The 115343-nt window shown below is 50.8% G+C and carries 65 protein-coding genes and 1 pseudogene (2 of these 66 cut by a window edge); 10 read left to right on the top strand and 56 right to left on the bottom strand.

Annotated elements, in window-relative coordinates; translation table 11 throughout:
• From HH215_RS01555 to HH215_RS01530, 6 genes and pseudogenes are all read right to left on the bottom strand, one after another.
• A protein-coding gene (locus HH215_RS01555; RefSeq protein WP_169278301.1) for a family 78 glycoside hydrolase catalytic domain crosses the window boundary here: on the bottom strand, positions 1 to 1668 show its 5' portion. The gene continues 1056 nt to the left of window position 1, outside the view; the window shows 1668 of its 2724 coding nt (coding positions 1–1668); it begins with the start codon at positions 1666 to 1668; its stop codon lies off the left edge, out of view.
• On the bottom strand, positions 1665 to 2588 hold the full coding sequence (locus tag HH215_RS01550) for a nucleoside hydrolase (protein ID WP_254450334.1): 924 nt from the start codon (positions 2586 to 2588) through the stop codon (positions 1665 to 1667). The genes HH215_RS01555 and HH215_RS01550 overlap by 4 nt, the downstream gene beginning before the upstream one ends.
• Before the next feature lie 24 nt (positions 2589 to 2612).
• Positions 2613 to 4108: pseudogene (locus tag HH215_RS01545) on the bottom strand (FGGY family carbohydrate kinase).
• A 2-nt stretch (positions 4109 to 4110) separates the two neighbouring features.
• Entirely contained in the window at positions 4111 to 5055 is a 945-nt protein-coding gene (locus tag HH215_RS01540) for a transketolase family protein (protein WP_169278300.1), read from the bottom strand.
• Positions 5039 to 5908 carry a transketolase gene (locus tag HH215_RS01535; protein ID WP_169278299.1) on the bottom strand — a complete coding sequence of 290 codons (870 nt, stop codon included), beginning with the start codon at positions 5906 to 5908 and terminating at the stop codon, positions 5039 to 5041. Before HH215_RS01535 ends, HH215_RS01540 begins: the two co-directional genes overlap by 17 nt.
• The gene (locus HH215_RS01530) at positions 5905 to 7335 is read right to left on the bottom strand and encodes an L-fucose/L-arabinose isomerase family protein (RefSeq protein WP_169278298.1); all 1431 of its coding nucleotides are present in this window, start codon (positions 7333 to 7335) and stop codon (positions 5905 to 5907) included. The genes HH215_RS01535 and HH215_RS01530 overlap by 4 nt, the downstream gene beginning before the upstream one ends.
• Positions 7336 to 7656: 321 nt before the next feature.
• Here HH215_RS01530 and HH215_RS01525 point away from each other — a divergent pair, with 321 nt between their 5' ends.
• A complete protein-coding gene (locus HH215_RS01525; RefSeq protein ID WP_174887595.1) occupies positions 7657 to 8706 on the top strand; it encodes a LacI family DNA-binding transcriptional regulator in 1050 nt (349 codons plus the stop codon).
• Between the two features lie 504 nt (positions 8707 to 9210).
• Here the strand turns inward: HH215_RS01525 and HH215_RS01520 are convergent.
• From HH215_RS01520 to HH215_RS01405, 24 genes are all read right to left on the bottom strand, one after another.
• On the bottom strand, positions 9211 to 10644 hold the full coding sequence (locus tag HH215_RS01520) for a four-carbon acid sugar kinase family protein (protein ID WP_169278296.1): 1434 nt from the start codon (positions 10642 to 10644) through the stop codon (positions 9211 to 9213).
• Between the two features lie 6 nt (positions 10645 to 10650).
• Complete coding sequence (locus tag HH215_RS01515; protein WP_169278295.1) at positions 10651 to 11910, bottom strand: ribulose-bisphosphate carboxylase large subunit family protein; 1260 nt, start codon at positions 11908 to 11910, stop codon at positions 10651 to 10653.
• 17 nt (positions 11911 to 11927) lie between these two features.
• The gene (locus HH215_RS01510; protein WP_169278294.1) at positions 11928 to 12617 is read right to left on the bottom strand and encodes an aspartate/glutamate racemase family protein; all 690 of its coding nucleotides are present in this window, start codon (positions 12615 to 12617) and stop codon (positions 11928 to 11930) included.
• A gap of 24 nt (positions 12618 to 12641) precedes the next feature.
• Positions 12642 to 14369: a glycoside hydrolase family 88 protein gene (locus HH215_RS01505; protein ID WP_169278293.1), complete on the bottom strand. Its 1728-nt coding sequence runs from the start codon at positions 14367 to 14369 to the stop codon at positions 12642 to 12644.
• Positions 14370 to 14381: 12 nt separating this feature from the next.
• On the bottom strand, positions 14382 to 15986 hold the full coding sequence (locus tag HH215_RS01500) for a response regulator (protein WP_169278292.1): 1605 nt from the start codon (positions 15984 to 15986) through the stop codon (positions 14382 to 14384).
• 36 nt (positions 15987 to 16022) lie between these two features.
• Entirely contained in the window at positions 16023 to 16841 is an 819-nt protein-coding gene (locus HH215_RS01495) for a carbohydrate ABC transporter permease (protein ID WP_169278291.1), read from the bottom strand.
• Entirely contained in the window at positions 16841 to 17710 is an 870-nt protein-coding gene (locus HH215_RS01490; RefSeq protein WP_169278290.1) for a carbohydrate ABC transporter permease, read from the bottom strand. Before HH215_RS01490 ends, HH215_RS01495 begins: the two co-directional genes overlap by 1 nt.
• A 205-nt stretch (positions 17711 to 17915) precedes the next feature.
• Positions 17916 to 19286: an ABC transporter substrate-binding protein gene (locus HH215_RS01485; protein ID WP_169278289.1), complete on the bottom strand. Its 1371-nt coding sequence runs from the start codon at positions 19284 to 19286 to the stop codon at positions 17916 to 17918.
• A 116-nt stretch (positions 19287 to 19402) separates the two neighbouring features.
• Entirely contained in the window at positions 19403 to 21175 is a 1773-nt protein-coding gene (locus HH215_RS01480) for a sensor histidine kinase (protein ID WP_169278288.1), read from the bottom strand.
• A 158-nt stretch (positions 21176 to 21333) separates the two neighbouring features.
• Entirely contained in the window at positions 21334 to 22989 is a 1656-nt protein-coding gene (locus HH215_RS01475) for a response regulator (RefSeq protein ID WP_169278287.1), read from the bottom strand.
• Between the two features lie 16 nt (positions 22990 to 23005).
• Positions 23006 to 24724: a sensor histidine kinase gene (locus HH215_RS01470; protein ID WP_169278286.1), complete on the bottom strand. Its 1719-nt coding sequence runs from the start codon at positions 24722 to 24724 to the stop codon at positions 23006 to 23008.
• Positions 24725 to 24767: 43 nt separating this feature from the next.
• Positions 24768 to 25733, bottom strand: a complete 966-nt coding sequence (locus HH215_RS01465) for a phosphoglycerate dehydrogenase (protein ID WP_169278285.1) — start codon at positions 25731 to 25733, stop codon at positions 24768 to 24770.
• A 32-nt stretch (positions 25734 to 25765) separates the two neighbouring features.
• Complete coding sequence (locus HH215_RS01460) at positions 25766 to 26578, bottom strand: carbohydrate ABC transporter permease (protein ID WP_254450527.1); 813 nt, start codon at positions 26576 to 26578, stop codon at positions 25766 to 25768.
• A gap of 6 nt (positions 26579 to 26584) precedes the next feature.
• A complete protein-coding gene (locus HH215_RS01455) occupies positions 26585 to 27460 on the bottom strand; it encodes a carbohydrate ABC transporter permease (protein WP_169278284.1) in 876 nt (291 codons plus the stop codon).
• A gap of 136 nt (positions 27461 to 27596) precedes the next feature.
• Positions 27597 to 28934, bottom strand: a complete 1338-nt coding sequence (locus HH215_RS01450; protein WP_169278283.1) for an ABC transporter substrate-binding protein — start codon at positions 28932 to 28934, stop codon at positions 27597 to 27599.
• A 105-nt stretch (positions 28935 to 29039) separates the two neighbouring features.
• Positions 29040 to 29954: a dihydrodipicolinate synthase family protein gene (locus HH215_RS01445; protein WP_169278282.1), complete on the bottom strand. Its 915-nt coding sequence runs from the start codon at positions 29952 to 29954 to the stop codon at positions 29040 to 29042.
• 54 nt (positions 29955 to 30008) lie between these two features.
• Positions 30009 to 31037, bottom strand: coding sequence for a zinc-dependent alcohol dehydrogenase (locus HH215_RS01440; RefSeq protein ID WP_254450526.1), 1029 nt, complete (start codon positions 31035 to 31037; stop codon positions 30009 to 30011).
• A gap of 520 nt (positions 31038 to 31557) precedes the next feature.
• Positions 31558 to 32259 carry an SDR family oxidoreductase gene (locus HH215_RS01435; protein WP_169278280.1) on the bottom strand — a complete coding sequence of 234 codons (702 nt, stop codon included), beginning with the start codon at positions 32257 to 32259 and terminating at the stop codon, positions 31558 to 31560.
• Positions 32260 to 32304: 45 nt separating this feature from the next.
• Positions 32305 to 35391, bottom strand: coding sequence for a glycoside hydrolase family 2 TIM barrel-domain containing protein (locus HH215_RS01430; RefSeq protein ID WP_169278279.1), 3087 nt, complete (start codon positions 35389 to 35391; stop codon positions 32305 to 32307).
• Between the two features lie 105 nt (positions 35392 to 35496).
• Positions 35497 to 37893, bottom strand: coding sequence for a glycoside hydrolase family 95 protein (locus HH215_RS01425; RefSeq protein ID WP_169278278.1), 2397 nt, complete (start codon positions 37891 to 37893; stop codon positions 35497 to 35499).
• An 8-nt stretch (positions 37894 to 37901) separates the two neighbouring features.
• Entirely contained in the window at positions 37902 to 39947 is a 2046-nt protein-coding gene (locus tag HH215_RS01420) for a beta-galactosidase (RefSeq protein WP_169278277.1), read from the bottom strand.
• A 144-nt stretch (positions 39948 to 40091) separates the two neighbouring features.
• On the bottom strand, positions 40092 to 40886 hold the full coding sequence (locus HH215_RS01415; protein ID WP_169278276.1) for a response regulator transcription factor: 795 nt from the start codon (positions 40884 to 40886) through the stop codon (positions 40092 to 40094).
• A complete protein-coding gene (locus HH215_RS01410) occupies positions 40861 to 42684 on the bottom strand; it encodes a sensor histidine kinase (protein WP_169278275.1) in 1824 nt (607 codons plus the stop codon). The genes HH215_RS01415 and HH215_RS01410 overlap by 26 nt, the downstream gene beginning before the upstream one ends.
• 155 nt (positions 42685 to 42839) lie before the next feature.
• Entirely contained in the window at positions 42840 to 46718 is a 3879-nt protein-coding gene (locus HH215_RS01405) for a hypothetical protein (RefSeq protein WP_254450333.1), read from the bottom strand.
• A gap of 166 nt (positions 46719 to 46884) precedes the next feature.
• Between HH215_RS01405 and HH215_RS01400 the strand changes: the two genes are divergently transcribed.
• Positions 46885 to 49584, top strand: coding sequence for an alpha-L-rhamnosidase (locus tag HH215_RS01400; protein ID WP_169278274.1), 2700 nt, complete (start codon positions 46885 to 46887; stop codon positions 49582 to 49584).
• Between the two features lie 134 nt (positions 49585 to 49718).
• On the opposite strand, the gene HH215_RS01395 is transcribed toward HH215_RS01400, so the two are convergent.
• The 4 genes from HH215_RS01395 to HH215_RS01380 form a co-directional block, all read right to left on the bottom strand.
• Positions 49719 to 50720 carry a glycoside hydrolase family protein gene (locus tag HH215_RS01395; protein WP_169278273.1) on the bottom strand — a complete coding sequence of 334 codons (1002 nt, stop codon included), beginning with the start codon at positions 50718 to 50720 and terminating at the stop codon, positions 49719 to 49721.
• A gap of 106 nt (positions 50721 to 50826) precedes the next feature.
• Positions 50827 to 52401, bottom strand: coding sequence for a type 2 periplasmic-binding domain-containing protein (locus HH215_RS01390; RefSeq protein ID WP_169278272.1), 1575 nt, complete (start codon positions 52399 to 52401; stop codon positions 50827 to 50829).
• Positions 52402 to 52511: 110 nt separating this feature from the next.
• Positions 52512 to 53393, bottom strand: coding sequence for a carbohydrate ABC transporter permease (locus HH215_RS01385; RefSeq protein ID WP_169278271.1), 882 nt, complete (start codon positions 53391 to 53393; stop codon positions 52512 to 52514).
• Positions 53394 to 53415: 22 nt separating this feature from the next.
• Positions 53416 to 54342, bottom strand: a complete 927-nt coding sequence (locus HH215_RS01380; RefSeq protein WP_169278270.1) for an ABC transporter permease — start codon at positions 54340 to 54342, stop codon at positions 53416 to 53418.
• Between the two features lie 278 nt (positions 54343 to 54620).
• Here HH215_RS01380 and HH215_RS01375 point away from each other — a divergent pair, with 278 nt between their 5' ends.
• The gene (locus tag HH215_RS01375) at positions 54621 to 55637 is read left to right on the top strand and encodes a transposase (RefSeq protein WP_169278269.1); all 1017 of its coding nucleotides are present in this window, start codon (positions 54621 to 54623) and stop codon (positions 55635 to 55637) included.
• Positions 55638 to 56322: 685 nt separating this feature from the next.
• Here HH215_RS01375 and HH215_RS01370 read toward each other — a convergent pair.
• The 11 genes from HH215_RS01370 to HH215_RS01320 form a co-directional block, all read right to left on the bottom strand.
• Positions 56323 to 57756 carry a four-carbon acid sugar kinase family protein gene (locus HH215_RS01370; protein ID WP_169278268.1) on the bottom strand — a complete coding sequence of 478 codons (1434 nt, stop codon included), beginning with the start codon at positions 57754 to 57756 and terminating at the stop codon, positions 56323 to 56325.
• Positions 57757 to 57762: 6 nt separating this feature from the next.
• Positions 57763 to 59022, bottom strand: coding sequence for a ribulose-bisphosphate carboxylase large subunit family protein (locus HH215_RS01365; RefSeq protein WP_169278267.1), 1260 nt, complete (start codon positions 59020 to 59022; stop codon positions 57763 to 57765).
• A gap of 15 nt (positions 59023 to 59037) precedes the next feature.
• Entirely contained in the window at positions 59038 to 59724 is a 687-nt protein-coding gene (locus HH215_RS01360) for an aspartate/glutamate racemase family protein (RefSeq protein ID WP_169278266.1), read from the bottom strand.
• Positions 59725 to 59759: 35 nt separating this feature from the next.
• Entirely contained in the window at positions 59760 to 61484 is a 1725-nt protein-coding gene (locus HH215_RS01355; protein WP_169278265.1) for a glycoside hydrolase family protein, read from the bottom strand.
• A gap of 277 nt (positions 61485 to 61761) precedes the next feature.
• Positions 61762 to 64371 (bottom strand): winged helix-turn-helix domain-containing protein, encoded by a 2610-nt coding sequence (locus HH215_RS01350; RefSeq protein ID WP_310735537.1) that lies wholly within the window; start codon positions 64369 to 64371, stop codon positions 61762 to 61764.
• Between the two features lie 131 nt (positions 64372 to 64502).
• Positions 64503 to 66644, bottom strand: a complete 2142-nt coding sequence (locus HH215_RS01345) for an ATP-binding protein (protein ID WP_169278263.1) — start codon at positions 66642 to 66644, stop codon at positions 64503 to 64505.
• A 41-nt stretch (positions 66645 to 66685) separates the two neighbouring features.
• Positions 66686 to 67930, bottom strand: coding sequence for a hypothetical protein (locus tag HH215_RS01340; RefSeq protein WP_169278262.1), 1245 nt, complete (start codon positions 67928 to 67930; stop codon positions 66686 to 66688).
• A 253-nt stretch (positions 67931 to 68183) separates the two neighbouring features.
• Positions 68184 to 68345 carry a hypothetical protein gene (locus HH215_RS01335; RefSeq protein ID WP_169278261.1) on the bottom strand — a complete coding sequence of 54 codons (162 nt, stop codon included), beginning with the start codon at positions 68343 to 68345 and terminating at the stop codon, positions 68184 to 68186.
• Between the two features lie 77 nt (positions 68346 to 68422).
• Positions 68423 to 69535, bottom strand: coding sequence for a GerAB/ArcD/ProY family transporter (locus tag HH215_RS01330; protein WP_169278260.1), 1113 nt, complete (start codon positions 69533 to 69535; stop codon positions 68423 to 68425).
• Between the two features lie 40 nt (positions 69536 to 69575).
• Entirely contained in the window at positions 69576 to 70760 is a 1185-nt protein-coding gene (locus tag HH215_RS01325; protein ID WP_169278259.1) for a Ger(x)C family spore germination protein, read from the bottom strand.
• Complete coding sequence (locus tag HH215_RS01320; RefSeq protein ID WP_254450332.1) at positions 70732 to 72249, bottom strand: spore germination protein; 1518 nt, start codon at positions 72247 to 72249, stop codon at positions 70732 to 70734. The genes HH215_RS01325 and HH215_RS01320 overlap by 29 nt, the downstream gene beginning before the upstream one ends.
• A 290-nt stretch (positions 72250 to 72539) precedes the next feature.
• Here HH215_RS01320 and HH215_RS01315 point away from each other — a divergent pair, with 290 nt between their 5' ends.
• The 4 genes from HH215_RS01315 (at position 72540) to HH215_RS01300 (ending at position 75244) form a co-directional block, all read left to right on the top strand.
• The gene (locus tag HH215_RS01315) at positions 72540 to 72890 is read left to right on the top strand and encodes a hypothetical protein (RefSeq protein WP_169278258.1); all 351 of its coding nucleotides are present in this window, start codon (positions 72540 to 72542) and stop codon (positions 72888 to 72890) included.
• Positions 72891 to 72928: 38 nt separating this feature from the next.
• The gene (locus tag HH215_RS01310; RefSeq protein WP_169278257.1) at positions 72929 to 73288 is read left to right on the top strand and encodes a helix-turn-helix domain-containing protein; all 360 of its coding nucleotides are present in this window, start codon (positions 72929 to 72931) and stop codon (positions 73286 to 73288) included.
• A gap of 17 nt (positions 73289 to 73305) precedes the next feature.
• A complete protein-coding gene (locus HH215_RS01305) occupies positions 73306 to 74190 on the top strand; it encodes an IS3 family transposase (RefSeq protein ID WP_169278256.1) in 885 nt (294 codons plus the stop codon).
• A 628-nt stretch (positions 74191 to 74818) separates the two neighbouring features.
• Positions 74819 to 75244, top strand: coding sequence for a hypothetical protein (locus HH215_RS01300; protein ID WP_169278255.1), 426 nt, complete (start codon positions 74819 to 74821; stop codon positions 75242 to 75244).
• Between the two features lie 78 nt (positions 75245 to 75322).
• On the opposite strand, the gene HH215_RS01295 is transcribed toward HH215_RS01300, so the two are convergent.
• A complete protein-coding gene (locus HH215_RS01295) occupies positions 75323 to 75901 on the bottom strand; it encodes a TetR/AcrR family transcriptional regulator (protein WP_169278254.1) in 579 nt (192 codons plus the stop codon).
• Between the two features lie 201 nt (positions 75902 to 76102).
• Between HH215_RS01295 and HH215_RS01290 the strand changes: the two genes are divergently transcribed.
• From HH215_RS01290 to HH215_RS01280, 3 genes are all read left to right on the top strand, one after another.
• Entirely contained in the window at positions 76103 to 77302 is a 1200-nt protein-coding gene (locus tag HH215_RS01290; protein ID WP_169278253.1) for an MFS transporter, read from the top strand.
• A 123-nt stretch (positions 77303 to 77425) separates the two neighbouring features.
• The gene (locus HH215_RS01285) at positions 77426 to 78553 is read left to right on the top strand and encodes a low temperature requirement protein A (protein ID WP_169278252.1); all 1128 of its coding nucleotides are present in this window, start codon (positions 77426 to 77428) and stop codon (positions 78551 to 78553) included.
• Positions 78554 to 80013: 1460 nt separating this feature from the next.
• Positions 80014 to 80250, top strand: a complete 237-nt coding sequence (locus HH215_RS01280) for a hypothetical protein (protein WP_254450331.1) — start codon at positions 80014 to 80016, stop codon at positions 80248 to 80250.
• A gap of 353 nt (positions 80251 to 80603) precedes the next feature.
• Here HH215_RS01280 and HH215_RS01275 read toward each other — a convergent pair whose 3' ends face one another.
• From HH215_RS01275 to HH215_RS01230, 10 genes are all read right to left on the bottom strand, one after another.
• Positions 80604 to 82691 (bottom strand): S-layer homology domain-containing protein, encoded by a 2088-nt coding sequence (locus HH215_RS01275; protein WP_169278250.1) that lies wholly within the window; start codon positions 82689 to 82691, stop codon positions 80604 to 80606.
• Between the two features lie 5 nt (positions 82692 to 82696).
• Positions 82697 to 86299 carry a GLUG motif-containing protein gene (locus tag HH215_RS01270; RefSeq protein WP_169278249.1) on the bottom strand — a complete coding sequence of 1201 codons (3603 nt, stop codon included), beginning with the start codon at positions 86297 to 86299 and terminating at the stop codon, positions 82697 to 82699.
• A gap of 207 nt (positions 86300 to 86506) precedes the next feature.
• Entirely contained in the window at positions 86507 to 87262 is a 756-nt protein-coding gene (locus HH215_RS01265; RefSeq protein ID WP_169278248.1) for a 4'-phosphopantetheinyl transferase family protein, read from the bottom strand.
• The gene (locus HH215_RS01260; protein WP_169278247.1) at positions 87259 to 88287 is read right to left on the bottom strand and encodes a hypothetical protein; all 1029 of its coding nucleotides are present in this window, start codon (positions 88285 to 88287) and stop codon (positions 87259 to 87261) included. Before HH215_RS01260 ends, HH215_RS01265 begins: the two co-directional genes overlap by 4 nt.
• 14 nt (positions 88288 to 88301) lie before the next feature.
• Positions 88302 to 89015: a thioesterase II family protein gene (locus HH215_RS01255; protein WP_169278246.1), complete on the bottom strand. Its 714-nt coding sequence runs from the start codon at positions 89013 to 89015 to the stop codon at positions 88302 to 88304.
• Positions 89012 to 101086 carry a non-ribosomal peptide synthetase gene (locus HH215_RS01250; RefSeq protein WP_169278245.1) on the bottom strand — a complete coding sequence of 4025 codons (12075 nt, stop codon included), beginning with the start codon at positions 101084 to 101086 and terminating at the stop codon, positions 89012 to 89014. Before HH215_RS01250 ends, HH215_RS01255 begins: the two co-directional genes overlap by 4 nt.
• 15 nt (positions 101087 to 101101) lie before the next feature.
• Entirely contained in the window at positions 101102 to 111352 is a 10251-nt protein-coding gene (locus tag HH215_RS01245) for a non-ribosomal peptide synthetase (RefSeq protein ID WP_169278244.1), read from the bottom strand.
• 59 nt (positions 111353 to 111411) lie between these two features.
• Positions 111412 to 113070 carry a type II CAAX endopeptidase family protein gene (locus HH215_RS01240; protein WP_169278243.1) on the bottom strand — a complete coding sequence of 553 codons (1659 nt, stop codon included), beginning with the start codon at positions 113068 to 113070 and terminating at the stop codon, positions 111412 to 111414.
• Positions 113071 to 113075: 5 nt separating this feature from the next.
• Positions 113076 to 114290: an ACP S-malonyltransferase gene (locus HH215_RS01235; RefSeq protein ID WP_169278242.1), complete on the bottom strand. Its 1215-nt coding sequence runs from the start codon at positions 114288 to 114290 to the stop codon at positions 113076 to 113078.
• Positions 114283 to 115343, bottom strand: partial view of a non-ribosomal peptide synthetase gene (locus HH215_RS01230; RefSeq protein ID WP_169278241.1) — the 3' end only. 7918 nt of this gene lie beyond the right edge of the window; only the last 1061 of its 8979 coding nucleotides appear in the window; its start codon lies off the right edge, out of view; the stop codon is at positions 114283 to 114285. Before HH215_RS01230 ends, HH215_RS01235 begins: the two co-directional genes overlap by 8 nt.

The raw sequence follows: 115343 nt of genomic DNA, 5'->3' as shown, positions 1-115343 counted from the left end.
GCCCGAATTGTCCGGCGCATACCAATTCAGTCTCGTATTCCACATTTTATGCCGAATCCAACCTGCATCCGGAGCGACATCAGTGAATGCGCCTGATGGTTGCTGGCAATCTAGCATATCTTGATAGAACTTGGTGAAAAATCGAGAAACGTCCATATTGTAGGATGCCGTGCGGGCAAATATTTGAGCGTCTCCCGTCCAACCCAATCGTTCGTCGCGCTGTGGACAGTCCGTTGGAACCGATAAGAAATTGCCTCTTTGACCCCACGTAATATTCGAATAAAGCTGGTTTACCTTCTCGTCGGAAGTGCGCAGGCTCCCGGTTTTAGGCGTATCCGAATGGACGACCTTACCTGCAATCGTGTCGAGATCCGCTTCACCCGGATATCCGATCAGCTCGACGTAACGAAAGCCGTGAAAGGTGAAGTTCGGCTCGTATCGCTCTTCTCCTTCGCCTTTGAGGATATAATGATTCTGCTGAACGGCCACGCGTAAATTATCCAAATACATCGAACCGTCCGGATTAAGCATCTCCGCATGACTTAATGTAATTCGCGTTCCACGATCGCCGGTAACCTTAACTTCCGTCCAGCCCACCATATTTTGTCCCATATCATAGATATAAGTTCCGGTGTCCGTCTTGCGAATACTGATCGGCTTCAGGACTTCCGTCGTCCGAATAGGAGGTTCCAGAGTTGCGCTCAGAACGCCATTGTAGCCAGGACGCACATCCGGCTTCTCCCAAGCAGAGTCGTCATAGTTAGCCTTGTCCCAGCCGCTCAGTTCCTTCGTCGCGTCATAGGTTTCACCTTTAATCATGTCGGAATAGAGGATCGGACCGGTCGTTACCGCCCAGCTGCCATCGGTGACTACGCTGTCGCGGCTTCCGTCTTCGTACTCGATATTCGTCTGTAGGAGGAAGAAAGGTCTTTCCCCATATACTTTATCGCCTAGAAATCCAACCGTCCCCGAATACCAGCCATCTCCCAAAATGACGCTGAACGTATTGATTCCCGCTTGGAGCTGCCCCGTAATATCGTAGGCTTGCACTTGCGTACGAACATTGTAATCGGTCCATCCCGGCGCGAACCAATCTCCGCCCACACGGGTACCGTTTATGCTAAGCTTATATACACCAAGTGCGGTCGCATAAGCTGTAGCACGCTTAATCGGACCGCGAATTGCGAACGTCTTGCGTAAATAGGGGGAAGGCAATAGCAGCTTCTCCATCTCGGGTTTATGCTCTTCCGATCCTGAAGCATCCTCGGAAATCACATTCGTTACAGGCTTACGTCCGATCCATTTGCCCTTCCAAGCAGCACGAGAGAGCAATCCGATACTCCAGAATGCAGACTCGCTCCAATCGGATTGCCGATCGTTCCCATCCCAAATACGAACCTTCCAATAATATACGCCTTCCTGCTCAAGCGGATTGCCATCATAGACAATCTGGATGGATGCGCCGTTAGCCACTTTACCGCTATCCCACATATCGGCATCGTCACGATCAAGCTGCTGTAGGGATGAAGCAACGAGAATTTGATAAGCGGTTTGTGTTACAGCTTGCTCCTCGGTTTCTATTCTCCAAAAAAGACGGGGTGCGAGTGTATTTAGCCCGAGCGGATTAATCGCATATTCTGTTTTGCAGCCTACAATCTTAAGTGTCATGATGACGTTCTCCCCTTCTCTTCATTGTAAGCATGGAATAATACTAGCTTAGCGTACATGTCCTCCAGTGTGAATCTGGAATCTACATAACGATATACCCGGATGATTCGTCCATCCTCCCGGTCCTCGTAGCTCATATCCTCGCGAATATATGGGGCCTTGCGCAAGTCGTATTCGAATGTGTGATCATCAATCAGAAGCGATACTGCGGGAGAATCCCCGAGCATCCACATCTCGCCTTTCGGCCACCTTGCGCCATGTCTTGGTAATAGGTTGAATTCAACAAGCTGCTCATAGAGATACTTCCCGATTTCACCGTAGGGACGGACTCTAACCGCTAGTTCAGCCAAGCTAACCCGGATCATGGAATAGACGTTCTTAGGAACCTGCCACAACGGTATCGGAGATTGGAATACGGTATTCGCCGCTTTAATATCGTTAAGCAGGTTAAATTCCTCTGCTCCAATCGGGTACGTTCCACCGCCTATCCACACCGCTGTCAAACGGTCGGCAATTCGAGGCTCCATTAAGTAAGCGGAAGCCATGTCTGTTAGAGGACCGAGGAAAATGACGTACAAGGGTAACGGATCATCCTTCAAAGCCTCACGAATAATAAGCTCGGCGCCTTCGGAGACGACGGGAATCGATGCATCCTCGAGCGCATGCGGAGCACCCTTATAGAGAGGAACCGTATGTTCCATCTCCATCAGCTTTAGCAGCTTGCTTGCTTCAGCATACGATTCCTCCATTGTCGTTGTCGTACGCGTACCGAAGTGCGCCGCGATAATTCCTGCAATATGGAACCTAGGCGTCAACAGCGCATGGACGATCGCATATTGATCATCCGCTTCGTTCGCCGGATCTGTGTTAATGATGACGCGTATTCTTTTGTTATCGGCAATCTGGAAGGGCATGATCATGAGATACATCACTCCTTGGATTCGTTAATTTAATGCCGCTTCTGCGGTAAGAACCGCCTTTAGCGCGGCTTGCCAGCCTTTGTCTAAGGAAGCGCGTTCTTCTTCATCCATATGAGGGATATAAGTCTGTCGCTTGCGATAGAAGCTAGCCAGCTCTTGTTCGTTGCTCCATACGCCGAGCGCTAGCCCGCCGATGTAAGCCGAGCCGAGCGCGGACAGCTCCGCGGCCTCGGAGGAGACGACCGGGACATTCAGCAGATCCGCCTGGAGCTGCATCAATGTCCCATTCGTGGTTGCGCCGCCGTCGACGCGAAGCTCGGCGAGGCGCATGCCTGTATGCCGCTCCAGTAGACGGACGGCGTCCGTCACCTGGTAAGCGATGCTCTCGACTGTGGCGCGGAGCAGATGGCGGCGGTCGGAGGAACGGTTCATTCCGACGAAGGCTGCGCGAGCGCGCGAGTTCCAATGCGGTGCGCCGAGGCCGACGAAGGCCGGCACCAGATAGACGCCTCCGGCATCCGGGATAGCGGTGATCATCTCTTCGAGTTCTTCAAATGTGCTATATAACCCCATCTGATCACGAGCCCAGTTCAAGCTATCGCCTGTCGAGTGAATGATGGCTTCTAGCGCATATTCTACACGTCGACCGACACCCCATGCGATTGCAGATACTAGGCCGCCCGATGCCTGGATCGGCTTCTCTCCGACATTCATCAGAATCGATGTGCCGGTTCCGTAAGTTCCTTTGGCCATACCAGGATGTATACATTGCTGTCCGTACAAGGCACCTTGCGAATCTCCGATCACACCCGCAATCCGTGCACCCTCTGGAAAAAGCTCGGGCTCATCCATTGTTCCAAACAAGTGATCGCTTGGATAAACCTTCGGCAGAATACTCGAGGGTACACCAAAGAGCTCCGCCAACTCCTCATCCCACCGTAACGTATGAATATTAAATAACTGCGTTCTGCTTGCATTCGTGTAATCGGTTGCATGAATCCGTCCACCCGTTAACTTCCACAAGAGCCAGCTATCCACCGTACCTGCCATTAGCTCATCGAGAGGGTGATCCGCTGCATGGTGATCGAGTAGCCAACGCCATTTCGCGGCAGAGAAGTAGGGATCTAGCAGCAAGCCTGTTTTCGCTTGTACGAGAGCCTCATGGCCCTCGGTCTTCAACCGGTCGCAGAAATCTGCGGTCCGACGACATTGCCACACGATGGCATTCGCTATCGGCAAGCCTGTTTTACTGTTCCAGATTAAAGCCGTCTCTCGCTGATTCGTGATCGTAATTCCCGCAATTGCCATGGGAGACAAATCTGCTTGGGTGAGCACCCCCGAATAACAGACTTCACATTATGATAGAGTTCCATTGGGTCGTGCTCCACCCAACCCTCCCGAGGATAGTATTGCTGATGGGGCATCGCGAGCTTGCTCACGATGCGACCCTCTTGATTCGTTAATATCGCTTTGGTTCCCGTCGTGCTCTGATCAATCGTCAGCACAGTTGAGCCGTCCATCTCTACTGCCCCTTCTTCGCAAGCCGCTCTTGAGCGATCTTTAATACGTTCTCTGCCGAAAGGCCGTAGTGGCGGAAAATTTCAGAAGTTTTACCTGCAATAGCCGGTTCGTCTGGGATGCCAAGAATATGAACAGGTACCGGACATGAGCTTGAAGTGACTTCGGCAACTGCCGCGCCGAGCCCACCGTAGATGCTATGCTCCTCAAGCGTAATAATAAAGCCAGTCTCCCTTGCCGCGCTCAGTATGGCCTCCGCATCAAGCGGCTTAATCGTATGCATATTAAGCACGCGAGCGTGAATGCCCTCCTTCGCCATGAGCTCCGCTGCATCTAACGCAATGCGAACAGTTTCGCCTACTGCTATTAAGGTCAAATGCTCGCCATCGTTCAATTGAACCGCCTTGCCGATCTCGAACTCATAATCCTCCGATTCGTAGACATCTTCAACCGGATTGCGTCCAATTCGAACATATACGCCGCCTTCATGTTTAACGAGAGCCTCCGTCAGCTTCTTCGTCTCATATCGATCAGCGGGTATGACAACCGTTAATCCCGGGATCGCCCGAGTAACCGCATAATCCTGCAAGGAATGATGCGACATGCCCAGCGCGCCGTAGCTCACGCCGCCGCTGATACCGACCAGCTTAACGTTAGTCCCCGAATAGGCCACATCCACTTTGATTTGCTCGATGCTGCGCATGCTAAGGAAGCATGCAGGCGAGGTAACGAAAGGTATTTTACCACTGTGCGCCAGTCCGGCTGCGATACCTACAATATTCTGTTCAGCGATACCTGTCTCTACGAATTGCTCTGGATATTGCTTGGCAAAAGGCGCCATAGCCGCAGATCCGCGAGAATCGCTTGTCAATACCATAATATCTCTATCCGTTTGGGCCAGCTCCAATAGTTTCTCGCACATGGCCTGACGATTAGGAATGGATTGCATGAGTAGTTACACTCCCTTCATCCTGGTTCGTAATTGCTGCAGTCAACTCATCGATAGCCCGCTGTAGCTCAGCATCATTAGGAACGTGATGATGCCATTCCGGAACATTTTCAGCGAAGGACACGCCCTTACCCTTAATCGTATTCGCAATAACAAGCGTAGGTTTACCGGTCACCTGCGGCGCGGATTCGAACGCGTGAACCAGTTGGTCATAGTCATGTCCATCTATAGATACGACGTTCCAGCCGAAGGCTTCCCACTTCTGATCTAGAGGGTCAATACCCATGACATCCTCCGTGGAACCGCTAATTTGTAATCTATTGCGGTCGATAATGCCTACGAGATTGTCTAGCTTATAATGAGCGCCAGCCATCGCGGCTTCCCATACGGAGCCTTCCGCTTGCTCTCCGTCTCCCATCAGACAGAATACCCGGCTAGGTCTGCTATCCTTGCGCGCGGCAAGCGCCATTCCTACGGATACCGACAAGCCGTGACCGAGCGCTCCCGTATTCATCTCGATGCCCGGCACCTTGTTATTCGGATGACCGATTAAACGCGTTCCGAACTGACAGAAGGTGGAGAGCTCCTCCTTGGGGAAATAGCCAAGATCGGCGAGTATACACCAGAGCGACTCCACGGAGTGACCCTTACTGGCAATGAAGCGGTCGCGATCCGGCCATTTCGGATTAAGCGGATCATGGCGCATGACGTGAAAATACAAAGCGGTCAATACATCGGTATTGCTCAGCGATCCGCCGGTATGGCCCATCTTAGCCCCATGTATGAGCTTAAGCAGGTCCATGCGGATTTGTAGAGATTTAATACGCAGGTTTTCTGTCGTAGTCATCCTCATACACTTCCTCTCAGCCACGCTTGAATTTGCGCTTCCGTCGGATCTACGGGATCTGGCGTTAAACCAGGGATATAGGAGCACGCTTCATATAACGAAGGAATAACATTCGCATGAATCCCGACGGAATGATGAACATAAGGACCTTTAACCAGCTTCTCTTCCCACAACGGCCAGTCGTTAACCTCTACCCACACATAGGAGCCACGAGTATAAGGACCTTGAATACCGCGGGCTTTGCCAAGGAACAGCTGATATTCTCCATGATCGCCATCGAATCGGGCTAACGTCATATCCCCTCCTCGAATCTCGCCTTCATGCGTTCCGGGTGCATGGTCATCGAAGAGAAAATGCTTGCGCATCTTCGGCTTATCTTCAACAGATAAGGATACAGGGAAGTTCCCGCAATGAAATAACAGCTCTCCATTTGCATTCTCGGGATGACGAATCGTTAAATCCGCGAAAAAGATCGGTGCTTCGTTCATAGCTGCAGCCTGCACCATTATGGATGTGATTGCACCATGGATATCCGTCTCGCATGTGACTGGAATCTGCTCGTCCGTGAGCAACGCATTCGCTAGGCATGGCATGATTCCAATGGCATCTTGCAGTGAGGACCAGCACTGAATCGCGATCGCTGTGCTGCCTGTATCTGTCGCATACTTCTTCATCGCAACTTTTAGCGCAGCTACACGGCGTACATCATCGTCTGTCACTTCAGAAATATCAAGCTTCTCGCGAATGTAAGTAATCGCCTCTTGCATTTCCGTGCTGTTCATTTTCTCTTGGTGCTTTGCGGCTTTCGTAATATCAACAAGAGTGATCGGGTATAACTCAATTCCGAACCGCTCTAGCAGCTCTCCTTCATTGCACATCATCGTCCAGAAAGAATGAGGGCGCGGTCCGATCTGCAGAATACGCAGTTTGCGGAATTGCCGAACGACGTTGGCCGCCGAGATGAAGTTTTTGAACCCTCTCTCAAAGACAGGGTCATTCACTCTGCTATTCGTAATATAGGTAAAAGGAACATTGAATCGACGCAGCACCTTACCTGTGGCAAAAAGTCCGCATTGGGTATCCCTTAGCCGCATCCCGTCCTCTAGCGGCGCTTCATCTCGGGGTCCCCATAGCAATACGGGCTTACCTAGACTTTTAGCCACGCGGGCAACGGTATCCTCTGTTCCGAAATTACAATGGGGGAAAAACACCGCGTCCACGTCCTGCTGCTTAAAGCGCTCCGCAATCTGCTCCGCATTGATGTGATCATCGTAGAGCAAGCCTTCCGAATTCAAGCCCTCAAGGTCGACGATGTCGATGTCCATGCCGAAGGAATCCATCTTCTCGCGGATTTGTACCTTGTACTTAAAAGCATCTTGTTCACTAAATGTGAACCGACGCGTAGGCGCGTAACCAAGCTTTAATTTTTTCATTGCCTTATCCCCCTAAACTAAACTAAATAAATTAACTAAACTAATTGGATTTTTATCGGTAATACAAACTAAACTAATAACTTAACTTCATCCTAGCACCCGAAATCAACCTCGTCAATACAAAAAAGACACCGATTCCAATAGAAGTTTAGTGGATATTTAATAAAATCAACTAAACAACAAACATTGATGATTGCTATTGTTTAGGAACAATTGTAAACTAAACTTATTATTTGTTGAGCTATGACAGCTGTCACGTTGTGCTATTGACGGCGTCTTTCTGATTGTTCGGAAAATTTGGCGAGGATGGAGAATGTTTGCGTGAAAATGGAGGATATCGCTAAGCAAGCCAATGTATCTAAATCGGCTGTATCCCTTGCCCTTAATGGCAAGCCGGGTATAAGCGAGGATACACGTGAACGGGTTATCAGAATTGCGCAAGAGTCGGGGTATATTACAAAAAGAAGAGCTGCCCCGGCTCAAGAGCGCCCCCTCTCGTCTCTGCTATTCCTTGTCTGCGCGAATTCGGGGATCGTATTAGAACAGTATTATCAGCAACCTTTCTTCCGTGAATTGATTCATTATATTGAAGAGCGCTGCCGTTCCAAAGGATACTCCCTGCAGTTCGCTACTCTGAATACGGAATCGTTGGAACAGAACGTCAAAAGCCTAAGCGAAGATAATCGGAATAGCGGCGTGATCCTCCTGGGAACGAATTTAAGCAGACAGCAAATCGTAAGCATCGCCGAGCATTTACCGCATCTCGTTGTGCTCGATACCAATTTCGAAACCTTGCCTATTCCTTTTGTTGAAATAAATAATGTGATGGGCGCTTATCAAGCAGGCTCCTATTTGTATGAGATCGGCCACCGGGAAATCGGTTATATCGCCTCTAATGTTCGGATCCATAATTTCAATTCGCGTAAACGAGGCTTCATGTCTGCGCTTCAAGACAGAGAGCTTACCATTCCCGATAACCGCATATTCTCGGTCGCGCCAACGATTCTCTACTCACAGGATTCGATGAGAGAGCAGTTCCAGCTTTATTTACAAAAAAACGGACATCTTCCGACCGCATTGTTCTGCGAATGCGATTACATCGCCATCAGCGCGATGAAGACACTGAACGAGTTAGGGTTTCGAGTGCCGGAGGACGTGTCTGTCATCGGCTTTGATAATATTACCGAGTCTATGGTGGTCACTCCTGAGCTAACGACGATTCACGTCGAGAAGGAGAAAATGGCGCAGGTAGCAGTCGACTTGCTTATCGAGCTTATTAATGAAGGCTTGAACATGACCACGAAAACAACGATCGATACGAAATTCATCGAAAGATTGTCGTGTCGCGCCCCTGCCATCGCTTCCAAATAAAAATTTCAAATTTTATCCTCTAATATCGCAACAGTCCCCATCCAATAAAGGTGGGGACTGTTGTTCGATTCTGTGCAGTTGATCCTAAATAGATAGAAGCTTGTTTATCGCCCACCACCATTTCAACCCCTTTCGACACTATCCCCTTGGCTCAGGACACCATGTTTTGGAGGCAGAATTGGAGCAATAGCGTTATGACATCACTCTATCAACCGAATAATGGACTTGAGCACATGTATAGCGTTACGCCATAACGTTATTAGCATCGGATTCACATTTTGGAGGCAGATTTAGAAGATTAGCGTTATGACATCACTCTATCGACCGAATAATGGAGTTGAGCACAAGAATAAAGTTATGCCATAACGTTATTGGCCTCGGATTCATGTTTTGGAGGCAGAATTGGAGGTGGATCCGGAAGAAAAGTAAAGAGGCTGCCCGTAGAGTAACTTTTGGCACAGCCTCATGTCCTAATTATGGTGCTATTATACAGAGTGCTTTATGTTATCCTCCGCTTCGCACTTGATTAAAGAAGTTAACGTTGCCGACTTGGCCGCCCTTCAATACCAGTTCCAGACCGTCAAGCCGCGGGTTGGTCGAAGAGGCACGGCACAGAGGTCCGCCCGGAGTCAGAGCGGCAACGCACTCTAGCGCATAAATGTCCAATTCTCGGGTGACATAGCCGGATGTATCCCCACCGGCAATGACGATTCGCGTCAGACCTGTTTCGATGATGAGCGACTTAGCTAAAGAGCCGAGTATCGATCCGAGCAGTCGGCTGCTGTCATCGGCACGATAGCCCCGGGCAATGAGCGCCTTACGGAATTTCTCGATACTCCTATCGCCTGGTCCCGTTGCCGAATACAACAAGACGCTTCTCCCCTGCTCCAGCAAAGCTCTCGCTTCTTCCATCAACCGTTCGTGAGCATGTTTAGCAGAGACTGGGTCGATCAATTCATCCACCGGAACGCGCAGACCTACAAAACCATCCGATAGAGCAGCGTTAATCTGCCCTTCGGTAATCGGTGAGCAGCTCCCGGACACGACGAGCATCCGGTCAACAGCGGGGACGCTTGTCGAAACTTCCGGATGTCGTTCAACCAGCCCTACCGACTTCCAGCAAGCGCTAAGCGCATATTCGACTCCGGACGAGCCGATGACGAACAGACCATCGCTACGGTCAGCCTCCTCCAATATTAACTTGCCCGCCGTCTCCAGTCGTTCATCATCCAGTACATCGAATAGCAAGATTTCGGGTCGTTGCGCGGATACGCATTGGTTCAGCCGTTCCCGCACTTCGGAAATTTCGCCTTGCAGCGCTAGAATATCGATCAATGAGATCCGATAATCGCATTGTTCTGCAAGATGCTTGCGCAAATCCGCTTCCTTCATTGGAGTGATCGGGTGTCTCGACATCGTCGGATGACGATCCAATCGATGAACCTCTTCTCCTGCTGCTGCGAAATGATTGCCAAACAACGTATATCGACCCAAGTACGGGACGCCGACAAGCAGCGGAATGAATCGGCCGCCGAACGTTTCACGGCCGATTCGCGCAGCCGTTCCGATATTGCCGATTTCCGGCGAGGAATCGAAGGTGGAACAAATTTTATAATGTACGATTGCCGCATCGGCTCTCTTCAACATCTCGAAAATCGGACGCAGCTCCTGCTCAGCCGCATCGGGTGACAAGGATCGTCCGACGCCAGCCACGCCGAACGCTTCGAGCGATTCAAAGCGTCCTCGAAGCTGTTCGTCGCTTGGCGGCTCTAGGAACAGCGCGCTTCTCACGCCAGCGCGGAATAGCGATTCCAGCACATCCGTCGAGCCGGTGAAATCGTCGCCGTAATAACAAAGCAGCTTGCTATGTCGACGGTCGTGGGCTACGGAACTACCGCACCCTTCGTCCAACTGAGCCCGCTCTAACGAATCCGTCATCGCCGATCAGCCCTTTCCGTATTTCTCGATCGCTCGTTTCAGTGCAGGATATGACTCAGCGTACTCCTCAAGCGGAATGCCCTTGACCGCCGCTTCCCATCCCAGCTTCATGCTTTCAAATCCGGCAGCCGCGCCATCCGGATGAGCCAGAATGCCTCCGCCTGCCAAATGCATAACGTCAACCGTGCTTGTAGCGGCATATGTGGCCGGCGCTGTACCTGCCCATTGCGCCGACGATACGACCGGCATTGTCGCATATCCGCCATGCATCGGTGTTACGCACGCTTGAATGGATCGAACGACGGAGTCGTTGCTCTCATAGAACTTGCTATTCAGCCCATTCACGTGCAGATGGTCCGCACCCGCCAGTCGGCAAAGCTTCTGGTAAGCGGAAAATTCGAAACCAAGCAGCGGAGAGCGGGTCAGCATCCCCCACTGATTGCGATGACCGTGTATCGGCACTTCACTGTACCCATTCAAATGGGCTAGTCCGGCTAATCCGATACTCATGATGCTGACCATGACGCAATTACCGCCGGCCTTCACGACCAAGTCATGATTGCGTTTCATTTCTTCTATGTCACCGGTAATATTAAAGGCGTACATTATTTTTTTGCCAGTAGCGTCTGCTGCCCTCTCGATGGCTTCCATCACGGATTTCACCTTCAGATCGAGAGGCGCATAAGGAGGATTCGCGTTCAGTTCGTCATCCTTGATGAAATCGAGTCCCGCTTCGGATACGTCCATAATAATCCGTTGTAAATCTTCCATCGCTAAGCCGATGCTCGGCTTCACGATCGTCCCTAGAATGGGACGATCAGAGACCCCGGTTAAGCGGCGTGTTCCTTCAATACCGAATTTCGGACCGGGATATCGAGCCGCGAAGGCATCCGGCAGCTCCAGATCGACTAACCGCAATCCCGACAACTCTTGCAATTCATATAAATTACCCGCTATGGCGGACATCAGATTTGGGATGGACGGACCGAAATTATGCAGCGGAAAGGACACCGTTACAAGCCCACGGCGATATAAACCGTCATGCCCTGGCGGGGTCTTAGAGCCGGGTAGCGAAGGCTCATCTACCGTCTCTAGCTCAACAATGTTCTCCACGCGCGCGCCATGCTTACCCTTCAGCTCGTCCGTCTCTCCGGGAACAGCCGTGAACGTTCCAGTAGACTGTTCTCCGGCGATCACCTCCGCTGCTCTGCGCAGAGAATAAGGTGTCTCGACGAGATAGACGACTTTAACTCTATCCTGAACCAATGGGATAACCTCCATTTCTATGCGTTACTGCTTCCTGCCTGCTCCGCATCGAGCCGCTCCAGCACAGCCTTCACTTGCTCAACGCCAAGCCGAGGACTGGATAATACCGGTTTACCCGTCGCTTCGCGAAGCGCATTTTCCATGCGTGCCATCGATCCTTGCGCTAGCACGAGTACGTCTGCTTGCTCGCAAACCCGTTTGGCCGTTTCCAGCAATATTCGGTCATGCTCCTCTGGCTTTCCACCGACCAAGGCATCGAATGCACCCTCCGCCAGCCCTTTAACTAATGAAACTTGTTTGCCGAGCAAGCCCGCTTCCTTTTGAATCAAGCGCAATGTCGGATCAAGAGTGGAAGGCAGCGTAGCCAGAACAGCGATCCGACCATACTCTGCAGCAGCTTTCGCCGCCATCGATTGATCGATTTTGACGATGGGTACCCCGATCATCGGACCGGCGCTATCCGCGACTTCACCTACGGATGAGCAAGTGTTCAGAATCACGTCCGCGCCAAGCTCTTCTCCGTTATGATAATATTGCACAAGTCTCCTAGCGACGCCTGGCGGAATATGTCCCGCTTTCACAACATCTCCGATTAGGCTGTCGTCGATGATATTAACCAGACGAACGTCCGGCATCACTTCCTTGAATACCGCTTTAAGCGGATCGGCCAACCCTTGGCCGGTATAGACAGCCACTACCGTTCTCATTGCTCAACGCCTCCTCGATTTGTTCTACCAGACAAGCTCGTTGTCGATTTTGCGGAATCCGCCTTCGCGCATCGGCGCTTTGTCATAAACCTTGCGTCCGCTATAGAAAGGATGCTTCGTTCCCGAAGGGGAAATGTTCACGACATCGTCTCCACGCCATTCGGTTTCGAACGCTTGACCCATTGCCGTCTCAATCGTCTTGCGATGAGACAGCGGAAATTCAATCGTAATCGTCTCTCCTGCTGTAGCCGAACCAAGCAGCAAGAAACATTCATTGACCCATGAGCTCGGCTCGCTTCCTTTGCCTGATCTGATCTCTCCACCGTTCAACACGCGGGTATAAGCAACCTTCGCGAAGCCCGCCCATTCCGGAATGCGTACGAGCAGCCGTTTGATGTCTGCGTGAATATGCAGCACTAGCTTACCTTCGTGCGGAAGATAGCTGTCCACATCCAACCATTTGGACCCCCGGTTGAGCAGAAAATTGACGCTGACCGTGCCGTTCTTCTCGGTAACCGTATTGCTCCAACCCATATACAAGCCGCGAGTTCCCGAGCCTAAGCAACAGATTTGCAAGTCATTCGTATGACCGCGACCATGGTTTACATCACAGCAGAAATCGTTCGGTGCCGAATAGCCGGCGAAAGCTCCGCGTGTCCGCTGCGCGATGTTGTGATAAGTAATTTTACCGGGGACGTCTTTGGACCGATCGTCCGATTCCTTCACCCAATCCATGTCCAATAGCTGAGATTCCGTTAAATGATTGCGAATATATCTTTCCACGATGCCCCAATATTTCGTATATCCGCTCTTCGCGAGCGTAATCCCAGTGGCGATCAGATCGACCAATGAGCAGGTTTCGTGCTCGTAAGCCTGCTCCTTCATATCTCCAGGAGTCCAGCCGAATGCCGTGCATTGCGTGACCGCCCAAGCATAACTCTTCTCGACATAGCTAATTAAAGCGGCGTCCCCGGTAAATACACCGAATCTAGCAAGCGCGTCTAGCGTTCCGAGGCGGGTATGAAAGTGTCCGCTACGATAAGCTAACGAATCATTAAAGCTACCGTCCGCATTAAATACGCCGCTCCGTTGTACGATCAGGGCGGTAAAAAATTGACATAACTCGAATGCATCTTGATTGCCCGTCAGCTCATGGTACTTCAGTAACGGCATAACTAATCTACCGCAGAAAGCAGCCGGGTCCGGAGCAAGCCGAAGCAAGATTTGATTGGATGATGGCCAACCGCCTTCTTTGTACTCAGAGGATGGATAATACCAAATATCCTTCTCTTTGATCGCGACCCGCTTAAGCGCTGCGACATGCTTATCGGCCGCTTCCTTCACCTTCGGATCTTTGGTGTCCATATACCATGTCGTCAAAGACAGGATGACCGCACGCTGGTCAATGAAGTTCGCATTCGGCTCCCAGTCGTAGTTCGGATTTTTCTGGCGGTAGCTTAAGCCGTCTTCCTTGAAGAATGACAGTAAGTTAGAGCGGTATTTTTCTTCAATATCTGTACCGAAGGTTTCGCCGGACATATGACGGGCTAGGATCATCCCATCAACCATCCGCCCGTGGGAGGAACCATAATCCCAATCTCCATGTGTCAGGTTGGCCGGCTCGGTCATCAAATTCGCTGCGAAAAAGGGGATATCGTTATAATCGCGGTCCGCCATACCGGCAATCGCATTCATTGCGTGCCCAGCTCTTACTTCCAGCGTTAACGTATCCGGGATTTGTCTTTTCTCCATGTTGATCTCTCCTTAAGTTTTCTCTAAGTTTTGCGCATGGGTGCTACGAAATTGTCCGATCGTCATGCCCGTTTTCTTCTTGAAAATCTGGCTAAAATAACGGTAATCCTCGTATCCGACTTTACTGGCGATTTCATAGTTTTTGTGATTCGTGTATTTCAAATACTCGATAGACTTGGCTATTCGATAATCGGTTAAGTAATCGACGAAGTTGCGTCCCGTCGTCTTCTTGAACAGCCGGCTCAAGTAGTCCGGATTCAGAAACCTGCTTTCTGCGATGTTCTGCAAGGAAAGCGCCTGCGCATATTGAACTTCGATCAACTTTTGTATTTCTTTAACGATTTGTTCCCCTTGGTTAGCTCGGGGGTTGCTGTAGTACTTAATTACGGCAGGGATCAAGCAGCAATCGAATATTTCTCGAATCGAAACCGCATCATTGCGGACTTGTATGAGCTCTGTATAGCTGAGCGAACCCTTGCCGCTAACCTCCTCCAAGCTCGAATGAGCAGCCTGAAGCAGCCGTTCGATGGAATGGATGAGCATAGAGGAGCAGCGCTGCAAATGATCGACGGTCATTCCGTCATCGGAGATTGCCTCGTAGAAACGATTAAACTCCGCATTCGTCGCGTCTTCATTGCCGGTCTGCAGCGTAAGCAGCAATACGTCTTCTTTGAGCTGCGGATATTGGTGCTGGTAGCTTCTCTGTTCCGAATTCGATGTCCGATAAAGAACAGCGCCCGATTCACCCAACTTCTTGCCTGAAAGCAGTTGCTTAGCCTGCTTATAAGCCAGTTGAATCGTCGCTACACTCTCCACCTTCAAGTTAACGCCAACACTGTAGCTGACATTTCCGAGCTGCTTCAATTGATTTTGTAAAACGGAGATAAACGGAAGCATATCCTTAGGATTCAATACTCCTGGACCGCCTGCAACAGTCATGACGATTTCCCCGGTTCCTCCTAGTCCTGTCGTGATAACAAACTCCCAAGATCCGTTAAAATAAAAACCTTTGTCCGCCATAAGCTTCTTTTGCAGCCATGCCACGCGCTGCTGCGTCTCATATCGATCGCAGTACCGATCCGGCAAGGCAACTAACAGCACGAATGGGTTGTCCAACCAACCTCTTGGAGGTTTAATGCCGGCGTCATGCCCCGATTGATTCGGCTGTTCAGAATAAAACAGCGCGTTCCAAAGCCAGTTCTCTCCTTGTCCATTCTGCTGTCCACGATGGATGGCATCACGTTCTTCCAGCTTAAAGCAAGCCTTCTCAAGCACCGAGGTCAACTCTTCCTTCTTGACCGGCTTAAGCAAATAATCGAAGGCTCCGAAACGGATCGCTTCCTTCGTATATTCGAAATCGGAGTATCCGCTGACAACGATCGTAAGCAAATCCGGCAAATCCCTCCTGAGCATGCCGAGTAATTGTTTGCCGTCCAAGCCAGGCATGCGCATGTCCAGAAACAGCAAATCAGGTTTTCTTTCGATCGCCATATCGTAAGCATCTTGTCCGTCTCCAGCCTCTCCGACCAACTCAAGTCCCATCTCGTCCCAAGGGATGGCTCCAATCAGGCCGCGTCGAATCCAGCGTTCATCGTCGACGATAATGACTTGCCTCATCGTATCCGCCCCCTTGATCTCGTCTTTTGATGGTACTTAACCTTTCATAGAACCGGCGGTCAGCCCATCGATGATGTAGCGTTGCAAAAATAAGTAAATGACAAGCACGGGAGTAATAACCACGATCATGAAGGCGAACACAACACCCCAGTTCGTACTATAGAGCGTAACGAAATTGAATACTTGCAGAACGATCGTCCACTTCGTACTGTCGGTAACCAGATAAAACGGCCCAAAGAAATCGTTCCATACCGATACGATGACGACGATGGACACCGTGACGAGCACCGTGCTGATAAGCGGCAGAATGATTCGGAAGAACAACCGGAAATAACCGCAGCCTTCCAGCAACGCCGCCTCATCCAACTCTCGCGGGATCGATTTCATGAACCCGACGAGCAAAAATACCGCGAAAGGAAGCAAAACGGCTGAATAATACATAATGATGCTGAAATAGGTTCCTTTGATATGCAAATCGTTCATCAATTTGATCGTTGGAATAATGGACACCGGAACGATCAATCCCATAATGAAGGCAAGATAGACGCCGTTGAGAAATTTGCCGCCGCGACGTTGTATAATAAACGCCGACATTGCCGCGAACAAGTTCACGCATACGACTGTTAAGCCGGAGATCAAGAAGCTGTTCTTAAATCCGCGTATGATATTGTCTTGCTTAAAGACGTCCTTGTAGTTGCCGAATTCCCATGTCGTTGGCAAGGAAAGGCCGAAAAGAGCCGATTCCCGGATTCCCTTGAAGGAGTTCACCAAGATCATAAAGAACGGAATCAGAATAAGGAGAGCAAGCGCGATGGCTACAATCTCTAGTGCGATTAATGAACTTCGTCTCGTCATCACATCTCGACCTCCCTTTTCTTCATCATCATCAATACCGGGACGCCTACAAGCGACACGAAGGCGAATAGCAGCATGTTTACCGCGGTTGCGTAGCCCATCTCGCCCGAGCTGAATGTCGTACGAATCAAGGTATAGAACACTTCGGTCGTATAGCCAGGCCCGCCCTCGGTCAGTACCATGACGATCTCGAATACTTTCATCGATCCGATCATCGCAAGCAGTACGTTTACCGTAAACGCCGGAGCCAGCAACGGAAACACGATGTGCCTAAAGCGACTCCAGTAATTCGCCCCGTCTATGGAAGAGCTCTCGATCAAATCTTTCGGAATAAACTGCAAGCCCGCTAAATAGACGACCATCGAAAATCCGGCGACGCGCCAAATGTCCGTAATGATGATCGTAAACAACGCGTATTTCGGATCGTTCAGCCAATCCTGCATCATGAAATCAAGTCCAATCAGATCGAGGAACTGATTGACGATTCCGTGTCCAGGATGATAAATGGCGCGAAAAATATACCCGATGACAAGAGGAGCGATGACATAGGGCATGAAGAAGATCATTCGCAACAGGTTACGGGATTTCAGCTTTTCATTCAGAATCAACGCCAGCGCAATCCCCGTTACGTTCTGAAGCACGGTTACCGCGGCAGCGAAAATAATCGTATTAATAAAGGCTTGCTTAAGGCGCGGTTCCTTGAATAATTCCACGTAATTGTCCAAACCGATAAACTTGATCGCGTCAGCGTTAATGTTCCAATCCGTAAAGCTATAATATACCCCGATAATCGTCGGAGTAATGAAGAACAGTAGGAATACGGCTATTGCCGGAAATGAAAAATAAAGCGGATACTTCAACCTCTTCATGTTAATCCCTCCTTCCAAGTAAAACGGTTTCGCCGTCATTGGGACGGCGGCACACGTTTGTATCGAGCTATCAGATAGATAAATAAGCAAGTATGAAACTTAGAGCTTCTGATAGTCTATAAAAGTGAGGGACCGCCGCGCCCAGAACAAACTCTGCAGCGAAGCCGTCCCTCCGTTGTGTCGTGTACTGTTAGTTAGCGAATCGTTATTCGAAACCTGTCAAGCGTTTGGAATTGCCGTCTTTAATATAGTTCTTAGCCATCTCGTTAATGGCCTTGTCTATATCCCCATCGATGTGGAAGTTTTGCAACGTTTTGCCCAAATCCAGGAACGAAGCGGTCAGACGATTTTGTACGTTTACGGTTGACTTGCCCGCATCGATGAAACCTTGAACCGTTTGTTGAACGGGATACATCTCGCTTGTCGCGCCTTTGAAGATCGGAATTCCGGGTTGGCTTGCATAGAAAGTATTAATACTCTCCTGCGAAATCATGAATTTAACCAGTTCTTTCGCTTGCTCCAGATGCTTCGCCTTAGAAGGAACCATTAACTGGTTCGGCGGCGTGATCATTGCAGTTCCGGCATCCGTAGCGGACGGGAACGGGAAGAATCCGACTTTGTCAGTCAAAAATTCTTTACCGAATTTCTTCTCCAACTGCGGCAGAACGCCGTCCAGCATGAAGATCATCCCGATTTTGCCATCGCCGAACTCATTTTGCATCTCATCGTACGTTCCCGAGAGCGCGTTTTTCTGGAACAGATCCAGATCCTTCAACTCTTTAGCTTTAACGAACAAATCTTTCAGCTCGGCAATGTCGGACAGCTTCATCTGGTTCACGTTCAGCTTCTGAACGCCTTCGGCGCCGATGGCTTGATCGACCTGAGATACCCAACCCGACAAATAAAAGATTTGCGTTGGCCATCCTTCTTTGACGGCTTCATAGAACGGCGTGACTCCAGCCGCTTTGATTTTTTTGGCAATTTCAATGAGATCGGCATAATTTTTCGGTGGCTCTACGCCGGCTTTCGTGAAGACGTCTTTATTGTAGAAAACGCCCATTTGACCGGTTTTGCCGAACGGTACGCCATACGCAAGACCTTCAGGCGTTTTCTGGAAGTCCGCGATGGATTCGATAACGTTGTCCCAAACGCCAGCTTCCTTGGACCACTCCGTCAACGTCTCTTCCGCTCTAAGTTTCACGTATTGCTTCGTACCCGGCTGCATAAGGAACACATCAGGGAAATCGCCGGTCGAGAACCGGGTTTTCAGCATATTGTCATAGTCTCCGCCGGGAAGGGCTTGAACCTCGACTTTATTGCCGGTTTGTTTTTGAAATTCAGCGAAGATCGTGTTGTATGGCGTAACATCGTCCGTATTCGGAATCAAGAAAGTCAGTGTAACGGGATCCTTCTTCGGCTCAACTGAAGGATTTGCTGCCGACGAACTCGCGGGAGCGCTTTCAGATGCGTTGGACGATGGTGACGCATTCTCCTTGTTATTGCCGCCGCATGCAGACAGTGCAAGAGTAACTAACATTACAGTTAATACGAGGTAAATCGCTTTCGTCTTTCTCACTTGATGACACCCTCTCAGTCGTAATCTCTTACAACTTGATTATATGAAAACGCTTCCGAAGTCCCCATTCACGATTATGACCTGTTATGTTTAATATTCTTACTTCTTTGGCGAATTTAAACATCGAAAGGCGGAAAGATTAGCGTAATTTCCGTGCCGACCCCTTTTTTACTGTCAATGAAGAAATTAAAACGGTCACCGAAACGAATCACGTACCGCGAATACACATTAGTGATGCCTATTCCGTTCTCCTGAGCGGAGAAGTTCATCTCTGCTTGCTGCATAGGCGGTTTCAGCTTTTCCCTGATTTCGTTTAATCTTCTCTCCGATATACCGACGCCATCATCCTTAATGGTAAGTTTGATTCGATCTTGTTCGCGCTGAGCGGAGATCGTAATGTTTCCTTTTCCGCGCTTGCGCTCGATTCCGTGAAATACGGCATTTTCCACAAGAGGTTGCAGTGTCATTTTCAACAATGGAGTCCCGTACAGGTCCTCTTCGATCATCTGATGATAGACGATCTTGTCCTCGAATCGGATGCTCTGAATCTGAATGTAAGCGTCGATCTGTACGAGTTCCTCCTGCAATGTGACGATTTCGTCCCGGTTTTTCGTATTGTACCTAAACATGTCCGCGAGCGACTGCGCCATCACGCTAATCTCGGGCACTTTATAATAATCCGACATTGAGCGAATGCTATCGAGAGTGTTATAGAGGAAATGCGGGTTGATCTGGGAATAAAGCATCGCGAGTTCCACTTCTTGCAGCTTGATCTGGTTCAAATACTTCGTCTCGATCAGCGTCTGAAGCTCATCCTGCATCGCGTTGAAGTTTTTCCCGATTAGACCGATTTCATCATTACGATCGACCTCGACCCGAACAGAGAAATCCCCCCGTTTAATGCGATTGACGGATTTGAATAAGTTCAGGATCGGTTTCGTTATTCGTTGGCCGAACATCATGGAGATAAGGAATGTAATGACAAATGCGATCAACGCGGTAAAAATAACCGTCGTCTTGATGTTGTCGAGCGCTCCGAATATTTCGACCCTCGGCGTAATGATAACGGCTTTCCAATTCGAGTATCCGGACCGCGTATAAGAGACCAGCATTTCTTGACCACCGATGTGCGTCCAGAATTTCCCTTCCTTCCCGATAACCCTCCCGAGCATATCGGATTCGGAGAGGGAGCTTGGATGGTCGCCGGATTCATAAATCAGTCGATTATCCTCGTCCAAAAAAACGATTTGGCTGTTTTCGGATAGATTGTCGTTCAGTCCGATACTGTGGAATAGACTCGCTCTGTATTCCGTTCGCATAATAATAAAACGGTCAGGGTTCGAGAAGTCCCGGATCATAATGGAAGAGGAATAAGAGGCCACTTCCGAAGTGTCCTTCTCATCCGTCACGATTAATCCACTAAAGAATACTTCCCCGTCCTTGGCGACTGTTGCTCGGAACCATTCCGAATTGCGCACCTGCGACGGCGTCCAAGGTTTCCGTGCATCCGAAGAGCTTAACAGTTCCCCGTTGCTGTAATAGATTTGGAACCGGATGAAATCGCGGATCGGAGTTACATTAAAGCTTTTTAAGTAGAGGTCCCCAATGTTTTGCCGGAACTGAAACTTCTCTTGATCGCTCATATCTTCATAACGGTTAATTCCGTCTATATATTCCGAATCGGTATAAGGTGCCAGCATTAAATTTCGTTTGCTGTGAAAATCGTTGTCCATATTGTTCTCGATCTGCCTAATAACCTGCATACTGGCCGATTCGATTTTCTCTGCCATCGTCTTGTAAGAGATATAGAACGATACGGTTCCGACTAGCGTAATACTAAGCAAAATGACGACAAAGTAGCTAAGTAATAGTAAGGTGCGGATGCGCATGACGGTGCCCCCTTTATGCTAGCGTTTACACTATCAAAAAACGCTCACTCCTGCAACCGAGGTGGATTCGAAGGAAAAGCAAAGAGGCAGACCCTAGGGTTATCTGCCTTTCCGATTGTTAAGCTGCATTATTGATGATAACGTGCAGGTTGAAAAGTTTATTCCGGCAACTTGAGTCGATATTCCTGCGGCGTGACGGAGTAGTATTTTTTGAACACCTTGATAAAATAATTAGGGTTCTGGTAACCTAGCCGCAACGCGATTTCGTAATTTTTGAGCGTGCTGCCCGTCAGAAGCTCCACGGCTCGTTCCATTTTCAACCTCAATACATAATCGCTTAAATTCTCACCCGCAACGAGCTTGTAGATTCGCGATACATGTACCGGATGCATGTACATGTGGTCGGCGATAGCCAGAAGGGAGACGTCTTCTCCAAGATGCTTCCGTACGAACTCTTGGATTTTTCGCACGACCGTCTCCCTCGTGCTTCTCGTTTCGCGTTCCATATCTCGCTGCATGAAGTCGAGCGCTTGGGAAGCCCAGCCGCGCAAAGCATCCACCGAGCGGCAGGCAGATAGCTCGCGAAGGTCGGCGAGGCCGATCCCCAGCATTTCCTCCATTCTTCGCCCGTTCTTGTGGGCGAAGGAACTGAACGCGGAATAGATGAAGAAGAAGACTTCGACGAGATGCTCGGTTGATTCGGCTCCCTTGGCGCCAAGCTCTCCGAAAATTAACCCGAGCTTCTCTCCAATCGCCTTCCAATCGCCCGATTCCAGCAAGTGAACGAGCATCGGGGGCTCATATAGCGTCTGCAGTGAAGGGATACTCATGGGTTCCCGCTCGGCGGGGGCGGCGATGAACAGGTCGTCCTGATCGCCAAGCATTCGGCGCAACGAAGCCAGCAAGCTCTGGTACAGCCCGTTCATGTCATGGGGAAAGAACCCCCAGCCGCTAACGATGACGGATACGGAACCCTTCAGATATTGCTTGACGCTGCTCTGGAGCCGGGAAGCCGCAAGCTGGAATAACTCCGCGTCTTCCGGCGACGGTGAACGCGGCGCGGGAGAAGCGTCGTCTCCTGCAGGTCGCTCGTCGTTCAGAGTGACCATGAACAGCAGGTAGCCGTGAACGTCTCTGCAGGCCCATAGCCGGAATTTGTCTTCGAACAGCTCTTCCGCAATGTTGCCAATCGCATATTCCATCAGCGACAGACTGAGAAAATCCATCTCTGCGAAGCCTTGTTCAAGCCGCATCAGCATTAATGCGAAGCAATCGTTCTGGCGAACGTCCACGCTAACCATTTCCAGTTCCTCGTTCAGCCGTGAATCGGAATACCGTTTGCCCTGAAGGAGGCCGTTCAGCAGTTCTCCGCGGATTTTCGGCAGATTTTCCCGGAAAGCTTTGATCGCCCGTTGATAAGAACGGTCTTCCTGGCGTTCCTCCTGCAACAGCTTCACAATCGCTTCGACTTTGTCCATGATCTCGCCGTCGCCGATTGGCTTCAGCAAATAGTCGTAGGAGTTGTGCCGAATCGCTTGCTGGGCATAGGAGAATTCGGCGTAGCCGGAGAGAACGATACACTTCGTCTTCCGCCAGCTTTTGCGGATGCGCTCAAGCAGTTCGATCCCGCTCATCCCCGGCATCTGAATATCAGAGATTACGATATCAATGCTGTTCAGCCGCATCATTCCGAGCGCTTCAGCCCCCGAATAGGCTTTGAAGACGCCGGTGATCCCGATATCCGCCCAAGGGAGGGTGTCCGCCAAACTATCAACGACGCTGGCTTCATCATCCACGATAAGCAAATGGAACATGGCACCGCCTCCTCTCTCAATCGCTTGCCCGCCGATCATCTTCCCAGACCAGCTCGACGCGCATGCCGCCGAGCTCGGAGCGGGATAGCCGCAAGCCGGAGCCTCCTTTGTACAGATGGATCAGCCGTTGATTGACATTCCACATCCCGCAGCCCATATCGTCCTCCATCGGCAACAACAGCTTACTCTGCAATTCGGATAGCGCCTCCGGATCCATGCCTGCTCCATTATCCTCCACGATAATTTTGCATATGCGGCCTTCCTGCTCCCCGGTAATCTGAATGATTCCGAAGCCCGTCTGCTTCTCGACTCCGTGTACAATTGCATTTTCCACAATCGGCTGCAATAAGAGACGGGGGATGGATAGACCGTTCATCCGTTCGGGAATGTCGATCTCGCAATGAAAGCGTTGAATGCGCAAGTTCTGAATGGTCAAGTAGCTGACGACAAGCCGAATCTCTTCCTCGACGGTCGCCATCTCGTTGTTTACCCTGGTCGTATACCGGTAATATTCCCCAAGATTAAGCGACATAGCTACGACGGCTTCCTTGTCGTTGAGATTGGCCATATTTTTAATGTAGAAGAGGCAGTTGTACAGGAAGTGCGGATTAATCTGCGATTGCAGTTGCTTCAAGGTCGCTTCCCGTGAACGCAGATTTTCGACGTGCACCTTCTCGATCAATTCCTGGATTTGCTCAGCCATCTTGTTGAAGCTCTCGAACAGAAAGTCGAATTCATTGTTCGGCTGCTTGCGCAGACGGGTGGAGTACTGCCCCATGCGAATTTTCTTCACGCTGAGGATGAGCATATGAATCGGCCTCTGGACATTGCGGTACAACAGCGTCGTGGCTAGGATGCTGACGCAGAGAAGAAGCGCGATTGAAGTATAGAACAGATTTCGGCTGGTCGTAATGGGCATAAGAATTTGTTGCAGCGGCACGTAGTCGACCAAATACCATCCTAGTGCATCGGAGAGAATATAATTGACCGTGTATTTGCGCCCGCCAGCCGTCATGTCTAGATGACCGGAAGCTCCGAGCTCGCTCGTGCCGAGCTGCTGGACAAGGGAGGCTACGAGATCAGGGTCCGACGTTTCGTTGGCAATGGCTTGCTTTCCCGGCGAATAGAAGATCGGTTCGCTGTCTCCGCCTTGGTTGAAATGCTTGAGCATATTTCGGATATTAGCATCGATAAAACGAACCTCAATCCACAGTTCGGGATTGCTGGAGATTCGTATCAACGAGAAATAAGCTTCATTAGCGCCGTTGACGACATTGGTGTAGTAATTCCATTGTCCCGGAACGGCCTGTTCCAAATAGCGCTCGTCGAATTGAACGAAGTAATCGGTCGTAATAACTTCCTTCTGCTTCGGCAAATGCAGGATGATCTGACTGTTCCATACGCTGGTCAGCACCTGGAGGTTGAGCATATCGACGATTCGCTGTTGCTTCTGCAGCTTGGCTAGCGGAGGTAGCGTATCGTAATCGGACAAATACTCTTTGACCTCAGGGTCCCGACTGACGATAACGGAAAACTTCGTCAATTGATCGACCGCGGATTGAATCTGACTGTTGAAGAAGGAGAGGCGGTGAGCCTTCTCGCTTTCAATGTTTTCTCCGACGACTTTTACGCTGACCTGATGGGAATATGCGTACAAAATAATAATCGGCACAAGCAACACGATGACGAGCGTAATCACCTTGCCGAAGGTATTCATCCTTCCGATGATTTGCATCTCGATCTCCTCCGTGTCGCTGGTGCCGAATGTGATCTCGCAATTATAACAGATTGTTGGGCGTGCGGCCCGCAAGTACGTCCAAAATCGCCCTTGCCGTCGTTAACCCGACTAAACGGTAAGTTTCGATAGTTTCCGCCGCCGTATGAGGCGTCGTTACGATACGGTCCGTCGTCAGCAGCGGATTGTCGGCTCCGACGGGTTCATGCTCGTAGACGTCGATGGCCGCCCCGCCGAGAGGGCCGTCCGTTAGCGCCTTGCGGAGCGCCGCCTCATCCACGACCGTCCCCCGTGCAGTATTGATGAAGTAGCTGCCTCGCTTCATCATCCCGAATTGCTTGTCACCCATAATATGATAAGTTTCGGGCAGCGCCGGCAAATGCATGCTGACGATGTCGCTGGTGCTTAACACTTCCTCGAAAGAAGCCAGCGTCACGTTTAACTCCTTGGCGGCCGCTTCGTTCGGATATTTGTCGAAGGCTATAATGTCCACGTCGAAGCCTTGAAGCTTGCGTGCCAGTCTTCTAGAAATATTGCCGAAACCGAGCAGCCCGATACGTTTGCCTTGGAGCTCCTCCCCGACATGCCGATCCCAATAAGCCCTTCGAGCCGATTGATACAGATTCGGAATGTTGCGAAGGGCACTCAGAATCAATCCTACGGCGAATTCCGCTACCGCATTGGCATTGCCTCCGGGAACGTTCGTTACCTGAATGCCGTATTCGCGGGCTTTGTCCAGATCGATATTATCGACGCCTACGCCGAATCGGCCAATGGCTTTCAGTTGGGGAGCGAGCTTAAATACCTCTTCGTTCCAGGTATCCACTCCAGCGACGACGCCGCTGATATCAGGGACGACCGCGGACAATTCCTCGAAGGTCAACGGACGTCCGCGCATATTTTCAATGATCTCGCAGCCATTGCTTTCCAGCAGTTGTTTCGCTTCGCCGCAATAGATGGAATAATTCGTTGACGTGACGAGAATTTTTGGACGATTCGACAATGCCATCGTTCCTCTCCATGGATGTTTGGGGGAGTTCTTTAACCTTTCAAGGCTCCGGCTGCCAGTCCGCTTACAACGTAGCGTTGAGCGACAAGCGCGATCAGAATGATCGGAAGCGTAATGATGCATGCCGCCGCCATAATTCCGCCCCAGTTCACTTCGGAATACGAGATGAAGTTGAAGATTGCGACAGGCAGCGTCTTCGTTTTTTCTCCGGCCAATATAATCGAGAACAAGAAGTTGTTCCACGAGAAAATAATCGACATTAGCGAAGAGGTGATGACCCCCGGTCCCGATATCGGAAGCACGATGCGCAGAAACACCTTGAATTTGCTGCAGCCGTCAATCAGCGCCGCTTCTTCGATTTCTTGCGGGAGAGATTCGAAGAAAGGAATCATAATCCAGATGATAAAGGGCAGGCCGACGAGCATGTGCGTCAGAATGAGTGCGGTAAACGTATCCACCAGCTTAAGTCCGCTGAACAGAATGAACCAAGGAATGAGGAACGTGATGGCCGGAATAATCCGGGCGACGAGAATCGTCAGCGCCAGTCCCTGCAGCTTGTAGCGGGCAATGGCATAAGCAGCCGGCAGCCCGAGCAGCAGAGAGCCCAACGTAGAGCCAAGCGCGACGACAGCGCTGTTGCCAATATATTTCATAAAGTTGTATTGCTCGAATACCGCGCTGTAATTTTTTAATGTCGGCTTAAAGATAAGCAAATTGTCGGTGGACATAATCTGCGCCTGCGTCTTGAAGGAGGCGAGCACCATCCACAGCAATGGGAAGGAAAAAATCAGAATAATCAGCCATGCCGAAGTGGACAGGAGCGCTGCTTTTGATTTTTGCTTTATCACGGTTTACGCCCCCAATCTCTTGCGAATCCAGATCATCAGCAATGTGAAAATCAGGATGATGGTGAAAAAGATAACGAGCAGTGAAGAAGCCGAGCCGAGCTTGAAAAATTGGAACCCGAGCATATAGGTGTAAATGTTCAGTGTCTCGGACGCGCTTCCCGGACCGCCTTGCGTCGTTGCATAAATAATATCGAACGTCTTAAGCACATCGATCAGCCGCAGCATCATCGCCACGATGATAGTCGGTCGCACGAGCGGAAGCGTAATATAGATCAGCTTCTGCCACGCCGATGCCCCGTCCACCTCGGCGGATTCATACGGGTCCTTAGGCAAGGTGGACAACCCAGCCATGACGATTAGGCACACCATGGGAGTCCATTGCCAAATATCGATAATCGCCAAAGACGGAATAGCCTGATTCACATTGCCCAGCCATTCCAGCGGCTTGAATCCGAACCACTTCAGCATCATGTTCGCCGCGCCGATGGTCGGCTCGTAAATGAGGAGCCAGACAAGACCCATGGCGACCGGAGTGGATACCATAGGCAGCAGGAACAGTGTTTTGGCGATGTTCTTGCCTTTGTATTCACGGAACAGTACAAGGGCTATCGCGACGCCCAGCACCGTTTCCACAACGAGTGCCAGTACTGTGAAATACAAGGTTGCTTTAACCGATTGCCAGAATCTTTCGCTGTTTAGCAGCTCGATGTAATTGTCCAATCCGACCCATCTCGGCGGCGTAACCGCTGACATGCTCCATTCGAAAAAGCTGATTCTCACCGTGTAAAAGATGGGGAACGCCATCATCAGGATGACGAATAAAACGGCCGGCAACGTAAATACCCATTTTATGTTCTTGTCTAGCCAAGCTGTGCGCATCAACGTCACCCTTTCCTGCTCTTCCCGGCAAGGCTTCCCGCCGAGGGGAGAAGAGCTGCAAGGTGCTGCTCTTCCACGCCAGCGGAGGGGAGTGCCGTTATTTCATTTGTGCTTTACTGAGAGTAGCTCAGCGAGTTCACTTTGCTTTCTCATTGTCGATGATTTTCTGGAACTCGACGTTCGCTTTCTCTGCTGCTGCGGTGATGTCTTCGCCTACGAGACCCTTGATAATGATCTCACTGATGACGTCGCGCGCTTCGCCTACTTTAATGACTTGCGGACGATCATGCCCGATGGCGGTTTTCACGGATTCCTGAATGACGGGAATATAGCCTTGCGGGAAGCCGGCTTCGCCTTCCGGATCATTCCAGACGGAGGTACGGGCACCCGGCGTGCCATGCAATTGCAGCTTTTTGACCATATCCTTGCCTGTTACCCATTGGATAAAGGCCCACGCTTCATCTTTGCTCTTCGATTGCGAATTCATGGACAATGCCCACGCCGTAATATTGTACGGCTTGGCTCCGGAACTGCCGGAAGGGAAAGGCGCGAATCCAACTTGATCGGCAATCGTCGACTTATCCGGATCGGTGGCATTCGGGTAAACCGTGCTCGTATCCGTGAAGAAGGCGGCTTTACCTTGGGCGAATACTCCCATCGCTTGCGGCCAGCCCATGTTGAGCACGCCCGGAGGTCCGTAGTTTTTCAGCAAATCTACGTAGAGCGCCGAGGCTTTAATGAATTCCGGCGTATTCAAGGTCGCCTTGTCACCGTTCTGGAAGTCGCCGCCCTCGGAGAAGACAAACGAGGAGAGCTGGGTGACAAGCGCGCCCTTCTGACCGCGCGCGACGAAGCCATAGATACCTTTGTCCGGATCGTTCAGTTTCTCGGCTGCGGCTTTCAACTCGTCGAGCGTCTTGGGGACTTCGATTCCGGCTTCCTTCAGCAAGTCCTTGCGATAGTACAAGATTTGCTGCTCCGTAAGCATCGGGATACCGATCAAGTTGCCGTTGGCCGTAGCCGACGACAGCGAGGATTCGCTGAAGTCTGCCAGGTCGAAGGCCGCGTCCTTGGAAGCATAATCGTTCAGCGGCTGCAACCAACCGTTCTTCTCGAACAGCTTCGTTTCCTCAAGCGGTCGGATCGTGAACACGTCGGGCGTGGCGCTGCCGGCCGTCATCTGTACGCTCAGCTTCTGACTGAGCTGTTCATTCGCGAATACTTGGAAGTCGACCTTCATCCCTGTCGCTTCTTCGAACTCAGGCAACTGCGAGCGAATATATTCGCTCGTAGAATTGCTGCCGATATAGACGGACAACGTTTTTCCTTTGAAAGGCTTGTCCCCGTTTGCCGCCGGAGAGCCCGACGCAGTGGAGCCCTCCGATGCATTGTTGGAACCGCATCCCGCCAGCAAACTAACGGTCAGTACTGCGCTCACCGCTGCGGTGAGATAAGGCTTTCTCCTGAAGTTCATGAATGATCCCCCTTAGTTGTTATCGCTTACATCATTAATTGTAATCAGCCCTGAACCTCGTCGATATGGTAACTATTTAACATCGACTATACAGATTTAACGCGTTTAGGAGGATTGGAGAGCCTGATCCAGCTGTTGCTCCAACTCTTGCAAGCTGTCCCGAAGCGCGGCGGCGTCTTCGCTAATGAGATCGAGCTGCGGATTTTTCATATGACCCGCGTCCACGCCTCTGAATTTCAAAGCTTCTTTGAAATAAGCCATGTTGCTGCCGTTTTTGAGTGCTTCGCAGAAGCGGATGGCGAGTCGTTGCAATCTGCGCGCTTTCGTCAGATCACCGTCAATGAAAGCTTTGTAGACGGCGACGAAAGGCTCTGGATATACGCCTGAGATGCCGGAGACAACTCCGTCGCAGCCCATAGCGAGCGCGGGAAGGAACAGTCTGTCTGCACCCGGCAGAACGGAGAACTTTTCCTCGTTGATCGTTAAATAATCGTTAATCCGCAAATAGTCCGGATAGCTGTATTTGATCCCGATGACATTGCCGCATTCCTTCGCAATCTGCCGGGCAACCTCAGGCTTCAGATCGTTGGATGCGCATTGCGGGATGCTATACAAATAGATCGGGAAATCGGAAGGGACGCTATCGGATAAAGTCTTATAGTAGTGGATCAATTCCCGGTCGTTCGCGCCGAAGAACACAGGAGTGACCGCGCCAATGCCGTCCGCGCCGATTTCATGCGCATGCTTGGCAAGCTCGACCGTCTCGGTCGCGTTCATCGCGCCGACGTGGATGAATACCGTAACCCGGCCGTTAGCCGTCCGGACGACCGCCTCCGCTACCCTTTTCCGTTCCTCCACCGATACTCGAAGCATTTCTCCGGTCGTGCCGAGCGGGTACAAACAATTGACACCTTTTGTAATCAGAAATTCCGTTAATCGTTCCACTTTATGCGTATCTACCTTGCCCTCTGAATCGAAGGGGGTGACCATTGCTGTCGTAACTCCGTAAAGATGTTTCATCCCTGGTTCAGCTCCTGTAAATAGATGATGACGCTCCCCGTCCGTGCTTGGCTTTCAAGGGATAAGCGCGACTTTAATAACCTCGTTTTTCTTGCCGACGATCATCTCGAAAGCTTTCTGAACTTCCTCCAGCGGAAGCTCCGTCGTTATGGATTTAACGTCTATCTTTCCGTTGGCAATCATTTTCAATACGGGAGCGGCCTCGAATACATAGCCGGTAATCCCGATGAGACTGACTTCACGGAACAGAAGGGGCTGTACCGGGATCGTGATCTCATTGGAGGCAAAGCCAAGAGCCATAACCTTGCCGCGCCGCTTCGCCGCTTGAACGGCCAAAGCGTAGGTATCGCTTACGCCGACGGCTTCAATGACAACTTCTGCCCCCTTCCCGTCCGTCTCTTCCATGATGACTTCTAACGCATTCTCCTCGCGGGAGTGAATAACCCGATCCGCTCCGAACTTTTTCGCCATAGCCAGCTTGTGAGGGGAGGTACCTACGGCAATAATTTTACCGGCACCTCTTAGCCTTGCAATCTGAATGGCAACTAGACCGATTGCGCCGGTGCCGATGACGACGAACGTATCGCCGAACCGGCTTTGCGACTCGTTGACGGCGTGCATCGCATTGCCGACATAATCGAGAGACGCGCCCTCGGCGAAGGTTACTTGATCGGGCAATAGGTTCAACTGCTTCTGCGGTACGGCCAAATACTCGCACATGGCTCCATGCGTGAATTTGAGCTTCGATGAACCGAAGATGAATCCGTTCTCGCACAGATTCAGCCAGCCGTGACGGCAAGGCTCGCATTGTCCGCAAGACCATTGCGGGTCAAGGGCAACGCGATCCCCGGGCCGCCAGCCCTCCACGCCCTCGCCCAGACGTTCGATGACTCCGGCTGCCTCGTGGCCCATAATGAGTCCCGGTCGCCGCCGAACGCCGCCGTCCTCGGTCATCCCGTGAATATCCGATCCGCATATGCCCACCGCCATGATGCGAACGAGCACTTCGCCCGATTGCGGCTCGGGAATGGGGCGCTCTTCGATTGCAAACTGGAAAGCACCTTGGACAACCGCCGCTTTCATCACTTGGTCGTATTCTCCTTCCGTATCTCACCTTACCCGCTGACCCCGAGGTTCGAGTCTGTTCCGATCTCTTCACAGTCTGTTCGCAGGAGCGGACTCGGCCATCTTTTACAGCGGGAGTGGTTTTATTGTAGGCGCTTGCGCCTCGCCATGGAAGGACAATAATTTAACATCACGGTCTAATATTAGCGTGTTTGAAATGGAGTAGAAGATCAACTGTGCCGTGACATTCCCGGGACTACATAAAAAAAGAAGTGCCGAAAAGCCCGCTGGGCTTTTTCGACACTCTGAGGTTTTACACTTAGTCGTTAGAAAGAGAAAAGCTTTCTAAACGATAAAGACGACAATAAAGAATCCATTACGTTACTCAGAATTCGCTCTCGAGCACGGATGGTGCAATATAGTGCCAGAAAGCTACTTAATAGAAAATCGTTTAATCGGGCCGCTTACCGGTCAAATAACGCCTCTCCGTTCCGTTAGCGAAACAGCGGCTTAATCCCGCAATCCAAGCTGATTTCACTCATTTTGGCAATGCGTTGCCATTGTGGTCTACGAATACATGAGCTCCCTCGCATTTGATCTTACCTTCCGCGAGATCGATAATTCCTGGCGCGGGCATAGAAGGATCGTTTGTTGCTTGGGGGCCGCCCATATCGGTTCTCAGCCATCCAGGATGAACCGCGTAGATCTGAATTCCTTTCGGTTCAAGCAAATGATGAAGCTGATGGGAAAATAAATTGAGCGCTGCCTTGGAGATCGCGTAAGAATAATCCCCTCCGTAAGCTCTTTCGAAGCTACCCGATGCAGACGAAATGTTCACGATCGTACTTGAGCCAACAGGCAGCAGCCGCATGAAGTGCTTCACCATTCGTACCGGACCGTATACGTTCACATCCATCGTACGTTCTAGTTCGGAAATATCGAGCTCTTCCAAGCTGCGCTCCCTGCCGATTAGGACCGCAGCATTGTTGATAATGGAATCGATGCTCCGTCCTTCCTTCCGCAGCCGATTTGCTAAGCTGGCGATCCCAACCTCGTCGGATACATCCAGAGGCACGATCTCGACCATTCCCGTATATTGCTTTGCAATATTGATCAAGCTGCCGGCCGCTTGTGACGATACATCCCGGACTCCTGCCCAAACCCTATGTCCCCGCTTTGCTGCTTCCAGCACAAGCATGAGTCCTAGGCCTCGATTCGCACCCGTAATTATGATATTCATTCCAATATCCTCCCCTGAAAATTAATCTCGTCCGAGATCCTTAATTCACTTCGTCTTACGCACAGCGACAATCGATATTTCGAAGCGCTGCTCCTTAGAACTAAGCAAATATTTGTCCATCGTTGGCGCATAGCCGCAGCTATGATTGCCGATTCCGCTCTGTCCGGCATCAAGCTTTACGATCGTCTCGTTCAGACGCGTCAGCTGATGAATGTGACGAGCTTCGGTCATATCCTTGGTCGAATAATGATGAACGCTCATCTCGTAAGGAAGCTTACCCTTGAACCGCAAGCCAAGCCCTTGCTCATTAACAATCGCGGACCAGCGCACCTCTGACTTATTGCCGTTCTCCTGAGGCTTCTCATACGGGACAAATTGTTCTTCAACAGTTCCGCTATACACTCCTAGCTTTCCACTTTCCTTGCGATCCGGGTAGCATTCATGAGGACCTTTGCCGAACCAGCTAAGTTGATCATAGTTGTCCGCCAGACGAAGCTCTAAGCCGAATCGCGGCAAAGAAGGTAATTCCTTCAAGGGATCAAGGGTAGCTTCGATGTTCACCTGTCCGCTACGGTTAATCTCATAGTGGATGATAGATCGGAATGCTAGTCCTTCCCCTTTAGCTCCCAAAGTCATTTCGACCGAAAGACGGCAGATGTCTTCATTATTCTCGCACGCCGTAAATTTGCGAACGTCGGCAACGAGTCGATTATACCCAGCTTTGATCCATTCCTTGGCTAGATGGACATCGTTGTCGACAGGAGCTCTCCACAGGTTCAGCTTCGGTCCGGAGATGAGCACATTCTCACCCTGATGCTCCCAAGCCGAGATCCATCCTGTGAGCTTATCGAAGGTAATCCGAAAGTCTTCGCCGGAGACGATCATCTCCTTCTTATTCTCTTCTGCCCGCAGCGGACGTTGCTCAGCTATAGCCGCAGATACGGCGTTAGTGCCTTTTACGGGCAATTGCAAATCTGCCCATGCGATTTCATGTCCCGCTTCCGCCCACGAAGTATCGTCGCTAAGCACAAATCGAATGTGAATCCAATATTCACCGGGAGAATCCAACAATGTATCCTTAAGCGGCAACTCGATGATGTCCTCCGAGCCGGCTTCCGTTGACAGGGGTTCAATCGCTCCTCCATCTATCTCTACGCCTTCCCGCATCAGCTTCCATTCGCCATATAGATGCGAGAGCGTTATGAAATGATAGCGATTCGTAATGCGTACTCGACCGGCAAGCAAATCGATCGCTTCAATCTTTACGGGCTCTATCGCTTTTTTGTATTCAAGTATCGAGGGCTTCAGACCGCGATCGGGGAACGTAAGCCCGTCCATACAGAAGGGCCCGCTATGCGGTTCATCTCCAAAATCTCCGCCATACGCGTACCAGCTCTTCCCTTCATTCGTACACTGAAGGATGCCTAAATCGGACCATTCCCATATTAGTCCGCCGAGCAGTCGGGGATAAGCGTACACCGCATCCCAATATTCCTTCTGGTTACCCGTGGAATTTCCCATGGCATGGCCGAACTCGATCATCAGATAAGGACGCGGGTCATCCTTTACCCCTTCCGCGATCAGCATATCGACGGATGGATACATCGTGCTAACGACATCGACAACGGGAGCTTCATAGGCTCTTTCATAATGGACAGGCCGCGTTGGATCCGCTTCTCTGATCCAATCTGCCATGGCATTGTGATTCGGGCCATAGCCGGATTCATTGCCTAGAGACCAGAGAATAACGGATGGATGATTCTTATCCCGCTCCACCATCTTTCTCGCCCGTTGAACATAAGCTTCTCGCCAATCCTCATGCTTACTTAGATAACTCTCATCCTCGATAAAGTGAAAGCCATGGGTTTCCAAGTCGGCCTCGTCGATCGCGAACAAGCCGTATTGATCGCATAGATTCAACCAGCGGGTATCGTTAGGATAGTGGGACAGCCTAACGGTATTGACATTATGCTGCTTCATCAGCTTAATATCCGCTACCATATCATCCATCGTCGTAACATAACCGGTAACCGGATGGAATTCATTACGATTTACGCCTTTAATAATAATGGGCTTCCCATTGATGTACAGTTGACCCTTTCTAATCGCAATATCGCGGAATCCGACGGATTTCTCCTTAACCTCCTGGATCACATCGTCAGCATCGTATATCGTTAACAGCAGCTGGTACAAGTAGGGGGTTTCCGCTGTCCACATTCGGGGAGCTTCTAACTGTTCCGATAGCGTGATACTCGATTCGGAACCGTCTTCCGGTTGAAGAGAGTCTTCATAATAACGATCGAAAATCGTCTCTCGCTGCTCGTCTATTAATACCGCACGTAGCCTCCATGAACGATAGATCCCTGAGTCTGCCTCTCGATCCTCATTCCGTGCTTGCGTTATTTTCAGCTTCATTTCCAGCTCGGCACTCTGGTAATCGCTGGCCAGTATCGTACGCACGCGAGCATCTTCAATGGTCATATCCGGAAGCGACAATAGGAACACATCCCGGAAAATCCCGCTTAGACGCCACTTGTCCTGGGATTCTAGATAGCTGCCATCGCACCACTGATACACTCGCACGGCCAATACATTATTGCCGGACTGAAGGAAAGAAGTAATATTAAACTCCGAACGGTTATGACTGCCCTGGCTATATCCAACAATACGACCGTTTACCCACACATGGAAGGAAGAGTCCACACCGTCGAAGACGAGCCTCGTCTGCCTAGCGTCCCATCCCTCTTTGAGCTGAAACGCCGTGCGATAACTACCAACCGGATTCATGAGCGGCACGTTCGGCGGATCTATCGGGAACGGATAGGGACAGCTGCTGTAATGGGGGCTTCCGTATCCATTCATCTGCCAATTTCCTGGTACCGGTATTTGATCCCAATCTTCATCTCTGAAATCGGTTACAAAAAAATGGGTAGGAGCCAAATCCGGACTTCCAGCATAGCTGAATTTCCAGCTTCCATTTAATACATGATAGTAGGGCGATGCCCTGCGATTTTTCTCCAAAGCGCTATTCCAGTCCCCGTAAGGAAGCAAGTCTGCCCGCGGGGCTACCGTGTTGCGATCCAGTATATTTAAGTTCATCCAATCCGGTATTTCAATATCGATTGTGCTCATATCCATCCCCCAGTTCCGCTGTTTAAGACGAGCATATTTAAGCATATCCCCTTCACCGGAACTGGCAAAGGGGACAATTCTGACTTCTATGATTGAAGATTCTGCTTATTTTAACGTAATAACCTCATAACGTTGCCCTACTTGCGTCGTGAACTCTATAGCACCATCAGCCGCAATCTCACTCGATACTCCTTCAATTGCGACTGTCTCGGATACTCGCAATCTACAATTCCCGTTCAAGGATGCTTGAATAATCGCATGATGCAATCTCCCCTGCTCCCATTCCATGCTAATTTCATATCCGCCGCGGGCGCGAAGTCCTTTCACGCTGCCGCTGCTCCAAGCTGAAGGCAATGCGGGCAGCAAATGTAATTCGCCTGCATGGCTTTGTACAAGCAGCTCGGCAATACCCGCGGTAGCCGCAAAGTTCGCTTCGATCGAAAAAGGGTAAAACGTAATTTTCGGATGCCGATGCGCGTTAAAGAGATTAGGAAACGGATTGCCGAGCAGTTTTCGTAAATATCCGTAGGCGTTGTCCGGATCTTCCAGCCGTGCGTAAATGTTAATATTCCAAGCAAAGCACCAACCGATCGTATCCGTGCCCTCATACACTCGACGGCGATCTAAAGTCTTTCGTACGGCTTGCGCCAGCTCAGGCGTTCCGCGAACCGTAATTTGGTTGCCCGGATGCAGTCCGTATAGATGAGCCGTATGTCGATGGCCCGGCTCCGCTTCTTCAAAGTCCCGGAACCATTCCTGAAGCTGCCCATGCCGGCCAATCTGAAATGGCAATAAACGATCGTAGGCTTGGCTCAGCGTATCCCTGAAGCCATCGGTTTCGTTCAATATCCTATAGCTTTCCATGCAGTTAGCAAATAGCTCGCGCATGAGCGCAATATCCATCGTAGAGCTCATCCCAACTGCGACATGCGATCCATCCGGCGCGATGAACGTATTCTCCGGCGATGTCGAAGGAGACGATACGAGATTCCCGTTCTCATCCTCGACCAGATAATCGAGGCAGAACATAGCCGCTTCCTTCATGATCGGATAGGCGACATCCCTCAAGAAATCAGCATCGCCATTGTAGGCATAATGCTCCCATAAGTGCTGGCACATCCAAGGCCCTGTCATCGGCCAGTAAGCCCAAGTCGCCGGTCCTTTAGACGGTCCTCCCTGCGGTGTGGCAGTCCGCCATAGATCAACGCCATGATGCGCGGTCCAGCCCCGAGCGCCGTAATAGACGTCTGCCATTTTACCGCCTGTCGTCCGAAGATCGTTAAGCATATCGAATAATGGATAATGGAACTCTGCGAGGTTACAGCTTTCGGCTGGCCAGTAGTTCATTTCCGTATTGATATTCGTCGTATAATTGCATGACCAAGGCGGCTTCGTCATGTTGTTCCAGATGCCCTGAAGATTGGTGGCCTGCGTGCCGGGCCGCGAGCTGCTGATCATCAAATAACGGCCGTATTGGAAAAATAACGCTGCGAGCTGCGAGTCCTCCCCGCCTTCCCGCACAGCAATAATACGTTCATCCGTAGGCAGCCCGGTTCGGCTCTCCCCGCCCAACTCCAACTCCACTCGATCGAAGTACGGTTGAAAATCCGCGACGTGCCGCTCCCTCAATTGTGCATAGCTATAACGAGAAGCCTCGGCTATCGAGCCTTCGCACAGCTCTGCCGGGTTTTTCCCCTCGGTTACGGGATCCTTGTCATAGCCGTTAAAGCTGGTAGCTGCACTCAGCAGAAGCGTTACCGCCTTCGCGGACCTGACGAGCAAACGTGCGCCATGCGTCTCGACATGCCCTTCCTCCGCTATCGCCTGAAGTTGAACTTGAAAGCGTACCCCTTTGTTCTCCTCGAAGAATACCGTTTCTTCGGCAGGGCTACCCATTGGATCCATACGACTAGGGGCTGCACCAGCCATGAAAATGCGATCCACACCTATTTTTCCTGTCGTATAATTCAACGCACTGCACAATGAAGCATGCAGGTTTATTTTTTTGGGCTGATCCGCAGTAATCCGAATAACCATGACTTGATCGACGGCTGAAATGAAAGCTTCACGAACATAAGTCGTATCTCCATGCGTATATTCAGTGCGGCTAATTCCGCTGCGAAGATCCAACTCGCGGCGATAGGACTGTACGTTGGAGCCATGCTCCATCTCCAGCTCCAGGTCACCCAGTGCTTGATAAGCTTCAGACCAAGGACCGAGCATATGATTCTCGATAACCGTCTGAGCTTCCCGGTATTGCCCAGCAAAAATCAACTTACGCGATTCATCCAAATGCTTAACCGCTTCCATATTGTCGGCTTCCCTTGGCGAGCCCGTCCACAGGGTGTCCTCGTTTAACGAAATGCGCTCTCGTTTAATGCCGCCATAGACCATGCCACCCAGTCGGCCGTTCCCGAGCGGCAGTGCTTCCACCCACTCCTCGGCTGGATCTTGATACCAGAGCAGCATCGCGTTGTTTTTACTTATGCTCCTTATGCTCATCGATACGCTCACACTCCTATTTGCAACAGTAACACGCCTTTGGGTTCAAGCTTAACTTCGCCGCTTATATCGCCACCGCGCAACAGATCCATATACGGTAGCGGGCCAATGTTCACCAATTTCTCATCATCATTATGATTAAGCACGAACAAATAACGGTTCTCTTCCTTTTCTCTGAACGTCGCTTCGACATTCGATGGGGTATCCAACAAGGGGGTAATCCCTTTATTCGCGCACAGATGCAGCACAAGCTTATCCAAGAAAACCGGCTCCGGGCTAGTGGCGACATACCACGCTTCGCCGTTGCCGAAGGAATGACGGGTTAACGCTGGCATTCCTTGATAAAATTCACGACCAAACTCCGCTATCACCTCGGCACCTTCGGAATGCAGCACATCACACAAAATGCTGCATTCATACGACCCTGTAAGCTCTCCGACCGGATTGCTTACGCGCATCAGATTGCGCTGCAAAGGCAGAAGCGCATCAATCTCTTCAACCCATATTCCTAACAGCTTCCGCAGCTTGCCCGGGTAACCGCCGAGCGGGATTTTGTCGTTCTCGTCTACGATACCGCTATAGGTAGTCGTCAAAAATGTTCCCCCGGCGGAAACGAACTGTTCCAGCTTCTCGGCATAGCCTTCCTTCACCATATACAGCACTGGAGCTACGAGGACGTCATATCCGCTGAGATCGCATTCCGTACTGACGAAATCGACTGTTATATTACGACCATGAAAAGCATCATAGTATTTCTGAATCTCCTGCAAATACTTTAGCTGATCGGTTAGACCGCTCGAATATTCGATCGCCCACCAATTGTCCCAATCGAAGACGATAGCTGCCTTTGCCGGCGTACGCGCGCCGACAATTCGATCGCCCAGCTGTCCAAGCTCCTGTCCGACTAAGGCGCACTCCCGGAATACGCGAGTATTCTCATGGCCGGCATGATCAATCATTGCCCCATGGAATTTTTCGAAAGCTCCCGCACATCGTCTCATTTGAAAATACATGATGCTATCCGCTCCGCGAGAGATCGATTGATAGCTCCATAGCCTCGATACCCCCGGCCGTTTAAGCGGATTTTGCGGCTTCCAGTTCAGCTGGCTCGGACAAGATTCCATCAGCATGAACGGCGCTCCTCCCTTAAGCCCTCGCATCAGATCATGCCGCATTGACGAATAACTGGGTGGCGCATCGTCTGGCGGATAGCTATCGAGCGCGATCACATCGAGCTCCTTAGCCCATTTGAAATAATCCAGCGGCTTATACGTTCCGTTCCCTTGGAAATTCGTAGTCACAACCGCATTCGGGTCAACGCTCTTGATCGCATCCCGTTCAATCTTATAGCTATCCAGAATGCTATCCGAATTAAAGCGGGCATAGTCCAAGGAAATCCCTTGAAAGGCCGTCGCATCCTGATTGCTTGAGCTCAGATGCTCACTCAGCGCGTTCGGCAGGACAATCTCGTTCCAGTCATAGAACGAGTGTCCCCAGAATCGAGTGTACCAGGCCTCGTTAAGAGCATCTAAGCTACCATACTTCCGCTGCAGCCATTTCCGAAATTCCTTCTCGCAATTCTCGCAATAACAGCGCGAACCGTATTCGTTATTCACGTGCCATAACAGCAAGGCCGGATGGTCTTTATATCGTTCGGCAAGTCGATATGCAATTTGCCGGGAGTAAGTTCTGAACGTCGGACTGTTGGCGCATGAATTATGCCGTCGACCGTATTTTCTCTTTCGACCTTCAAAGTCGACAGTCAGTACGTCGGGATACTTGGTCGCCATCCAAGCCGGATGAGCAGCCGTCCCCGTTCCCATGCAAGCGTATACACCATTGGCATGAAGCATGTCCATCACTTGATCAAGCCAGCCGAATTCATATGTCTTCTCGTCAGGCTGGTTCAACGCCCATGAGAACACGTTTATCGTCGCAATATCGACCCCGGCAAGCTTAAAGAGCCGCATATCCTCCTGCCATATTTCCTCGGGCCATTGCTCTGGATTGTAATCCCCGCCATAAAGCATTTTTGGGATAGGTTTATTAAACATTGGCATCACATCCTTATCCACTTATTTTCACATGAAAAACGTCTGTACAAAATAGAACATATCTCAGGTTCGAATGTTCTTTTTGAAGCATTCGGCCTTCGATATGTTCTATGCGTAGTCCATGTTTTGTTTTCAAAGCTGTCATTAGCAACGAATTTGAAGCTTGAATTGTTCCCGATATTCTCCGGGCGTCGCCCCGCTGTATTTTTTGAACACATTAAAGAAATGTCTCACGCTTTCGTAACCCACTCGCTCCGAGATTTGATGAAACGACAGCTCGATATCCTTGACCATCATTTCCTTGGCTTTCTTGATCCGGTACAGATGCAAATAATGAATGAAAGTAAGCCCCGTTTCCTTCCGGAATAAAGCGCTGATGTAGTTCGGATGCAAGAAAACATGGTCGGCGATTTGATCCAGGGAAAGATCCTTCGTATAGTGCTGATCGATATAATAAATGATTTTTTTCACGTTCTTAGAGAGCCGGCTTACCTCTAATTCGTCAATCGTCGGATCGGATACGATATGGTCTTGTAAGCTCGAATATTCCTTGGGTGGCGCCGAGTTCAACAGCTCAAGCGAAGTATTCGCCAAGATGTCGTATAACTCGGTTTTGTCGATCGGCTTCATCAAGTAATCGATCACTCGGCGTTTAATCGCTTGTCGCATATACTTCACATCGTCATAACCGGACAGAATAATGAAGCGTTTGCAAAGACCTCTTTCCTGGGCTCGGCGGATGAGTTCGAGACCATCCATCTCCGGCATCTGGATATCCGTAATCATCAAGTCGGGTCTGAAGTTTTCCAGCTTCTCCAGCGCATCGAAACCATCGGAAGCCTTGATCACTTCCGAACAAGGCGTATTTCCCTTCTCGATAATATTCATCAGACCTTTAATCATGAACGGTTCATCATCCACGATCATCAGATTTAGCATTTGAAGTACCCCTTTCTCTAAAAAGCCTAACAACATAAAGCGTGCCTTCACCCATTTTGCTGTGTATATCCAATCCGGAGCTTTCTCCGAAATAAACCTTGATTCGCTCGCTTACGTTGTATAACCCCATACCTGAATCATCGGTTTGCAGTTCGCTTCGATTCAATCGATTATCGAGCACACCCCTGATGGTAGAAAGTCGCTCCTCCGTTATGCCCGCGCCGTTGTCGGAAATGGCGATGTGAATAAACGGATCATTATCCGTTATCTTCACTATAATCTCACCTTGGCCTCGACTCTTGGATATTCCATGATGAATGCAATTTTCAACGAGGGGCTGGAGGATAAAGCGCGGACAATATATTCTGGATATATCTATATCCACTTGGATTTCATAGCTTAGACGATCTAGCATCCGCAGCTTGTACATTTCCAGGTAATTGCGAATATTCTCCAATTCGTCCACAAGCGGCGTTTCATTTTCTCCCGAAGATAACGTGTAACGCAGCAATTTGCCGAACGTGTAAGTCGCATCAACGACTTCTTGATCGTCGTTTATCTCTGCCAGCATGCGAATCGATTCCAATGTGTTGTATAGAAAATGCGGTTTAATCTGTGCCTGCATAACTAAATAATCGGCTTCCTTCTTCATCAATTCCGCTTTCTGAACCTTATTTAACAGCTCATCGATCCGATGAATCATGGAGTTATAGGAATGAGTCAGGAATCCGATCTCATCGCTCGCCGTCTCGCCCTCGTATAGACTCAGATTGTTCTCATCCACTCGTCGCATATGCTTCGCTAGCTTCAAAATTCGCTTCGTCAGCAGAGAAGCGATCAAATAATAAAGAACGGAAAGCACGATGAGCAGGACTAAGAGAATGCTTCCGGTAACCAAGGTCTCTTTACGAAAATCCAAAAACATCTCGTCCAACGGACTGAAAAAATAAAAGGTTAGCTGAAGATCCTCTCGCACAAGTACGTTAACGAGTAGATTCCCATCTTTCCAGTAGCCGTTCTTACCTTTGAACGCAGCTAAAGCCGCTTGCTCTCTTTCAGCATTGAAGCTATCGCTTTTATCCCGATATATGACCTCATGATCGTGAACGATCATGACTTCCGTTCCCTTAGATGCCTTCACCGTGTTCATAAAATTGGATAAAATCGTGTCATCCACCATGACTTCCATAACAGCCAGTTGCCTGGCATAACTGTTGTTATATAGCCTTTGATAATAGGCAATATAAGGAACGCCTGAGCTTCCGGTCTCATCTTGTTTACGCCACAATCCCTGGCTTACCTTGAGCTGGTTCAGCTGCTGTAGAATCTTGGGGTTAGGAAGCGCATTCAAATTGTCCACTTCTCCTTGTACGGCCAATACCGAGTAATCCGTTTTGTACAAGCGAATTGACTTAATCGCCTCGTTGCCAAGATAAGCAAAAGAAAATGCCGGACGGACGTCTTTCAAATAATTATAAACCTGATCGACCTCCGTCAAATAATTGCCATTCAAGTATTCAAGAACTTGCTGATTATATTGGAACAGCGAATGGACCGACTTCACCTGCTCAAGACTGACATCAAAGCTTCCTGCCGCTTGTCTAACCAGCTCTTGCTTCCCTCGTGAGTATTCATTCATCATTTCGTCATAGATTTGATTAAAAAAATAATATCCGAAGGAAATGACCGGAACGATAACAAGGAGAATGTAACCTAAAGCCATTTTTCTTACGATACGAACGCTACTGAACTTATCCCACAATGGACGGAAGAACGTAAACGCCCCCCTGCTTTTCATACCGAAATCACTGCTTTTCCGAATAATCAATATTTTATTTCGCTTTAAGCGCTTTCATAGAACGATAAAAAAAGTAACGGTACATGCATTGTACCGTTACTTCAGTGAAATCGAAAGTGCATATTTATAAGATAACGATGTTCATTTCAAAGAAATTAGCTTCCCGATGACTGCGCGCTAACACGAACGGGACCGTATAATCCGCCTGAAGCGAAATCATCCTGAGCGGTCGGACTCATCGAAGATAGCGCCCAATACGATACTTTCGGATCCATGCTGCCGCCTACGTTACTGGTTGGACGCCCTACCTCATAATGCGTACCCAACGTATTCGTCACGCGGACGCGAAGAGCATATCGGCCTGCCGGAAGGTCATTCCCCATTCTGAACTGATAGGGCCGCCAAGCCCTAACTCCGAGCGATTGACCGTTTAGCCAGCATTCCGCCGTTCCGCGAACATGACCCAATTCAAGATCCGCTTGTCCTGTACCTTGCCATTCAATCGTCGTTTCGTATTCTACCGCTCCGCTGTAATGCGGCATATTGAGTGCAGACCGCCAATCTCCTACCCTTCCCCGTGTCGGAACGGTCTCATAACGAATAGGACCCTTCAACACATCCGCATCCGAGCATATGCCGTACGGTTCGATTCTTACTGCAGCTTGAGCATGGGCAGGCTGCGGCGCAAAGTCCGCTATGCCATTACGAACGAGGATCTCCTGCCCATCGATCCATAATCTGCTCTTACCGGCACAGTTCAGCTTCATCCGGTTAGCCCCAATCGGCAACGAGTATCGCAGCCAAATCGCTTTATCCGCTCCGGAAGGATTTCGCTGAAAACTAAGCGGCTTGGGATCCGGTATGGAGTCCGGCATCAACCACCCCACGCCGGAAAGCGGATGATCTCGGTCCGTGATCCACAACGATTCCGTCTCTGCGAACTGCAGGACCGCTTCATGCAATAGGGACGGGGCGTTACCCCGTTCGTCCTGCCAATGCTCCCCCGTGCAGAAGGAGATCGCATCTCCGTCTACTCGTTCAATGATCCCGTCCGCGAATACCTCGCCCACGCCTTCGGGCAGCACGAATATTATTTCGTTCTCTCCGCTGCACCATAGCGAAGTCAGATCCAGCTCCTCCTGTCCTTGACGAATATAGGGGTTGAAGTCTCCATGCTCGATAACCTGCTCCCCGTTTACGATCAGGATAGCTCTGCCTTTGGCTGCGAAAACCATTCGAGCCTTTTGCACCGGTCCATCGCCGGATTGAATCGTAAGCTTTAGAGAAGAGCTCCTATTCGGATTCTTCGCATATATCCATTTCGGCAAAGCAGGGCGAGCTACTGTATTGACTTCAACGGCTGCTCGGATGACCCCCTTAACGATAGCCTTCGCGCGAAGGAATAGTGCATTTGCTCCGCAGTCTAGTTCCAGCCATGCCGTCTGTTCTTCTGGTCCGCCAGTCCACTGTATCGTTTTGCCGTTCAACGAACCCTCTAACCTTGCATTGCTCTCTGCTCGGATCCAATAGCGTCCTGTGGACGGTGCGATGACATTCGTGGTTGCACACACCGTTTCCCCAGCTTCCAGGTACCCGAGGTTGAGAAATCTTCGCGGGACTCTACCCATCCGCCCAGCCCAAGTTCTGAACTTCATATCCCCCATGATTTGCGAGTAAGTAACGGGCCAACAATGATCGGGATCGTATTGCACTCCCTTCGAGGCCGACCAATAATCCGCTTCGCTCCACAGACGTTGCTTCCACTCGGAATCGTCATACGCGCCCAAGTGCCAGCCCGCTTGCAATCCAGTCAGATCACCGGACTCTCTTTGAACCTTAACAAGCCTCGTTTCAATCGGTACATACTCGCTATGCTCGCCATGAAGATCAAAATCCCCATATCGATTATCCAGTGTCGACACCGCTTGAATCCGCCACGCATCGCTCGGAATCTCGATTTCTTGACCAGGTGTATGTACTCCTCGAACGTGCGCCGGCCTTGGACCGTGCTTGAAATCGGGTCCCGAAGCTTGCGCCATAGCTGTCGTCGTTAAAGACGATGGTAGGTGACATACAACTAATGCCGCAGGCCAAGTATCGAAAGGCACGTCAACCTCTACCCATTCTCTGTCTCGTTTATATTCAGCATCACGTATCTCCCCGCTAACCGGATCCCAAATCTGAGGGATTCCAGCCGTGCGCAAGCGATAAGTACCGAGTCGCTGCACAGTCGTGCGTTCGTTCGCCGGCTCGTGCATTCTGAGCAGAGCACCTTCCTCAGGCAATAACAGGAACAAATCCGCATCCTCCGTGCGACGTTGCAGGCTCATCCCCGGTCCCTCTACTCTTGCGGGTACATTTGCGGTAATTATCGCTGCCGCTTCTTGGGCAGAAGCCGCATAGATCGCCCCTTCAAGCGGAGGCTGTTCGTCAAGGACATCGACTACAATCGCTAGCCCTCCTTGCTTAATCCACCCTTCCACCCGCAATCGAGCAGCTTCGTCCATTTCTGTTGTTCCGCAGAGCAGGAGTACAGTGAACCGCTCATCCGCAATCGCGAGCTTACCGTCCTCAACGCTGGATTTCTCTAATGCCGAGTCATCCACGATGTCGTAATCTCGGAACGCTTCTCTAAGCGCTCCGAGATTGCGTTGCTCCTTCCGTCCCCAACGCCCCGTTATGCTTACATACGTATCATGAATGTGCTGCAGCGAGGGATGCGGCATCTGATTAGCAACGACCATCGGATGCTCCAGATCTCCGCCGTCAGCCAAAGACATATACCCGCATACCGCGTGTGCTGGATAATGTACTGCGATATCCGCTACATGAGAACCTTCGCTTAATAATGAACACACTCGGCTGATCGTATCCGCGAAGATCGAATAGTGCTCATAATAGGGCTGACGCCAACCGGTATCCGGCGGTGCCCACTCCCACCAGCCTCCTCTCGTGCTGTAATACACGGAATGAGGGCTATATAAGGTGACTCCCGCTTGCAGCCACGGAATGAGCCAATGTAACGTCTCTTCAAGCGTTCCGCCCCATCCGCTCGTATGGAACGCTTCCAGAAATACGCGCTTCCCTCCATGGAGATGCACCATCGAAGAATGCGGCTTAATCTCTCCGTCCATGTCGCTGCCCGCCGCATTATACCAGCGATGCGTTCGGAAATAATCCAAATACAATCGCTGGGCGCCATGCACGTCTGCCCTGCGTGCAGGTCCCGCCTGATCGCAGCAGAGCAGCATGTCATACTTCTCATGCCACTGGGCAAGCGGAATGAACAAAGATTGCTCTGCGAACTCTGCCGCCAGCTTATACACCCGTCTTCGCACGTTCGCCGAATTAGGCAGATTATCGAATAAAGCCGGCAGCTCGGGATATATTTCCTCACCGTATTGAAGCTTATATCTTGTTGGTAATTCTGCTGTCCATAACGGTAGCGGCGGCAATTCGTCTTGAAAGCTTCCGCCGAGCGTCTTACCCAGATCATTCGGGAATCTCCGCTCGAATTCGCCATGGACGAGCTTGAACAAAGACGCGGTCGCAACCGGGTCGAGCCAATTGAAGCCCTGTCTAACGGCAACGTAGCGGTAATCTTCACGATCTAGGAGCAACGTCGCGCCTTCCGGCAACGGATCGCTTACCGGCAAGCGGCGCAAGCCATAGCCGGCATATTCAGGGTTCTCGGTTACGAGTCTTGAAGGAATATTGGATCCGGAAAATCCGATTTGATCATAGAAGTATAGACGCATTCCGAGACGTTCCGCTTCGCGTAATGCGATCTCGAACATCGTCCACCAGCGTTCCGAGTAGTGAACGGGATTGTCGCTTACGCTTCCATACTGAGGACCCGTAGGAGCGATATTAATAATGCCGATATTCCGGAGGCCACCGCTACGAAACTTCTGCAATTGCCAACGTACTCGTTCGGCCGTAACTTCTTCCGCGCTCCACCACCAGAAGGGTAACGGGCCGAAATTCGGATCGGCATGGCTGAAGCGCTTTCTAACTTCCATTATCGTTGTCACAAGGATCGCCTCCAATCTTTCGTTCAAGTATAGTTCGTTCCGCAGGATGAACATAGCGATCATTTTTAACAAAAAGCCTTAATTTTCGGAATCTAAATCCGGAAGGCAACATGCTAAGCTTAGGATGGATAATCATGTGCGCTCCACTCGAAAGGATGTTGAACCTATGTACGTCGGAAACCTGTATGTGAATGCCCAGATCCATCCATTAGGCCTTGACAGCCATCAGCCAACATTGAGTTGGAGTCTCGCCAGCGCTGGAGAAAGAATGGAAAATCAAAGCGCATATCGCGTTCTCGTCTCCACGAACGAGCATGCGACAGAGTTAGAGCAATGGGACGTATGGGATAGCGGAATCGTCCATAGCCGACGTCAATCCGGCATTGAATACGAGGGTATACCGCTGTTATCCCGTAATCGTTATTATTGGAAGGTTCAAATTTGGGATAACCAAGATCGCATGATGGAGAGCCAAACAAGCTGGTGGGAAATGGGGTTGCTCCACGCGGACGATTGGTCAGCCAAATGGATCTGCCATGGAACAGACGAAGACGGAATGGATAACGACTTGTCGATGCCTCTCTTCAGGCATGAATTTATCACGCAGAAATCAATCCATCGTGCACGAGCATACATTTGCGGATTAGGCCAATATGAACTACGCATCAATGGCTACAAGGTCGAAGATCATGTACTCGAACCTGGTTGGACCCATTATGACCGCACGTGCCTCTACAAGGCATATGACGTAACTAAGCTGTTAACGGCAGAACAACACGCTGTCGGTATCATGCTAGGCAACGGCTTCTATCATGTGACAAGCAGCGGACGTTACGCGAAGTACGAGAAGTCGTTCGGAAGACCCCGATGTATCGTACAAATCGAAATCGAATATATCGACGGCACGGTCGAGACGATCGGCAGCAACGCGGAGTGGGCTGCAGCGAAAGGTCCGATTACCTTCTCTACTGTATACGGAGGGGAAGATTACGATGCCCGGCTCTGGCAGCCCGGATGGGATCAGCCTGCTTTCTCTGCCCTGTCTTCCTGGCAGAAGGCAGAAGAAACGCTAGCCCCACTTGGTCAACTTAAATGGGACAAGTCATCACCGTTAAAGGTCATGCAAACCTTTCGACCGCTCAAGATTACGCGTATCGAATCGCACAAATACGTGTACGACCTTGGACAAAACTTCTCCGGATGGGTCAGGATTACGGTCCAAGGACGATCGAATTCACGCGTGAAGCTCACTCCTGCAGAGCTGCTGAACGACGATGGTACCGTAAACCAAAAATGGACGGGTTCTCCGTATGAGTGGCATTATACTTTGTGCGGCGAAAGCATCGAAAGCTGGAAGCCCCGCTTCTCTTATTCCGGATTTCGTTACGTTCAGGTTGAAGGCGCCGTTCCTGCAAGCGAGGCGGCGCAGAATAGCGACACGGCTAGCGAGCTTCCAATTCTATTCGACTTGGAAGGTCAAATGATCTACCCAGACATCGAAGTTAGCGGTCAATTCGAATGCTCGGACTCGTTGCTGAATCGAACTCACGAGATAATAAATTGGGCTATCCTCAGCAATATGAAGAGCGTCTTAACCGACTGTCCTCATCGCGAGAAGTTTGGTTGGCTGGAAGAGGTACATCTCATGGGTCCTTCCATGATCTACAATTACTCCATCGAAGTCCTGCTCACTAAAATTATGGACGACATACGTGACGCCCAGCTTCCGAACGGGATGGTTCCGACAACCGCTCCCGAATTCGTGATCTTCGAGAAGCCGTGGGATATTTTCCGGCATTCCGTTCCCTGGGGTGCAACTTATATTCTGAATGCTTGGATCCTGTATACCAAATACGGAAATCGAAAAGTCATGAACGAGCACTATCCAAATATGAAAAAATACATCGAATTCCTGGTGAATCATTCGGAAGAGCTTATTATTCAGGATGGACTTGGAGATTGGTATGACGTTGGCGAGCAAGGTCCGGGCTTTACCCAGAACACTCCGATTGCGCTTCCCGAAACCGCCATGTTCTATCATATCGTTGACGTACTACGGCAAATTGCAGCCCTATTGGGTCATAGTGACGATGAAGCGCAATTTGCTTCCCTCCGTTCACGAATTAAAATCGCATACGAGGATGCGTTCTTCGATCCAATAACCAAGCAATATGGATCCGGTAGCCAGGCAGCGCAAGCGATGTCGCTCGCGCTTGGTTTAGTCGATGAGGAATACGAGTCGGACGTACTGAGCCATCTGGTAAATGATATTACGGCACGCGGCTATCATACGTCCGCTGGCGATGTTGCCTATCGCTTTGTTCTGCTCGCGTTGTCACGGCGCAATTGCAATGATCTGATCCTGAAGATGTCCAGTCAAACGGAACATCCAAGCTACGGCTATCAGATTCAACATGGCGCAACCTCGTTAACGGAAGCGTGGGACGGACCAACGGTCGGCAAGTCTCAAAACCACTTTATGCTGGGTCATTTGGAAGAATGGTTCTATCGAGACTTGGCTGGCATCGATTATTCGCATGATCCCGTTACGGAAGCCATTCATTATGCGATTAAGCCCCATATCGAAGAAAGTCTTGTTTTCGTCAAGGCAAAAGTTCGAGCGGACTTAGGTGAAATGAGCGTCGAATGGAAACGTAGCGACGACGGAAGCTTAAAGCTAGACCTAACCGTACCTGTAAACAGCACCGCGACTGCCCATATCCCAAGTTCTAATACGCTGAAAATAACCGAAAATGGAAATCCCATCGACGCTGCTGTCGGAATCTTGCTCGAAGGCTATAAGCCGGGTTGGACGGTACTGCAATTAGCCTCCGGCCAATACAGCTTTAACGTTGCAGGAGATTAGGAGGGCTTGCTAGACTTAGACTTCGGTTCGAGCTTCGAAGTCCTCGAATCGACGCCAAACCCGCAGCCAATTGGTCGGCTGCGGGTATATATGCGCATCAATCTGCGATGAATGGAGGGCAGGAGGGCATCATTCTACTTTCTGAATACATCCCGTGAAGCCGCTACGGTAATCGTCCGAAATTCGTTACCCATGTTAATCGTGCGATCCCCCTCCTGCGTTTTCCTGCAAGAGCAATAGAAATGATAGAGCACGCCGTTGTGCGAGATAACGGAGGGCTTGTGTGCGAATACGGCATCGATATCTCCCGCCTCGCCGACCTCTATAATCGGTTCAGGATACTTGCTCCAGTCCAGTAAATTATCGGACAATGCAAGTCCCTCCTGAGCCTTCTTGAAATTAAATCCGAAATAATACATGACCCATTGGGAACCGCGTCTGAGGACGCAGGGATCGCTTGCGAAGCCGCTGTCCCAGCCCCCAGGAGTTACAGGAAGGACTGGATTATGCTCGTATCTCGTCCAATCACGCAAATTCGCGGAGAAGGCTACACCCGTTTGCTCCACCCATGGAACGTCCGTTGTCTTGGCATTATAGAACAAATAGAAGCTCCCCTCATGCTCTACGAGACATTCCTTATATAAGCCTCCTCGCTCCCATTCCGCGCCTTCTTCAGGCACAAGTATCGGTTCCGGAAGACGGTGCCAATTCAGCAAGTTCTCATCCTCTGTCCATGCCAATCCGATCTTCGCCGGTCCTTCCTCATACCCTTTATGAGGATAAGCATGGTAGACGAGCCAATACTTGTTGTCCCACTTTTTTAGAATCGGCGGTGCATCCAGCTCATTCTCTCTCAGGATCCAAGTTCCTGCGACATTTTGCGAGTCCCACGCACCATCCTCTTTTCTCGGCAATATAACGCTAAGATGCTCCCAACTAAGGAGGTCGTCACTAACTGCCAGTGCGGTCTGATAGCCAATGCCGTCATAACCGACATACATCATATAGAAGCGACTGCGATGCTCGAATACGAATGGACAATCTACGGAATTCCGGTCAAAGCTCCCCGGCTTACCTGACCCGACCAATACTGGTTCGCTATACTTGTAGGGAGTTACATAGGGTTGAATATCCATCTATTGATGCTCCTTTTCTCATGATTCATACCGCATATGAACAAAGGAGGGGAGAGCAGGAATATTCCCTGCCCACCCCCTCCTTATTATTGCGTGAGCTATGCATCTAGAAATTTTTCTGATATTCTTTGTACTGCGCCGTAGCCCAAGCTTCCAGCTTGCTTAGCCCCATGCTTTCCATTTGCGCAATCATTTTTTCATATGCCTTCTTAGCCTCTTCCTCGGATTTGGCCATATAGATTTTCAATTCTTCCGTTGCAACCATATTTTTGATTTGGCTCTCGATGACCTGCTCGTCCGTGTCCGGATTCGTTGCGACAAGACCAAGCGCCGGGTTAAACTTGAGCGTGTCCCTTAGCGCGAGTCCCCAAGGCGTTTGCAATGCTTTCTCGTCGTATCGTTGAAGCGCTTCCGTAACTCCGCTGCTTCCAAGCAGTCCCCAGTAAACATAACCGAATTCCTTTTGTACTTCGGCGTTATTCATATCGTAATTCATCACGGGAAATTGTCCTTCTTCGTTCCAAGTCCAATCTTCGCCTTCAATACCCCACACGCCTAGACGCTGTCCCTCTTCGCTCATCATGAACTGCATGAATTTGATGGAAGCTTCTACGTTTTTATTGTTTTTCGTAATGTACATGCCTGACCAGCCCGATCCGCCCATCGGCGTGCCCGCTTTGTCGCTTAATACTTTAGGCAATGACATAAAGGAGAAATCCTTCTTCAACGTTAACAATTGAGCATTTAATGTATCCGCCATCGCTCCACCGTGCACGAATACTTGTCCGTTAAGCGATAATTGATCGTCCTGCTGAGCATCCTTGAAAGTGAAATTCTCGGCAGTCAGTAATTTATCGCGATAGAGACGGTTCATGTACAAGTAGTAGTCCAAATAGTTAGGATCCTTCAAGTAATGAACGGCATTCCCATTCAGATCGATAAAGCCCGTATTTCTTTTCAAGCCGAAGTTAATGCGGAAAAACTGACCGATTTGATCTTTATCGAAAATAATCGGCATCATTTTCGGATACTTCTGCTTGACGGACATTAGGATTTGATACAGATCCTCAAGCGTGTCCAGCTTCGGATTACCAAGCTCATCCAAAATATCTTGTCTAATCGCTAGACCTGAACCGCCTGGTAACGCTTTCGGATTATCCTTCCATTCTTGCTCCGTAGAATATCCATTCTTGATCGTGTAATAGTTCCCGTCAGGCATCGTGTTGACGCCAATCCGGCTCTGATCAATCTTGAAATCAGGAGCATATTGCGGAATAAGCTCATTCCAAGCATAGGAAATATCAGGATTAGCCATTCGGGTCAGATCGGATGCGGTGTAGACCAGGTCCGGCAATTCATTCGAAGCAATGAGAAGCGGAAGCTGTTTATCGTCGACAGCGAGCTGAATATTAAGCTTAACGCCCGTTCTCTTCGTAATTTCCTCAGGAATTTTACCCTTCCACTCCTTGAACGGCCACCATGGATGGTTCACTAGCAAAGTAAGCTCAACGACTTCTTTCGGCGCTTCGCTTGCCGATTCGCTTGGAGAACTCGAAGCGCTCGAACCGGAGCTGGCCGAAGGAGAAGCCTCGTTTTTCTTCTCGCCGCCACCGCATGCCGAAATCAACATGACGATCACAAGAGATAAGATCACTAACGCATTCTTTTTATTACCCACCATTTCATTTCCTCCCTTTTCTTATCGCAGATTATATATGTGAAACCAGTTGAAGCACAACGCGCAGCAGATCCGGGTTGCACTCCAACTTGTTCGACACCAGATTGGAATGCCTACCCTTTAACGGAACCCAGCATAATTCCTTTAACGAAATACTTTTGCAGGAACGGATAAACGCATAAGATAGGAAGCACTGCGATAACCATTGCCGTAATCTGCATCGAGAAGGTCGTGACCCCGGTTACGGCAGCCGCTCGTTCCGCGCTTTCCGCATCCAATGGAGACATTCCCTGGTTAATGATTTCCATCATCCGATAGGTTAATGTCCGCAGGCTATTGTTGTTGACGAAATACGCCGAGTCCAGCCAAGAATTCCATTGCCCTACCCCCACGAACAGTCCCATTGCAGCTAACAACGGCTTGGATACCGGTAGGATCAGCTTATAATAAATTTTAAGATCGGAAGCGCCATCCATTTTCGCCGACTCTTCCATCTCGGCAGGAATTTCTTTAAAGAAAGAAACGGCAACGATCAGGAAAAAGATATTGATCGCACCCGGTATAACGTACACCCAGAAAGTATTAAGCAATCCCAGACCGCGAAGGACGACGTAGTACGGGATAAGACCCCCTGCAGTATACATCCCAATGATAAAAAAGCTATAGTACAATTTTTGGAATTTAAGATTTTTGTAGGCCAAACCATAAGCTGCCAAGCAAGTAAACCATATCGTAATGAAAGCTCCGACTATCGTTCGCGCTATCGAAACGAAGAACGATTGCATCCATTTGGGGTCGTTCAAAAATTCGGTGTAGTTATCTAAAGTAAAGCTTCTTGGCCAAAAATAGATTCCTCCCAATGTAGAATCCAATCCGTTATTGAATGAAATGACAACCATATAGTAGAAAGGATACGTCGTGACAATGGCAATCAAACTTAATACGAGGATATTAATAAAATCAAAAATGCGGTCTTCATTTGTTCTCCGATGCATACTTCTCACCTCACTGACTTCGTTAAAATAAACCGCTCTTCGTCGTCTTCTTAGAAATATAGTTACTGCCGAATACTAGAACGATCGCGATAAGGGATTGCAGCAGGTCGATTGCGGTTGCGAATGCATATCTTCCTTGCGCTAGCCCCATCTTGAACGCATAGGTTTGTAGAATTTCGGACTTTTCATTATTCATGACGTTTCCTAGTAAATAGGATTGCTCGAAATTGGAACCGACTAAACCGCCGCCAAGCAAGCTTCCGACTGCCAATATAAGCACGACGACAATCGTTCCCCTAATGCCAGGCAATGTGATGTGCCAGATTCTTTTCATCCGTCCGGCTCCGTCGATTTCGGCCGCCTCATATTGCGAAGGATCCAACCCGCTAATCGCCGCCAGAAAAATGATCGTCCACCAGCCTGCTTCCTTCCACATCGCACTGCCTACGGCCAAGCCCCAGAAGTAGTCGGGGTCGCTTAATAGAGCGATCGGTTCATCAATGATGCCCAGCGATAACAGCGCGTCATTAACAATGCCGGAGTTCGTCGAGAAAAAAATTACGAGCAATCCGGATACGACGATCCAGGAGATAAAGTGCGGAAAGTAGCTGACCGTTTGCACGAATCGCTTGAAAAAACGACTCCTGACTTCGTTTAGCATGATCGCCAGCAAGATTGGCACCGGAAAGGTGAATACCAGCTTCAGTAAGCTGATTCCAATCGTGTTTTTCACCATTTGCTCGAAATTGTATGCATTGAAAAATTCTACGAAATACTTAAGACCTACCCACTGACTCGTAAAAATACCTTTAATGCCGGAAGTAATCGAATACTGTTTAAAGGCCATTAGAATGCCGAACATCGGCAGGTACTGGAAGATGAATACAATCAGCATTCCGGTCAGTACGAACATATGGGCATACTTTTGTCTCTTTATGTCGCTCCACATAGCGGCTCTCTCCTTCTTTCTCTTTTACTGTAATCGTTTCCATTTCGTATGAAAGCTGGCTGAGCAATCTCATACTCTTATTCTAGAACCATTAGCAAACGCTGAATATTGATGAAAACTTAGAATGGTATAGCTCATTTTTAAGATCAATACCTTCTGTATAGCTAACAAGAGTTATAATCGTGTCGAAAAAAAACTACGACTGACGAATTAACTAACAAGGATTTCCATTAGCCTCTGTCGAAGATAATTAGAACTCACTTTGACGGAGGTTTCTCATGCCATTGCCTAAGAACCGAATCATTCCGGAACAAAAGATTTACTTTAAACCAGAAGTTACTTGTTGTGTTCAATGTGGTGGAAAGTTGAAACGAAGTCACACAGCTTGGAAGAAAAATATATCCACCTTACATGGTGTCATTCAAGCTTGGAGCATGGCTTATGTATGCGCAAATCCAAGCTGTTCATTTCCAAAAACCTACTACAAATCAGTGGAAGCAGATTCACTGGCTATGAAGCACACTTCATATGGTTTTGACGTGCTTGCTTTAGTTGGTCAGCTACGTTTCAAGCATCATATGACCATAGCTGAGATCACGGAAGAACTAACTGGACGGGGTGTGGCCACATCAGAGCGAAATGCCCAAAGACTTTATGAGCGTTATCTGACGCTATTGCGTTCAAGTGTAACGGAATTTGTAAAAGAACAGCTTAAGCAGGTTGTCGATCTACGTAAAGGAATTATGATCTCGATGGATGGTGTGCAGCCAGAGAAAGGTAATGAAACCCTGTATGTTATTCGAGAAGTATTCAGCGGAACGATTCTTGTCGCCAAGAACGTCAAAAGCAGTTCTACTGAAGAACTAAAAAGTCTTATTCAACCCGTTATCGATCTTGGATTTCCAATCATCGGAATCGTGACAGACGGACAACAGTCTATTCGGCTTGCCATGGAATCCCTGCTTCCTGAAGTGCCCTATCAGTACTGCCAGTATCATTACTTGAAGGATATTGCCAAGCCCATTGTAGAACTGGATCGGAAATTAAAAACCGGCATCAAGAAAAGTCTCCGAGGAATCCGAGCTATTGAACGGAAGCTGGTTAAAGACAACTCCGAGGATTCAGAAATTGCGAAGGATTATCTAGCCGCTGTGCGCTCGGTACTACTTGAAGATGGGAACCCTCCTTTAGATTTGCCAGGCATTCGAGTGTTTGAAACATCCGAAGTCATACAGGCATCGCTGCTAAGCTGCCTGAGTAAAAAAAGAGCCATCTCTACTCCAAAACGTATTTAGAATTTTCAGTAAACTTGAAGAGTATCGCTCATTGTATGAAGAAGTAAAGCGCTGGTCATACGCTCTACAGCATGTCGCCACCGTCCTCAATCCCACAGTTGACCAAAGCAGCGATTCCGTACGGTTCCATATGCATTGCTTACTTCAATGGCTAGATGTAACTTACTCAAAAGAATCCGACCATCCGATGTTATCTAATTTAAAGAGTTACACAAAAGGGTTTTGGAAGGGTTTGTTTAACTGTTACGACTACCCTTATCTTCATCGTACGAATAATGACCACGAAAGATTTTTTCGTAAAACGAAGACACGACACCGTAGGATGACAGGACTCCGAAGCTGGAACGAATATATCGTCCGCTCCGGAGAGTTTGTTGTGTTCGTCGATGATGCACTCCGCCAAAGCAATCTCATTGAACGACTTCAAAGTGTAAGCTATGCCGAATTCCAAAACGAGCGGCAAAGATGGTTTCGTCGATTAGAGGAAACCACCAAACGTCGACGATTTAGAAGAAACCCTGCAAAGTATCTTCAAGCACTTGAAAATAAGTATTGCATGTTAATTGGTCAGTCGTAGAAAAAAAACGCCCCCTGCCACCCTGCAAGATTTGGCAGGATAGTCCGGGGCGTGGTATTCATTTAGGTAATGATCGTTTCTATTGCGAAACTCTCTCGGACGACGTGCTTAATTACCGTTCTTCACTTGGTTAAAGAAATCAATTCCGCCAACCTGTCCGCCTTTGAGCACAAGCTCGAGGCCATCAATCCGAGCATGCTCCGATGCTGCCCGGCATAACGGTGCGCCGGGAGTTACTACGGCCGTGCACTCCAGCGAGCGGATACCAAGCTCACGGGTCACATAACCGGATGTGTCTCCACCTGCGATAACTAAACGGGTCAGCCCGGTCTCAATAAGGAGTGAACGGGCCAACGAGCCCAGAATCCCACCTAGCAATTTACTGCTATCTTCAGCTCGGAATCCGCCTGCAACCAGCGCCTTGCGAAGCTGCTCAATACTACTGTCGCTTGGTCCGCTAGCCGAATATAAGAGGACGCTTCTTCCCCTCTCAAGATGCTCCTTCGCTTCTTCCAGTAGCTGCCGACTTGTCTGTGCCGCAAGTTCAGGATCGATAAGCGTATGAACCGGTACGCGAATTCCGACAAATCCCGATGCTACCGCTGCATGGATCTGCGCCTCCGTTACGGGAGAGCAGCTTCCTGACACGACCAGCAATCGATCGACAGGAGAGACGCTTGTCGGCACGTCCGGCTGCAGTTCCGATAGCTGTAAGGATTTCCAGCAAGCTCCGAGCGCATATTCAATCCCGGAGGATCCGATCACGAATGACCCTTCACTGCGTAAAGCCTCCTCCCACAGCAGGTGCCCGATTGTCTCCAACCGCTCTTCATCGAGTACGTCGAACAGCAGCATATCCGGCTGCTCCGCCACAACCTGTCGCTCCAGCCGCATACGAACATCAGGCAGCTTGCCTTCCAAAGCCATAATGTCAAATAAGGAAATCCGGTCATCGCTCTGCTCGGTGAGATGCTTACGCAAATCCGCCTCTTTCATAGGTGTAATCGGATGCCTGGACATTGTCGGATGTCGATCCAGCCTGTGCACCTCCGTCCCCGACTTGGCAAAATGATTGCCAAACAACGTATATCTGCCCAGATAGGGCACTCCGACTAGCAAAGGAATATACCGACCGCCGAACGTTTCGCGCCCCAACCGAGCCGCAACACCGATGTTGCCTATTCCCGGCGACGAATCGAAGGTGGAGCAAATTTTATAGTGTATGATAGCAGCCCCCGCTCTCTTCAGCGTCTGGAAGATCGGAAGTAACTCCTTCTCCGCTTCTTCAGGCGTTAGGGAACGTCCGATACCAGCAACGCCGAAGGCATCCAAGGAAGCGTAACGCTCTTCCCGCAGTTGCTCATCGTTCGGCGGATCTAAGAATAGAGCCGACTTGATGCCGGCACGGAATAGCGATTCCAATACATCTGTCGAGCCAGTAAAATCATCTCCGTAATAACAGAGCAGCTTACGAAAGCGACCACTGGACAGGCTTATGGCTACTGGATTTGCATCAGCTTCTTCCTGTGAACGTATGGCCATCACGGCTCAGCCCTTTCCATATTTCTCGATCGCCCTCTTCAGCGATGGATGCTTCTTCGCATATTCATTGAGCTGAATGCCATTCACAGCTGCTTCCCAGCCGAGCTTCATGCTCTCGAATCCGGCTGCCGCCCCGTCTGGATGAGCCAGGATACCTCCGCCGGCCAGATGCATGACATCTACGGATTTCGTGGCTGCATAAGTGTCGATCGCTGTCCCCGCCCACTGTCCTGAGGAGACGACCGGCATCGATGCATATCCGCCGTACATCGGTGAAATGCATGCCTGAATTGAACGAACGACGGATTCATTACTTTCGTAAAACTTGCTGTTCAACCCGTTCACATGAAGATGATCGGCACCCGCGAGCCGGCATAGCTTCTGATAAGCCGCAAACTCGAAGCCGAGATTAGGGCAACGCGTCATCATCCCCCATTGATTGCGGTGTCCGTGAATCGGCACTTCGCTATACTCGTTCAAATGAGCCAAACCCGCCAGCCCGACGCTCATGATGCTGACCATTACGCAATTACCGCCAGCCTTGACAACAAGCTCGTGATTGCGCTTCATCTCTTCAATGTCGCCGGTTATATTGAATGCATACATGATCCTCTTACCCGTCGCGTCCGCTGCTTTCTCAACGGCCTCCATAACTGCCTTCACTTTCATCTCAAGAGGAGCATAGGGCGGATTGGCGTTCAACTCGTCATCCTTAATGAAATCCAAGCCCGCTGAAGACACTTCAATAATCATCTTCTGCAGTTGCTCCGGTGCCAATCCAATACTGGGCTTAACGATTGTACCTAGAATCGGACGATCGTACACGTTTGTCAGCTTGCGCGTGCCTTCTATCCCGAATTTAGGTCCGGGATACCTATCGGCGAAGGCGATTGGAAGCTCCAGATCCACCAATCGCAAACCGGACAATTGCTGCAATTCAAACAGATTACCTGCTATGGAAGACATCAGATTAGGTATGGATGGTCCGAAATTGTGTAAGGGGAACGACAAAGTCACTAACCCGCTGCGGTAAAGCCCATCATGCCCAGCAGGTATATTGTAGCCTGGAAGCGTAGGTTTCCCTGCTGTTCCAAGCTCCGCAATCTTCTCAATTCGGGCACCGAACTTCATCTTAAGCGCATCTGTCTCACCCGGAACCGCAGTGAACGTTCCGGTAGATTGCTCGCCCGCAATCACTTCAGCCGCAACCTGCAGGGAATAGGGAGTTTCCACGAGGTACGTGGCATTTACTCGATCTTGGTTCATTGGGCGACCTCCATTCTAGCTGTTGATTCCTGCTTGCTCGCGATCAAGCTGCTCCAATATCGCTTTCACTTGCTCTACGCCAAGGTGCGGACTAGACAGCACCGGCTTCCCCGTCGCCTCATGCAACGAATGCGCCATACGCGCCATCGAGCCCTGAGCCAGTACGAGAACATCCGCTTTCTCCGATATTCGCTTAGCCGTTTCTAACAATATCCGATCGTGCTCTTCAGGCTTGCCTCCAACTAGCGAATCAAATGCTCCGGCCGCCAGCCCTTGAATTAATTTGATTTCTTTACCTAGCAAGGAAGCCTCCTTCGAGATTAAGCGCATAGTCGGCTCAAGCGTAGAAGGCAATGTTGCAAGGACGGCAATCGTTGAGTATTCAGCGGCAGCCTTAGCTGCCATCGCCTGGTCAATCTTGACAATGGGGATCCCGATCATTGCGCTTGCGCTGTCCACAACCTCTCCTACCGATGAACAGGTGTTCAAGATGACGTCCGCTCCAAGCTCTTCGCCATTATGATAGTACTGGACAAGTCTTCTTGCGACTCCCGGCGGAACATGACCGGCTTGAACAACATCTCCGATCAGACTGTCATCGATAATATTAACAAGCCGAACATTCGGCAGTTTTTCTTTGAATACCGCTTTTAGCGGGTCCGCCAATCCTTGACCGGTATAGATGGCTACAACCGTTCTCATATCATATCGCCTCCACAGCTATACAATTGGTGATCTTACCAAACTAACTCATTCTCGTTACGACGTAATGAACCCTCGCGCATTGGCGCCTTATCGAACACTTGACGACCGGAATAAAACGGATGCTTCGTCCCCGACGGAGAAATAGCAACGACATCGTCCCCGCGCCACGTCGTCTCGAACACTTGGCCGATTGCTGTTTCAGTCGTCGTACGGTGCGACAATGGGAATTCGATTGTAATTAATTCTCCGGCTTTCGCCGCACCAAGTAGAAGGAAGTGCTCGTTCACCCAGGTGCTTGGTTCGTTTCCTCTGCCCGATCTTATCTCGCCGTCCAATTCACGGGTATAGCTAACCTTCGCATAACCGGCCCATTCCGGAATGCGAACCTGCAATCTAGGAAGGTCACGATGAATATGCAGTACCAGCTTGCCCTCATGCGGCAGATAGCTGTCCACATCGAGCCAAACAGAACCACGATTCAGTAAGAAGTTAACGCTAATCGCGCCATCCTTCTCCGCAATCGTATTGCTCCAGCCCATATAAAGACCGCGAGTTCCCGAGCCGAGGCAGCAAATCTGCAAATCATTCGTATGCCCGCGGCCGTAATTCACATCACAGCAGAAGTCATTTGGCGCAGAATAACCCGCGAATGCGCCCCGCGTGCGTTGGCCGATATTTTGGAAAGTAATCTTACCTGTAATTTCCTTCGAGAGATCGTCCGTCTCCTTCACCCAATCCATGTCCAACAGCTGCGATTCGACGAGATGATTGCGAATATACCTTTCCACTGTCCCCCAGTACTTCGTATAACCGCTTTTCGCTAGCGTGATTCCGGTCGCGATCAGGTCGACCAGCGAGCAGGTTTCATGTTCATAGGCCTGTTCTTTCAGGTCACCCGGTGTCCAGCCGAAAGCCGTGCATTGAGTCGTTGCCCAAGCAAAACTTTTTTCAACATAGCCGATTAAAGCCGCATCCCCGGTAAATACCCCGAATCGGGCTAGCGCGTCGAGCGTGCCGAGCCGGGTATGGAAATGTCCGCTACGATAAGCCAACGAATCGTTAAAGCTGCCGTCAGGATTGAACACCCCGCTCCGATGTACGATCAGTTGAGTGAAAAATTGGCATAACTCGAATGCATCCTGATTCCCTGTCAACTCATGGTATTTAAGCAACGGCATAACTAAACGTCCGCAGAAAGCAGCAGGATCCGGTGCAAGACGAAGCAGAATCGCGTTGGAGGAAGGCCAGCCGCCTTCCTTGTATTCCGATGCAGGATAGTACCAGACATCCCGTTCCTTAATAGCCACGTGTTTAAGAGCCGCAACGTGCTTGTCCGCTGCTTCTTTTACCTTCAAGTCTCCCGTGTCCATGTACCAAGACGTAAGCGATAAAATGACTGCTCGCTGATCGATAAAATTAGCATTGGGCTCCCATTTGTGGTTTGGATTTGTTTGACGATAGCTGAGTCCGTCCTCTTGGAAAAATGACAACAGGTTGGAACGGTAGATCTCTTCAATATCCGTGCCCAACGTCTCGCCCGACATATGACGAGCCAGTACCAACGCATCAACCATGCGTCCATGAGAAGAGCCGTAATCCCAATCTCCGTGCGTAAGGTTAGCAGGGTCTGACATCAGATTCGCCGCAAAAAAAGGAATATGGTTGTAATCCTGGTCGGCCATACCCACGATGGCATTCATCGCAATTCCAGCTCTATCCTCTAACGTTAGCGTATCGGGAAGTCTTCGTTTTTCCATATTGAATCTCTCCTCTTCGTTGTTCTCAACTACTTGCGCTCACAGTAACAAATAACAATTACTCTCACAAGCGATGGTTTCTAAGCTCTTAAGATTTAAGGGGGTTCAAATCGTACCTGTGCCTCCCGTAAAAAATAAACAGAAAAAAAAGAAGCCTTGCTAAGAAGGCCCTTCCGGATCTGTATAGTTGGTCCTTCTATTGGAAGCTGCTCTATCCGCTTGCCCCTTCCTCAACGAACCGAATATCAATATCAAGCAGCGGGGTAGAAGCTCCGCTCTACAATAGTTCTAACTCGCGGGCGCGTACGATGGCTTCCGTGCGTCTTTGAACCTGCAATTTGCCGAAAATATTCTGAATATGCCCTTTCACCGTGCTTAAGGCCAAGAACAGTCGCTCGCTTATCTCGCGATTCGAGAGACCTTCGGCAATGAGCTGGAGGATATCCAACTCGCGCCTGCTTAATGGCTCGATCAGCGGACGAACCTTGGAGAGCGCGTCCGATTCCGGTTCGCGCAGCCGATTGTCCGCTTCGAAAACGGCGAGCAACCTCCCGGTATAGACGGGCATGATCCCTTGAGAAGCCGCTTCGGACAATAGCTTCTCCATCCGAATCCCTTCGTCGACGAAGATACGCACGAAACCGCTCGGTTCGGCCATAGCCAACGCTTCGCTCAACCGACGCAAAGCTTTGCTCTTCTGGCCAAGGACGCGTAGCGCGAGCGCCTCGAGCACGAGCGCTTTGAGCCGTTCATCCTCCCAGCCTCTTGCCTCCGCTTGCCGGCGCGCCTGATCCAAGATCGCCAATGCTTTGGAGGCGTCTCCTTGAGCCAGTTGCACGCGGGCGAGGCTGAGCGGAAGCTCGTTCGTCCGAGCCATCCGGGCGGCTTCCGCCGGATGGCCTTGGCGAAGCAATATCAGCGTTCTTGCTGCGGCGATTGTCGGGATCAGAGACACGAAGTTATGACTGCGAGCGTGTTGATCTGCCTTGGCTAGCAACGCAGCCGCTCCCGCTACGTTTCCTTCCGCAAGCATTAATCGGGAGAGAAGAACATCGCTGGCGATAAACCTGTCCGTGTTTTCTATTATCCGGGCCAATTGAGCGCTCCGTTGCGCATGCTTCTTGGAGAACTCCAAGTCGTTCCGCTCATAACCGATGCGCGCTAAGCCAAGATGCGCCTCGCTGGCCACCAGCAGCGGCGGATCGCCAGCCAACTCGAGGACGCGCAGGTAAGATTCGGCAGCTAGCTCTAATTGGTTATCCGTCTCTTGGATATTGCCAAGACCTATCGTCGCCATGATCAGAACAATGAAATGACCAATTCTCCCGCTAATCGATATAGCTTCGGAATAAGCCCGCATGGCCGATGCACGATCTCCTTGGAGATGATAGGCATATCCCAATGTCCATGTCGTGGCCGTCCGAACGGGCAGATTGTCGGGATGCAAGTACTCTAACGCGCGATGCGATTGAACGAGGATCGTTTCAACTTGATGTTGAGTGACGGCTATCGTGGCCCGAATGGAAGCCATATGCCCGACGAGATCTCGTGTCGTTTCGTCCGCCTTGACGTCCTTCAATGCCGCTTCCGCCGCTTGCAATTTCGATTCAACGCCGCTGATCTGACTGCCGAACAATAACGCCACGGCATAGGTCACCCACAACGAAGGCTTGGCATCAAGCACTTTCGTCGGCAGAGATTCCAACCAGTTCCGTACGGACGTCGCCGCCCCTCGAAAGATCAGGGGCATTCCCTCTCCTTCTATTAGACGTGCGGCTCGATCCACCGCATTGGCGGCGACGGCATGGTGAAAGGCTTCCATCTCCAGACCGTTGTCTTCAAACCATTCGCTGGCCCGGAGGTGTAATGCGTCCAAGTCCGTCTCTTCAGCGCCCAAGGACGAATCTATACGCTGTTGCAATCTCTGACGCAGCAATTCCGCGAAGAGATGGTGATAACGGTACCAGCGACGTTCGTCGTCTAAGGGAACGATGAACAAGTTGGCTTGTTCGAGGTATTCCAGATTCGCTTGCCCGGAAACTGACGCTAACGCTGACGAAGATTGTCTCTCATTCTCTTGATGTCTATCCGCTTTAGCCAATAAAGCATCGCAAAGCGGACCGCTCATACGGTCGAGAATGGAAGTTCGCAAGAGGAAATGCTGAACGTCTTCGGATTGCCGGTGCAATACTTCTTCCACGAGATAGTCCAACACGTAATGATGGTTGCCCGAGAAAGAATTAATAAAGCTGGCGGCGTCCGTATGTCCTTGCAATGATATCGCCGCTAGTTGCAATCCGGCAATCCAGCCTTCCGTGCGGGATGCAAGCTGCGCGATCTCCTCCGTTGCGAGGTTAAGAGCCATGGCTTGGTTAAGAAAACCCGCGACCTCGGATAGCGTAAAGCGCAAGTCCGAACCGCGCAGCTCGGTTAATTGTCCTCGGACTCGTAATCTTGGCAATGGGAGATGCGGCTTCTTGCGGGTTGCGATAACCAAATGCGCTTGCGGCGGCAGATGTTCGATCAGGAACGCCAGGACATGGTTGGTCATGTCGGATTCAATCACATGGTAATCGTCGAGAACGAGGACGAAAGGGTCAGGGACGGCGGAAATTTCATTAACCAGCAGAGGCACAATCGATTCGATTGGCGGAGGCTGGAGGGATTGGAGTACGCCCAATACGCCTTCCCCGATTTTCGGCGCAATCGTCTGCAAGGCGGCGATAAGATAGGTAATAAATCGGGTCGGATCGTTGTCCCCTTCGTCAAGCGACAGCCAAGCGTACGGGCGCTCGCAACCGGTAACCCATTCGCTGACCAGCGTCGTTTTACCGAAGCCGGCTTGGGCGGAGATCAGGGTCAACTTTCGGTGCAAGCCCTCGTTCATTCGCTCCTGAAGGCGAGGACGGGGGACAACTTTAGTCCGTAGACGAGGGATATATAATTTTGTGGATAATATTGGTATATTCATAGAATAATTATAAAAGCCGCGCCTTTACGCCGTCAACTATCCTGGCGTTATGGACGATGGATTTCATCAAAAAAATGAGAGTATTCCGCTAGCTCGTCTCTGGATATCGTGCGATTCGTTTTATCCAATTCGTATTGATACGCTTTGAAAATATGTTTCATCCCGACGGTTTCCGCACTACCGCTAGCCAGGAAGGCCGCAGTCAGCGCGATATTCTTAATGCTCCCTCCGGACATCGGCAATTTTCTAGCAAGAAAACCGTAATCGAGCCCTTGATCGAGCGGCGTCTCGCGAGGAAAAATACCGCGCCAAATCGCTTCCCGTTGCTCCTCGTCGGGGAAGGAGAACCGAATCACGTAATTGATTCTACGTAAAAAAGCTTCGTCCATATTTTGCAAATAGTTCGTCGCCAATATCGATATTCCTCGGTACTCTTCCATCTTTTGCAGCAAAAAGGCCACTTCCGTATTCGCGTTCTTATCGTGGGAATCTTTGACTTCCGAACGTTTGCCGAACAAGGCATCGGCTTCGTCGAAGAACAGGATCGCATAACTCGAAGCCGCTTCGTCGAAGATTTCGCGCAAATTTTTCTCCGTCTCGCCGATATACTTGCTAATAATCTGCGAGAGATCGATTTTGTAGATTTCCATATCCAATTCTTTCGCAACGATCTCCGCGGCCATCGTTTTCCCCGTGCCTGGCGGTCCGGAGAACAACAGGCTGACCCCCGTGCCGTAGCTGAGCTTCCGGTCGAACCCCCATGTTCCGTATACGGTATGCTTATACTGAATATGATTGCAAGCGTGGCGAAGCTTGCGAGTTTGGGCACCGGGAAGCACGAGGTCCTCCCACCGGCTTTTCGGCGACAGTCGCTTGGACTTCGTTCCCAGACGATGATTCAACTGTTTGTAACACGCTTCGACCATCACGTTCCATCGAATCGGAGTAGACTCTCCGTTTTCCTGTTTCCATTCGGATAACGATCTTGCCGTACGCAGCGCATTCGTGATTTGACCCGGATTAAACAGAAAACGGGAGGCTAACATGTCCCAGTCCAAAGAATCCTCCATTTCGTACGATTCGGCAAGCGTTCGCCAGGCTACCGTTCGTTGCTCGTCTTGAAGCGGGGGGATTTCCACTTCCAGTTCAATGCGGCTGCTAAGATCAATCGGTCGACACGGCGCCTCCGAGAGAAGAAAAACGATGCCGGATATCCCCGACAGCCGTTCGAGTAATTCCCGTTTACGTTTCCGCTCGCTCTCCGTATCCTCTTGCAAGAGGAATCCGCAAAGAACGGGCAAAGCCTGTTGAATCGCCGTTTCGCGGAAAACGTTGTCTAGCGCGTTAGGCCCCTCGCTCTCCTCCTCCGGAAGTTTCGACATATCCACGATCAGCAAAGGCTCGTCGAAATATCGGCCCAAATGAGCCATTTGCGTTTTCTTGCCGGACCCTTCATTTCCCCATAGAGAAATAAGCAAAGCCGTTTCCGAAAAATCCGAATCGGCAGAGCGCCGTGAAATCCAATTGCGAAGCTTAACATGAACGTCCTCATGAAAAAGTTTCGCCGGAGGCACCGCGGAAGGCGGAACTAGGCTCGCATAACGTTTCATCGCCGCCGGCAAACCGGCCGAATCCAACGCAAATCGAACAATTCTCTCGTCCAATCGGCAGTATCGGTTAATCGTCGTTTCGTACTTGCGGGCTCCCGAAGGCTCGCGCAGGAAAAACCGCCGAAGCCTGCCATCGTCCCTAAGGGCCCTCACCGCCTGAAACCGCTCCTCTTCGTCGCCGCCGACCAAGGAAGCGATTAAATCCCGACGGGGATAAATCGCGCCCCGTTCTTCCTGCAACATTTCGAACGAGGCTTCGTATTTACGATCCACTTCGATGGCAAGACAGATGAAGACAATCTTGACCTCAAGCGGAGTGAGACCGAATACCCGCTTCAAGTAAGGAAGGGGCAAGAACACGTCCGCTTGCTCGCTAAGACTCGTACGCAGCTCGGCTCTTCGAAGCGCGTTCTCCCACCTTTCCGCTAACTTCGCCCTGTCTCCGTCATCCGAACATAACCGCAATTCGATGCCGGCATCCAACCAGCGGAGCCATCCGTTCACATATTCGATTCCGTCGGCATAGGGACTTTCGGCTGTTACCGTCCCCGTCTTATGCATCGCAATAACCGGTTCCAACGTTTCCCCTCCTCAATCCATACACGAACAGCCGGCCACGATTAGGAGCGGCCGAAAAACCTTTTGACTCTGGACAACATGCCTGTGCCTTCTTCCTTGGGCTTGGCGGCTGCGGCTCTTTCCTGTTCCACTTCTTTCGCTCGCCGCTTGTAATGTTCGTGGTGCGCCGTTTCTCCCCGAGCGTGCGCCGTCAACCGCTGAACTTGCTCCTCGCTGTCCACGGTCGGCGCGCCCGCTCCTGCTTTTCCTTTGCCCGCGGCGACAAGGGCATGTCTTTGCTTCTCCAGACCGATGAACTCGTCGATATTCTCATAGCCCGCGAATTCTTTCTTGCCCATCACCTTGCGAGCTTCTTCCCTTGCCCGAGTTTTCTTCACCTGCGTCTGTTCGCTTGACGTTGCCAGATCGCCGATCATTCCGGCAGCCGAACCGACGGCTCCGGCAACTTGTCCCGCACCCGGTATTAAGTCTCCCGCGATCCCGGTCACCGTGCCGATTCCCGCCTTGACCCGGCCTGCGGTGATCTTAGTGCCGACCGCTTTCGCTTGGGATGCCGCCCTCGTCTGAATCGCTTCATTCGTTGACGTTGCCGCGATCCCTTTAAGCAAATCGCGTTCTTTCACGTCGAACTTCTCGGCCATCTTTTGCTTGATACCTTTGCCAACGAGCGGAATCATGCCCGCGGCCGTCTGTCCCGGATTTTGCACCACATCGTTTACCGCATTTTTCGCCTTTTGACTGACGTCGAACATCCCCGGCATCATCCGCTTTTCAATCTGGTTCGTCCTTACATCCTCTTCGAGATTCTCGTCCTGCCGCCGGTTACCACTGCGCTCGCGGCTTTGGGATAAATCCCATTTGCCATGACGGGCATTGCTGACGTGTTGAGGGAGATCGTACCATTTGGGGTTGTTGGCCGCATCCGTTTCCCGTTGAACGCGCTCGTGAAATCCTTTGTCGATGCCGCCGGATTGCTCGGATTCGCTTTCCGTCGCCGCGACTTCGCTGGAGGGCGCCGTCGATCGAGTCTCCGCCGAAGCCGAAGCCGCCGTCGCTTCCGGTGCCTTCGGTGCTTCTACCGGAGCTTCCGTCGCGGATTCCGCATCCATCCCCGGAAAGACGCGAACGGCCCCTTGGGCTTTCAATCTTTTCATAATCGCGGCTTTATCGGGTCGCTCTCCGGCCTGCTCCTCCGATTGTTCCTCTTGTTCGATGCTCTCCCCCGAACGGGAACCGCTGCGGGTTGCACCTTCATCCTCTTTACGAACTTTGACGGCATTCGGCACGAGCGTTCATCTCCTTCTGCACTCATCGTTAATAGATCAATTTTAAAGATTCCGAATGAAAGAATAATGAAAGACTGTTGGGCACAAACCGACAATTTCCGCATAAAATCAAGGGATTCCGGGATTTACGAGGGGTGATAATTTATTTTTAGACGAGCAAAATTATGGAAAATTACCGCTGGTTTCCGAAAATAAAAGAGACTACCTCAGCAGGTAGACTCCGATTTACGAGGATAGGATAGATCGTTCGTCATTATTTCATCCGTATTATACCGCGAATTCCGAGAGCGATCCCGGCAAATCCCGCAACGGAGAAGACGATTGTTAACGCTAGCGAAGTTAAAGCGATGGATAACCCCATGCACATCAGACCCCCGACAAGCGCGATAACGGGAAAATTGGAACGATTGCTCAATGTTGATTACTCCTTTCAGCGAAAACAGGACGCCCTGCTCGATTCGACGATTGTTACCGATCACGAAGTCCATTATATCATTTTCCCGCCGAAGCCGCGCCCGTCTTCTTACGTCTAATTATAGCAATAATGAACATCGCCAACGGTAATCCGGACATCAATGTCGGAAGCGTATACGGAACAAACAGCTTAGTGGGAATGATAATCGACGATTCTACGTAGTTGAGGGGGATCAACGCCATAATCGTGCCTATCGCCGCGATCGGCCAAACGAGTTTCACCCAGCTCTTGATTCCGATCAATTGAGCGGTTCCGTAGCTCGACACGAACAAGTAAAGCGCCAACTTCACGAACACGCTCATGATCCATACGGCGATGAGAAAGGCATCTAGATTCTCGATTACGCCGCTGAGAGATATCGAACGCACGACGATCAGAAACGGATAAGGATATCCCTGAGTGACGTGATAACCGAAGATGAGGAGACAAGCGAACACGGATAGAACCGTGAACATGCCAGAGACGAGTACGCCGATGACGGCATGGCGCACGACTTTGCGTTTCGTTCCGACGAAGGATAGAAGTACCGTCATTAGGATACAATCCCCGAGGAACGTCGCTGTCGGAAGTGCCCCCTTAAAGATGGCGAACGCCCCGCTGTCCACAAAAACAGGGAGAAGTTGATCGAAATCGACCCGATTGATGGCGAATAGAACGGGAGCGAGAACCCCGAAAACGATGATCGGCCCCATCACTTCGCAGCAGCGGGCAATCGCTCCCACCCCGTGTAGCGTCAGATAAAGAACAACTCCTATCAGGAGAAGTACGATGATATAAGGAGGCGTGAACGGCAATATCGTTGCGAGAATGAACATCTTGAACTGTTGCAATATAAGCCCGAACAAGGAAATCCAAAAGATCAAATACAGGGATGCGACGAGCCCCCCGAGCCATTTCCCGACGAGGACCCGACTGTATTCAATGAGCGTTTTGCCCGGAAACATTAAATTCAGCTTTGCGCATACATAAGCGATTCCGCATCCGATCCCGGTTCCGATCAGTGCGGATATCCACGCATCCTGCTTCGCCGTTTGGAAGGCAGGAGCCGTCGTTAATAGTAGCGTCATAATGATCTGCATGCTGATCATCATCCAGAATATTTGTCGGCTTGTGAGCGTCATGTCGATCATCTTGTTATCTCTTAGCCTCCTTGTGTTCGATACTGCGTTCCTATATCTTGACGTTGGAAATACCCGACTTGCGGAGATTGCATATGACCTCCAGCTTGACTTCGATGGTTCTAAACACGGAATCCCATTCTCTCTCTACTTTCTTCCACTGGTGAGGATGCTTCTTATGGAACGACCTCGCAAAGCCGACGACGTCCGCATCCATTCGCGTCTGCACCTCATCAAGCGTCCGCTGCAGCATTTGCTTAATCTCGTCTTCGAAGACGCCTTGAAGAGCCCGCAGCGAGTCTTTCGAGCTCAATAGATCGATGGAGGACGAATTCTGAACGATATCGGCGTCTACCTTCAGTTTCACCTTCATGGACCATTTCCCATTCCGAATACTTGGAGACAATTGCAATTTTCTTCTCACTAGCTTAGCCGTGATCTTCCCCCCGTCTTTCTTGACGGTAACCGATAAATTATGGCCGATACTCGTCTGATGCAACCATTGAAAACCCAAGTGAAGCCCCGAACTGTCCTGCTCGCTCATCCAGCCCGCAAGCTTGACGTCCTTGATGACCGCCACTCCCTTTATCGTAAGCACCGTCTTCGGGGATTTACTCATCATAAGCTCAATCGTGTCGGCAACGGGTAATATGAACGCATCGGACTCTCCGGCGATCGACTCCTCGACATAATTCATGTTGTATGTCCCTACGGAAGGCATGTCGGCGATCCGGATGATCGTGTCGTAAGTATTAGGATCGTCCAACGATTGCAGCAACTTCATTGCCGTGCCCTTGCAGACTAGAAAATTCGCTTGCTCCCTCGGCTCGACATCCCTGAAAAGAAAGTCGATCTCGTCCCTCATTCCTCGCGCAGCAAGCTGCTCCCCGATAATAATTAGCTTGGTGTGGTCCCAAGACAACGTTCGCGGAAGTCTCTTCTGCAAAGACGACAGCGCTTCCGGCATGGAATCTCCTCTCTTCGTGTAGGTGAATACCCGGCCTTCTCCTCCGCCTTCGCTAGTTCCGCCAGAAGTCGGATTAGGAATGAACACTTGGACAGTCAAATCAACTTTGTCATTAGAGGTTGAATCGATACCGGCCGAGATGATGAAGCCGACATGGCTAACTTCGTCCTGATCCCAGCATCCCGATAGCGGCACAACCATCAGAATGAGTAGGATCATCCGGATCGTTGCCCGTTTTTCTTTAAGTCGGATCGTCGGATCGCCTCCCATTGCGGATCAAGTCCCCTTTCGCGAAGAAGGCCGGTCGGCGCTTCATTTTCTTCAGCGGTGCACGAATAAGAGTATCCTTCAATCCGTTCGCCGTGATCGGAGCGATAGGAGACAAATAAGGAACTCCGAAAGACCGAAGGATGCACAGGTGGCTGATGATGACGATTACGCAAATAATAAGTCCGTACAAACCCACGATCGCGGACAAAATCATAATCGGGAATCTAAGCATCCTGAGCGAGACGCTCATCGAGTATTGCGGAAGCATAAACGAGGAAATACCTGTAATCGCAACGATCATAACCATCGGAGCCGACACGATTCCGGCTTGTATTGCAGCCTGACCGATAACGAGAGCTCCCACGATGCTGACCGCGGAGCCGATCTGCTTCGGCAACCGAACCCCGGCTTCGCGCAAAGCCTCGAAAGTAATTTCCATAATGAAGGCTTCCATCCATGCCGGGAAAGGAATTTCCTCTCTCGATTTCGCGATGCGAAGAAGCAGCGTCGTCGGCACCATTTCGTGATGAAAAGTCAGGATGGCGACATAGACGGATGGAGCCAGCAATGCGACGACGAAAAAAAGGTAGCGGAGCCACCGGATGAGGGTGCCGATAAGGAATCTCTCGTAGTAATCTTCCGAAGATTGCATCAACGACCAGAAAGTCGTGGGCGCGATCAGCACGATCGGCGTATTATCCGTCAAGATCACTACCCGACCTTCAAGAAGCGCGGAGCTCGCTACGTCCGGACGTTCCGTCGACTGCAATTGCGGAAACGGAGAGTAATTGTCATCTTCGATCCATTCCTCGATCGTCGCACTCTCGGGTACTCCGTCGATATCGATTTGCGATATTTTGTCCGACACTTCCGCGATGACTTCCGGCTTGGCGATTCCATCAATATATCCGATTCTAACCGTTGTCTCCGAATATCGGCCTACCTTGAAGGACACGAATTTCAAAGCGGGCGTTCTTAATCTCCGGCGGATGAGAGACGTATTCACGGTCATCGATTCAATGAACCCGTCGCGGGAACCGCGAACGACGGACTCTGCTTGGGGCTCCTCGATGGACCGCTTATCGTATTGGGTCAATCCGACGACGATTGCCCCTTCGAGAGAGTCGATCATGATCACGGGACTAGCCCCCATGACCTCCCGTACGAATTGTTCGATCGTGCCGATTTGTCTGCTGTCGGACACGGACAATTTCTCCCGGGCTACTTGTAAGGATTCGAAGGTCGAAGAATCGGCACTCTTAAGAATACTAAGCACCTGCCGATCCAGCAGCTCGGTGTTAATCATCCCCTTCAGGTACACCGTCACTGCCTTCCGTTGCCCATCGACGCTGAAATCGTGAGTGATGACGTCTTCGCAGCCGAAGAAAATCGTTCCCAGCACCCGAACGTTTTCCTCGAGATTGCCCGACAATTTTGCTTTCATCGCGGCATCGCTCAATTGAGATTGTTCCGATATCGCACCTTTCACGATTTCCCTCCTCCCTTTGCTCCTTGTTTTGCTCCAATTCCCCGTAAATTATGCCAATTTCCGAAGATAATGGGTGGAAGGGGAAGATCAGGATGCTATTTGGCGAAATGTAAATAACCCTCCTTTACTTGGAGGGCAATCGCTTGCGAAACTGCATCCGGCGGGACGCAGGGTTCTGGGGAATAAGGGTGCTGGGCACCACTATTTTGCTCCGGGAGTAGGTTTCTGGCGAAATAAGGGTGCTGGGCACCTCTATTTTGCTCCGGGAGCGGGTTTCTGGAGAAATAAGGGTGCTGGGCACCGCTATTTTGCTCCGGGAGCAGGTTTCTGGAGAAATAAGGGTGCTGGGCACCACTATTTTGCTCCGGGAGCAGGTTTCTGGCGAAATAAGGGTGCTGGGCACCGCTATTTTGCTCCGGGAGCGGGTTTCTGGAGAAATAAGGGTGCTGAGCACCCGCTATTTTGCTCCGGGAGCGGGTTTCTGGAGAAATAAGGGTGCTGGGCACCGCTATTTTGCTCCGGGAGCGGGTTTCTGGAGAAATAAGGGTGCTGAGCACCGCTATTTTGCTCCGGGAGTGCCTTTTTGGAGAAATAAGGGTGCTGGGCTATTAAGCCCCCTAAATGAATTGGAGAATGGCTAGGGAAATAAGGTAGTATTTCATTAGGGGGGCGAGCGGAAATGAGACAGCGAAATAATGCCTTTAAGGAAGTACGTTACAAAGCAGCACAAGAGGCTCTTGCGGGAATGAAAGCAGGCGTGCTGGCCAGAAAGTATGACGTGACTCCGAAAACAATTAGAGCATGGGTAGTGGAATATCAAGAGACGTTTGGGGCAGATTCATTGCCAACGATCGACGAACGAGTTATGGAGTCCAAGCGACTTGCAGATCTGGAAGAAAAGTACGAGCGTGCATTAAAGGCGTTAGGGCAAAAAGAGTTAGAGATCGAGGTGCTGCGCGAACTCGTAAAAAAGACGAACCCTGCCTCAATGACAAACTCGACGTTGCCCAGACGTTCATTGAGCAGGGACATACAGTAGCTAACATCTTAAGCATTGTGGGGGCCGCGTCTTCGACGTACTACGAACGAAAGAAAGCATCACGTGAGGATACAACTACAGAAACAAAAATGCCACTCCGAGGACGCCCTGTAACTAAGCATTCTCTAACGGTTTGCGGAAACGTAATAAGTAATGCACAGATTGAAGAGTGGTTAATGGAGCTGGTGTCTGGCGAAGAGCATAGCTACGGCTATCTGTTGTTAACAGAATGCTTACACGTACAGCGCCAACTCATCATCAATAAGAAAAAAGTGTACCGCCTCTGTAAGAAGCTCGGTATTCTTCATCCGCAACGACGTAAGAAGGTTCACTATCCAAGGCGCCTAGCACGCAATCACACGATAACAGGTTCCAACCAAGTCTGGCAGCTCGATATTAAGTATGGATACGTTGCGGGGTATGATCAGTTTTTCTACATCGCAGATATGATCGACGTTTACGATCGCAGTATCGTCGGCATCCATATCGGTACGAATTGCGAAGCCAAACACGTATGCGAAGCTGTGAAAAAGGCGTTACAGTCACGTCTAAAGCCCGAAGAGAGCAAGCCGATCATTCGCACCGATAACGGCCCCCAATTTATCAGCAAGGCGTTTGGAGAGTTATGCGAAGCAGAGGGAATTATGCATGAGCGCATTCCTCCAAAGACACCTAATATGAATGCATACATCGAGTCCTTTCATGCCACCCTTGAGCGAGATCTGCTTGGAAAAGAGAGCTTTGAATCTTTTCAGGAGGCACACGAAGCTGTACGGAATTACATTGATTTTTACAACAACCGCCGCATGCACAGAAGCCTGGGAAAACGGTCCCCAACGGCTTTCATGAAGTGGGTGGAGCAAACGACTGATTCTTTAGAAAAGTACACTCGAGCCGTTTAAGAATCGAAATCCTGAGGAAAACGCTAGTAAACCAAGTATTTTTACGACAGCAACGTATTTCATCAGTAATACTCCGGATTTAGGGGGTCTAACCGCTGGGCACCTCTATTTTGCTCCGGGAGCGGGTTTCTGGAGAAATAAGGGTGCTGGGCAACTCTATTTCGTTCCGGGAGTGCCTTTCTGGAGAAATAAGGGTGCTGGGCACCACTATTTTGCTCCGGGAGCCAACTGACAGGGTTTGAGTACTCACAATACTTTATTGTTCAGCGTGAAGAATTGAATGGTGGATGTAGATTACTTTCAGTGAATTGGTCGAAATCCGAGGAACAGTGTACTACAAACCGTTGGTAGCGGTCTAATTGGTCGAAATCCGAGGAACTGTGTGCTGCAAGCCGTTGACAGCGGTCTAATTGGTCGAAATCCGAGGATCTGTGTGCTACATGCCGTTGGTAGCGGTCTAATTGGTCGAAATCCGAGGATCTTTGTGCTACAAGCCGTTGGTAACGGTCTAATTGGTCGAAATCCGAGTTAATCCTGCGAGAATAGTTACTAATATTTTCGAAACCTTAAAACTTTTCCAACCCGGTTACGTCTGAAGTAGTAATAAACGAATGCGGGTGATACTGGCTTGTACAAATTCAGGTACTGTTTAACGATGTGGGTTTCGTTTGCCATTTTGTTCAATCTCTCCGTGCTTGGTTTGGAGATATTGGAAGGCAATAAAATTACGACAACCGAATATTACGGACTTCAAAACATCGGGATCATATTCATAGGTATGATCTTTCTGACAACCAGCTTTCTCTACCCCGTTACCTTACTGCCGCTGACTTGGCTAATTAGAAAATGGGTGAAGTCGCCTACTATTCGCATCGCCTTCTATACGCTCCTTGGTGGCCTATGCGGGATGTTTATTTTCCGTTTCTTGTATGACGATTATTTTGTTCGAGGTTACGACTTGCAGATCAGTACTTCAATCGTAATATTCAGCTTCTTCGGTTTAGTTTACGCTTTGATAGATCAGTTTTCTCCCTTGAAAGCCGCTGACAAATAGATTATTTTACGGAGACCTGTCATCTCTAGATTGCGGTAAGAAGCTTCAAATAAGCGCTCGACCTGTCCCTCAAAGACTTCACGTCGAGCGGATACCTTCAAAAGCATACATCACCAATTCCTCCACGTAGGAAGAGTCCAATTTATCGCCGGTCACCAGCAAGCGATAGAAAATCGGCCCGTAAATCAGATCGATGATCGAATCGATATCCAGATTTTCTTTCAATTCCCCGCGCTGAACCCCTTGTTCCAGAAGACGCCTAGCCTCAAGCCGGCGAGGATGGAAGTATCGTGTCCGGTAAGCCTCCGCCAATCCTGAATCGAATTGCCCTTCCCCTACGATTTCCGTAATGATCTTACCCTCTCGGCTTATCAAGAACAGGACTAAATTTGTAGCATGTACGAGAATATCATTCCGCACGGAACCCGTGTCAGGCACCGGCAGTCTGTCCGCGGCGGCAGATAGAAAACCGTCCATGACTACGGCAGCCTTGTTCGGCCACCATTTATAGATCGTGGCTTTGCTCACCTTGGCCCGATCGGCAATTTTTTCAACCGTGACCGCTCCAAAGCCGTTTTCCAGCAATAAATCATAAGCAGCGGAAAGGATAGACTTCTGCGTTTCAACATTACGCGGGCGCCCTCTTTGGCCTTGCATCCGAATCCTCACCTTTCGCGTGTTTATTCTATTTCGCAATAATACAAAACCATACGTTCAGTATATTCAATAATCCAAGGAAAATAAATGCTTAACTGACTATTTACAAAACCATACGTTCAGTATATTATTCAGTTATATAATTAGTGTACTGAACGTTTAGTTTTTATTTAACATGCGAAAAACAAGAGGAGGATCTCTATGCACAAAGAACAAGCAAAGAACGGAGCTCGTATTTCAAGTTGGATGATGTTTCTGCTCGCGGCCTCATGCGGTCTGATCGTTGCCAATCTCTATTATGCTCAAACTCTTGTTGGCCCGATCAGCGTTACGACGAGCCTTTCTTCCACCGCAGCAGGATTGATCGTCACATTAACTCAAATCGGTTATGTCGTGGGGTTACTGTTTATCGTACCGCTTAGCGACATTATCGAGAATCGGCGTCTAACGGTAGGAACGCTAGCGGTTGCGGTCGTTGCGTTGCTGGCAGCCGCATTCGCGCCTAATGCGGCGCTGTTCCTGACCGCGTCCCTGTTTATTGGAATCGGATCCGTGGTAGCCCAAATCCTCGTGCCTTATGCGACCTTTTTAGCTTCCGAAGAACAGAGGGGCCGCGTGGTCGGGAACGTCATGAGCGGACTCTTGCTCGGCATCATGTTCGCCCGTCCGGTGGCAAGCTTTGTAACTAGCATCTGGACTTGGCAAGCCGTATTCGTTTTGTCGGCAATCCTCATCGCGTTGTTGGCAATACTGCTCTCGCGCGCTCTTCCTGAGCGTAGTCCTGCGCCCGGGGTTACCTACGGTAAATTATTGATCTCTTTAGTCCCCCTCTTGAAACAGACGCCCGCTTTACGTCGCTACGCCTTATATCAAGCGTGTTTATTCGGAGCTTTTAGCCTCTTTTGGACGGTCGTTCCTCTGCGGTTGGCGGATGATTTTGGAATGTCGCAGCAAGGCATCGCATGGTTCGCTTTAGTAGGGGTGGGCGGTGCGGTAGCAGCTCCGATTGCCGGAAGACTAGCGGATAAAGGATGGAGCTCGCGGTTAACCGGACTTGCCATGATCATTGCCGCTTTGTCCTTCTTACTCATTTCGCTTTTTCAAAGCCACACGACTATTGCTCTTATCCTGTTGTTTGTTTCCGCGATCACGCTGGATATGGCCGTATCGGGAAATCTTGTGCTTGGTCAGCGTGTGATTTATTCATTGGGAAGTGAAGCGAGAGGCCGGCTTAACGGGCTGTTTATGTCTATCTTTTTCGTCGGCGGAGCCATTGGTTCCTCGCTGGGCGGTTGGTCTTATGCGTACGGGGGCTGGACTATCGCCTCTCTCATCGGTGTCTCCCTGCCGCTTCTGGCTTTGCTTTATTTTTTCATCGGTAAAAGAACTGCTAGGGAATAATTGAAATTTAACTAGAATCATCATATTTCCCTATTCGTAATCTATCTCATCAGCTAAGATAGGTGAGTATTCAAGTAAATTATGAGTAGGGAATCGACCCATCAACGTAAAGGAGCTCGAAGTATGAACAAAGAAGCTACGACGAATCAACACCATCCAGCCTCGTCAGATAGGAAGGTTACTTGGCTTGAATTATTTTATGATTTGCTGTTCGTAGCGGCGGTGTCAAAAGCGGGCCATGTCTTATTACATGTCGAAAACGGCTACATTTCGTTCGAATACTTAATGAAATTCGTCCTCATCTTCGTTCCGATCTGGTGGGCTTGGGTAGGACAATCGCTTTTCGTAAACCGGTTTGGTCAAGACATCTTATCTCACCGGATTTTTCTGATCCTACAGTTATTTTTCGTGTTAATCATGACGGCCAGCCTCTCGGTTGATTTTGATCAATATTACGTTCCGTTCCTAATAGGCTACATTGGATTAAGAGCAATGACGGCCATTCAATACCTTGCGGTTCATAAAAAGGAAGAGTCGCACAGAAAGAACACGGCCCGATATTTGGGAAGTCGCTTCTGGATTGGTTTGGCGATATCTTCTTTATCCCTATTCTTCGACTCCTGGATTCGCTATGCTGTTTTGTATGCGGGAATTGCCGTAGACATCTTGCTCCCGATACTCGGTCGGCGATACTTGGTGAAAAGTCCTATACATACACACCACTTATTGGAACGCTTCTCGCTGTTTACGCTTATTTTACTTGGCGAATCCGTAATCAGTATTCTAGCGGTTCTACAGTCCAGTTACTGGACTTGGCAATCTATTTTATTTGCTTCGTTAACTTTCGTATTAATCATCGCGATGTGGTGGCAGTATTTCGATAATGTCGAGAAGAAAGTGAACAAGTCCTTGGAGACTGCGGGGCAAACGATAATCTACGGTCATCTTTTTATCTATTTATCCATGTCCATGATCGCGGCTTCGATTCAACTTTTATTTTTGGAACAGTTAAATTATACGTTTATGTTAAGTTTTATTTTCGGATCCGTATTGCTCTACTTTTTTTCAACCTCGTTAGTTTTCCATAAATATAGACATGCGCATCAAAGATTAGGCGGAGCACATTTAGCGTTCTTCTTGGGGTTGCTTGGCGTATTTTTCATAGTGGACTTGTTATTCTTGCTCCCCAATTACATCATCATTGGCGAAGTTATGGTGTTCTTTGTTGTATATGCTAAGTTGACGACTTGATGAATTTCGGAAAACAATCCCGGGAAAAAAAAGCTCAAGCCCAATGCGAGCGCGTTCTCGGGGATGCCGTTGAGGCTAGCAATTCCTCTTTCCAAACCAAACTTCAAAATATCATTCAGGTTTCATCTGCGAAGAAATCAACAGGCACGGATAAAGATGCTGCGGTTATAGCCGAGGTATTATTTGCTTGCGGGGCGAGATGGAACATAGTTGCTCTTCGCGTGAAGAGTTCGAGATGAAATGTGCGATGCGATCCACTTATGTTGCCGAGAATTGAGGATTTAATAGTTGCAAAAATAAAGAGGGTATTAATTGCAATATTGGGTGTCTATTAAAATAGAACGGTGCAGGCCGCTTTCATCAAATTGGAATTTAAGTGACTGCATTCAACTTTCTATGTCGCTCAATAATTTAATTGGACCTTTAACGAAGGAGCCAACGCTGTCATATACGTTTACGTAGAAAATACTGGCCATGCAGGAAATTTCAATTCTGAACAAAAAAACAAAGCCCACAAAAGCCAGGGCTTCGTCGACTGTCTGAGGTTAACTGCGTTCATCCACTATCCCCAGAAGGGGACTTGAGGTACGTCTCCAATTCACTCGCGGCCTGCTCCACATACGAATGGAAGTTTTGCTCGCTGATGACATGTTCGAAGAATAACTGCTTGGACAATTCATATTCATCTAATTCCTTGTCTCTCACGCGACGTAAATAGTCGTAATAACCTATTCCTCGCACCTCCCTTTCCAGTATTTATTTCTTGTCTTTTGTCTTGCTATGTTCCGCTATATCGCGACTTGCAACATGATATTCCCGGGAGATTCGCACCTCGCTCCAGACAAGGCCTCTAGGGTTTTTCCTAGTAAATGCACGAGTTTTCATCGATGTTTTCAATCGAAACGCATTATTGAGGCTGCCAGCCTTAGTTGGACAAGGGCTGGCAGCTCTCGCTGTAGCTCTCCGTATGGAGAGCGTGGATTGAAATGTCTTCTGTGCTTCAGCTTCCTTCATTTGCTTACGTCGCTCTCCGTATGGAGAGCGTGGATTGAAATCCTTTTGTCGCCCCGCAATGTTTACAAGCCTTAGGTCGCTCTCCGTATGGAGAGCGTGGATTGAAATATTAATCGGTAACACCGATCGCTTGGACATTTTCGTCGCTCTCCGTATAGAGAGCGCGGATTGAAATAATCACCCTGACCTATTCGGGGTCAACATACGGCGTCGCTCTCCAAATGGAAAGCGTGGATTGAAACCTGATAGTGATTTAGTACTTTCTCTACGTTTAGTATTCATTTTAGTCGACTGCATACCCAATTTTTACATGTAGATGATATAAGAAATAATACAGATAAATTGCAAATTAAATCAATTAAGTAGCATGTCCAATAGCCAAATGTTATGATCAAATCATCAAATACTCGGGGGTGTTCACCTTGCAATGGCAGGAGGTTAGACAATTGTATCCCGACCGCTTTGTGAAAATGCAAATCCTAAAATCCCACATTGAAGATGAGGTTCGTTACGTAGAAGAAGTTGCAGTCATTCAAGCCTTTGAAGATGAAAAGATTGCAACCAGAGAACTCGTTCGTTCGAAAAACGATCTGCTCGTTTATCACACTGGTAAAGAAAAAATAGAAATCGAAATAAAGCCTCTGTTCGGGTTTAGAGAAAATTATGATAAACATCGAGTATAGAGACGGCCTGCTATTCACTTCATTGGAAATTGAGTATAGAGGCTCCCGGAAAATCATTGACAATATCGTCATAGATACTGGGTTTAGATATTTTGGTCAAATTGAATGCTATCCTAGATTTGAAAGTTCTAACTCTATCACTTGATAGTCGGCCGTTGCCGAGCTAAGTCAGTTTGAACGCACAGGAAAATATTCATATGATAAATTCTCAAAAAAACTATTCGTTTGAAAACGCAATGAGGCTGCCCCTTATGGGACAGCCTCATATTGCATTATTGGTACCTCTAATCCAAGATTAGTTCATAAATCCACCATTCTAAAGCAACTTAAGGAATCCAACTTCAACGAAAAAACTAGTCGATAAATTCAATATAACGCAGCATTCTCACCAACATAGAACCCGCTTCGGCACGGGTAGCGAATGCGGTCGGCGCGAATGTCGAATCTTCACGGCCAGTAATCATTCCCGCCTTAACAGAAATAGCCGCTGAATCCAATGCCCATGCATGAATTTTATCCTCATCCGTAAATCTATCGAGCGATTTATTTTCGTCCGCATCCGCAGGCTCCTTGCCTACGAATCTTAAAGCCGCCGCCATAATCACCGTCATCTGCTCTCGCGTAATAAGATCATCCGGACGGAAGGTTCCATCCGCCAAACCTTTAACCAATCCGGCTTTAACCGCCGCCTGAACATCGTCGAAATACCAAGATTTCGCATTCACGTCTTGAAACGATCGATCGGATGCAATGGCGCCGAGTCCGAGAGAACGGACGAGCAACGCCGTAAATTCCGCGCGCGTTATGCTAACCCCGGGCCCGAACTCGGTTGCCGATAAGCCTTTAACGATCAGCTTGGACGCTAGCAGCTCCATATTTCCCTTCGCCCAATGTCCCCGTAAATCCGAGAACGTTTTTTCCGTTCGAATGACCATATAGATGCTGTTATGCGTTGATTTCATTACGACTTCGGTTGCTTTATCTTTTGTCTTGAACGTTGAGGGCACGAAGAGAAAAGACTCCGTAACCGGATCGTACCGCACCGCCGTCGCCTTGGACGGATCGGCACCTGAATCTACATCGACAATCCGCTCCACGTAATTTTCGCCGAAATCAGATCTTTCTTGATCTCCGATAGCGACTTTGAATTCTGTCGGGCGATTCAATAGCAGCAATCCTTGAGCTTTCGCAGCCCTTTCGATTTTTTCCTTGAGCGATCCGCTTATTCTATTAATGGAGATCGAGATCATCTCCTCCGTCGAATCCTTGGATAATTCCCGCAACAAGCTCAATGGCATCGCATAGGTCGTAGAATCCGTTCTTACAATGAGGGTACCGCGAGTATTCGCGACCATCGCTTTCCTTATTGCAGCCAGCGGAAGATCAACGACAACTTGATCGGCTCCCCCCTCGACAACGGTTGTGACGGTTTGGGAGGCGGCATTCTTATCCTTTAATGCCCCTAGCAGTTGAACGAGCACGTCATCATCCACTTCTACATTGGAAAAGGTTGCTCCGCTCGCAGAGGTTTGCACATCCGCTCTCACTTGAATCGTTGCTCCGGTGTTCTCATCTCCAAGGTCTATCGTCGTTCGGCTTGGTGGAACAACCGAAAATCCGCCCTGAGGAGCATTCTTCACGCGTACTACGGGCTGTACGACTTGCGTGACAGTAAAAGTCACGTTCGCCAAATGATCTGCCGATATGGTTACGGTTGAGGTATAGGTACCGGCCGCTAATCCTCCCTTTGCCTTCACCGTAAACCGAGTCGAAGGCGTTCCGTTGTTCAGCGTTGTTACCGTCGGCTGCGTAAGCTCGAAAGATGTCCCGCTCACCGTCACCGCCAAGTTGTCTATATCGCCCGTCCCAATTCGCGTAATCGGTATCGTCTTCGTTTCCCGCGTACCCAGCGCATAGCCCTCGGTCAACGTTGCCAGCGACTGATTATTTACCCGTTCAATGAGATAATAAGGACGGATTTCTCCGCTCGTCAGCGTAAGTTGTGCGAATTTCACGACCCTATTGTCATTATCCGCTTCATACACAACAACAAATTTGTTCGTCCCTTCATCTACTCCGTCGATATCGGATCCGGAGACGTAAGGATTCGTGACGCCCGAAGAGGGAATGGCATCGCTTATCTTAGGCGTAGCGATTTCTTGGGACGACACCTGAATGACCAAATGGTTGCCGAAGCTTGGCTCCGCGGTTACTTTCGTCGTCCCGCCGCTATCCCCGGGCGCCGCTGTTGCCGGCAAGTCGGGAGCTAAATACCGAAGATAAGGATAGCCGTCATTAAGGGTCTCCTCTATCCCCCACGTATGACTGAAATCCCAATTCGCATATGTTCCGGATGTCTTCATCAAAGCCGTGGATACAGGTTGGGCAAAAACGTCGTTCAATCCGATTCTGCTCAGATCGTAGTAATTGCTATCAGGCATCAATCCTACATAAGAGCCTGCAAAACCGCCACGGGCCGACGTTCCCCCGTCACGGCTCCCGCGGCGTAATTGCGGATAACCGCCGTTCCCGCATTATAGCCTACGAAGCTGCCGATCCTGCCTATCTGCAGGGTCACGCTGGATCGCGTGTAACTGTCGGTAACCGTTCCGAAATTATTCATGCCTACTAATCCGCCAGCCGACCAAATCGCCGTTACGTCTCCCACGGAGTAGCTCGTTTCGATGTTGGCCGCCAGACTAGCACCGACCAAACCTCCGACTTGGTTGCCCCCTTGCACCTCTCCGGTCGCGTAACTATTACGGACTGTTGCTCGCGAACCGTCTATTTGTCCGACCAAGCCGCCTACGTAGAAGGAATCCGCTACTCCCGTCACGGTCCCCGCGCTATGGCTTTCGCTGATTATCGCGGCGTCGGAGCCTGATCCGACCAAGCCGCCGATTCGATAAAACCCCGTTACGTTTGCTGTACTGAAGCTATTTCCGACCTTACCGGGAAATACTTTGCCGACCAAACCGCCGACATCGTTGTTTCCAGTAACCGCTCCCGAGATACGGCTATTGCTGATCGCGCCGTACTTAACGAACCCCGCCACTCCACCGACGTAATCGCGGCCAACGATATTCGCCGCGTCCAAAGTTAGATTCGCAACGTTCCCGGTCACAAATCCGAATAAGCCAACGTAATCATCGGTCGGCCTATTGATTTTCAACCCCTTAATAACATAGCGGTCCCCGTCCATATTGCCGCTGAATACCCTAGCAGGATCGTTGCTCCCGATCGGTTCCCAACCGGCTGCATCGGCATAGCCGCTTAAATCGATATCCATTGCCAGCTTGAAGGAACCGTTCAAATAATTTCTGACGGCGTTCAGTTGCGCTGCGTTCGCAATTAAGTAGGGATCCTCCACTATGCCCTTGCCTCCCGCGAACGTTCCTGCCGGCGCGCCGGGTCCGGCCCACCTGACGGGCATAGCGTCGACTTCATTGGAGGCGGCGCTTTCGATTCCGCCATTCATCGCTCTGATCGTAAAATAATAGCTCGTGTTATTGGTCAATCCCGTAACCGTATAGCTTAACGTAGCCGGGCTTACCGAGTCTACCAACGTTCCATCCGTTCCAGGTACCGTACTCTTATAGATCCGGTAACCCGTCGCCTCGCCAACCGCGCTCCATTTCAGCGTGACTTGTTTATCTCCTTCAATCGGGGACTGTTGGATCGGCACTCCTATCGGATGCATGACGGCATTAGACGTTTCAGATGCTGGACCGTCTCCCTTACTGTTGGTAGCACTAACCGTAAAAGTATATATCGTGCCATTCGACAAACCCGTAATGACGATCGGGCTTGCCGTTCCGATTTTGTTTATGCCTCCGGGCGAGGACTGAACCGTATAGCTTGTTATGGAACTGCCGCCATCGTCCGCAGGAGCAGCGAACGCAACGCTCGCTTGCCCGTCTCCCGCTGTAGCCATTACGTTCGTCGGCGCTCCCGGCACGGTCATCGGCGTTGCGCTGACTTCGTTGGAGTCCGCTCCTTCTGCCACGCCGATAACGGCTCTGACGATGAAGTTATAGTTCGTCCCATTGACCAATCCGGTGACAGAGTAGCGATAGGTGGCGCTCGTCACGGTAGCTTCCTCCCGATCATAGACGCCCGCAGAGATCCGTTTGTATATCCGGTAACTTGTCGAACCGTTTATCGCGCTCCATTCGAGCGTCGCTTGCGCATTGCCTACGTTCGTAATTTGCAATGAAGGAGCTCCCGGAGCGTTGACGACTTGGGTAACCGTAAACGTCCTGGGAGTCATATGATCCGCGGATACCGTAACGATAGACGTATGCGTTCCTACGGCGAGTCCATCCTTCGCTGTCACGACGAAGCTTGTCGAAGGCACTCCTGCGTCCAACGTAGTGACAGCCGGTTGCGTAACCGTGAACGCGCCTCCGCTTGCTTCAACGGATAGACTCGATAAATCTCCTGTTCCCCTGCGTGTTACTGTAACGGAATGGGCGGATTGCGACCCCGAGACATAGCCGACCGTTAAAGCGCCTAATATTTGATCGCCTAGCTCATCAATTGCATAAGTGAGAATGTCGTCTTCCGTCAACGTAATCTGCGTGAATTTGACCACCTTATTATCCTTGTTAGCCTCATACACGCTTATATATTTATTAGTTGCGGCATCTACTCCTTCGATATCCAAACCGGGAAGATAGGGATCCGTTACTCCCGATGAGGGAACGACGTCTCCGAATCCGGGCGCAGCCCGATCATTCGCGGACACCTGAACGACCAGCCGATTGCCGGCGCTAGCCGCCGCTGTCAACTTCGTTGTCCCGGCTCCTTGTCCAAGCGCCGCCGTCGCCGTCAACACCGCTACCGGTAAATACGGATAACCTCCATGGATACTGCTATAGATTGCCCATGTGCCATTGAATTCCCAACCCGTATACGTATCAGATGTCTTCATCTGTTCGGTTGATTTGGAGTATTGATTTACTTCATTTATTCCCGTTGTTTCTTTGTCGTAATAGCTTAAAAGAATACGATCGGTTGCCGACGCACCAACCAAGCCGCCTCTTTCGGTCGTCCCTTCCACTGCTCCGATCGCGTAGCTATTGAGGATTGATGCGGTATGATTATATCCGACCAAGCCGCCAACTCGCTCGGCCCCTTTCACTCTTCCTACGGCATAGCTGTCGCTAATTACGGACAAGCTCAAGGAACTCGCCGAATTCTCGTTAATGCCGACCAAGCCGCCTACGGATTTGTTCCCTTCGACATTACCCGTAGCATAGCTGGTTCGAATTAAGGAGGGTAAACTTATATCGATAACGGAACTATTAAAACCAACCAAGCCTCCAACGGCGATTCCGCCCGCTTTTACATTTCCGGTGGCATAACTTTTGTCGATCGTTCCCTGACCAATTACGCCTACCAAACCGCCTATGACGGAATTAGTACCCGTCACGGCGGTCGAGGAGTAACAATTATCAATCGCATTGCGCAAGCTGTCTCCGACCAAACCGCCTAACCACCCTGCCCCCGTCAAGCTTCCGCCCGACGAGCTGCTGTTGCTGATAACGGATTGCTGCCCCTCGTAGATTCCCCAAACCCGGCCAGCCAATGGGCCTGCATAATTTTGGGCCGTAATGTTCGGTCCGATTAAGCGCAGATTTTTGATACTCCCCCCCGAAAGAACTCCGAACAAACCCACATAGTTCGCAGTAGGTCTATTGATCTTTAGATTCGTAATCGAATGTCCATCGCCATCTATATTGCCTTTGAACATCAACCCCACGCCAAGAGTGCCGATAGGCACCCAACCTGCGCCGCTTCCGTATTCGCTTAGATCGATATCGGCGGTCAGCTTGAAGGATTTGCTCAAATTGTTACGAATGGCATCCAATTGTGCCGGAGTTGAAACCAAGTAGGGATCGCTTAACGTACCCGTGCCTCCGTCAAAACCATTGAAATCGACAGCGTGCACCGCCCGACCAGGCGGTAAGATTGCCGCTAGCAGAACAGATAGTGCCAAGAAAAGCAGAAGTACTTTAATAGACTTTATAGGACCGCGATATTTCATTGATATCCCCTTCCCTAACTTTTTAGGACATCTTACCAACCCCAGGTTAATTAGCGGTAAAACGGTTTTAATATCTTTTTTTAGCGAAAAACAAAAAAGATTCCCGATCTGCCCGAACGAGCAAATCGGAAACCTATTCATCTTAAAAGAAGAGTATGCGCGGATAAGAGGACTCGAACCTCCACGGCCGATAACGGGGTCACGCCTTTAGACTTGCCTCAGTCGGAACGGTGCCGAGGTTAATGCCGATTCGTAGAGTTGGTTGAAATCGACTTCATATAGATGTCGTCTCCAGACGACGCCGGCGCTTTCTCTAACCGCGACGGAAATCACGTATTGTTCCGACAGCCGGTCGCTGAAGTACTTCCAACCATCTTGCGTGCCTGAACACTCTAGAAAAGGTACCTCGAAGGAACGTAGCGGAATGCTAAGCCCTAGCCCGGTGGCCTTCACATACGCTTCCTTGCGAGTCCATACTTCATAGAAGGCTTCCCGCTTCTCTTGAGCAGACCCCCTGCTCTCCACATATCCGATCTCTCGTTCGGTGAATACTCGGTTCATCAGGCACGAATTGTCCCTCCCGATGTCTTCCGCGTCGATGCCGACTTCACCGGAGTCTACGATCGCGCAAGCTACAAGTAACGTCGTATGGGACAAATTGAACCCGGGGTTATCGGGATACTCCCCCTTCATTCGCGCATGATCCAGCAGTGGTTTTCCGTATTGATTTTTACGGAGGCGAATGCGACGCGGAGACGGTAAAGAGCATCGCTCCGCCAGCAGAGTCTTCATCAGAATTCTACCGGTCATGAACTCCATCTTTTTGAAATCAACCCGGTAAGATCTGTATGTATGGAGTTCCTCGTCATCTAGCCAATCGACAGCTCGATCCGCTAACGATGTTTGCGCCTTCGGTGGAATGGCGATCCAGTATACGCCGACTTCATTCCTATTCGCTTTCACCCGTTATTGACTCCCGTGCCGAGATATACCAAGGAAGAAATCCGATCCGACAACAAGCCGAGCGCCGCTGTTTCCTTTTCCTTTAGCTGATTCAAGTACTTTATAATATTTTGAAAACATTTCGGATCGTTGCTGAACGAATACACGATGATCTCATCCCGAGTTTTATAGGCCAGCCGTTCGACTTCCTTGAGAGGTCCCAGGTCGAAATCCTTTAACAACCCATGCTTGCGTTGCATATAGGCTACCCGTTCGATCATGCATTTCTTATGTTCCCATAAAATGTGGAGCGAATTGATTTTCAACTGGGCTTTGCCCTTTAATACCTTCTCGAAATAGTCGATCAAGTAATCGTAACAGGCCATACCGAACGCGGAACGAAAAGGCTCCCGAACCATGCTGTATTGCTCCGACGTGTTACGCGATAAGCAATAATCCTCCAATAGGCTTGCCACTTGTTTCAGCCGGAACGGATACTCCGCGTCGTAGGCGGGTTTTAACAGGTGAATGTTGTTCATATAACTGGCCGTCATCTTGAGATTGTCGAAACCCTGGGCAAAATGTTCGAAGCCGACCGTGTATTTCTCGTACTGGAACTTCTCGGAGAAGCCGATGGCGTGAAAATGTTTCGCGGATTCGTCGTAACCGAAAACCATTATTTCGTGGGGAAAAGTTACCTTGGCTTTGTAAGCCCCTTTACCTGGAATATAACGTTCGTCGACGAATGTATAGAAATAATATTCCGTATCCAAACAGTGTTTAGCGAATTCCACTACATCGTAGCGGCCTTTCATAAATGCATCGATGCACATCGAATGATGGTCGAGAAGCGGCTGCCGGAAACGGGTGAAATCATGCTCGTAGAAGTTTAATCCGCCCGACAAGTAATCGTCGTATAGCTGAACGTAGCTGCTATAGTACCAATCTTCGAAATTCGGGCAATTGCCGGCGATGGATAACACGTAAGCATGATGCAGGTAACCGAGTACTCTCGGCTCGGCCAAAGGAAGCGTTTTTACCGACATAGCTATTTAACCTCCTAGATTTGGGATGAACGCGTATATAACAACGATTCATGGATAGCGCTTAGCACCTGCTGACGGAATTCATGGATGAAAAAATGGCCGCCGTCGAATTCGACGATACGGGTGTCGCCATTGACGTACCGGCTCCACTCCTCTGCATCCGCCCGCCCATAGCTATCCTTCGTGCCTCGCATAACGGTAATCCCGCAATCCAGCTTGCCCGGTTTTCCCGTGTCGCGATAGGTTTCGGACAGGCGGTAATCCGAGCGAAGAATCGGCATATAGATGTCGCTCAGCTCCTTATGTTCGAACAGCTCCGCCGGCGTTCCGCCCAATCGCAACACTTCGGCTTGGAATTCCGAATCGGGCAATTCGTGAATCCACGGCTCCGAACGCCCCGTATGCGGGGCGCCGCGCCCGGATAGAAAAAGATGCGCCAGCGGTTGTCCGGTCTCGCGAACGATTCGATGCGCCAGCTCATAAGCGAATAACGTCCCCATGCTGTGCCCGAACAGGGCAATAGGCGAACCGTCTAACTCCTTCTCCACGCAGCGGTATAGATCGTCGGTTCCATCGCCTTCAATGCTGCGGTAGAACGCTTGTCCCATCCGCTCCCCTCTGCCCGACAATTCGAGGGGCACGACTTTGATCGAAGAGTGAATCAGCTTCTTCCACGGATAATAAACAGTCGCGGATCCTCCCGCATAGGGGATGCATATTAACTTCATTCCGCAACCTCCTCTACCTCGACCGAGATGACCGGCCGGTTCTCGATGTAACTCGCCAAAGCTTCGATCGTCCGGTACTGGAAGGATAACGAAGTATCCCGCTCCGGCAGCATCTCCTCCCGCTCCAGCGCCATATGCAGACGCACAAGCTGTATGGAATTGCCTCCGAGATCGAAGAAATCGTCATGAACGCCAATCGTTTCGAGTTCCAAGATCTCCGACCAGATTTCCATGAGCTTCGCTTCGGTCTCGTTGCGGGGTGCCACGTATTCGACTCCGCCATGGATATTACCTTGCGGTACCGGCAACGCCCTTCGGTCGATCTTTCCATTAGGAGTCAGCGGGATGCCGTCCAGTCGAACGAAAAAGGAAGGGACCATATATTCCGGCAACGATTGCATCGCCTGTTCCCTGTATTGCGCCGTCGTTAGCTCTTCATTCGCGACCACGTAAGCGCACAAGTAAGACGGGCGGTTATCGTCTTCGCGCGCGATGACGACGGCTTCTTGAATGGAACAATGCCGCCGCAGAACGGCTTCAATCTCTCCCAGTTCAATCCGGTAGCCGCGAATTTTGACTTGGTGGTCGATTCTTCCCATGTAAGCCAGATTTCCATCCGGCAACCATTTGGCCAAATCGCCCGTTCGATACATTCGACCCTGATTTTGGATTGAATCGGGAGGGAATTTCTCGTTCGTCAAATCCGGACGATTCCAATACCCTCTCGCCAAGCCTTCCCCCGCAATGCATAGTTCGCCTACTACGCCGATCGGTTGCACCCGGTCCGAGCGATCGAGCACGTACATTCTCGTATTCGCGATCGGCTTGCCGATCGCAATGTCGGCCGATTCGGTTAATTCCCGGATCGCGGACCAAACCGTCGTTTCCGTCGGTCCGTACATATTGAATATCCGAGCCATAGTCGTTGCCCGTAACGTTTGCAGCAAATCCGCGGGGAAGGCTTCCCCGCCGATAAGCAAGGAACTTGCCCGACGAAGCGGTTCTAAGATTTGCCCGTCCAGCAGCATGCGCAAACGCGAAGGCGTGAGCTGCATCGTCTTGACCGGATGCTCGGCGATGTATTGTTCCAACGAACGCAGGTCGCGTTCCCGTTGTTGCGCGGGCGCAACCAAAGTCATCCCTGCGGCTAACGGAATGAGCGATTCCAGAACGAATATATCGAATGAAATCGAAGTGAGCGTCAAGATCGAATCGCCTGCTGAGAAAGGGATTTCTTGCGTCATGCCGGCAAACAGATTAGCTAGCGATTGGTGCTCGATCATGACGCCTTTGGGCTTCCCGGTCGAACCCGACGTATAGATGACGTAAGCTAAACTCTTAGGTCCGGCAATCGCCGGCAGGGCAGCTCCGTTATCGCAATAGATGTCCGGATCTGCCAGTTGCATCGACTCGACGGAAATCGGCACGGATTGGCTCGTATGCGACAGAACGAGCTTCGCACCGCTATCCTGTAACATATAATCGAGCCTTTCCTGCGGGTATGCCGGATCCATCGGCAAATACGCGGCGCCCGCCTTCAGAATGCCATAGATCCCGATGAACATCTCCAGCGATCGCTCCGCCATCAGACCGACGACCGTATCCTGCGTTACGCCGCGCTCCCGAAGCGTATGGGCGAGCCGATTCGACCGTTCATCCAATTCCCAATAGGTTAGCCGCTCGTGTTCGAATACGATCGCGACTTCGTCCGGTCTTGCCGCCGCTTGCTCCTCGAACATTTGAAGCAACGTCTTGTCTTTTGCGTAATCGATCGTCGTTTCGTTGAAATCATGGACGATCGACCGCCGTTCTTCCTCAGGCAAAATATCGATGTCCGCCAAACTTCGCGACGGGTCTAAGAGGATGCATTGGAGAATTCGCAGCCAGTGCCTAGACAGACGTTCGATCGTCTCCTTCTTGAACAGCTTGGTGCCGAATTCCATCGTGAACGAAAGGACGCCCGCTTCCTCCGAGGCTTGCAGAGTCAAGTCGTACTTTGACGTTCGCAAGTCGAACGGATACGGCGTTAACGTTAATCCCGGAATTTCGAGCTGCGCTTGATCCATATTTTGCAGAATAAACATCGTATCGAACAAAGGGTTGCGACTGAGGTCCTTGCGAACATTTAGCTTGTCTACCAATTGCTCGAACGGGTAGTCCTGGTGCGCGTACGCCTGCAGGGCGTTCTCCTTCACCTCGAGCAGAAGCTGCTCGAACGTCTTATCCGGCTCCGGCGCGTTCCGCATCGCAAGCGTGTTAATGAATACGCCCAGCATGCCTTCCAGATCCGCGTGCGACCTTCCCGCGATCGGAGATCCGACCACGATATCGGTCTGTCCCGTAACCTTCGCCAGCAATACGTTATAGGCCGCGAGCAGTACCATATATATCGAGCTGCCCGTCCGAGCCGCGACCCGATGCAGCCCTTCCGTCATTTCTCTGTTCGCGGAGAACTGAATCCGATCTCCTTCATAGCTGAACACGGCCGGCCTTCTCTCATCCGAAGGCAAGTCCAATGCCGGAAGCTCGCCGGCGAATCTGTTAAGCCAATAGGTCTCGTCATCCAGCAAAGCGTCTTGATAAGCCGCCTCCTGCTGCCAAGTCGCGAAATCCTTATATTGGATTCGCAGCGCGGGCAGTTCCTTGCCTTCATAGAGAGCGATGAATTCACGGACGAAAATCCCCATCGATACGCCGTCGGATATAATATGGTGCATGTCGAACAACAGTAAATGGCGGTCTTCCGCAATCCTTGCCAGCCCGATTCGCAATAGAGGGGCGGCATGCAAGTCGAACGGCCGAACGAAACGGCTTATGATGTCCTCTAGGGAGCTCCGTTCAGATGTCTTTGATCGACTCATCTCGTACCGTTCGATAGATATAGCCGCATCAGAGGCGATGCGCTGCACCGGAAGCCCGTTCTCCATGGCGAACGAAGTTCGTAATGTGTCATGGCGCATTAGCAACTGCCGTAACGCTTCCGCTAGTCGTCGCTCGTCGATCGCTCCAGCCAGTAGAAAGGCATTTGGATTATTGTATTGCACGCCCTTCCCTTCCATTTGATTCAGGATGAACATTCTTCGCTGCGCCGCCGACATCGGGTAATACTCCAGAATCTCCGCGCTCGGAATGGCGTCATAACCGCGAATTTCCTTCACTCGGATACACTCCGCCAATTCCTCTAAGATCGGGTGCTGAAAAACTTCCCGAACCTGGGCTTCGACGCCCATCTCCTTCTGAATCCGCGATACGAGTACCATCGCTTTCAGCGAGTGCCCCCCCAGCTCGAAGAAATGATCTCGAAGCCCCACGGTTTCGATCCCTAATAACTCTTGCCAGATTTCGGCTAAACGCCGTTCACATGCGTCGCGCGGCGCGGCGTATGGCTTTCCGGTATGAATAAGTTCGACCGGCTCGGGCAACAGTCTTCGATCTAGCTTACCGTTTGCCGTTAGCGGCATCCGATTCAATCTCACGAAGTAGGAAGGAATCATATAGTCGGGCAGCTTGCTCGACAAATACGCCCTTAGTTCGGATACCGGTATTTCCTCATTGGAAGCGTAATATGCGCACAAATAACGGGATTGTTGCGCATCCGACCGATCGATGACCGCTGCTTCACGAATGGCTGGATACGCGGACAGTTGCGCCTCGATCTCGCCTAGCTCGATTCGGAAGCCGCGTATCTTAACCTGGTGATCTAATCTGCCCCGGTATTCGATCGAACCGTCCGGCAACCACCTTGCCAAATCGCCGGTTTTGTACATGCGCTCGCCCGAAACGTAAGGATGGTCGACGAACCGGTCTTGCGTACGGCCCAGTTCCCCGGCATATCCTCTCGCTAAGCCAATGCCAGCGATGCATAATTCGCCGATGACGCCGATCGGCTGCAATCGGCCTAACGGATCTACGACGAATACCGACGTATTATCGATCGGTCTTCCGATCGGGATGATCGTATCGTCATCGTTCGGCGAACAATCGAAGTACGTCACGTCCACGGTTGCTTCCGTCGGCCCGTATAAATTAACCAGCCGGATGGAATGCGGACGGCCTAGAATGCGGTTGAATCGTTGGACGGAAACGAGCGGCAATGCCTCGCCGCTGCATACGACCCACCGCAAGGAAGAGATCCCTTTCGCGACGGTATCCGATGGCTCCGCGTAATCCAAGAAAGCGTTCAGCATCGACGGAACGAAGTGAATCACCGTGACGCCATCGCGCTCGATCGTCTCCGCAAGCCGATTCGGGTCCATCTCCGCTTCCGGAGATAGAACGCTTAACCGGGCCCCGGCCAAAAACCACCAGAACATTTCCCATACGGATACGTCGAAGCTGTACCTCGTTTTCTGAAGAAGAACGTCGTCGCCCGTTAACGGATATTGCTTCTGCATCCAGTTCAGCCGGTTCATGACGGAACGATGCTCGATCATGACTCCCTTCGGTTTCCCCGTCGAACCGGAAGTATAGATCACGTAGGCCAAATGAGACGGACCGGATATCGAAGGCAAATTCGAATCTTCTCCGGCGTACAGGCTAGTATCAGTTAATAGGATCGTATTGACGGGTAACGACAACGCGGTATCCGATTGCGTAAGCACGAGCTCGATCCCGCTATCCCGCAGCATGTAGAATAGACGCTCTTCCGGGTAGGCCGGGTCTAACGGGACATAGGCTCCGCCAGCTTTCAAGATCGCGTAGATGCCCACGATCATCTCGAACGAACGATCCGCCATGATGCCGACGACCGTATCCGCGCGAACGCCCCGCTCCCGTAAATGGCGGGCTAACTGATTCGACCGCGCATTTAGTTCGCGATAAGTCAACTGTCGCTCTTCGAATACGACGGCTACCCGATCCGGCGTTCGGGCCGCTTGCTGCTCGAACGTCTCGTGCAGCGTCGTATGTTCCGGATATGGTGCCGACGTATCGTTGAATGTCCTAAGGATTTGACGCTTCTCTTCCTCCGATATCATCTCGATATCCGCTAACCGTTGAGACGGATTGAGGGCAATGCTCCGAAGAAGCTGCAGCCAGTGCCCGGAAAGACGTGCGACGGTCGCCCTCTTGAATAGCTTCGTACCGTATTCCCAATCGAAGCGAATGCCGTTCGAATCTTCCATCGCTTGTAACGTGAGATCGAATTTGACTGCTTGATGCTCCAATGGCTGCTCCGCAAAGGTGAGACCTTCCAGCTCATACCGCATGCGATCCGTATTTTGCAGAATGAACATTGTATCGAATAAGGGGTTGCGGCTAATGTCTTTGCGCAAACTCAGCTTCTCTACCAATTGCTCGAACGGGTAGTCCTGATTCGCATACGCCTGTAAGGCATTCTCTTTCACTTCCGACAGAAGCTGCTGGAAAGTCTTGTCCGGTTCCGGCGAATTCCGCATCGCGAGCGTGTTGATGAATACGCCCAGCATGCTCTCCAAGTCCGCATGCGATCTTCCCGCGATCGGCGAACCGACTACGATATCCGTCTGTCCCGAATATTTCGCCAACAATACGTTGTAGGCCGCGAGCAGTACCATGTACAGCGTACTGCCCGAGCTTGCCGCGACCCGCTGCAATCCTTCGGTCAATTCCTTGTCCGCCGAGCTCGATAGTCGGTCTCCCTCGAAGCTTTTGACCGCCGGCCTCGGGTAATCCGTCGCGATCTGGAGCACCGGGACATCATCGGCGAATCGGTTCAGCCAATAGTTACGCTGCTCCGCCATTGCATCGCCGTTCAACGCTTGTTGCTGCCAAGCCGCGTAATCCCTGTATTGAATACGGGGTGCCTCAAGCTCCCGTTGCTCATAGTAAGCCATGAATTCCCGAATCAGAATGCCCATCGACACCCCGTCGGAAATCATATGGTGCATGTCGAATAACAGAAAGTGGCGGTTATCCGTCCATTGCGCTAGACCCACGCGGAGCAGTGGAGCCTTAGCGAGATCGAAAGATCTAACGAAGGCGCGAATGGCGTCTTGCGCTGCGGATTCCTTACTCGCTTCCGCGTCAAGCTTGATCCGCTCTACCGACCATGACCCCGCATCCGCATGAATGCGTTGAACCATTAGGCCGTCCTTCAAGGCGAACGAGGTACGCAAGATTTCATGCCTGCCCAACAACGAGCGGAACGTTTCCTCTAGCCGGACAACGTCCAGATTTCCTTCGACGACGAACGCCGCGGGAGAATTGTAATGCAAGCCCTCCCCTTCGATCCGATTCAAAATGAACATTCTCTGCTGAGCGGAAGATAGCGGGTATTCGTCCCGTTCCGGCGCTCGTTCGATGCGGCGATGATTCGAACGCTTGGCCGATCTGACGATATCGGCAATCTCTTGAACGGTAGGATGGTTGAATATCGCGAGCAGCGGGATATCGACTTCGAATTCCCGGTTCATTTTCAGCGCAAGCGATGTCGCCAGCAACGAATGTCCGCCGATTTCGAAAAAATGATCGCGGATGCCGATTCGTTCCTTGCCCAGCACCTCCTGCCATATTCGCGCCAATCGTTCCTCGGTCTCGTCGCGCGGCTCCTCGAATTCGCTTCCGGTATTGAAGCTATCATCCGGCTCGGGAAGCGCCTTGCGATCGATTTTGCCATTCGAGGTCAACGGCAATCGCTCTAGCGGGATGAAGATCGAAGGCACCATGTAACCGGGAAGCTTGCTGGACAATTCATCCCTCAACTGTTGGGAGGTCATCGCTTCATCTAACGCGACGTAAGCGCACAGATGAGGAATGCCTTCCTTATCTGGCCGATCCACGACGACGGCTTCGCGAACGTGCTTCAGCTTGACGAGTTGGCTTTCGATCTCGCCAAGCTCGACGCGGAAGCCGCGGATTTTCACTTGATGATCTTTTCTTCCCAAGAACTCCATGACGCCGCTCGGCAGCATCCGGCCTAGATCTCCGGTCTTGTACATCCGCTCGCCGGGTTCCGGCAGGAACGGGTTAGGCAAGAAAGCTTTCATCGTTTTCCCGGGATCGTTCATGTAACCGCGAGCAACGCCGACACCCCCGATATATAACTCTCCTGCTACGCCGTAAGGAACCGGATTGAGCGCCTCGTCCAAAATGTAGAAGTAGTTGTTGTCCATCGGGACGCCGTACGGAATACTGCTCTGCGTATCCTCTACCGTCCCGATCGGATAATAGTTGGACCATACCGTCGCTTCCGTGGCACCGCCGAGGGCGATAGCCGACGCGTTCGGGAAAAACCGCTCGATCCGCTTGGGCAGCGTGACGGGAATCCAATCCCCGCTCATGAAAACAAGCCTTAAGTCCGTTTGCGTGAAATCCGGCTCATCTTGCCCCAGCATGCTCAAGAGGTGATTCATCGTGGACGGAACGGAATCCCAGAAAGTAATCCGCTCCTGCTTCAATAAGCGAATCATCTCCGTATGATCGCTGACCTGGTCTTTGCGGGCGATAACGACTTTTCCCCCGCAGGCCAGCATGCCGAACAGGTCGTATACCGACAAATCGAAGCACATCGACGTGATAAAGAGCAACGAATCCCTTTCGCCGACCTCGAATCGTTTGTTCACCCATTGGATCAGGTTGACGGCGGAATGATGCTCGATCATGACTCCTTTCGGATTACCCGTCGATCCAGACGTATAGATGATATAGGCCAGGTCCGTCGGCTCTGCGTAAATCCCGCTCTCTTCGTCGGACCATTGTCCATAGTATTCCGGGTCCAGCTTCAGCGTATTGCCGATGCCTAATCCATCGTCGCGATCGGCCAATAAGGCGGTCACTTCCGCGTTCTCGCAAATATACCGTTGACGGGCTTCCGGATATTCAGGGTCGATCGGGACGTAAGCCGCGCCGGTTTTCAGAATGCCGAACATGCCGATGACCATCTCGAATCCGCGATCCGCGATCAGCGCGACGCGATCGCGGGGACGAACTCCCCGTTCGGCGAGCATGGCCGCTACCCGATTGGCTTTGGCGTTCAGTTCCGCATACGTGATTTCCGCTCCTTCCATCGTTAACGCAACCCGGTTCGGCGACCGCGCCGCTTGTTCCTCGAACAACCGATGCATCGTCTTTTCGCGAGCATACGGAGTTTGCGTGTTATTAAAACCGTAGACGATCCTCTCACGTTCTTCCTCCGCCATCAGCGGAATGTCCTGCAAAGCCGCTGCGGGATCGGCAGCGAAGTTACGCAATATTCGCAGGTACATGTTAAACGCCGTTTCGATTTCCGATTCGTAGAAATAGTTTCGAGCATATTTGATTTGCACGCCCAAGCGATTCCACGTTCTCGTCACTTCCAGATCGAAGAGCGTATTGGTCATCTCGCTGGACTGAAGATTCAATCGGCGATCCGATCCTTTGATTTCATTCTGACGGTCCATATTCTCAAGCACATGAAAGTCGGTAAAGTTGAACAAGGCGTCGAACAACGGATTGGCCGCGTGCTGACGGCCTTCTCCTAGCAGATTAGCGATATCGACTAAGGGCATATCGTGCGTGGCGACCTGCCGCAAACGCTGCTTAACTTGATCCATGAACGATAGTCCCGTGCGGGTTCTAATAATCGTTTCGCGGAACGGCAACGTGTTAAGGAAGCAACCGAGCATGTTCTCTCCGTCTTCGATCGCCGGACGATCATGCGTGACGATACCCGTTACCAGATCCTGCTCCGTCGTAATAACGGACATCAAATACAAGTAAGCGGAGAAACAAATCTCCTTTAACGTGAATCCTTGATCGCGCGTTAACCGATCCAACGCGACAAGGAGCTCCTGATCGATCTCGCTGCGATAGATCGCGCTCGCTGGCCGGCTTCCGATCTGCTTGGCGGCTAGGTTATACGGCAGCTTATTGCGCGTATACCCTTCCAGTTCCCTCTTCCAGAATTGTTCCGTTTCCAGAGAACAGTTGCGAGACAATTGGATGCCCACGTAATCCTTGTAACTCGCCTTCAAAGGCTCCGCCGCGACTACGTCGCCTTGAAGCAATCGCTCGTAAGTATCGATGATTTCCTTATTGAAGCTTGCGACGCTCCACCCGTCCAAGATGGCGTGATGGAAAGATAGAACGATACATACTTCTCGCGGGCTGAGCTGAAATACGCCGAGCCTCCATAACAAATCGCCGTCAAATCGAAATTTGTTTCGCAAATCTTCGGCCATATAAGCTTGGATTCGTTGTTCTTGCTCTTCGCTAGCGCATGCCGATAAATTTTCAAGCGGCATTGCGGGCATCCGATCCCGATGGACGATCTGAACCGGTTCGCTATACCGCTCCAATTGCATGGACGTTCGAAGGATCGGATGTTTGACGGCAAGCCTAAAAACGGTCTCGCGAAGCAGTTCCCAATCGAACCTCGCGAAATCCAAGACGTAATAAAATTGGTCGTGATAGATCGGTTCATCAGGCTTCAACTTGGAGTAGAAAACCATGCTCATCTGGATGCTGCTTAGCGGATAGTAATCTTCGGCGTCGGCAGGCATCGGGACATTCTCAATTTCGTTTTGCAGCCTGCTCTTCATCCCTTCGAGCAGATGAAACCCCCGTTCACGCTCGTCGACTCCCTCCGAGACCGGTAACGCTAGCAATACCGCCAATTCGGCTATCGTCGGATTTCGATAGAAATCGGCTACGGAAAGATTGCACCCCAGCGCTTTGTTCAAACGGCTGATGAACCGGATAACTTTGATCGAATCGCCGCCGATGGCGAAAAAGTTATCTTGAATGCCGATCTCATCAAGCTGAAGAACATCGGCCCATAGATCGGCGATTTCCCGTTCCTCCGGCGTCCGTGGAGCAACATAGATTTGCTTAGCTGTACGCGATAACTCGGGCTGAGGCAACGCCTTGCGATCTACTTTTCCGTTATCGGTTAAGGGCAAGGCTAGAAGATGCTTGAAGAAAGCCGGAATCATGAAATCGGGCAATTCGGATGCAAGGTGTTCGCGTAAGGAACTTACATCCACTTCTTGTTCCGCGACATAGTACGCCACCAAGTCGAATTGACCTGCCGCGTCCTTTCTTGCGATGACGAGACACTCTTGTATTTCTTCTTGCTGGAGCAGCTTCGTTTCAATTTCCCCTAGCTCGATGCGGTGGCCTCTAATCTTGACTTGGTGGTCGATGCGCCCGAAATACTCAAGCTCGCCCTCTTCCGTCCATCTCGCCAAATCTCCCGAGCGATACAGTCTTTCCCCAGGCAGGAACGGATCGTTAAGAAACTTTTCTACCGTCAACGTTTCATTATGGATATAACCTCTCGCTATGCCCTCGCCGCCGACATAGAGCTCACCGACGACGCCTTGCGGCTTCAGCCTTTGCCTATCGTCCAGAATATAACAGCGCAGCGTGGGAATCGGCTTGCCGATGTTGCTGACATTGGTCGCGATTTCCGCATCCGTGATTTCTTTGAACGTCACGTGTACCGTCGTCTCCGTAATCCCGTACATGTTGATGAGCTTGGTGTCGGCGTAACGTTCTTTGAATGGCTTCAGGATCGCCGGCTTTAACGCTTCCCCGCCGAATATGACATACCTAAGCCGCAGCTCCGGTTGCTCCCGTTCCAAGTCATGCTGAATGATATGGTAAAAGGACGACGGCGTCTGATTCAATACGGTTACGTTTTCCCGGATCATCGTTTCCACGAATCGCAACGGATCCTGCGCCACGTCCTTGCGAATGACGACTAATTTACCGCCGTACAACAACGCGCCGTACATTTCCCATACCGAGAAGTCGAAGCAATACGAATGGAACATCGTCCATACGTCGTTCTCGTCGAATTGGAATAGCGGTTTATCGTGAAACAACAACCGTACGACGTTGCGGTGTTCGATCATGACCCCCTTCGGTTTACCCGTCGTTCCGGAAGTATAGATCACGTATGCCAGATCATCCGAACCATTCACGGACGGCAAAGGATCGAACGAAATCGTAGGCACATGGGACAAATCTAGCATTTCGCACGGCAGCTCCGGCATTTCCTTCGGACCGCTAGAATCGTGAACAAGCAGCCTCACTCCGCTGTTTTCCAGCATATAGGCAACGCGCTCAGCCGGATAAGCCGGGTCGATCGGCACGTAAGCTCCCCCTGCCTTCAGGATGGCGAGCAAGCTCAAGATCATTCCCGCCGAGCGCTCCGTCATCACGCCGACGCATTGATTCGGGACCACGCCTCTGCCTCGCAATACATGCGCCAGATTATTCGCTTTAGCGTCCAATTCCCAATACGTCCACCGCTCGCTGCCGTCGACGACGGCGATGCGGTCGGGAGTCTTTAAGACTTGATCTTCGAACATACGTTGAATCGTAGCTTTCTCGTCATAGACGGCATGCGTATCGTTAAAGTCGTATACAAGACGCTGCTTTTCCTCGGATTCGACCAAGTCGATATCCGCCATCATGATGTTCGGTTCATCTAACACCACTTGCAAATAGCGCGTTAACCGGCGAACGATCGCATCGACCATCGATTCTTCGTACAAAAGAGCTCCGAATTCCACCTCTACATGGAGCGTCTGCTCGCGCTTGGTAAATGCGAACGTCAAATCCGGAACATACCCTTCCGTAACGCCCGCTTCGTGGATGGGATCATATAGAACCACGACTTCGCATAGCTCCTCCACCCGATCGCGCAACGGATAAAACTCGTGATCGTTCGCTTCGATTACCGTTCGCTTGACCTCGGACAGAGTCGTCTTAAAGCTGCTCGATCCATCAAAAGCGAGACATAAAGGCAAAATTGCATTCATGCGTTGTGCTTCGTCCGCATCACCGCGAAATACCGGCGATCCGACGACGATCTCTTCGGCTTGCGCGTACATGTGCAGTAAAAAGGGGAAAGCGGACAATACCGTCATGTATACGCCGTAATCCGAGTGATTGCAGAAAGCGAATAATCGCTCGGATAGTTGTTGCGGAACTGCATAGCTTTTCGTTCTCGAAGCCCGTTCGCGTTGATCTTGAGCGGACGACGCAACGTCGTAAGGAAAGGTTACCGGCATAAGGCCATCTCTTAATTGCTGCTGCCAATACCGTTGCTCTTCCTCGAATTCGCCGCTTGCCGATAGCATATTTAACGCATATTTATCGATCATCGATACTCCTCCGATTCAAAAGTTGAACTCGATTTCCTCCGAAATCGCAATTTTTCTTTTCGCGATTTGACCGTGCAATCGAATGTCTTGCAGCCTAACCTCCGGATTCGTCGCGATATCGGAGAGAATTATAGCATAGTCGTCCAGCAATCGGTTGGCGGTCTCCAAACGGTATAACTTAACCGCGTATTCCAACCTGAGCGCGAGTCCCCCCTCTTTCTCCGCCGCTTCGAGACTGAGGTCGAATTTCGATACGGCAGGCAAGAACGAATAGGGGGCGACCGCTAGCCGGTCAGCCTTAAGCTCGACCGATTCGAAATTCTGCATCATAAAGAGGACATCGAAAAGCGGATTCCGGCTAACGTCCCTAGGCAGGTTTAACTTCTCGACTAACATTTCGAATGGGTAGATCTGGTTATCGAAGGCCGACAAAGCGTTATCCTTAACCGTTTCCAGCAATTCCTTGAAAGATTGATGCCCGGACAATCGGGTACGAATGACCAACGTATTCACGAACATGCCGATGATCCGTTGCAGATCGGCGTGCGTTCTGCCCGCGGAAGGCGTCCCGACGATAAGGTCTTCCTGGCCGCTATACTTGGATAACAGAACGAAAAACCCGGCCAGCAGTACCATATAGAGCGTGCTTCCGCTTTCTGCCGCGACTTTTCTAAGCCGATCCGTCAGCTCCTCGTCGATGGTCAGGAAGACGTGTGCTCCTTCAAAGCTTTGCACGGACGGTCTAGGGAAATCCGTTGGAAGCTGCAACGAAGGAAGATCGCCGGACAGCGATTCCATCCAATACCTTTCTTGCCTATCGATCATTGAAACCGCGTTCGGACTCGACTGCCAGACCGCGTAATCCTTGTAATGAATCCGAAGGTCCTCCAACTCTATCCCTTCGTACAGGTTAAGAAAATCTCCGATGAGAATGCCGCTAGATACGCCGTCCGATATCAAATGATGCATATCGATGAAGAGTACGTGGGCATCCAAGTCCGACGGGTCGCGATGAAGGAGCTTCAGAAGAGCAACTCGAACCAATGGCGGCCTGCTTAGATCAAATGGAGTGACCAGCTCTCTTAGCGTTTCTTCCAACCGATCTTCGGAAGTCTCCCCATATTGGATCGCAAACGGAACGTTAGGGTGAATAAATTGAACGAACTCGCCGTCTTCTACGGCAAACGATGTTCGTAACGCTTCATGCCTCCTAAGCAAAGCCTCGAAGGAAGCCTCCAATCTTGGGATATTGATCTCGCCTTCAATCCGATAAGCACCGGCGATGTTATAGGCCGTATGCGCTCCTTCCAGTTGCTGCAATACGAACAGCTTTTTCTGTCCATGGGTAACTGGGTAATTGCTCCTGGCTTCGGCGGCCGGAAGCTCATCGAAGCGAGTGGGCTTCGTATTCGAGATCAAGTTCGAGAGCCGCTGGATCGTCGGGGCTTGGAAGAGCTGTTTTAACATCAGCTCGACGCCCAACTCCTCATGAATGCGAGTCAGCAACGCGATGGCTTTAAGCGAATGTCCACCCAGCTCGAAGAAATGATCCTGAATACCGATCTTTTCGATGGCGAGAATGTCGCTCCACATCCAGGCAAGCCGGCGTTCGGTTTCATTCGTCGGCGGCACGTAGCTATCATCGGAAGCGCGGACTGGCTCGGGCAATGCCCTTTTGTCTACTTTCCCGTTCGAAGTGAGCGGAAGCTTGTCCAACACGACGACGTAGGCGGGAACCATATAATCGGGCAGACGCTCCCCGACGAAACGACGAATCTCGCTCGCGGCAAGCGCATGTCCATCCGTACCGATATAGGCGCACAGTTCGATCCCGCCCTGCGAATCCGCGTGAGGAACGACAATGCATTCCGTCACTTTCGGATGGCTCGACAAACAATTCCCTAACTCGCCCAGCTCGATTCGAAATCCTCGAATTTTGACCTGATCATCTATCCGGCCCACGTATTCGATCGTCCCGTCCGCCAGCCACTTGGCCTGATCCCCGGTTCTATACATTCGCGTACCGGACACGAACGGATTCGGTGCGAACTGCTTCGCCGTCAACTCCGGACGATGCAGGTAACCTCTGGCTAGCCCCGCTCCTCCTATGCACAACTCGCCAGGAACGCCGATCGGTTGCAATTGGTCGTGTTCATTAACGATGTAGGCTTGCGCATTCGGGATCGGAATTCCGATCGGGACGGACGTGCTCTCGCTGGAATCTCCGGCTGGAGGGGCAGTCCATGCCGTCGCGCATATCGTCGTTTCGGTCGGCCCGTATGCGTTGACGTATTGCAGATTTCCTCTCCACTTTGCCAGCAAATCCGCGGTGGAAGCCGAGCCTGCCGTTATGACGGCGCGCAGCGTCCGCAAGTTATCCGGCCGTAATCCCGCCAAGTAGGTTGGCGGCAAAGTCGCGACCGTGATCCCCTGATCGTTGAAATAATGCTCCAACTTGTCGTAATGATGAATCGTTTCCGAAGCCAATACGTGCAGCTCTCCGCCATTGAACAAGCTCATGAACATTTCCCACACGGAAGCATCGAACGAAAAACTGGCGAATTGCGCGATTTTATCGGTATTCGCCACCTTCAGCTTCAACTGGAAGTAAACCTGCAGGTTAACCATGCCACGGTGCTCGACCATGACACCCTTCGGTTTGCCCGTCGAACCGGAAGTATAGATGACGTACGCAAGATCGTTAGCCGTACTCCGCGGTTCGAGATTATCCGTAATCGGGCGGGAGCCCCCGTTCACGAAACGTTGATCGTCGACGTGCAACGTCTGAAGATGTGCCGGAATTCGTTCCGCCAGTCGAAGTTGACTGATCACGATGCCCGTCCCGCTGTCCTCCAGCATGTAGCGAATGCGCTCCTCCGGATATTGCGGATCGATCGGCAAATACGCGGCACCGGCTTTCAATACGCCCAATACCGCCACGACCATCTCCGGCGAGCGTTCGACCATGATGCCGACGATGTGATTCGGCGCGGCTCCCCGTTCCCTTAATTCCATTGCCAAACGATTGGCTCTGTCGTTCAATTGCCCGTAAGTCAATCTTTCATTGCCGTAGACGACCGCGATCGCATCGGGAGATTGGCACGCTTGCTCCTCGAAGATCGAATGCATCGTACGGTCCGTTTCATATTCGACATGAGTCGCATTGAAGCCGAACAATAGCCTAGCCTTCTCCGAATCATCCAGCATGTCGATCGCGGACAGCAACTGATCGGGAGAACGCGTCACTTGCGCGAGAATATTCGTATAATGACGAATCAATCGTTCCATCGTCTTCTCGTGGAACAGCTCGGTCGCATATTCGAAGTTCAAGCGAATGGAATCGCCGTGCTCCGCCAGCTCCAACGTGAAGTCGAATCGGCTGCGACGCGCGTCGTACGGATATAGCCGCACCTTCGCTTCTTCCGTGTCGCCGTCCGCCCATGACATATTCTGATACGCGAACATCGTATCGAAGAGCGGATTGCGGCTAAGATCCCTGCGAAGCGCCAGCTTGTCCACTAATCGTTCGAACGGATAATCCTGATGCTCCATAGCCCGCAAAGTATTTTCCTTCACGTCGACCAGAAACCGACGGAAGGTTAAGTTTCCTTCAGGTTTGTTGCGAAGCGCGAGCGTATGGACGAACATGCCTATCACCCGATCAAGATCCGCATGGGACCTCCCGGCTACGGGAGAGCCGACGACGATGTCCTCTTGGCCGGAATATTTGGCTAGCAGCACGTAATACGCGGACAAATACACCATGAATGGCGTCGCCTCAACGTCTGCGGCCAGAGATCGCACCGCTTCATGTAGCGTTTTGGCCATTTCGAAGCTAAGTCGCTTCCCCTCGTGGCTGCGAATGGCGGTTCTCGGCGAATCGAGCGGCATATTCAAGACCGGCACCTCGTCCGAGAACGACTCCAGCCAATACCTTTCCTGCATTCGCATGTGATCTGAATGTAGCAACCCCGTCTGCCAGACGGCATAATCGCGGTATTGGATCCGCATTTCGGGAAGCTCTTCCCCTTGATAGAGAGCCAGTAATTCCTGAATCATCACGCCGATGGACACTCCGTCCGAAACAACGTGATGCATATCGAACATTAGGAGCCATTTTGCCTCTCCCATTCTGACCATACCCGCACGGAATAACGGACTATGTTCCAAGTCGAACGGGCGAATAAAGCGATCGATATGCGCTTGCCGGCTCTCTGTGTCGGCATCGAACAAATCAACCGCAAAGTCGACGGACGGAGAGATGATTTGCACGAATTCGCCTTCCTGCCAGCGGAACGAAGTTCGAAGACTTTCATGCCTATGCACCAGCTTCTCGCAAGCGGCTTGAAACCGTTCGACGTTCACTTCCCCTTCGACCTCGAAAAAACAAGGTTGATTGTATGCCGTGTCCGCCGCTCTCGCGCCATCCATTCGGCTAAGCACCAGCAACCGCTTCTGAGCCGAAGTTACCGGATAGCAATCGCGATGCTCAGCAGGCTCGATAGCGGCATGGACGGTTGGACCCGTCCGGTGGATCAATGCCGCCAAGCCTCGAATCGTCGGTACGGCGAACAAGTCGCGAAGGGATATCCGCGTATCGAACTTCCGATGAATCCTCGAGGCTAGCGAGACGGCCTGCAGCGAGTTGCCCCCGATTTCGAAGAAAGGATCCGTAACGCCGATCGGCTGTATGCCCAATAGATCTTCCCACAGCTCGACTAATTCGCGTTCGATTGCGGTTACGGGCTCACTATATTCCGTCTTTCTTCCCGATACGGATTGCTTTCGCTTCTGAACGAGGCGCAGAAGACTTTCCGAGTTATGATAACGCAAAGGCAGCAAGTCGCGGGCATGTCTTAACGCCGCGATATCCTTATAAGCTTCGGAACTATGCCAATCTCGCGGGCCTTCCTCCCGGCTCGGGCGATGATTTACCGAGGGGACGGAAGCCACTGTCCTTAGTAAGGTTGGCGACGTGCTGGCCGCGCTTTCGCGTTGCCCGAAATTCGCCGCGCTCGGCAAGTGCGACACGGAAGCCTTCAACCGTTCGTTCGTTAGCATAATATGAGGGGGGCAATCCGGAATGCTATCCACGCGCAAACGATAGGCGGTCCTCCCGCTTGCATTGTTCTCCAACCGCCATCCGGACGTTTCCAGGAATTCGTGGAAAGGCGCGTTCTTGTCGGTGGAAACGTATTGCGCTTCGATATACTCGGCTTGGCAACTAGCGGCAACCCTTTTCAACTCGGATAATATCGCCTGTTCTACGCCTCTGCCGAGCACGCGGCAGCTTAATAGGAACGTGTCCAGAATGAACGACTCCCTGTCGGCCTTCCCCGCTAATAAACCCACAAATCCGTATTCTCCGAAGCGATCCTCTACCTCGATGCTCCACATTGAATTGCCAGATATCGAAAGCATGTCCGTAAGCTCGTTTTCCGTCCTGGGAACGGAATGCATGTTGAATTGATTCGTACGTTGCGTAAGCTGAGCAGCCCTCCGGACATGATCCTCGCGCAAGCTTGCCATGACGATTCGCAGCCCCAAACCGCGAAGGAATTGTTCCATCGAAACATTGTCTTCCTGCAAATATTGGCGCCGTATGGATTCGGCCGCATAGAGAGCGGTTCGCTTGCGGTCTTCTTCCGTCACGACCAACCTATCGAATCCCCATACGTGCCGTAGATATTCCGCAAAATGCCGCTCGTCCTCCGGTAATTGCAAGGTCAGCACGGAAGGGCAACTTTGCATCATTTCCGCGCACTCCATCCCGCTATCGTCAACGAATATAAAACTATCCAGTCCTAAGTTCAACTGCTCGGCAATTTCCCGCACGGCCGTCGACTTCGCGCCCCAATGAATTCGGGCGGCGGCAATATGTTCTTTCCTAAGCAGCATATCCGGATGGCGTTCGAACGTCTCCCAGACGTCCGCTTCGTTGTTCTTGCTGCTGATCGCCAGAAGCATGCCTTCCTCGTACCTATCCAACATGAAACGTTGCAACGCTTGATAATGGCCGGATATTTCTACTCCGGTCGGACCGTCTTCCCCGCAAATCCCCTTCCAGAGGGTATTGTCGCAATCGAGGACGACGACTTTGAAGCTCTGTCTTTTCCAAGCGATCAACTTTCGGGCGATAGCCGTTCCGATGACCGCGTAAAATTCATCCGTGAAAGGGGCATGCCCTTCCTGATCCGTAACCTCGTCGTACATATGCCGTACTTCATACGAATCGGCCAACGCTTCGTTCAACTCGAGAACGAAAACGCGCTCGAGACTGCCAAGAAACTTCCTCCATCGTTCGTTCAACGTTACCAAGTAAGAGGACAGTCCGCTCTCGAACAGCAAATGATCGGAGACAGGGAATATTCCTACGAAATGCGGCACTCCTTTCTTCCGCAAGCCGAAAGCTTCTATTAAATCCGAATATATCTTTTCAAGCTTGGAGATTGTGACGTCGATCGGGCTTTCGTCATCCCGGATCCAATCTTCGAACCGGATCAGCAGCACGTTAACCCCGTCATTCCTGCCGAGCAAGCTGCCATGATCCAGCAACTCTTGGAATACTTGATGGTACGGGGCGAACGATACGCCGACCGGCAGATCAAATTGTCCGCACCACCAATTCACATGATCGCCGATCTGCTCGGCGGTGAACGTGGCGCTAATCGCTACCGAAAGGGATGGTTTAATATCATAAGCAGCCGCGCTTTCTTTGATCACGACCTCATCGTGTTCCTCGGCAAAATTCCTTTCCAGCAAGCGCGACAGCGGAGCCTCCGGCTCGGAGACCGACGCTTCCGCAAGCTTCAAGAATGAGGACACCCACTGCTTCATCGTTGTTTCCGCGAACAAAGCCGTGTCGTATTCCAAGACAAGCACGAGCTGATCGTCCGAATCCTGCCAAACATCCAGCTTGACATCCAACGAAGACGTAGGACGGTTAAGCGGATATTCCGCAAAAGACAGCCCGTCGACCTCCAGCCGCAAAGGATTCGCCGAATTCATCTTATACTCGTTGTGATAGACGAACATCGTATCGTACAGAGGGTTTCGGGAGCGGTCCTGCTTCAGCGCCAAATCCGATAACATCAAGTCGAACGGATAGTCGTTCGCATAGGCTTTGCCTATCCCCTCGTTAATTCCCGTCAAATAGTCCGAGAAAGTCGTCTTCGCGGCGAACCGGACGTGAATAGGCAAGAAATTAATGAACATGCCGAATACGCGCTCAAGATCCGGATGGTTTCTGCCCGCCACCAACGTACCGACGATGAGGCTATCTTGATTGGAATACCCGTGCAATAGCAGGGCGTACAGCGCGAAAAGCAGGGAGTTCATCGTTAACCTGCGCTCGATCGCAAGCTGCTCCAACTGTCGTTTCAATGAAGCTTCCATCGGCACTCTTATGCGGCTTCCGCCCGGCAGCTTGCTTTCGGGTCTCGGAAAATCATACGGAAGCTCCAGCACGGGAAGCTCGCCCGACAATTGATCCGTCCAGTAGGCTTTGCGATCCCGAAGCTCGCCGTCTTTAATCGAACGTTGCTGCCAGACGGCGTAGTCCTTATATTGAACTTTAAGCTCAGCCAGCCGTATTCCGTTGTACAGATCGCAAAACTCTTTCATTAAGATGCCTGTGGACATGCCGTCCGACATAATATGGTGAAGATCGATCATCAGCAAATTACGATTCGCCTGAAGCGTCACCAAACCTACCCTTAGCAACGGCGGGCACGATAGATCGAAAGGCCGAATGAATGCATCGACGATGTCGTCCAATCGTTCCGGCGTACCGTTATGGAGCTCGATTTCGAAATCCGTTCGAGCGACAACCCGCTGTCTCGCTTCCCCGTCGGCAAATTCGAATGCGGTTCTTAGAGATTCATGTCTGTCCACCAGCCGCGCGAAAGCCTCGTTCACGCGGTCGGAATCTAGTTCGCCCTCCACCATAACGCAAAAAGGCGTATTATTCGCCGTACCGATCGATCCGAATTGCTCTTGCGCGAATACGCGCAATTGCGAAGAGGTCAGCGGATAATAATCGCTTAGCTTCGCAGGCGGCAAGGGAAGATAGCCTGCGGTTCGGCGAAGTCCATCGCCGGATCGGCGTTCCACGAATGCCGCGAGTTCGTTCAGGGAGGCATAGGTGAACAAATCGGCTACGCTCAAGTCCGTCGCCCAATGCGCGCGAATCCGATTCGCGATTTTCAACGCCAGAATGGAGTCTCCGCCCAACTCGAAGAAATTGTCCTCATAATGAATTTGCCGAAAGCCGAGCACCTCGCCCCATATCCGGGCTATCTCCTTCTCAGCGGACGTATACGCATCTTGATCGCGCCCCGTCAATTCCACCTCATAGACCGCGGGTTGACGGTTTTCGCCAGAATGAACAACCGCCGCCGATAGCGTAATCCGTTCGATGTTCAACCAACAGCGGCTTCTTTCGAAAGGGTAGGTCGGAATATGAACGCGCGCGTACGACTGCTCCGCATACAGACCGTCCCAATCGATATCGGCGCCCATCGCGTAAAGTTTCGCCAACTCTTCCCATGCTTGATCTTCCGCTGCGTAGATAGGATCATCCGCACTCCATGCCGCGGACTTACGCGAGCCGTAATAAATACCTTTCAGCTCTGCCGAGGCGAATTCGCCGGCAATCAGACGATCAAGCTTGTCCTGCAGATCTTGCCGATCCCGGAACACGATGGCCAAGCGATATTCATGATGGTCTCTCCCCGTAAGGGCGGTATAGCAAATCCGTTCAGCGCTAGCCTCGCCCCAATCGAACGTCCGATACAGCGCGGCTAGCTCGCGTAACGCGCTTTCGCTCTTGGCGGATAACGTCAGCAAATGATCCTGACGATTCGCTTTCGACCCATAGAGCGGAAGCTTGCTCTTCTCGCGATCATCATTCGGCGCTTCCTCCAGCACGAGATGGCAGTTGGTTCCGCTGATCCCGAACGCGCTAACTCCGCATCGGCGAGGGTACTCCTTCGCCGGCCAATCCGACAGGCGATCGTTCACGTAGATCGGAGAATCGATGAAATCAATGCTTCTATTCGGCCTCGCGAAATGCAGCAACGGGGGGATTTGCTTCCGCTTCATGGCAAAGATAGCCTTGAGCATCCCCATCGCCCCTGCCGCATGATCCAGATGTCCGACGTTCGATTTGACGGAACCGACCGCTACGAACTGCTTGCGATCCGTATACTTGCGGAACGCTCTGTCCATTCCCGCGATCTCGATCGGATCTCCCAGCTTAGTACCCGTACCGTGCGCCTCCATATAGGAGATCGTAGCCGGATGAATGCCCGCGTTATCCCATGCCCGAACAAGAACGTCCTCCTGCGCCGCCACGTTCGGCGCCGTTAGCCCGACCGAGCTCCCGTCTTGATTAACCGCGCTCCCTTTAATGACGGCATGGATCGCGTCGCCATCCCGCAGCGCTTTGCCGAGCGGCTTGAGTAGGAAAGCAATGACGCCTTCTCCCGCCCCGGTCCCGTCCGCGCCGTCGTCGAACGTGCGAGCGCGCCCGCTGGATGACTCGATTCCGATCTTCACTTCGTTCGCGAGCGGAAGCAGATTAATTTTCACGCTGCCCGCGATCGCCATCTCGCATTCCCGGTTGCGGATCGCCTGGCACGCCAAGTGAATCGCCACCAACGAGGACGAGCAGGCCGTATCCACGCATAAGCTGGGACCGTTTAAGTCCAGCAAATAAGAAATTCTCCCCGCAATGATCGATGAGATGTTTCCGGGCACGCCCATCGACAGAAGCTCGGGATCCGTATCGGAGATCATACGCTTGTAATCGTACAAGCTATCCGAATTGAACCCTACGTACACACCCGTTCGCGATCCGGCAAGCGTTCGCCTGCAGTATCCCGCGTCCTCGATCGATTTCCAGGCCGTCTGCAGGAACAATCGCTGGTTCGGCGTCATCAGGCTTGCTTCTTTGGGCGATAACCGGAAGAAGCTATAGTCGAATTCGTCGATCCGATCCAGATAGGCGCCTTCGAAATAGGACAGCGGCCGATCGCCGTTCCGGGTTTTGCTTCGCGCGAACGGATCTACGTCGCTGCGTCTTCCTTCCGGAAATTCCGTTATGAAATCCACTCCGTTGCAGATGCATTGCCAGAACTGTTCGATATCGTCTACCATTGGAAGCTGTGCCGCCAAGCCGATAATCGCGATTTCCTGCATCGATTCTTCTTCGATTTCGAATCGTTGTTCATTTTCATTGTCGTCCAATAGGTTGAAATCGAGCATATTTGTCCTCCTTACCTGAAGTCCGAAAGTGTGCAATTTGCGTAAAAGCTCAAGGTTGGCTACTTCGCTATTGCCTTCCGCTTGGCAGGATCGAGGCTGATCGGCGCAGGGGCATGTCCGCCTTGTTTATTCGTAGATGAGTCGGCTGGCGCGCTCTCCCTCATACGGTAAAGAACGACCATCATGACGATAACCAGCGCCGAGCTGACCGCGAGCAGCCAGACCATTCCGGAGCTGTAGGGCATGTCGAGCTTTCTCATCACGAAATAAGTACCGAACAAGAAGAGCTCGTTAACGATCGGCGCCCAGATCGTCCTGAACCATTCGAACATAAGGCCGAAGATCAAAGCTCCCGCGAGGGCATAGATCGTCATAGGAATATCCCACAAGAAAAACAAACCTCCGTAAATAATGCCCGTTACGAGAATCGAGGCGGCGATAGGCTGGACGGATCTCAAAACGTTATACACCAAAGCACGGAAAAATATTTCCTTGTAGGCGGAATGAACGAATAGAAACAATATAAAGACCGGGATCGAGGCCGTGGTTAAATATTCGAACAGCTGCTCGAATTGCGGAAAGGTATCATGAAAATAAGGAATTTTGAAAAAGGCTTGTACCCATACGCCCATGCCGACGCCCAGTATCGAAATCATGATCATGACTTTACGGTCGATGCGCGAGAAATTGCTGACGACGATCAAGTTTTTCTTATGGATCGCTTTCATCGCGAAGAAAAAGATGGCGAAAGTCGCCAAGTCGAAAATGACGAATCCGATTACGTTATTATTGCCGAGCCAACCGGAGATCGAAGAGATCGACATAATTCGGTTGTTCCAAAAATTCAAGAACGGAAAGTAGGTTACGACGAAGATAAGAGACCATAGGAGCAGTCCGCCGACCATTTTGAGGTGACCGGCTTTATCGTGACCTTTCCAGACGGATACGACCAAAGCGATCGTAACGAACAGGCATAAGACTGCCATGAGGAACAGTACGGAATCGGTGAAAGTCGAGAACAGCTCCAGCAAGCCGAACTTCTGGGAGCAGAATAAAATCGTATTGATGACGAACGCCGTCCATATCGTCGCCCAGACCGATTGCAGCTTCGTATACAAAATTCCGTACATCAGGGCGAGAAAAAACGCGGTAACTTGGATGCTCGGGTTAGGTTGGGCGTATCCGTAGATAATTGCCTGCAGCAGTAAAGCCACTCCGAACGGAACAGCCCGGCGCATCAGATTAAAGAGCACGCCGCGGAAAAACACTTCCTCGAACAGCGGACCGACGATGCACACGCCTACGATGACCATGACGAAACTATCCGACTTCATAAACAAGTTCAAATAATCGTCAAAGTCGGGGAAAGCGTCGGCAATCGTAGAAATTCGGATGACGCTCATGAATAGAAGCGCCGCGAAAACCCCGATCACCGTTAGCATGGCGGCATCCAATCGGCTCACTTTAGCGAACTTGCTCATTTTCCATACGCTGATGTAACGATCTCGTACTATTCTTTTCTTGATTTGAAAGACGATCAAAATGATTGCTGCCGTAATCGCGAACATAATCGAAATCCATATCGGCAGATTATCCATCAAGTAATTGCCGTAAGCTCCGGAATCCGGTACGATCATCGTGTTGTGAACGAACGCCACCGCCATGAACAAGCCAAGCAGAAGCAATACTTCTCCCAGCATGAACGCTGTCTTTTTCATTAATGTCATCCCTCTCCGTTCAATTGATAAACCAAGTCGGCCAGTCGGTCGTTTAACTCCTCTTCCGCGACTCGTTTGCACGCCAATATTCCCGATAACAGTTCGAAGCTTTCTTTCTTTCGCGAACACGACGGCTCGCTTCCCTCCGCAGCCGATTGCTCCCGGATTTGCAACAATCGTTTGTAGGGCTCGATCGCCCCCTTACGGTACTGCTCGGCATCGTCATTGCGATTCCGGGTCGTGACGGCGATGGTTAGGCACTGGTCGATAAATGCGGGCTTCAACCGGCGCAGTTCGAACATCGAAGGCCAATCCTCAGGTACGTCTAACGCATAAGAACGGATATTGCGTGCCGTCTTGCGGTTAAGCTGCTTCAACACTTTGTGCGGACCGATCTCGATGGCATAGTGAACTCCAGACCGTTGCATTAACCGAACGGTTTCCTCCCATCGGACCGCCGTCGTCAGTTGTTCCGCCAATTTCAGTCTTAACGAAGCCGGATCATGCTCGTGCGGCTCGGCGGTAACGTTGGAAATGACCGGCCAATCGAGCTTGCCGAACGATAAGTTGGCAAGTTCGTTGGATAGTTTCTCGGCGGCGGACCGCATGAGCGAAGTATGGAAGGGAACTTTCGCGCGCAATCGGACGACTTTGCCGCCCAACGATTCGAGCGCGGGCGTGATCCGCTCGACGGCTTCGCGGTGGCCTGCGATGACTGCCTGATCCGGAGCGTTGCGACAAGCGATTTCGACGATTTGTCCCGTATCCGGGTCGGGAACGCAATATTCCTTTACCGCATGCAGAGGCAAATTGTTCACCGCGACGATCAGTCCGCCTCCGTTCGGAACGGCTTCCTCCATCCATTTGCCCCTTTGCCATACCGCCTTGACGCCATCGGGCAACGCAAGCGCACCCGCGCACGTAAGCGCGGACCATTCTCCCAAGCTATGCCCGGCCGCGACGCAAGGCTTCAAACCGACCTCTTGCGCCAAGAGACGATGTCCCGCTACGCTGCAGGCGAGGATGGCGACCTGCGTATTCGCAATGCTTCCCTCTTCGGGAAAGCCGTCTTCGAAGCACGTTCGCGCCAGATCGAGCCCGATCGACTCCCCCGCTTCCTCGAACGTATGTCTGACGACCGAATGACCCTCGTATAAGTTCTTGAACATTCCGGTATATTGCGATCCGGTACCCGGATAAAGAAATGCCGTTTTATTCATGCGCCGCTCCTTCCTTTCCAGCCGCCGTTTGCCGACTGCTCGCGTATGGTTTGGTCAACCAACCGACCATTTTCACGTAGCCTTGGCAAAACTCTTTCATTTTCTCTTTGCGAAGCTTCCTTTCGTCGTAGCTGCAAAGCAGCGTAATCCGATCGTTCTCTTCGTAGTAAGATAAGACAATGTCGAACGCTTCGTCGGGAGCCGCGTTCGCTACGCTTCGACCGTACTTATAGAACAACGGATAGATGCCGTTCTCTGGGGAAGAAGATATGTCGTTCAATGGTTTAATAACCGATTCGTCCTCGTTTCCGGCACGCGTTACGAGTTGCTGTTGAACCGAACAGACAAGCGCGAAAGCATCCTGTTGCCCGCTTAAATCGATAACCACCGCATGTACCGCCTGATCGCGAGCCTTTACGTAAATGGTCTGTTCGGCTTTTTTCGTCAATTGCGCGAACAGATAGAGATAAGCCCCCGCCAATACCGAATCCAGATCTCCCCGCGCCTCCTCCGCCATGCGCTTCGCGTCGGTCGTCATTCGCGAGTCCAGTTGGAACGTAAGCGATGTCCGTTGCGGCTTTCCCTGTCGGTTAGCGAAGAACGATTCGGGCAGCTCCGCGTGGCGCATCGTTCCTGACGCCGAATCGGACGACGCCGTTTCGGCTTCTATGAACGCGGCCAACGCCTGAATCGTCGGATAGGCGAACAAGTCCGTCACCTTTACGACCCCGGGATAATCCTGTTCCAAAAGGGAATGCAATCGAAGCAGAAGCAGCGAATGGCCGCCAACGTCGAAGAAATTGTCGTGAGCGCCGACGCTGTCCAACGAGAGCACATCTTGCCATATCTCGCTTATTTTCCTTTCAAGCTCGTTCCGAGGCGCCGCGTTAGAAGCGCTCGTCCGACGTTCCGCCTCCATACGCAGAAGAGCGTTTCGGTCGATTTTGCCGTTCACCGTCAGCGGTAATTTCTCCATCTGCACATAGAACGACGGAATCATATAATCAGGGAGCGTTAAGGATAGATGTTTACGCAGCTCGGCGATCGGCAGCT

This window comes from Cohnella herbarum (genome assembly GCF_012849095.1).
Lineage (GTDB): Bacteria > Bacillota > Bacilli > Paenibacillales > Paenibacillaceae > Cohnella > Cohnella herbarum.
This window is presented reverse-complemented; position numbering and strand designations above follow the sequence as displayed.

What these genes read in the sequence shown, in the direction of transcription:
- HH215_RS01365 (WP_169278267.1), bottom strand. Translation starts at nt 59,022, where the DNA reads ATGAACCAAGATCGAGTAAATGCCACGTACCTCGTGGAAACTCCCTAT.
- HH215_RS01255 (WP_169278246.1), bottom strand. Translation starts at nt 89,015, where the DNA reads ATGAAGTTAATATGCATCCCCTATGCGGGAGGATCCGCGACTGTTTAT.
- HH215_RS01465 (WP_169278285.1), bottom strand. Translation starts at nt 25,733, where the DNA reads ATGGCATTGTCGAATCGTCCAAAAATTCTCGTCACGTCAACGAATTAT.
- HH215_RS01290 (WP_169278253.1), top strand. Translation starts at nt 76,103, where the DNA reads ATGCACAAAGAACAAGCAAAGAACGGAGCTCGTATTTCAAGTTGGATG.
- HH215_RS01540 (WP_169278300.1), bottom strand. Translation starts at nt 5,055, where the DNA reads ATGCAATCCATTCCTAATCGTCAGGCCATGTGCGAGAAACTATTGGAG.
- HH215_RS01490 (WP_169278290.1), bottom strand. Translation starts at nt 17,710, where the DNA reads ATGAAGAGGTTGAAGTATCCGCTTTATTTTTCATTTCCGGCAATAGCC.
- HH215_RS01430 (WP_169278279.1), bottom strand. Translation starts at nt 35,391, where the DNA reads ATGAGCACAATCGATATTGAAATACCGGATTGGATGAACTTAAATATA.
- HH215_RS01440 (WP_254450526.1), bottom strand. Translation starts at nt 31,037, where the DNA reads ATGAAAGCGGCGGTTGTCCAAGGTGCTTTCCAGTTTGCAATCGAAGAG.
- HH215_RS01240 (WP_169278243.1), bottom strand. Translation starts at nt 113,070, where the DNA reads ATGAAAAAGACAGCGTTCATGCTGGGAGAAGTATTGCTTCTGCTTGGC.
- HH215_RS01420 (WP_169278277.1), bottom strand. Translation starts at nt 39,947, where the DNA reads ATGTTTAATAAACCTATCCCAAAAATGCTTTATGGCGGGGATTACAAT.
- HH215_RS01295 (WP_169278254.1), bottom strand. Translation starts at nt 75,901, where the DNA reads ATGCAAGGCCAAAGAGGGCGCCCGCGTAATGTTGAAACGCAGAAGTCT.
- HH215_RS01510 (WP_169278294.1), bottom strand. Translation starts at nt 12,617, where the DNA reads ATGAGAACGGTAGTGGCTGTCTATACCGGCCAAGGGTTGGCCGATCCG.
- HH215_RS01330 (WP_169278260.1), bottom strand. Translation starts at nt 69,535, where the DNA reads ATGATCGACATGACGCTCACAAGCCGACAAATATTCTGGATGATGATC.
- HH215_RS01480 (WP_169278288.1), bottom strand. Translation starts at nt 21,175, where the DNA reads ATGCGCATCCGCACCTTACTATTACTTAGCTACTTTGTCGTCATTTTG.
- HH215_RS01530 (WP_169278298.1), bottom strand. Translation starts at nt 7,335, where the DNA reads ATGAAAAAATTAAAGCTTGGTTACGCGCCTACGCGTCGGTTCACATTT.
- HH215_RS01380 (WP_169278270.1), bottom strand. Translation starts at nt 54,342, where the DNA reads ATGTGGAGCGACATAAAGAGACAAAAGTATGCCCATATGTTCGTACTG.
- HH215_RS01520 (WP_169278296.1), bottom strand. Translation starts at nt 10,644, where the DNA reads ATGACGGATTCGTTAGAGCGGGCTCAGTTGGACGAAGGGTGCGGTAGT.
- HH215_RS01475 (WP_169278287.1), bottom strand. Translation starts at nt 22,989, where the DNA reads ATGTTCCATTTGCTTATCGTGGATGATGAAGCCAGCGTCGTTGATAGT.
- HH215_RS01495 (WP_169278291.1), bottom strand. Translation starts at nt 16,841, where the DNA reads ATGACGAGACGAAGTTCATTAATCGCACTAGAGATTGTAGCCATCGCG.
- HH215_RS01350 (WP_310735537.1), bottom strand. Translation starts at nt 64,371, where the DNA reads ATGAACGAGGGCTTGCACCGAAAGTTGACCCTGATCTCCGCCCAAGCC.
- HH215_RS01375 (WP_169278269.1), top strand. Translation starts at nt 54,621, where the DNA reads ATGCCATTGCCTAAGAACCGAATCATTCCGGAACAAAAGATTTACTTT.
- HH215_RS01455 (WP_169278284.1), bottom strand. Translation starts at nt 27,460, where the DNA reads ATGCGCACAGCTTGGCTAGACAAGAACATAAAATGGGTATTTACGTTG.
- HH215_RS01370 (WP_169278268.1), bottom strand. Translation starts at nt 57,756, where the DNA reads ATGGCCATACGTTCACAGGAAGAAGCTGATGCAAATCCAGTAGCCATA.
- HH215_RS01505 (WP_169278293.1), bottom strand. Translation starts at nt 14,369, where the DNA reads ATGGAGAAAAGACAAATCCCGGATACGTTAACGCTGGAAGTAAGAGCT.
- HH215_RS01275 (WP_169278250.1), bottom strand. Translation starts at nt 82,691, where the DNA reads ATGCCTGATAGCAATTACTACGATCTGAGCAGAATCGGATTGAACGAC.
- HH215_RS01500 (WP_169278292.1), bottom strand. Translation starts at nt 15,986, where the DNA reads ATGAGGCAAGTCATTATCGTCGACGATGAACGCTGGATTCGACGCGGC.
- HH215_RS01355 (WP_169278265.1), bottom strand. Translation starts at nt 61,484, where the DNA reads ATGGAAAAACGAAGACTTCCCGATACGCTAACGTTAGAGGATAGAGCT.
- HH215_RS01245 (WP_169278244.1), bottom strand. Translation starts at nt 111,352, where the DNA reads ATGCTCGATTTCAACCTATTGGACGACAATGAAAATGAACAACGATTC.
- HH215_RS01270 (WP_169278249.1), bottom strand. Translation starts at nt 86,299, where the DNA reads ATGAAATATCGCGGTCCTATAAAGTCTATTAAAGTACTTCTGCTTTTC.
- HH215_RS01325 (WP_169278259.1), bottom strand. Translation starts at nt 70,760, where the DNA reads ATGGGAGGCGATCCGACGATCCGACTTAAAGAAAAACGGGCAACGATC.
- HH215_RS01425 (WP_169278278.1), bottom strand. Translation starts at nt 37,893, where the DNA reads ATGAGCATAAGGAGCATAAGTAAAAACAACGCGATGCTGCTCTGGTAT.
- HH215_RS01235 (WP_169278242.1), bottom strand. Translation starts at nt 114,290, where the DNA reads ATGAATAAAACGGCATTTCTTTATCCGGGTACCGGATCGCAATATACC.
- HH215_RS01395 (WP_169278273.1), bottom strand. Translation starts at nt 50,720, where the DNA reads ATGGATATTCAACCCTATGTAACTCCCTACAAGTATAGCGAACCAGTA.
- HH215_RS01390 (WP_169278272.1), bottom strand. Translation starts at nt 52,401, where the DNA reads ATGGTGGGTAATAAAAAGAATGCGTTAGTGATCTTATCTCTTGTGATC.
- HH215_RS01285 (WP_169278252.1), top strand. Translation starts at nt 77,426, where the DNA reads ATGAACAAAGAAGCTACGACGAATCAACACCATCCAGCCTCGTCAGAT.
- HH215_RS01550 (WP_254450334.1), bottom strand. Translation starts at nt 2,588, where the DNA reads ATGATCATGCCCTTCCAGATTGCCGATAACAAAAGAATACGCGTCATC.
- HH215_RS01310 (WP_169278257.1), top strand. Translation starts at nt 72,929, where the DNA reads ATGAGACAGCGAAATAATGCCTTTAAGGAAGTACGTTACAAAGCAGCA.
- HH215_RS01470 (WP_169278286.1), bottom strand. Translation starts at nt 24,724, where the DNA reads ATGCAAATCATCGGAAGGATGAATACCTTCGGCAAGGTGATTACGCTC.
- HH215_RS01260 (WP_169278247.1), bottom strand. Translation starts at nt 88,287, where the DNA reads ATGTCGGTAAAAACGCTTCCTTTGGCCGAGCCGAGAGTACTCGGTTAC.
- HH215_RS01435 (WP_169278280.1), bottom strand. Translation starts at nt 32,259, where the DNA reads ATGAATATCATAATTACGGGTGCGAATCGAGGCCTAGGACTCATGCTT.
- HH215_RS01410 (WP_169278275.1), bottom strand. Translation starts at nt 42,684, where the DNA reads ATGAAAAGCAGGGGGGCGTTTACGTTCTTCCGTCCATTGTGGGATAAG.
- HH215_RS01450 (WP_169278283.1), bottom strand. Translation starts at nt 28,934, where the DNA reads ATGAACTTCAGGAGAAAGCCTTATCTCACCGCAGCGGTGAGCGCAGTA.
- HH215_RS01400 (WP_169278274.1), top strand. Translation starts at nt 46,885, where the DNA reads ATGTACGTCGGAAACCTGTATGTGAATGCCCAGATCCATCCATTAGGC.
- HH215_RS01535 (WP_169278299.1), bottom strand. Translation starts at nt 5,908, where the DNA reads ATGAGGATGACTACGACAGAAAACCTGCGTATTAAATCTCTACAAATC.
- HH215_RS01250 (WP_169278245.1), bottom strand. Translation starts at nt 101,086, where the DNA reads ATGATCGATAAATATGCGTTAAATATGCTATCGGCAAGCGGCGAATTC.
- HH215_RS01445 (WP_169278282.1), bottom strand. Translation starts at nt 29,954, where the DNA reads ATGAAACATCTTTACGGAGTTACGACAGCAATGGTCACCCCCTTCGAT.
- HH215_RS01385 (WP_169278271.1), bottom strand. Translation starts at nt 53,393, where the DNA reads ATGCATCGGAGAACAAATGAAGACCGCATTTTTGATTTTATTAATATC.
- HH215_RS01360 (WP_169278266.1), bottom strand. Translation starts at nt 59,724, where the DNA reads ATGAGAACGGTTGTAGCCATCTATACCGGTCAAGGATTGGCGGACCCG.
- HH215_RS01415 (WP_169278276.1), bottom strand. Translation starts at nt 40,886, where the DNA reads ATGCTAAATCTGATGATCGTGGATGATGAACCGTTCATGATTAAAGGT.